The following is an 87073-nucleotide window of genomic DNA, read 5'->3' on the forward strand; positions in this document are numbered from 1 at the left end:
CGGCCAGGAGGAACGGACCACGTGCCCGAGACGGCGTCCGTCTCGTCGACGGTCGCCTCCTGGGCCGGCCGGACCGTTGGTCTCCCCACCGGCACGGCCGGCCCGCCGCTGGCGCGTCGCGCCGGAACCGGCGGCGTGGGCCCAGAACCGCTCGTCCGTCCCGTGGTGACCGCCGAGGACCTGGTGATCCGCTACGGGCGCGGCCTGCCGGCCGCCGTCGACGGCGTCTCGTTCACGGTCGCGCCGCGCGAGACGCTCGCCGTCGTGGGGGAGTCCGGCAGCGGCAAGTCGACGCTCGCGACGGCCCTGGCCGGCCTGGTGCCGGCCGAGTCGGGCACGTTCTCGTTCGACGACGGGACCGTGAGCGGAGACCTGCGCGAGCCGATCGCCGGACGGTCCCCGGACCTCCGTCGTGCGGTGCAGCTCGTGTTCCAGAACGCCGACACCTCGCTGAACCCCCGCCGGACCGTCGGGGCCGCCATCGCGCGGCCGCTGAAGCTGTTCACCGGGTCCTCGTCGCGCGAGCGGGTCGGGGAACTGCTCTCCCAGGTCGGCCTCGGGCCGGAGTTCGCGGACCGGCTGCCGGCGCAGCTCTCCGGCGGGCAGCGGCAGCGTGTCGGGATCGCCCGGGCCCTCGCCGCCGAGCCGCGCCTGGTCATCGCCGACGAGATCACGACCGCGCTCGACGTGCAGGTGCAGGCGGGGATCCTCGCGCTGCTCGCCGACCTGCAGCGCGAGCGCGGGCTGAGTTGCCTGTTCATCAGCCACGACCTCGCGGTGGTGCGGGGTGTGGCCGATCGCGTCGCCGTGATGACCGGCGGGCGCATCGTCGAGATCGGCCCGACCGAGGCCGTGTTCGGCGGCCCGAACCACCCGTACACGGCGACGCTCCTCGCGGCGACGCTCGAACCCGGCAGCACCGAGCTGCCCGACGTCGGCGACGGCGTGCCGCGGTGGCGCGAGGCTCCGGGGTGGACCGACCGCGGCGACGGACACCTGACCCGGAACTGGGAGGACGCATGACCGGCTTCACCGCACTCGGGGTGGACCCGGCCCTGCCCGACGGCGTGACCGTCCGCGACGAGTGGATCCCGATGCCCGACGGCGTCCGGTTGCACACGAGGATCTGGTCCCCGGCGGCACCCGACGGCCCCGTGCCGGTGCTGCTCGAGTACCTGCCCTACCGGCTCGACGACTGGACCGCGCCGCGGGACTCCGAGCGGCACCCCTGGTACGCGCAGCACGGGTACGCCTCGGTGCGGGTGGACATCCGCGGCACCGGCTCGTCGGACGGGTTCTTCGACGACGAGTACAGCGAGCAGGAACTCCGCGACGGCGAGGCCGTGATCGCGTGGCTCGCCGCACAGGAGTGGTCGACGGGCGCCGTCGGGATGTTCGGCATCTCGTGGGGCGGGTTCAACGCGCTGCAGCTCGCGGCCCGCGCACCCGAGGCACTGAAGGCGATCGTGACGGTGTGCTCGACCGACGACCGGTACGACAACGACGTGCACTACGTCGGCGGTGCGGTGCTCGGGATCGACATGGCGGCGTGGGGTGCGACGATGTTCGCGTTCAACTCGCGGCCGCCGCGGCCCGAGGTGGTCGGCTCCGGCTGGGTCGACCGGTGGCGTGACCGCCTCGACGCGAACCGCCCGATGACGCCCGTGTGGCTGTCCCACCAGGAGCGCGACGACTACTGGCGGCACGGCAGCGCCGCGGAGGAGTACGGGAACATCGGCGCCGCGGTCCTCGCGGTCGGCGGCTGGGCCGACCCGTACCGCGACGCCGTGCTCCGGCTCGTGGCCAACGTGGACGCCCCGGTCAAGGGGATCGTCGGACCGTGGTCGCACCAGTACCCCGACCGGGGGCTCGCGCCCGGGCCGTCGATCGGCTTCCTGCAGGAGACCCTGCGGTGGTGGGACCGCTGGCTGCGCGGGGTCGACACCGGCGTCGAGCAGGAGCCCGCGCTCCGGGCCTGGATCAACGAGGGCGAGCCGCCGGCGACCCACTACGAGACGCGCCGCGGCCGGTGGGTCGGTGCCGAGGCCTGGCCGTCGTCCGCCACCGTGTCCCGCACGGTTCCCCTCGCCGGGGTCCGCGGCGGCGCGGACGGCGCGGTCGTCGTCCGGTCGCCGCAGCACACCGGTGCCGACGCCGGACGCTTCTTCCCGTTCGGCAACGCCACCGACCTGCCGCCGGACCAGCGCGCCGAGGACGGCCGCTCGGTCTGCTTCGACCTGCCGCTCGACGAGCCGGTCGACGTGCTCGGCACCGTCCTCGTCCACCTCGCCGTGACGAGCGATCAACCCCGGGCCACCGTGACCGTGCGCCTGTGCGACGTCGCGCCGGACGGGTCGTCGACCCTCGTCACCCGGGGTGTGCTCAACGCCGCGAAACGCGACGGGATGGACCGGGACGACCCGCTCGAACCCGGCGCCGCGGCATCACTGCCGGTCCGGCTCGTGTCGACCGGTCACCGGTTCGCCGCGGGACACCGGCTCCGGATCGCCGTGTCGACGTCGTACTGGCCGTGGGTCTGGCCGCACGGCGTCGCACCGACCGTCACGATCGACCCCGCCGCCTCACGCGTGGAGCTCCCGGTCTGGACACGCGCCACCGACGACGGCGTGCGGTTCGAGCAGCCGGAGCGCTCCGAGCCGCTCGCGATCGAACGGGTCGCGCCGACCGAGGTCCTGCCGCAGCGCACCGTCACGCACGACGTCGAGTCGGGGGAGTGGACGCTCGACGTCGACCCCGGGTACGGCGGCGGACGCGTGTACCCGGACGGGCTCGTCTTCAGCGAGGACGCCCGCGAGACCTACCGCATCCGGTCCGACGACTCGACCAGTGCCAGCGCGACGTCCCGCTGGTCGATCGGCCTGGCGAAGCCGGAGTGGGCCGCGCGGCTCGAGACCGCCTCCGAGGTCACCGCGGACGCCGACGCCTTCCACGTCCGGAACACCGTGCGGGCCTGGGCCCGGGACGGTGGTCCCGACGTCGCCGAGGTGCTCGTCGCCGAGCACACGTTCGTCGACGTGGTGCCGAGGACCTCGGCGTGAGCGGGCCGGAGCAGACACGGGTCCGGCAGCGTCCCGAGGTCCGGCGGGCGATGATCGTCGAGGCGGCACGTGCCGTGATCGTCCGGAACGGCGTCGGGGCGACGGGCCTGCGGGACATCGCCGCCGAGGCGGACGTCTCGGTCGGGACCGTCACGTACCACTTCGGCAGCGTCGCGGAGATCCTCAACGAGGTCGTCGTGCTCGAGACGGAACGCTTCTACGGGGCGATCGTCGCCGCCGTCGACGCGGAGCCGGACCCCGTCGCCGGCATCCGCATGCTCGTGGAACCGCTCTTCGGGGACACCGAGCAGGTGCGGCAGCACTGGCGGATCTGGTCGGACTACTGGACGGCGGTCGTGCGGCGGCCCGAGGTCGCTGCGGAGTACGCCGAGCGGATCCGCGTGTGGGAAGCCTGCCTGGTCCGGGTCGTCCGTCGGGGCGTCGAGGCGGGGGAGTTCACGCCCGCGGAGTCGCCCGAGGTCGTGGCGCTCAAGCTCGCGGCGTACAGCGACGGGGTGGCGACGCAGATCGCGCAGGGGGTACCGGACCTGACCAACACGGTCGCCCTGTCCTGGATGTGGACATTCCTCGCCCACGAACTCGGTGTGGCACCTGCGCGTCTCGGGGGAACCGCCGCGACGCCCTTGTGATGAGGTAAGGCTTGCCTTACCGTTGTCGCATGGCACGGACCCGGCGACAGCCCAGCGAACGCATCCTCATCGCCGGCAGTGTCGACGACCTCCCCGAGATGACCCGCATGCTCGAGGACCTGCCCGGGAACGCCTACGGCCAGGTCTTCGTCGAGGCAGCCCTCGCCGAGCAGGTCCGCACGCTCCCGGCGCCCCCGCGCGTCACGGTGACGTGGCTGCTCCGGAGCGCCCGGACGTCCGCGGTGTCACCCCTCGTCTTCGCGGACCACGGCGAAGCCCTCGCGCACGCCGTCACCGGATGGGCGGCCGAGTGGTGCGTCGCCGACTGCGAACCGCGCACGAGCGTCTGGATCGGCTGCGCCGACAGCCCCTGGGTCGAACGCGCCCGCTCCGTCGTGCAGATCGAACTGGCCGACGCGGGCTTCGACACACTCGTCGGCTGACCGGGTGAGGTCAGCCTTCGCTTCCTTGCGGCATACAAGAGAAGCGGGCACTGTTGTCACCATCGGATCCACCCCACTCGGGTGGGACCACGAGGCAGGAGGAAACGACATGACCAACACCACCAGCACCACGCCCACCACGTCCCCGTTCTCGACGACGCCGGAGCTCGCCGCTGGGGTGGCGCAGTTCCTCGCCCCCGTCGTGATCGACCTCGAGGCGCTCGTCGTCAACGGCAAGCAGGCGCACTGGCACGTCCGTGGCCGCAACTTCGTCGGCGTGCACGAGCTCCTCGACACCATCGTCGAGCACGCCCAGGAGTGGGCCGACCTCGCCGCGGAGCGCATCGTCGCCCTCGGCCTCCCGGTCGACTCCCGCATCGCCACGGTCGCCGCGAACACCACCATCCCGCCGCTGTCCGAGGGCTTCCAGAACTCCGACGTGACCATCACCGAGGTCATCGCCGAGATCGACGCCGCGCTGCTGCAGGTCCGCCGCGCCGTCGAGGGCCTCGACGAGGTCGACCTGAACAGCCAGGACGTCGTCATCGAGATCGAGCGCGGCCTGACCAAGGACCGCTGGTTCCTGCAGGCGCACCTCGCCGCGTAGACGCGACCGAGAACCGGACGGGAGGCGCGGTGCCAGCTGGCACCGCGCCTCCCGTCTCGCTGTCACCGCGTCTGTTCATCGACCAGACCGGGCCCGTTCACCCGCCTGTACCCACGCACAGCCATCCTCGGATGGCACCCGTTCGGGGCACAGACGAGGGGAACACCCAATGCAGCACACTCCGCAGCGCCGCCGCCGCGCGGCGCTCGCACTCGGCGCCGCGCTCATCGCCGGCGCCGTCGCCCTGCCGGGCGCGGCCGAGGCCGTCGGGCAGCTCGCGCTGAACCAGCACGGCGGCGCACAGCGCCACCAGGGCGACCAGACCCGGTCGATCCAGCAGGAGATCGAGCGGGCCGGCGCGAAGAACGTCATCCTGCTCATCGGCGACGGGATGGGCGACTCCGAGATCACCATCGCACGGAACTACCAGTACGGCGCGGCCGGTCGACTCCCGGGCCTCGACGCGCTGCCACTCACCGGCTCGTACACGACGTACTCCCTGTACAAGGACGGTGCGGACAAGGGCAAGCCCGACTACGTCACCGACTCGGCGGCCTCCGGCAGCGCCTGGGCGACCGGGACGAAGACGTACGACGGCGCGATCTCGGTCGACATCGACGGGAAGCAGCAGCAGACGCTCCTCGAGCTCGCGAAGGCGAACGGCCTCCGCACCGGCGACGTGTCCACCGCCGAGATCCAGGACGCCACCCCGGCGGTCCAGGTCGCCCACGTCGGCGCTCGCTCCTGCTACGGCCCGGACACGGCGTCGTGCGGCACGGACGCGCTGCAGAACGGCGGGCTCGGGTCGATCAGCGAGCAGCTGCTGAACACGCGCCCGGACCTCACCCTCGGCGGCGGTTCGGCGAGCTTCCAGCAGACCGCGAAGGCCGGACAGTGGCAGGGCTCGACGCTCTTCGACCAGGCTGAGCAGCGCGGCTACCAGGTGGTCTCCGACGCCGACGGCCTCGCTGCCGTCCGTCGTGCCGACCAGTCGAAGCCGCTCCTCGGGCTCTTCACCCCGGGCAACTTCCCGACCCGGTACGCACCCACCACGGCGACCGTCGGCGGGGCGGACCAGGCACCGGTGCAGTGCACGCCGAACCCGGCACGCCTGTCGACCGGGCTGTCGCTGCAGTCGCTCACGAACAAGTCGATCGACCTGCTGAACCGTGACCGTGCGAAGACCGGCAAGGGCTTCTTCCTGCAGGTCGAGGGCGCGAGCATCGACAAGCAGGACCACGCCGCCGACGCCTGCGGCCAGATCGGCGAGACGATCGACTTCGACGAGGCCGTGCAGTCCGCACTCGCCTTCGCGAAGAAGGACGGCAACACGCTCGTCATCGCCACGGCCGACCACGCCCACTCGAGCCAGATCGTCGACAGCACGCCGCCGACCTCGCTCTCCACGGCGCTCCGCACCGCGGACGGCACCACGATGAAGGTCTCGTACGGCACCTCGGCCGCGGGCAGCTCGCAGCAGCACACCGGCACGCAGGTCCGCATCGCGGCGTACGGCCCGGGTGCCGCGAACGTCGTCGGGCTGTCGGACCAGACGGACACGTTCTCCACCATCCGCGACGGGCTCCGGCTGCACGACGACCTCGCAGCACTGTCGCGCGGCGCCCGCATCGACCTGTCCGTCGGGGCACCGCGTCCGAACCAGCGCGTGACGCTCACCGGGTCGCGGTTCGCCGGTGACCGCCAGGTGCGGGTCGCGGTCGGGTCGACCGACCTCGGCACGGTGGACGTCATCGACGGCACGGCGACGGTGGCGTGGAAGGCGACGTCGGGGAAGTCGACGATCACCTTCACCGGCGTGCAGTCCGGCAAGCAGGCCTCGAAGCAGGTCCGGGTCCGCTAGCCTCCTCGGCTCGGTCGAGACGGCCTGGTGGCACCGGTCCCTCAGGGGGCCGGCGTCACCAGGCCGGTCTCGTACGCCAGCACCACCGCGTGCACCCGGTCCCGCAGCTGCAGCTTCGCCAGGATCCGGCCGACGTGCGTCTTCACCGTCTGCTCGGCGATGTAGAGCTCCGCCGCGATCTCCCCGTTCGACCGGCCCCGTGCCAGCAGCAAGAACACGTCGCGCTCCCGTTCGGTCAGGACCTCGAGCACCTCGGTCCGGGGTGCGGCCGGGAGCGGGCCCGCGACGAACGCCTCGACGAGGTGCCGGGTCACCCGCGGCGCCAGCAACGAATCGCCCGCCGCGACCGTGCGGACCGCCTGCACGAGCTCGTCGGCGCTGGCGTCCTTGAGCAGGAACCCGCTCGCCCCGGCACGGAGGGCGTCGAACACGTAGTCGTCGATGTCGAACGTCGTGAGCATGACGACCCGCACCGGCTGCGTGGCCGGGGCGGCCGTGATCCGTCGGGTCGCCTCGATCCCGTCGAGCTCGGGCATCCGGACGTCCATGAGCACGACGTCGGGTCGCAGCCGCAGCGCCTCGACGACCGCTTCGGCGCCGTCCGACGCCTCGCCCACGACCTCGACGTCGTCCTGGGCCTGGAGGATCGCCCGCAGTCCCATGCGGAACATCTGCTGGTCGTCCACCACCATCACACGCGTCATCGGGTTCCTCGGTCGGGCGGGGCCGTGCTCGGCTGGGCGGGCGGGGCCGTGCTCGGCTGGGCGGGCAGGGTCACGGCGACCCGGAACCCGCCGTCCGGGAGCGGCCCGTGCTCGATCGTCCCGCCGAGTGCCGACACGCGCTCCCGCATGCCGGCGAGCCCGAACCCGCCGTCGTCCGGGGGAGCGGCGGGGACGGTGCCGGCGGGTGGCGCGGCGTTGGTCACCTCGACCGCCAGCAGGGGGCCGCGCCGGGCGACCGTCACGGTCGTGTCGGCACCGGGAGCGTGCCGCGCGACGTTCCCGAGGGCCTCCTGCACGACCCGGTACGCGCTCAGCTGTGCCAGCCGGTCGTCCCCGTCGTCGGGTGCGTCGTCGTCGAGGTGGAGCTCGACCGGGATCCCGGCGGCCCGCGTGGCCTGCACGAGCGCGGGGAGGTCGGCGAGCCGGGGCTGCGGCGCCCGTTCGGCCGAGCCGTCGCCGCGGAGGGTGCCGAGCAGCTGCCGCATCTCGCGGAGCGCCGTCCGCGAGGTCTCGGCGATCGCCGCGAACTCCGCACGTGCTGCCGGCGGGAGGTCGGCCACGCGGAACGGCGCCGACTCGGCCTGCATGTGCACGACGGACATGCTGTGCGCCACGACGTCGTGGAGTTCGCGGGCGATCCGGGAGCGTTCCTCGACCGACCGGCGGCGGGCCTGCTCGAGTTCGGCGTCGCGGCGGGCCTCGGCGAGCTCCACCCGGACGGCCCGGCGCTGCCCGATCGCCACGGCCGTCCCGGCGAGGAGCAGGTCGCTGCCGGCGGACACGACGAAGGTCGCGGCCCAGACGTCGGCCGGGTCCCACCGACCGGGGACCACCGCGACCAGGCCGAGCGTGAGCACCGTCGCCGCGGTCCAGACGGCAGCGGTGAGTCGCCAGTCCGTCCGGACGCCGAGCACGACGAGGAGCGCGCCCACGCCGATGATCGCGGTGACCGGGAGCGGCCACGGACCGGCCGGCGACCCGGCGGTGAGGAGCCCGAGGGCCGCCACTCCCGCCAGGTGCACCACCGAGGCCGTCCGTGGCAGCACGGGAGCGAGCCCGAGCGAGACGGAGAGCACCGCGGTCACGAGCAGCGCGAGCGGGACGGGCACGTCGTACACGGCGACCGTCACGGGTGCGGCCACCGCGAAGAGCGTCGCGGCCACGACGACGAGCACGATCCGGGCGGCGACGACGGGCCAGGTCGCCCACTCCCGGCGCGTCGACCACGGCCGGCGTCGGCGCGGCGTCGCGGGTGGGACGTGGGCGGTCACGGTCGTGCGGTCCCTCCGGAGTGGGCGAGGTGCGGTGCGGGGCGGGCGGCGTCGAGGACCGCTGCCCGGGCGTCCGCGCGGTCGTCCGCCCGGGCGGCTGCTCGGGCCTCCCGCTTCCGGGTGACTCTACCGATGACCCGGTCGACGGCGATCCCCAGTCCGGCGGCGACCACCATCGAGACCAGTGCTGCGACGAGCGGCTCGTGCAGCACACTCGACGCCGCGAGGGCGATCCCGATCGAGGTGGCCGACCACGCCAGCCCGGCGACCGAGCTGATCGCGAGGAACCGGCGGTAGGGGAGCCGGGTCGCACCGGCGGTCATGTTCACCGCGACGCGTCCGACGGGGATGTACCGACCGACGAGGATGAGGCTCGCGGACCGCCGTCGCATCTGGCGCTCGGCGAACGCGAACGCCGCGGCGATCCTCGGACGCCGGGACCGCGCGAGGCGGCCGAGTCCGATCCGACGGCCGATCCAGTAGGCGACGGAGTCCCCGGCGACCGCGCCGAGTGCGGCGGCTGCGAGGACCCCGGCGAGGACCGGCTGGCCGGAGGTCGCGGCGATGGCGGCGACCGCGACGAGGGCGGCCTCGCTCGGCACGGGTGGGAAGAAGCCGTCCACCAGGCAGAGCGCGAAGAGGACGACGAAGACGAGTGGGCTGGCCGCCAGCTCGACGACGAGCGGGGTGATCTGGTCGAACACGGTGGCTCCCTCCGCCGACGGACCTCGTCGACGGGATCGACGCTACGGAGCGTGCGACCGGCTGCCATCCCGCGCGGGTCTCGACCACCCCCTACCGCGGTATGACTTCCCCCTGACGGGTCACGGTGTGGCCTCGGGGTCCGTCCGCGCGGCCTCGGTCGCCGCGGCCGCTTCGCGGATCCGTCGGACGACGGCGGTCGTGGAGTGTTCGGGCACGTAGTCGACCATGACGACCTCGCCGCCGTAGCCCTGCACCACGGCGGTCTCGCGCAGCATCTCGGGGGAGTAGTCGCCGCCCTTCACGTAGACCTCGGGGTGCAGCCGTTCGATGAGCGGGATCGGGGTGTCGGTGGCGAAGACCGTCACCAGGTCGACGCACGCGAGGGCGGCGAGTACGCCGGCCCGGTCCTCGGCCGGGTTGATCGGCCGTTCCGGACCCTTCAGGCGCCGGACGGAGTCGTCGTCGTTCAGTGCGACGACGAGCAGGTCGCCCAGGTCCCGGGCCTGCCGGAGGTACGTCGTGTGCCCGCGGTGGACCACGTCGAAGCAGCCGTTCGTGAACACGATGCGTCGTCCGGCCTCCCGCGCGGCGTCCACCGCGGCGGCGAGCTCGTCGTGGTCGACGACGGTCGCGGCCGGCGCGGTCACCGACTCCAGCAGCGCCGCGGCCGAGCACACCGAGGTCCCGGCCTCGCGGACGACCACGTCGGCTGCCGCCTGGGCGACCGACACGGCGTCGCGGAGCGGGGCGTGCACGGCGAGCGCCACCGTCGCAGCGGCGCAGAAGGTGTCGCCGGCGCCGGAGGCCTGCTGCTCCGACGCGGGGACCGCCCGCGTCCGGAAGCCACCGTCGGAACCGTGCTCGACCAGGACCGTGCCGTCGCGGTCCAGCGTCACGACCGCCGCACGTGCGCCGGTCCGTCGGAGCACCTCGTGCCGGGCGTCGACGATCGCGGACGCCCGGTCCGGGCCGGTCCCGAGCGGCGCACCGAGCAGCGCGGCCGCCTCGCCGGCGTTGGGCGTCACGAGGTCGGGCCGGAGCGCCGCCCAGCGGGTGAGGTCGTGCGCGTCGACGACGACCGCGGTGGGACGGTCGGCGTCGAGCACGGGGACGACGTCGGCCGGGTCCACCCCGAGGCCGTAGTCGCAGACGACCGCGGCGTCGGCGCACCGCAGCGCACGGGCGACGGCCTCGGCCAGCCGGACGCCGTGCTCGGCGGTGGGCTCCGCGGCGATCTCGTCGACGCGGACGACGACCCGGTCGCCGCCGACGACCCGCGACTTCGTCGTGGTGCGGGTGCCGGGGACGACGACCATGCAGGACGTGTCCACCCCGGCGGCGTCGAGGCGTTCGCGGAGCACGGCGCCGGCCTCGTCGTCACCGAGCAGCCCGACCATCCGGACGCGGGCAGCGAGTGCGCGGGCGTTGACCGCGGTGTTCGCCGCGCCACCAGGGACCGCCACGGTCTCCGTCACGCGGACCACCGGGGCCGGGGCCTCGCGCGAGACCCGTTCCGCCTCGCCGACGGTCCAGCGGTCGAGGATGCAGTCGCCGATGACGACGACGAGCGGCTCGCGGTCGTCGACCGTGGCGACGAGGTCCCGGACGAGCCGGACGTCGACGCTCACCGGGCACCGCCGGCCGGCGGGGCCGCCTCGAGGTGCACGACCGTCGTGGTGGTGAGCTCGTCGAGCAGGTGCGGGCCGTACCCGAACCCGGCTCCGGAGGCACCCCGGGGCTGCGCGCTGCCGCCCGGGGCACCGCCGAAGACGGCGTTCACCTTCACCGTGCCGACGGGGAGTTCCGCGGCCGCACGCAGGGCGTGTCCGGTGTCGTTCGTGAGCACCGTCGCCGCGAGGCCGTAGCGGTCGGCCGCCGCGAGTCGCAGGCCCTCGTCGAAGTCCTCGACGACGCGCACGGGGGCGATCGGCCCGAAGGTCTCCTCGGTCATGACGAGCATGTCGTCGGTGACACCGGTGAGCACGGTCGCGGGGTAGAAGGCGCCCGGGCCGTCCGGTGTGGCCCCGCCGGTGCGCGCCGACGCCCCACGCCGCAGGGCATCGTCGACGTGCGACTGCACGGTGCGCCGGAGCCGGTCGTCGACGAGCGGCCCGTACTCCGCCGCCGGGGCGGACGTGCGCCGCTCGGCCTCGGCGACGAGCGCGGTCACGAACGGCTCGGCGACCGCGCGGTGCACGTACACCCGCTCGACGCTCGTGCAGATCTGACCGGTGTTCGCGAAGGCGCCGAGGGCCACCTGGGCGGCGGCCCACACCGGGTCGACGTCGGCGTCCACGACGACCGCGTCGTTCCCGCCGTTCTCCCGGACGACGTGGGCACGGGTCCGCACTGCAGCCTCGGAGAGCCGGTCACCGGTCGCGGTCGAGCCGACGTGCGCGTACACGTTGATGCCGTCCTGTGCGAGGAGCAGTTCACCCGTCGCGCCGTCGCCGTCCACCCCGACGAGGACGCCGTCCGGCAGGACCTCGGCGAGCAGGGCGTTCAGGCGGGCGATCGTCGCGGGGGAGCGCTCGCTGCCCTTGTGCACGACCGTGTTGCCGGTGACGATCGCGGCGCCGAGGATCCCGCACGCCACGGCGACCGGGTCGTTCCACGGGGTGAGCGCGAGCACCACGCCGCGGGGGTGCGGCACCGACCAGTCGGCAGCGCCGAACGCGCCGCGCAGGGCCTCGCCGCGGTGCACGGGTCCGAGCTCGGCGTACTGCACGAGCGTCCCGACCCCGGCCTCGACCCCGCCGAGCGCGTCGCCGGGGACCTTGCCGGTCTCCCGGGTGTTCAGGTCAGCCAGCTCCTGGGCGTGCGCGCGGACGTGCTCGGCAGCGCGGTGCAGCAGGGCACCCCGCTCCGCCGGTGCGGTCCGGGCCCAAATCGGGGCCGCGGCGCGGGCACGGGCGACGGCGGTGCGGACCTCCTCCTCGGAGGCGCGGCGCACCGTCGAGGCGAGGGTCCCGGTGGCGGGGTCGGCCACCACGATGTCATCGGTGGCGGGGGGAGCGATCGTCATGGTGTCCTTCCGGGGGACGGGCGGGGGTCCGACGGTCCTCGCGGGAAGCTGGGCACGCCCACGGCATCGCGTTTCTCGTCCATCCGAGCCCGCTGCTGGACGTCCGGGCGGCCCCTGGTCGGTAGACGGGACGGGTGCAACTGATCGGCAACGGTGGAGAACGGTTCGACGACGTCCGCGAGATCGGGGTGCTCCGGGGCGGGGGCCTCGGCGACCTGCTCTTCGCGGTGCCGGCGCTCGAGGCCCTGGCAGCGGCGTACCCCGACGCGCGCATCACCCTGCTCGGCACGCCGACCGCCCCGGCGGTGCTGCGCGGCCGGACCGACGCCGTGCACGCGTTCGAGGAGCTGCCGGTCGTCCCGGGCGTCCGGGACTCCGGCGAGGGTGCCCCGACCCTCGCGGACTTCGAGTCGCGGCTCGCCGGGCGCTTCGACCTCGCCGTGCAGCTGCACGGGGGCGGACGGAACTCGAACCCGTTCCTCCTCCGGCTCGGCGCCCGGCACACGGTCGGCACCGCCACCGAGGACGCCGAGGTCACGGAGCGTTGGGTCCGCTACGTCTACTACCAGCACGAGGTCCTCCGGGCCCTCGAGGTCGTCTCGCTCGCCGGTGCCGCACCGGTGACGCTCGACCCGCGGGTGCGCGTCTCCGACGAGGAGCGCGCGGCGGTCCGCGACCGGCTCGGCGTCCGCACCGCGTCGGACCGCAGCGGGCGGCTCGTCGCGATCCACCCGGGGGCCACCGATCCACGGCGCCGCTGGAGCCCGGACCGGTTCGCCGCCGTCGCCCGGGCTCGGCTCACCGCCGGTGACGACGTCGTCCTCGTCGGTGACGCCACGGACGTGCCCGCTGCGGCAGCGATCCGGGCCGCGCTGCCCGCCGACTCCGCGGACCGAGTGCACGACCGCACCGGCGCGCTCCCGCTCACCGACCTCCCGGCGGTCCTCGCGGCGGCGGACGTCATGGTCGGCGACGACTCCGGCCCGCGGCACCTCGCCGTGGCCGTGGGCACCCCGACGGTGGGCGTGTTCTGGTTCGGCAACGTGGTGAACGCCGGTCCGTTCGACCGCGGTCGACACCGCGTCCACCTCTCGTACGTGACGCGGTGCCCCGTGTGCGGGGTCGACGTGACGCAGGTCGGGTGGACGGCCGAGCGCTGCGCGCACGACCCGTCCTACGTCGACGAGGTCGAGCCGCAGGCCGTGCTCGACGACGTCGCGGACCTGCTCCGCACCACGTGACGGGAGGCGCGGTGCGGGCCCGCACCGCGCCTCCCGTCCGTCAGACGGTCGCGTCTACGGCCAACTCGGCTCCGTCGCCGGCATGATCGACAGCTCGCGGATCTCGCAGCCGGCCGGCTGCGCGAGCGCGAACAGGATCGCGTTCGCGACGTACTCCGGCTCGATGAGCTGCGCGTCCGGCCCGGGCTTGTACTGCTCCGTGCGGTCGGCGAAGAAGTTCGTCCGCATGCCCGCCGGGATCACGTTCGTGACGCCGACGCTGCCGCCGGTCTCGGCGGCGAGGGCCTGCGAGAACCCGCGGACGCCGAACTTCGACGCCGAGTAGGCGGTGCCGTCCCCGACGCCGCGGAGGGCGAGCGACGAGGAGACCGTGACGACGCGACCGTGCGACGCCTCGAGCGCGGGCAGCGCCGCACGGACGACGGCCGCCGTGCCGAGCAGGTTGACGGCGACGATCCGCTCCCAGTCGCCGGACGAGATGCCGCCGATCGGTGCGGGCTTGTCGATCCCCGCCGCGGTCACGACGGCGTCGAGGCCGCCGTGCCGCTCCGCTGCCTCGCGGACGGCTCGCTCGGTCGCCTCGGTGTCGGTGACGTCGACCGCGACGGCGTCGAGGCCGTCCGGGACGGCATCGATCCGCAGGTCGAGGACGATCGGCGTGCCGCCGGCCTCGGTGACCGCGGCGACGACCGCGGCCCCGAGGCCGGAGGCGCCGCCGGTGACGAGGACGCGGCCGATGGGGGTGGTGGGGACGGGCATGGACTTCCTTCCGTGGTGGGGGTGGTGGGGCGTGCCGGCTCAGCCGACGTGTTCGAGGGCCGCCGCGAGTCGCGTGGTCGACCGGCCGGGGTGGAACGGGACCGTCACGACGCGGCCGCCCCACTCGGCGAGGGTGTGCGACTCCGGGAGCTCGGCCGCGGTGTAGTCGCCGCCCTTCGCCCAGACGTCCGGACGGAAGCGGCGCAGGGCCTCGTCGGGCGTGTGCTCGTCGAAGACCACGACGGCGTCGACACAGTCCAGCGCGAGGAGCAGCTCGACGCGGTCGTCCTGGCCCATGATCGGCCGGTCGGGGCCCTTGAGCGCCCGGACCGAGTCGTCGGAGTTCAGGCAGACGACCAGGCAGTCCCCGAGTGCCCGGGCTGCCGAGAGCGTGCGGGCGTGCCCGGCGTGCAGGAGGTCGAAGCAGCCACCCGTGGCGACCACGGTCCCGCCCGCGTTCCGCACGTCGTGCACGAGGCGCATCGCGTCGCGGTCGGCGCCGGGGACGCGCACGGGGGCCGGACCCTCCTGGGCGAAGAGCGCCGTGACGCCGCCCGCGGCGAGGTACTCGGACGCGGCGGTGACCCCGGCGGTGACGGCCTCGGCGACGTCGGCTCCCGAGGCGAGGGCGACGGCCACACCGGCGGCGAGACGGTCGCCCGCACCGCAGGGGTCGCCTGCGGTGACGGAGGGTGCCGGGACGAAGCGGTTGCCGTCCCTGCTGCTCGCGACGAGCGCGCCGCGGTCGCCGAGCGTCACGGCGACGGCGTCGACGCGCCACGTGGCGACCAGGTGGGCCGCTGCCGCGGTGGCGAAGGTGACGTCCGCGCTGCCGGCGCTGCCCGCGCCGGCGTGGGGCGCCACGACCGCGTCGGCGGTGAACCGGCGCGCCTCGGTGGAGTTCGGGGTCACGACCGCGACCCCGGCGACCGGGGCGGCGCCCTTCGGGTGCGGGTCCCAGACGACGGGGGTGCTCCGGGCCGCGCGGGCGAGGGCCTCCCGCATGGTCGGGGCGGCGGCGACCCCGCGGCCGTAGTCGGCGACCACGACGGCGTCGACCCCGTCGAGGGCGGTGGTCATCGCGTCGGTGACGTCCGGGACGGGCGGGGTGCCGCACCCCTCGTCGATCCGCACGAGCGCGTGGTCGACGACGCGCACGCGGGTCTTCACGGGCGTGGGCGCTCCGGACGGGCCCGCGACGACGGTGACGTCCGGGAGCAGGCTGCGGATCTCCGGTCCCCTGGAGTCGTCGGAGAGCACGGTGACGAGGGTCACGTCGTGGCCGTCGCGCGCGAGCATCGTCGCCACGAGGCCGGCGCCGCCTGCACGGCGGTCGTCGGTGCGGACGTCGACGACGGGCACGGGCGCGTCCGGGCTGAGGCGCTCGCTCGTGCCGGAGACGTCGACGTCGAGCAGGGTGTCCCCGACGACGGCGATGCGGAGCCGCGGCGCGGTCGCGGACCCGTGCGGCTCGGTGGGGTTCCCGTGCGGCCCGGTGGGGTTGCCGTGCGGCCCGGTCATCGCCGTGCCCCGCGGCGGAGCGCCGGTTCCATCGCCCGGCACAGCGCGTGCACGAGGACGAGCTGCGCCTCCTGCACGTTCGCGGAGGGCCCGTCGATGCAGATCGCGTCGTCGACCGCCTCGGCGAGCGGGTTCGGCCGCGGCCCGGTCATCGCGATCGTCCGGGCCCCGACGGCGCGGGCGGCCTCGGCGGCGCGGAGCAGGTTCGGGCTCCGGCCGCTCGTGCTCAGCAGGACGAGGACGTCGCCGGCCCGTGCGTGCGCCGAGACCTGTCGGGCGAAGACCTCGTCGAAGCCGTAGTCGTTCCCGATGGCCGTCACGGCGGAGGACTCGGCGTGCAGGGAGATCGCCGAGTACGCCGGGCGGTCCCCGTCGAAGCGACCGGTCAGCTCGGACGTGAGGTGCTGCGCCTCGGCCGCCGACCCGCCGTTCCCCGCGGCGAGCAACCGACGGCCGGCGACGAGCCGCGCGGCGATGTCGTCCGCCCATGCACCGATGTGGTCGCCGTGGTCGACGAGCGACGCGACCACGGGGACCGAGGCCGCCACGTGGTCGAGCACGATCCGCGCACTGGCGCTCGTGCGCTCGTCGACGGTCCCCGTGCGTTGGTCGATGGTCATCGTGCCGTCCTCTCGGTGGACTGGGTGGAGCGGGCGGCCCGTCCGGCCCGTGGACCGCGGGGCTCGGTGTCGATCGGGGCGAGGGCGTCGGGGGCGAGGGCGTCGGGGACCGGGGCGGCGACCGACCGGCTGCCGGCGAGCAGCCGCCCGTAGACCCGCTCGCTGTCCGCCGCGACCTTCTGCCACGTGTAGCGCGACTCGGCACGCTCGCGGCCGGCCCGTCCGTACTGCGCCCGTCGGTCGGGGTCGTCGAGCAGACCGCCGACGGCCGCGGCGACGGCGTGCTCGTCGCGCGGGGGCACGTGCAGCCCGGTGGCGTCCTCGACGACGGTGTCGATCAGTCCCCCGACGCTCGACGCGACGACCGGGCGTCCGCACGCCATCGCCTCGAGCGGGACGATCCCGAACGGCTCGTACCAGGGCGCGCAGACGACGACGTCCGCGCTGCGGTAGACCGCCGGCATGTCGTGCTGTCCGAGCTGGCCCCGGAAGGTGACGTGGTCGCGGACACCGAGGGACCGCGCGAGCGCGTCGAGGCGCTGGTACTCCGGGTCGTCCGGGAGGTCGGCGCCGGCGACCCCGGCACCGCCGACGACGACGAGTTCGACGTCGCGGCCCTCGTGCACGAGCGCGGCGAGTGCGGCGATGGTGGTCCCGACGCCCTTGCGCCGGACGAGCCGCGACGCCGTGAGGATCCGGGCGGCACGGCCGCGCTCCTCCACGGGGAGACCGGCGCCCTCGGGTCGGAACAGCGACACGTCGACGCCGCAGGGCACCACGGAGATGCGGTGCAGCGGGACACCGAGCGCCTTCAGCTCGAACGCCTCGTCCGAGCACGTCGCCACGACCTGGTCGGCGCTGCGGCCCACCGCGGGCTCGAGCCACTCGCGCTCGGCCGGGCTCGTGTCGGCAGCGCCCTGGTGTCGGCGCTTCACGACCCCGAGCGCGTGGAAGGTCTGGACGACCGGGATGCGGACGCCGCCGGTGCGCGCCTGGACCTGGGCGACGGCTTCGAGGGCCGCGTGCCCGGACATCCAGAAGTGCGCGTGCACGACGTCGGGCCGGTCGACGAACCACTCCGCGGCGAGCACCGACGCGAAGGTCCCCATGTACGGGAAGAGGTCGTCCTTCGGGACCGCCCGCGCGGGCCCGGCATCGACGTGCACGACCTCGACGCCCGGGCGGAGCAGGACGCGCACGGGCTGGTCGGCGTCGTCGCGTCGCGTGTACACCGTCACCCGGTGCCCGCGGTCCGCGAGCGCGCCCGACAGTTCGGCGACGTGCACGTTCTGCCCGCCGGCGTCGACCCCGCCGAGGACCGCGAGCGGACTCGCGTGCTCGGACACCATCGCGATCCTCATCGCGCACTCCCTTCCAGCGCGGCGGAGGCCGTGCGGTTCCGCGTCACGGCGCGCGTCACGGCGTCGTCGAGCAGGTCGTCCCAGTCCGCGGTGAAGCGGCCGAGTGCATGCCGCGCGAGCACAGCCTCGCGGGCGACGGCGCCCCGTCGGCGCGCTTCGTCCGGGTCCTCGAGCAGGGTCCTGGAGGCGCGGACCAGCTGCTCGACGTCCGTCGCGATCGCGCCCGCCTCGGCCGGGACCGTGCGGGCCGCGTCCGTCGTCGCCAGGACCAGGACCGGCATCGCCAGGTGCATCGCCTCGATGAGCGACAGGCCGAGGGACGTCCACCGGTTCGGGTGCACGTACGCCCGGCGCTCGGCGAGGGCGGCGTGCATCGGGTCGGCGGGCACGTCGCCGCGGGCGACCACACGGTCGCCGAAGCCGAGTTCGGGCAGGCGCTCGGTGCCCATGCCCCAGACGTCGACCGGTGCGACCGCGGCGAAGCGGGGGAGCAGGTCGGTCCCGACGACGCGGCCGCGGCGCACGGGTTCGTTGATGACGACGCCGAGTCGGTCGAGCGTGCCGGTGTACCGGGGCCCGGGGTCGACGACGCCGTGCTCGACGACCGTGGTCCGCGTCGTCCCGCAGTCCCACATGAGCGCGTTCCAGTGCGTGACGTGGGCGATGGTGACGTCGTCGCGGTCCCGCAGCGGGTGGCGGCTGTTCGGCACGTCCACACGGGGCGCGTTGTGCTCGACGAACACCATCGGGACCTCGCGCCCGCCGAGCAGCCGGCGCGCCTCGTCGAGTTCCTCGGGCCGCTGCAGCACCACGACGTCGACCTCGGCGTCGGCGACGTCGGCCGGGTCGATCTCGACGACGGAGGCCGGCCAGGCGCGGTCGGCACGGCCGAGCCCCCAGGCGTCCCGGGCGGGCGTGGTCGGGACGAGGTACTCGTGCTGGCCGCGGACGAAGGCGTCCATCCAGCCGCCGTGCACGTGCCACACGAGGATCCGCATGCGGGGCCTTCCGGTCGGGACGAGGAGAAGAGGAGGAGGAGCAGTGCGGAAGCTACGCAGCACCTTCTGGCGTGCTCCGCAGACTTCTCCGGACCATCCGGGAAGCGCGGTCGAGTAGCCTCCGGTGCGCTTGGAGGACGTCCTCGATGCGCACGGAGGACAGGCACGGGTGCCCCGGCACCGGGCACGCTCGGGCTCGGCTGAGGCGACACGGAGCCCCCTGGTCGCCGAGCAGTTCGACGAACGGTGCGTCCGGCGCCCACTTGACCGCCGGGACCACCGGCGAGAACAGGCTGACGATCGGCACGCCCACCGCTGCGGCGAGGTGCGCCGGCCCCGTGTTGCCCACGACGACGACCTCGGCACCGGCCAGGACCGCCGCGAGCTCGGCCGGCGTGGTGCGTCCGCCGAGGTCGATCGCGGTGTCGCCGGCGACCCGCGCCGTCAGGGCGCGCTCGCCCGGCGAGCCCGTGACGACGACGGCGGTGCCCTCCGCCGCGTACGCGGCGACGAGGGCCCGGTGACGGTCCTCCGGCCAGGCGCGGGCCGGGACGCTCGCGCCTGGGTGCACGACCACGTACCGGTCCAGCCCGGCCACCTCGGCAGGCGGGGCGACGTCGAGACGCACGCCGAGCCTCCTGGACGCACCCGACGGCAGTCGGAACCCGGCGGCCTCGACGATGCGGAGGGCGCGCTCGGGTTCCGGGACGTCCTCGGGGAGGTCCTCGCCGGGTCGGAGCCGCACGTCGAGCAGTGAACCGGGGTGGTCGACGCTCGCGCCGGAGACGCGACGGACGCCCGCGAGGCGGAGCAGCAGCGCGACCGGCAGCGGCGACTGGTGGAACGAGGTGAGGACCACGGCCTCGTCCGGCGCCTCCTCGGCGACCAGGGCGCGGAAGTCGGCGAGCAGTGCGTCGTCGATCGGGCGGGCGGTCTCGGTGACCCACGGCGCCGCCCAGACCCGGACCCGGTCCACGCCGGGCAGCAGGTCCGCGGCGGGCGCACCCTGCGGCCCGCACAGCATCGTCACGTGGGACGCGCCGGCGGCCACGGCCCGGACGGCGGGCCCGGCGACGAGGACGTCGCCGAACGAGTCGAGCCGGACGACGAGGACCCGGGGTCCGGTCCTCACGACCGCACCGCCCGCACGTGGTCGAGGACGAGCGCCACGGCGTCCTCGATCGTCGCCGCGACCGTCGGCGCGGCGTCGACCTCCTCCTGCCGGGTGCGCGGCGTCGGGACCAGGACGGCCTGGGCGCCCGCGGCCAGAGCGGCGCCGACGTCCGCGCCGATGTCGCCGACGACCACGAGCTCGGACGGGTCGAGGCCGAGACGTCCGGCCGCGTCGAGGACCATCCCGGGCCGCGGCTTCCGGCACGCGCAGTCGTCGTCGGCGTCGTGCGGGCAGACGCACCACACGTCGAAGGGTCCGACGAGTTCGTCCACCCGGGCGTTCGTGGCGTCGACCTGCTCGCGCGTCGCCATCCCCTTCGCGATCACCGACTGGTTCGTGACGACCCCGAGCGCCAGACCGGCTGCGCGGGCACGTGCCACTGCTCGACGCGCGCCGGGGACGGGCACCACCCGGTGCGGGTCGGCGTTGTACGGGACGTCGATGACGAGCGTGTCGTCCCGGTCGAAGAGGAGACCGCGCACGGTGCGGTCCGGAGCGAGGGCCATGCTCCTGACGTACCGACCGCGGGCCGGTGACGGGTTCAGGAACAGCCGCGGAACGCGTTCCCGGACGGGCGGGCGGCGGCGTCCGTCTAGCGTCGGCGCGGTGACCGCCGTCGACACCCTGCCCCCGTCCGACGGGCGCCCCGAGCTGCTCGTGCTCCGCGCCATCAAGCTCGGCGACCTGCTCGTCGCCGTGCCCGCACTGCACGCGCTGCGCCGCGCCTTCCCGGACCACCGGATCTCGCTCGCGACGACGGCCTGGCTGGCGCCCGTCGTGGAGCTCGTGCCCGACGTGGACGTGCACCTCGCCCAGCACGGTCTGGACCACCCGATCGGCGCACCCGCGGGCGCGGTCGACGTGGCCGTGAACCTGCACGGCGCCGGGCCGGAGTCGTCCGACCTCGTCGCCGCGCTCGGTGCCCGTCGGGTGATCGGCCACGCCGACCCCACGAACGGCTTCGACGGACCGGAGTGGCCCGACGCGGTGCACGAGCGCGACCGCTGGGCCGAGCTGCTCCGGTGGCACGGGATCGAGGCCGACCCCGACGACGTCGCGATCGCCCGTCCCGACGCGCCGCCGGTCGCCGAGGGTGCCGCGGTCGTGCACGTCGGCGCGTTCCACGGTGCGCGGCACTGGCCGACGGACCGCTTCGCCGCCGTGGTGCGCGGACTGCGCGAGCGCGGCCTCGACGTGGTGCTGACGGGAGGCGCGGACGACGTCGAGCGCGCCGCCGCCGTCGCGCAGGCGGCCGGGCTGGCGCCGGGGGCGGTCCTGGCCGGCGTGCTCGCACTGCTGGACTTCGCGGGCGTGATCGCGGCCGCACGGCTCGTCGTGACGGTCGACACCGGTGCCGCGCACCTCGCGTCCGCCTACGGCGTCCCGTCGGTGGTCGTCTTCGGTCCGGCGCCGCCGGAGGCCTGGGGGCCGCCGGCCTCCGGTCCGCACGTCGTCCTCACCGACGCCTCGGTGCGGCGCGGCGACGTCTTCGCCGAGGACCCGGACCCCGCGCTGCTCGCCATCGGGCCCGACGACGTGCTCGCCGCGGTGGACTCGCTCGGCGTGACCGACCCGTCCGCGGCCCGGTAGCGTCGACGGCGAGCGACCCGGACGCGCCGGGTGCTCGCGAGGAGGCGCACGTGTTCGAAGCCGCGAACATCCGGGACTGGATCGGCCTGCCGGTCGTCGACGAGGCGGACGACAAGGTCGGGACGCTCGAGAGCATCTACTACGACACCGCGACGTCCGAGCCCGCCTTCGGCGCGGTGACCACGGGGATGGTCGGCTTCCAGAAGCTCCTGTTCGTGCCCCTGACCGGAGCCCTCGTCGCGCCGAAGCACCTGCGTGTCGCGTACCCGAAGAAGACCATCAAGGCCGCGCCGACGATCGCGACCGACGGCGAGCTCGACGCGTCGCTCGAACCGGAGGTCTACCAGCACTACGGGCTCGAGTACCGCACCGGCAGCGGGGGAGAGCGGCGCCTGGGTCGTCGCTGACCGCGGCGCCCGGTCCGTCGCTGACCGCGGCAGCCGGGTCGACCGGTTAGCCTGGTCCGTCCGACCCGTCCCTGGAGGCCGAACCTGCTCCGCTCCGTCCGCTCGACGCTGCTCGCCGTGGTGGCGGCCTTCGTCGTGCTCGCCGGATCGGTCGCGGGTGGTGGTGCGGCGTCGGCTGCACCGATGTGGCCGGTCCCGCAGCCCTACCCGGTGACCGGTGTGCCGGCGGAGACGCTCGCGGACATCCCGCCGGGCAGCGAGTACGTCGCGCTCGGCGACTCGTACTCCGCCGGGTACGGGCTGTCCGACCCGACGCACCTGCCGACGAGTGCGTGCGGGCAGTCCGCCCAGGACTACCCGCACCGCATCGCCGCGCGCTTCGGGCTCGCCCTCACCGACGTCACGTGCGGCGGCGCCACGAGCGACGACGTCACGAGCGGCTTCCAGTTCAAGGGCGTGCCCCCGCAGATCCGGTCGCTGTCCGAACGCACCCGCCTGGTGACGCTGACGATCGGCGGGAACGACGCCGACCTCTTCGGCACGGCGGCGTCCTGCCTCGCGCTCTCGGCGAAGGGCCCGGTGTTCTCCGGACGCGACGCACCGTCCTGCCGGAGCACGCTCGTGACCGACGGCGAGGACCTGCTCGGCACGAAGATCGAGTCCCGCGTCGCCCTCGGCATCGCCGACACCCTCGCCACGGTCAAGGAAGCCGCGCCGAACGCGACGATCCTCTTCCTCGGGTACCCGGCGATCTTCCCGGACGCCGACCACACGCCGAAGGGCGGCTGCTTCCGGTCCGCCCTCGACCTCGGGACGCTCGCGGGATCGTTCCCGACGAACTCGTACCCGTTCACGAACACCGACGTGCGGTACCTGCACGGCGTGCAGGAGGCGCTGAACGACGTCTCGGCGTCGGCGGCACGAGCAGCCGGGGTCCGGTTCGTCGACGTGTTCTCGTCCACCCAGGCGCACTCGGCGTGCGCGACGAAGAAGCCCTACGTGTCGGGCGTCTCGCTCGACGGCACCGGCGACCTGCGGCGGATCGACCTCGAGCCGGGAGCCCTGCACCCGAACACGCGGGGCGTCGCCTACCTCACGAAGCGCGTGGCGGCCGCCGCGCGCGACCTCGCCGGCTGACCGGTCGCGGCGGGGACCTCCGCGCTGCCGACGTCGTGTGCGCCGTGCGCCGCCCGGGGGACCACGCACACCGGCGACGCCGTCTCCCGCAGGACGTCGTGCAGCACCGACCCCGAGAGCGCCGTCACGTGCCCGAGGCCGAGCACGACGAGCGAGGCACGGCGGGTGTGCGCGGCGATCGCGTGCCCCGGGTGCCCCTCGACGAGCAGCGGGTGGAACCGGACGCCGGGGTACCGAGCGGTCAGGTCCGTCGTGACCCGCTGCAGCAGCTCGGCGTTCCGGGTGCGCCACCGCATCGGGTCCTCGGCGAAGTCCGTGAGGCCCGTGCGGGTCAGCACCGGCATCTCCCAGGCACGCAGGAGCGTCACGCGACGGTGGAGTCGGCGCGCCTCGTCGACGGCGATCGCGAGGGCGCGTTCGTCGATCGGCTCCTCGACCGCGAGGACGACGTCGCCGTCGATCGGGTGCGGTCCCTCCGGCACGACGACCGTCGGCACCGCTGCACGTTCGGCGACCCGGGCCGGGTCCCCACCCGCCGTCGAACCGCGCCGGCCGCGGAAGGTCCCGACGACGAGCAGGTCGCCACCGTCCGACTCCTCGACGAGTGCCGCGGCGAAGGGCCCGGCGTGCCGACGCACCTCGACCCGGACGTCGGGCATCGCCGTGCGGGCAGCGTCCGCCAGGGCGTCGGCCACGCGCTTGCCGTCCGGTCCGGTGCGCCCTTCGATCGCCGGGTCCACGCCGATGACCCGGATGCGTTCGATGCCCGTGCCGACCCGGGACGTGACCCAGTGCAGGGCTTCCTCGTGCGGCTTCGCCGCGTCGGCGGCCAGTGTGACCGTCGTCCACCGTTCGTCCATCCCGATCGACCTCCTCGTCCGGGGTCCTCCGGGGGCGTCGCCATGGCGCTCCTTGCGCTGCAAACTACTCCCGTTGCCCGCTGTGTCGCCGCTGCCCGCTGTGTCGCCGTTGCCCGCTGTGTAGCCTCGCGCTGTGGTGTTGAGCGCTGGACTCCTGCTGTACCGGGCCGACGACGCCGGCGTGCAGGTCTGGATCGCGCACATGGGCGGGCCGTTCTGGCGGAACCGCCCGCGCGCGTGGTCGATCCCGAAGGGGATCGTCGAGCGGGACGAGGACCCGCTCGACACCGCACGGCGCGAGTTCGCCGAGGAGATCGGGGTCGCCGCACCGGACGGACCGGTGACCGACCTCGGCGAGGTGCGGCAGGCGTCCGGCAAGCGCGTGCGGGTGTTCGCGGTCGACGCCCCGGGCTTCTCGGTCGATCGGGTGCGGTCGAACACGGCGCGGATCGAGCTGCCGCGGGGCTCCGGACGGTTCGTCGAGGTGCCGGAGGTCGACGACGCACGCTGGGTCCCGATCGACGAGGCGCGGTCGATGGTCGTCGCGGGACAGGTCGCGGCGCTGGACCGGCTGACCGCGGAGTGACCGGCTCCGGGGTCGTGTCACGAACACGTCTCGGTGTGGACGGACTTCGCGGTCGCTGGATAACCTGAGCGAGCGTCGTGGTGAGGCGGCGCCGAAACAGGGGAGTTCCACATGCGGCGTTGGCGCGCAGTCACCGCAGGGCTGACCGGGATCGTGCTCGGAGCGGGTCTGGCGATCGGGGGCACCACGAGCGCGTCCGCCGCGCCGGCCGGCCACTGGGGCACGTTCACCGTCAGCGGGTCGAGCAAGGCCTACACGGGCACGATGACTCTGCCGGGGTTCCCGGCGACGACGTTCACGTCGAACTCACGGCAGTCCACCGTGATCAGCGGTGCCTCGACCTGGCAGGGGCCGTCGACGGGGCCGGGCGCGGTGTACGGCTCGAGCCGCGGGAACACCTACATCAACCAGCGCCCGAACGCCGACTCGCCGACCGCGTCGGCAGCGTCGACCACGACCTACACCTTCGACGGTGCGACCCCGGGCAACGGCAGCTGGTCCTTCGTCCTCGGTGACGTCGACGCCGACCAGGCGACGATCTCCGCGACCGTCCAGGGCGGCGCGGCGGCGACCGCGGCACAGCTCGGCTACCAGAGCTCGTACAACTCGTGCTCGTCCGTCTCCGCCGGCGGATGGAGCTGCCCGGCCGATCCGGGTGGAGTCCCGGCCGGCCAGGACACCCCCACGTGGGACGCCGCGACCCGGACCCTGACGGGGAACGCGGCCGCCAACGACACCTCCGGCGCGACGGCCTGGTTCACGCCGACCGTCCCGCTCGAGACCCTGACGATCACCTACCAGCAGCGCAGCGGGTTCCCCGTCTACCAGACCTGGTTCGCCAACCGCACGGCGGCGATCACCGGCACCGCGACGCTCGACGACACCCCGATCCCCGGCGCGACCGTCACGGTGCAGGCACCCCGCGGCACGCTCTACACGACGACCACGGGCGCCGACGGCACCTACTCGTTCCCGGAGCTCCCGGTCATCGGCGGCTACACCGTGACGATCACGCCGCCGCCGAACGCCGACGGCACCCCGTCGGCGACGACGTCCCTCAACACGGTCCCGGGCGGTGCCGACCAGGTCGTGGACTTCCCGTTCACCGCACCACAGGGCACCACCTCGGTCATCGGCACCGTGACCGACGCCGACGGCAACCCGGTGTCGAACGTCCCCGTGGTGATCGTCGACCCGTCCGACGGCGAGGAACTCGTCAACACGACGACGAACAGCGACGGCGTCTACACCGGTTCCGACCTGCCCGCCGGCACCGACCTCGGTGTCTCGGTCGGCGACGAGGACCCGACGACGATCACGACCGGACCGGCCGGTGGCGACCCCACCGCGCTCGACCCGATCGAGGCACCCGCCGCGGTCATCGCGACCGTCACCGGTGTCGTCAGCCTCGACGGCGCTCCCGTCGCGGCCGGTCAGGTCGTGGAGCTGCTGCAGGGCACCACCGTCGTGGCCTCGACCACCACGGATGCCTCGGGCCGCTACACGTTCCACACCGCGGCCGGCACCTACGCCGTCCGCACCACCGTCCCGGAGCCCGGCGCGACCGGCCCGACCCAGAACACCGGGGTCACCGTCGCCGGTGGCGCGAGCGCGGAGTCGGACCTGCCGTTCGCGACGCCCGCGGCGCCGGTCGTCACGACCACGGACCAGCCCGGCACGGTCACCGACACGAACGGCGACCCGGCCGCGGGCGTCGACGTCGTCGCGACCCCGACCGACCCGGAGGCCGGTGACCCCGTCCGGACCACCACGGGCACGGACGGGACGTTCGACCTCACCGGCCTCGCGCCCGAGACGGAGTACACCGTCGAGGTCGACGGCGCGGACCCGGTGACGATCACCACGCCCGCGAGCGGTTCGGCCGCGGCGCTGGCGATCACGGTCCCGGCCGCCGTCGTGACCCCGACCCCGACGCCCACGCCGTCGGCTCCCGCTCCGGCTCCGACCCCCGGCGGCGGTTCCGGCACGACGCCGATCTCGTCCGGTGGCGGATCGACCACCGGCGGCGCGCTGGCGTACACGGGCGCCGACCTGACGCCGGGGCTCATCGCGGCGGGCGTGCTCGTGCTGCTCGGCGGCGGGCTCTTGACGTTCCGGGCGGTGCGCAACCGCCGCCGCACGTCGCACCTGCAGGACTGACCGCACGACGACGGGGCGGGGCCGGCGCTGCCGGTCCCGCCCCGTCGTGCGTGCGGGCCGCCTCAGCGCCGCCGACGCGTCGGCACCGACCCCGTCGCCACCGCGACCGACCCCGTCAGGGTCTGGATCGCCCGCGACACCACCGGCACCGAGGTCGTGACGACCGCGAGCGACGACGTGATCGCCTCGATCGACGAGGTCGACAGGTGCTCCTGGTTGTGCGTGTGCACCGGGAAGCCCCGACGCGCCGCGATCACGACGCCGAGCGACCCGACCAGCACGACGGCCCCGGCGAACGGCATGAACTGCAGCCCGACGACCCCGAGTGCCTGGCCGCCGATGGCCGCGCCGCCGGCGATGCCGATGTTCGACGCACCGTTGATGAGCGCACCCGCGATGTCGGGCGAGACACCGCCGGAGCGGATCGCCGCGGCCATGAAGAGCGTGCCGGTGGTGCCGTTCGCGGCCATCCACACACCGGCGACGACCATCGTGCCGAGCAGCGACCCGTGCACGAACGGCAGCACCGCGAAGGCCGCTGCCATCACGGCGACGGCTGCGATGAGCGTCTGCCGCGGAGCCCGGTCGACGAACATGCCGGCGAGCCAGAGACCGACGACACCCGTGCCGCCGAGGACGAGCAGCGCACCGCTCACCATGTCGGCGTCGAGCCCGGCGTCGATCGCGTAGGGCCCGATGTACGTGTAGACGACGTAGTGCCCGGCGAAGAGCAGCAGGTCGGCGATCACGACGGAGAGCAGTCCGGTGCGGGCCCAGGCCTTCGGGGATCCGATGTGCGGCGACGATGCGCCGCGGACGCTCGGCAGGAACAGGAGCGCGACGACGGCCAGTGCCGCTGCGGCGACGGCGACGGCACCGACGGCCGGGCGCCACCCGATCGACTGCGCGACCCAGGTCGCCACGGGCACGCCGATGACGAAGCCGAGCGAGCTGCCGGAGTACACGAACGCGATCGCGCGACCGGCGAGACGCGGCGGCACGATGCGCGTCGCGTAGGCCGAGGCGACCGAGAAGAAGAGCGCGTGCGCGACACCGCCGACGATGCGTCCGGCGCAGACCACCGCGAAGGACGGCGCGAGCGCGATCATCACGTTCGACACCGTGTAGCCGATGAGCGTCGCCACGAGGACGGTCTTGCGGGGGAGCCGGGCGGTGAAGGACGTGAGCGGCAGCGCGAGGATCGCCACGGCGGCGGCGTACACCGTCACGACGATGCCCATGGTCGACTCGGAGACGCCGAGGTCGGCGCTCATGGTGCCGAGCAGCCCGACCGGCATGAGCTCGGTCGTGATCGCGAAGAACGTCGCGAGCCCGAGCACGGCGATGCCGACGATCGACTGCGTGGTGACGGTGATCGGCCGCGTGTTCGTCGACACGGCCGAGGTGGTGGTGTTGGTGGACACGATGCTGACCTCCTCCGGGGAACGGCGGAGCGCGCGTCGGTGTCGACGTGACGACGACCGGACCGGACGGTGCCGGCCGACGATGCGCGCTCGCTGTGGTGTGTGGATTGTGGGTACGACTCCACGGCGAGTGCGCTCTTCCAGTGTTGCACGCTGCAGCGAGGAGATGCGAGGGCCTTCGCCGAGAAAGTCCTAGGAGCGCTCCAACGCCGTCAGTGCCGAGACATTCCCGATCAGTTCTCGTTCGTCACGGTGCCCTGCACCCCACCGCCCCGGAGGCTCAGCGTCAGCGTGCCGCTCATCGACTGCGCCGACAGCGAGACCGACCCGTGCAGCGCGTCCTGCCGCGGGTAGCACGCGGACGTCGACTCCAGCCGGTTCGCCGTCGCGACGAGGCAGATCGTCGACCGGTCCGTCCCGACGCCGGCCCACACGCTCCAGGGGGTCTCGAACGAGCCGCCGTCGAGCGCACGGTTCGTGAAGATGAGCCGCGTCGTCCGGAGCGTGACCGGCGCCTCGACCGGTCCCGGCAGCTGGTCGGCGTAGGTCTGCGGCGCGTCCAGCAGGTCCTCGAGCGTGATCGTCCCGGCACTCGGCGTCACGCTCGGCGCCGCCGCCGGGTCCGGCCTCGAGGTCCCGACCACCGTCCCCGCCGCGAACGCCACGCCGACGGCCGCCGCGACGCCCAGCCCGATCCAGACGCGCGGCCGGGTGGTCCAGAGCACCCGTGCGGCTCGCGTCCGCCAGGCGTCGATGCGGTCCAGGAGGCGCGATCCGCCTCCGCCACGGTCGCCCGGCTCCGTCCCGTGGCCGGTCCCCGCCCCGTGGTCCGGTCCGTCGGGGACCGGGCTCGTGTCGTCGGTCGCCGACCGGTCGACCGGGCCCGGCCCACCCTCGGCGGCGGCCGCGCCCGGTGGTCCCGCGTCCGGTGTCCGCGGCCCCGGTGTCGACGGCACCGAGACCGGACCCGGTGCCGGCGTCGTGACCCGGTCGGCGACGGCTCCGGAGGAACCGGCGAGGGGCCGCGCACCGCCGGTGTGGAACGGGCTCGTCGTGCCGGACGTGACGGCCCGGTCGGAGCCGGCCGCGGAAGTCGGACGCGACCGTCCCGTCGACCGGGCCTTCGGGGAGACGGGAGCCGCGCCTCCTGGACCGCGCCGTCCTCGGCCGAGCCGCTCGAGGGCCAGCCGCGCTGCGGCCGCGTCGGTCTCGGACGCGGCACCACCCCATGCGAGCGCCTCGAGCCGTGCTCGTTCTGCTGCCACGTCGTCGTCGGCCATGCGCACTCCCGGTCCGGTCGCACTGTCCGCCCATCGTCCCACCGGCGCCGTGCGGGCGCGCACCCAGTTCGCGGGGCGTAGACGGGGATCATGAGCGACAAGCACGATCCCGACCCCGAGACCCTCGAGCCGCTGAGCCACGACACGCAGTCCGGGGAGGCCGACTACGTCGCGACGAGCCCGGGCGGGACGGGCACCGAGCGGCACGTCCCCCTGCCGGACGAGGAGCAGGGACGCGGCACCGAGTACGACCCCGTCGACCAGGGCCCGCAGCAGGAGGGTCAGGGCGGCTGACACGCCCGCCGCCCGACCGCGACGTCAGGCGAGCACGCGCCGCAGCACCGCACGTTCCCCGAGCGTCCAGGCGGCACTCGTGACGACGTAGAGCGCGGCGGCCAGGGGCGCGATCGCGGCGAACACCACCGTGACGAACGGTGCCCACCGGCCGATCGCCGCCGTCGCACCCGCTCCCGGCACCGCGGCGTCCGGCACCGCCGCCGGGTTCCACCGCAGGTTCCCCCGCCGGGTGAGCTCGACCACGAGGGCGAGCACGGCGAGCAGGAGCACCACGACCCACGCGTGCCACCAGAGCGGCGAGGTCACGACGACCACGAGCGAGTGCCCGAGGGGGACGCCCGCGAGCGTTGCTGTCAGCAGGGTGTTCACCGTGCCGTCGATCGAGGCGTGCGTGAACAGCGTGTACACGAGCGACAGCACCGGTGCCTGGGCGAGGACCGGCAGGCACCCGGCGAGCGGCGAGACCTTCTCGTTCGTGTACAGCTCCTGCATCGCACGCTGCAGCCGTTCGGCGTCCTTCGCGTGGCGCTTCCGGAGCGCGGCGATCTGCGGGGCGAGGCGTCGGCGGTCCCGTTCCGCGCGGACCTGGAGCACGGCGAGCGGGACGAGCACGGCCCGGACCACGAGGGTGAGCAGCACGACTGCGACGGCGGCGGCGAGCCCTCCGGCGACGGGGGAGAGCGCCGCGGTGGTCGCGGCGAGGAGGTCGGCGCCGCCGTGCAGCAGCGGCCCGACGAGGGGCAGGGTGGTGAGGTCCATGACGTTCCGATCGGTTCGGTGGGAGGGGTCGCGTGTACGGCCCGTCCACCGGTCGGTGGTCAGGGCCTCAGGCGACGGCTCCCGGTGCCCGGGGTCGGGCGTGCCCGTCGGCGTCCGGGTGGCTCCATGCGATCCGCGTCACGAGGTCGGCCCGGGCGCGCGACGACAGCGACCTGACCGACACCAGGCCGAGGACGATCGCGAGGACGCCGGCGACCAGCACCGCGACCGCCACGGCCGTGAGCCCGAGCGCGGCGACCGCGAGGAGCGGGACGGCGCCGGCCGAGGGGTCGCCGAGCACCAGCGCGGCGGTGGCGCGCAGCAGGAGTTCGACGACGGTCATGGTCCGTTCAGGGTAACGCCCGCGCGCCGTCGTGGGGGAAGTGGCTGGTCACGGCAGGATCGTGCCCATGACCGCAGGTTCGCCGAGCACCCCAGCGACCGCCGCCCTCGAGCGGGCAGGGGTCGCGTACACGCCGCACGTGTACGAGCACCACGAGACCGCCACGAACTTCGGCGAGGAGGCCGCGGCCGCCCTCGGGCTCCGCGAGGAGCAGGTGTTCAAGACCCTCGTGGTGTCGGTCGACGGTGCCCTGGCCGTGGCGATCGTCCCGGTGGCGAACCGGCTCGACCTCAAGGCGATCGCGGCTGCCGTCGGCGGGAAGAAGGCGACGCTCGCGGACCCGGCCCTCGCCGAGAAGCGCACGGGCTACGTGGTGGGCGGGATCAGCCCGGTCGGGCAGAAGACGAAGCTGCCGACCGTGGTGGACGAGTCGGCGCTGTCCTACGCGAGCATCTTCGTGTCCGGCGGGCGCCGCGGCTTCGACATCGAGGTGTCCCCGGCGGACCTCGTGCGCATCACCGAGGCGACCGCAGCACCGATCGCACGGACCTGAGCCGGGTCGCCGCAAGTTTCTTCCACGACCGGGAATGACCCGGTCCCTCCTGCGTTGCATTGAGTCGAAGGCACTCAAGTTCCCAGGAGGTCCCTTTGCCAGCAACGTTCGGCCCGACCGGCGGCAACGACTCGTTCGACGAGTTCCTCGCCCGCCTGCTCGCGGCACAGGACTCCGGCGCCCAGCGATCCGTACCGCTGGGACGCCCGGTCGACATCACGCGACTGCTCAGCCGTCGCACCCACGAGCTGCTCCAGCGCACCGCCGAGTTCGCGGCCGAGCAGGGGCAGCACGAGATCGACGCCCTGCACGTCCTGCACGTGCTCGTCCGCACCTACCCGTTCACCGCGGTCCTCCGGCACGCCGGGGTCGACCCCGAGCAGTTCGCGGACGAGGTCGAGCAGCGCCTGCCGATGGCGGGCGAACCCCGCCAGCAGCCCGACGGTCGCCCGGCCCTGACCGGGACCGCGCAGCGGATCCTGCTCGAGGCCACCCAGGCCGCCCGCGGGTTCGGCAGCACCTACACCGATCCCGAGCACGTCTTCTTCGCGCTCGTCATGGACCAGGACACCGTCACCGGGCAGCTGCTCGCCAGTGCCGGCGTCACCCCGCAGGTCATGCAGGACTACGCCGCGCAGGCCGCGGCGGCCGCCAGGGAGGGGCGCACGATGCCCACGAGCACCGACCAGACCACCGACACCGAGAGCGACACCCCGACGCTCGACCAGTTCGGCACCGACCTCACCGAGCGGGCCCGCGACGGCCGCATCGACCCGGTGATCGGCCGCGCCGACGAGATCGAGCAGACCGTCGAGATCCTGCTCCGTCGCACCAAGAACAACCCCGTCCTCATCGGCGAGCCCGGCGTCGGCAAGACCGCCATCGTCGAGGGACTCGCCCAGCGCATCGCCGACGGCGACGTGCCCGTGCTGCTCCAGGGCAAGCGCGTGGTCGCCCTCGACCTCGCCGGCATGCTCTCCGGCACGCGCTACCGCGGCGACTTCGAGGAGCGCCTCACGAAGGCGATGGACGAGATCGCGGCGCACGCCGACGAGCTCATCGTCTTCGTGGACGAGCTCCACACCGTCGTCGGCGCCGGTGGTGGCGGCGAGGGCGGTTCGATGGACGCCGGCAACATCCTCAAGCCCCGGCTGGCCCGTGGCGACCTGCACATGGTCGGCGCGACCACGTTGAACGAGTACCGCCGGATCGAGAAGGACGCCGCACTCGAGCGTCGCTTCCAACCGGTCACGGTGGGGGAGCCGAGCGTCGAGGACGCCGTCGCGATCCTGACCGGACTCGCCCCGCGCTACGAGGAGCACCACAGCGTCACCTACACGCCGGACGCCCTGCGCGCCTCGGTCGAGCTCTCGCACCGCTACGTCACCGACCGGCACCTGCCGGACAAGGCCATCGACCTCATCGACCAGGCCGGCGCACGTCGTCGCCTGGCCCTGTCGGGCAACGTCGACGTCGAGGCGCTCCGCGCACAGGTCGCGACGCTCACCGCGTCGAAGGACGCGGCCGTCGCCGAGGAGCACTACGAGGAAGCGTCGCGCCTGCGCGACGAGATCGACGGACTGGAGGCGCGGATCACCGCCGCCGGATCGGCCGACGCAGGTCGCGCCTCCGGTCCGGAATCCGTGGGCACCTCGATCACGGAGGAGGACATCGCGGCCGTCGTGTCGCGTGCCACCGGGATCCCGGCGACCCGCCTGACGCAGGGCGATCGGTCCCGGCTCGCCGCGCTCGAGGACGAACTCCACGAGCGCGTCGTCGGCCAGGACGACGCCGTGCGGGCGATCGCGACCGCGGTGCGGCGCAGCCGGACCGGCATGGGCGACCCCCGTCGTCCGGTCGGCAGCTTCCTGTTCCTCGGTCCGACCGGTGTCGGCAAGACCGAGCTCGCGAAGGCGTTGGCCGGGTCGCTGTTCGGCGACGAGTCGGCGATGCTGCGCTTCGACATGAGCGAGTTCGGCGAGCGGCACACCGTGTCGCGGTTGGTCGGCGCCCCTCCCGGGTACGTCGGCTACGACGAGGCCGGGCAGCTGACCGAGCGTGTCCGTCGGAACCCGTACTCGGTCGTCCTGCTCGACGAGGTCGAGAAGGCGCACCCGGACGTGTTCAACCTGCTGCTGCAGGTGCTCGACGACGGTCGCCTGACGGACGGCCAGGGCCGCACGGTGGACTTCCGGAACACGGTCGTGATCATGACGTCGAACATCGGCTCGGAGTTCCTCGCGTCGCGCTCCGGTGCACTCGGCTTCGCGCCGGTCGGCGCGGGGGACGGGTTCGCCGAGGACGACCTGCGCGCCCGGGTCATGGGCAAGCTCCGTGAGGCGATGCGGCCGGAGTTCATCAACCGCATCGACGAGATCGTGCTGTTCCGCAAGCTCGACCGCTCGCAGATCGAGTCGATCGTGTCGCTCCTGCTCGAGGACACCGCGCTCCGCCTCGTCGCCCAGGGGATGACCCTGACGGTGACGGACGCCGCGGTCGGGTGGCTCGCCGAGCACGGCTACGAGCCGGAGTACGGCGCCCGCCCGCTCCGTCGGCTGATCCAGCGCGAGGTCGACGACCGCATCGCGAGCCTCGTGGTCGACGAGGCCGTGGCCGCGGGCGACACCGTCCGGGTCGACGTGGTCGACGGCGCGCTCGACGCCACGGTCGCGGTCCCCGCCGCGGTCTAGGCACCTCGTCTACATCGAACGCCCCGGTACCCCTCGTGGGACCGGGGCGTTCTGCGTGTCCGGCGTCCCCGAACTGTTCGGGAATGCAATTCCGGACGAATCTCGAGAAAAGGGTTGCGCGGGGAATACCGGTGTGGATAGTGTTCACGAGCAGCAATCACCGCGTCAGCACGAGACCGAGAGGGGGCCTGACCATGATGTTCACCGAAACGACTCCGTTCCGTGGAATCCGTACGTCCGGCGGCACCCCGATCCGGGTCCGCTGACACGGGGCGTCCCACACCAGTCGCATCTCCGACCGGCCCGTCCGCGCTGAGGTCCTCCTCGCCGTCCGGTGCCGTTCCGACCCTCGGTCGCACTCGCCCGTCGCCCTCGCGGTGACGCACTCGGCGTGTGCCCGAAACCGGTCGTGAATGTCGGTGGCCGGTGCGACGCTCCTTCCATCGGCAGCAATTCCTGACCGCACCCGTCGTGCATTCTTCGACGGGGCGCGGAATGCATTCTCGCGCATTCATCTCCCTTGCCCGCGTTCCGGGCAGTACTGCCATGCCCTGGCAGTCGTCGTCACGCCTGAAAGGCACCACCTTGTCAACGAAGACCGTCAACCGTCCCCCCGATACCCGTGCGGTGCGCCGTCGGGTCTCGCTCTCCGACCGCATCGCACTCCGCATCGGGATGTCCCTGATCATCTGGAGTCGTCGGACGCACCACGTGCGTCCGTCGGTCGACCTCGAGACGCGCCGGCGCCTCGAACAGGAGCGCGCCGCCCGCGAGGTCGCGTGGCTCACGCAGGTCGGCATGCTCAACCGCTGGCGCTGAGCCGCGCTGCGCGCCGCGGCGCGCCGCCCCGCGTCTGCCGCAGTGTGCGAGGTTCCGCCCTCCGTGCCCGGCCCCTGGCCCCGCACGGAGCGCGGGACCTCGCACACTGTCACGCGAACCGCGCCCCCGCGCCCTGCGCGCCCCACCGCGCACGGTGTGGGGCGGGTCGGGCGCACCCCGCGCCTCCCGTACCGTTGTCGGGTGACCGAAACCGCAGCTGCACTCGTCGAACGCCTCACCGCCATCGTCCCGGACTTCCCGTCGCCGGGGATCCTGTTCCGCGACGTCACGCCGGTGTTCTCCGACGCCGTCGCGTTCGGCCGCGTGTGCGAGGCACTCGCAGCACCCTTCGCGATCGGCGAGGGCTTCGCCGCCGTCGCCGGCATCGAGGCCCGCGGCTTCGCGCTGGCCGGCGGGATCGCCGCGCAGCACCAGGTCGGCGTCCTCACCGTCCGGAAGGCGGGCAAGCTCCCCGGCGAGGTCCTCAGCGAGCAGTACGCGCTCGAGTACGGCGAGGCCGAGCTCGAGCTCCGCCCCGGGCAGCTGCCCGCGGGCACGCGCGTGCTCGTGGTCGACGACGTCCTCGCGACCGGGGGCACCGCGGCCGCGACCGTGACGCTGCTCGAGCGCGCCGGCTACGAGGCGATCGGCTTCGCCGCGCTGCTCGAACTCGACGGTCTGTCGGGTCGTGAGCGCCTCGAACCGCGCCTGCCCGTGCAGACCCTCGGCGCCGTCCCCGCGTGAGCCTCGGCGGGCGCCCCGCGCACTAGTCTTGATCCACCATCCAACCGAGGAGTCCCATCATCGTGACCGAGTCAGTCGCCGCAGCGCCGGAAGGCGCGTCGCCGGACAACGCCGAGCCCGCAGCCGTGCCCCAGGCACCCGAGCCCCGCACCGCGACGACGACCACGACGGGCACCGAGCTGTTCGACGGCGTCCGCGGCGTCGTGGCGATCCGTGTCGCGGGTGTGCTCAAGGACCTCGCCGCCTCGGTCGACGCCGGTGACGTCGTCGAGCCGGTCACCCTCGACGAGCAGGACGGCCTCGACATCCTGCGCCACTCGGCCGCGCACGTGCTCGCGCAGGCGGTGCAGCAGATCAACCCCGACGCCAAGCTCGGCATCGGCCCGCCCGTCACCGACGGCTACTACTACGACTTCGACGTCGCCGAGCCCTTCACCCCCGAAGACCTCAAGGCGATCGAGAAGAACATGGACCGGATCATCCGGCAGGCCCAGCGCTTCCGCCGCGTCGTCGTCACCGACGAGGAAGCCCGCGAGCGCATGGCGGGGGAGCCCTACAAGCAGGAGCTCATCGGCCTCAAGGGCGCTGCGGACGCCGGCGACTCGGGCGAGAGCGTCGAGGTCGGTGCCGGCGAGCTGACGGTCTACGAGAACGTCGACCCGAAGACGGGCGAGGTCGTCTGGCAGGACCTCTGCCGCGGCCCGCACCTGCCACACACCCGCATCATCGGCAACGCGTCGAAGCTCATGCGCGTCGCCGCGGCGTACTGGCGCGGCTCGGAGAAGAACCCGCAGCTCCAGCGCGTGTACGGCACCGCGTGGCCCGACAAGGACCAGCTCAAGGCCTACCTGCTCCGGTTGGAAGAGGCTGCGAAGCGCGACCACCGCAAGCTCGGCGCCGAGCTCGACCTGTTCTCCTTCCCCGACGAGATCGGGTCCGGCCTGGCGATCTTCCACCCGAAGGGCGGCATCATCCGCCGCGAGATGGAGGACTACTCGCGCCGTCGGCACGAGCAAGAGGGCTACTCGTTCGTCTACACGCCCCACATCACCAAGGGCGACCTGTTCGAGACCTCCGGGCACCTCGGCTGGTACAAGGACGGCATGTTCCCGGCCATGCACATGGACGAGGCACGCGACGAGGACGGCAACATCACCCGCCAGGGCGCCGACTACTACCTCAAGCCGATGAACTGCCCGATGCACATCCTGGCGTACCGCTCGCAGGCCCGGTCCTACCGCGACCTGCCCCTGCGGATGTTCGAGTTCGGCACGGTCTACCGCAACGAGAAGTCCGGCGTCATCCACGGCCTCACCCGCGTGCGCGGCCTGACCCAGGACGACGCGCACACCTTCACCACGCAGGAGAAGATGAAGGAGGAGCTCACCACGACCCTCCAGTTCGTGCTGTCGCTGCTCCGTGACTACGGCCTCGACGACTTCTACCTCGAGCTCTCCACGAAGGACCCCGAGAAGTACGTCGGCGACGACGACGTGTGGGACGTCGCCACGAACACCCTGCGCGAGGTGGCGGAGGAGACCGGGCTCGAGCTCGTGCCGGACCCCGCCGGTGCCGCCTTCTACGGCCCGAAGATCTCCGTGCAGGCCCGTGACGCCATCGGCCGCACCTGGCAGATGTCGACCGTCCAGCTCGACTTCAACCTGCCCGAGCGCTTCGGCCTCGAGTACGCGGCGGCGGACGGCACGCGGCAGCGCCCCGTCATGATCCACCGCGCGCTGTTCGGCTCGATCGAGCGGTTCTTCGGCGTCCTCACCGAGCACTACGCCGGCGCGTTCCCGGCCTGGCTCGCCCCGGTCCAGGTCGTCGCGATCCCGGTCGCGGCGGAGTACGGCGACTACCTCGACGAGGTCGTCGCGAAGCTGCGCTCGCACGGCGTCCGTGCCGAGGTCGACCACTCGGACGACCGCATGCAGAAGAAGATCCGCACGCACACGAAGCAGAAGGTCCCGTTCCAGCTCATCGCGGGCGGCGACGACCGCGACGCCGGCGCGGTCTCGTTCCGCTTCCGTGACGGTCGACAGGACAACGGTGTGCCCGTGGACGAGGCGGTCGAGCGCATCCTCACCGCGATCCGCGAGCGCGCGCAGGTCTGATGACCCCTCCAGGAGGCACGGATCCCGTCGGTGGGACCGGTCGCGTCGACGACGCGGCCGGTCCCACCGCCGTGCCCGCTCCCGACTCGTCGGGTCCGGCCGGTGCGGCCGGCTCCGGCGGGGCGGACGACCCGCTCGTGATCCGTGACGCCGCGACCGGCGCCGCGGTGCCCGATGCGTTCCAGCGCCTCTGGAACCCGCACCGGATGGCGTACATCGACGCCGGGCGCGAGGGCAGGGGCCGCGGCCACGACGACGACTGCCCGTTCTGCGAGGCCCCGCACAAGTCCGACGAGGACGGCCTCATCGTCGCGCGGGGCGAGCACGCGTACGTCCTGCTCAACCTGTTCCCCTACAACAACGGGCACCTGCTCGTCTGCCCGTACCGCCACGTCCCGCTCTACGACGAGGCGACGCCGGACGAACTCCGCGAGATCGGCGAGCTCACCCAGACGGCGATGCGCGTCCTGCGTGCCGTGTCGCACTGCGACGGCTTCAACATCGGGATGAACCAGGGCGAGGCCGCCGGCGCCGGTGTGGCCGGCCACCTGCACCAGCACATCGTGCCGCGGTGGCAGTCGGACGCGAACTTCTTCCCGATCATCGCGCGGACGAAGTCGATGTCCCAGCTGCTCGGCGAGACCCGCCGACTCGTCGCCGAAGGGTGGCCGTCGGAGCACTAGACTGTCGGCATCATGAGCGACAGCAGCAGCACCACGAGCACCCCCGGCACCTCGATCACCGGCTCGGACCGCGTCAAGCGCGGCCTCGCCGAGATGCTCAAGGGCGGCGTGATCATGGACGTCGTCGACGCCGAGCAGGCTCGCATCGCGGAAGAGGCCGGCGCGACCGCCGTCATGGCCCTCGAGCGCGTCCCCGCCGACATCCGCGCGCAGGGTGGCGTCGCCCGCATGTCCGACCCCTCGATGATCGAGGAGATCATCGCGAGCGTGTCGATCCCCGTCATGGCGAAGGCCCGCATCGGCCACTTCGTCGAGGCGCAGGTGCTGCAGGAGCTCGGCGTCGACTACATCGACGAGTCCGAGGTGCTGTCGCCGGCCGACTACGTCAACCACATCGACAAGTGGAACTTCACCACCCCCTTCGTCTGCGGTGCGACCAACCTGGGCGAGGCGCTCCGTCGCATCACCGAGGGCGCGGCCATGATCCGCTCCAAGGGCGAGGCCGGCACGGGTGACGTGTCCGAGGCCACCAAGCACATCCGCACGATCAACAAGGAGATCGCGGCGCTGCGCCACCTCAAGGAAGACGAGCTCTACGTCGCCGCGAAGGACCTGCAGGCCCCGTTCGACATCGTGAAGGAGGTCGCGCAGACCGGCAAGCTCCCCGTGGTGCTCTTCACCGCCGGTGGCGTCGCGACCCCGGCCGACGCCGCGATGATGATGCAGCTCGGCGCGGACGGCGTGTTCGTCGGCTCCGGCATCTTCAAGTCCGGCGACCCGGCCAAGCGTGCCGCCGCGATCGTCAAGGCGACGACCTTCCACGACGACCCCAACGTCATCGCCGAGGTCTCCCGTGGTCTGGGCGAGGCGATGGTCGGCATCAACGTCGCCGACGTCCCCGCACCGCACCGTCTCGCCGAGCGCGGCTGGTGAACGCCCGGCCCCGCATCGGGGTCCTCGCGCTGCAGGGCGACTTCCGTGAGCACATCGCGTCGCTGACGGAACTCGGTGCCGACGTGGTGCCGCTCCGTCGCCCGGAGGAGATCGGCGCCCTCGACGGCGTCGTCATCCCGGGCGGGGAGTCCAGCGTCATGGACAAGCTCGCGCGTGCCTTCGGCGTGGCCGAGCCGCTGTCCGAGGCGATCCGTGGCGGGCTGCCGACCTACGGTACCTGCGCGGGCATGATCATGCTCTCCTCGCGCATCGCTGCCGGCATCCCCGGGCAGCAGACGCTCGACGTGCTCGACACGACGGTGCGCCGCAACGCCTTCGGCAGCCAGAACGACTCGTTCGAGATCGACATCCCGATGCCGGCCCTCGGCGAGGCCCCGGTGCACGCGGTGTTCATCCGCGCGCCTGTGGTGGAGCAGCACGGCCCCGGGGTCGACGTCCTCGGCGCGCTCCCCGATGGGCAGGTCGTCGCGGTCCAGCAGGGCGCCGTCATCGCGAGTGCGTTCCACCCCGAGGTCGCCGGCGAGGACCGCTTCCACCGGCGCTTCCTCGACCTCGTCCGCGCCGCCTGACGCCGACCGGCTGGTCGCTCGACGGGGTCAGGCCACGCCGGTAGCGACCAGCACCTGCACCACGACGGCCCGGACGGCGAACGCCGCGAACCCGAGGGCGATCACGGCGTACACGACGAGCCGAGCGCGCCGCGGCCGGCCCACCGCACGCAGGATCTCGGCCGCGCTCTGCAGCACGAACACCCGTGTGGCGAGCAGCAGCGGGACGGCGGCCACGGCCCACGTCCCCGTGGTCGGTGCCGCCAGCGCGACGATGCCCCAGGTCACGAGCGCGGCGAAGCCGGCGATGTACGCACCACCGCGGTCGTTCTCCTCCTTGCGACGCCGTCCGCGGTCGGCGACGAGCCCGTCCCACAGCCCGGACCGCACCTGACGACGGCGTTGCACGATCGTGGTGACGTCCTGCGCAGCGGACTGCAGCAGCAGCGCGACGGCGAGCACGGTGACGATGGTCGTGTACCCGTCGCCGGTGGGTGGGACGATGCCGGCGAGCAGGAGCACCGCTCCGGCGGCACCGGCGATCCAGGTGAGTGCGGCGACGCCGAGCACGACGGGTACGAGCGGGACCCGCCGCATCGTCCGGAGGAGCAGTCCGCGCGGGAACTTCGCGAACGAGTGCACCTCCACGAAGCAGACCCAGAGCGCCGCGATGCCGGTCAGGGTCCACCCGAGCGTCTTCGTGACGACGTTCGCACCACCCCCGGCAGCGATGTGGGCGCCGAGAAGCGTCACGACGAGGGACCAGGCGACGACACCGACGGGCACGGACACGAGGCTCCAGAGCCCGTCGTCGACACGCCGGCGGGCCTCCCACGACGTCGGGTGCTGCGCGAGGACGCGAGCGGACTGCGCGACCCGCTCGGACAGCTGCAGGACCGACCCGGCCGCGAGCATCACCCACTCGTCGTTCGGGTCGAGCTCGAGTGCTCGGTCCATGGCTTCGCGTGCCCGTGGCGCGAGGGCCGCGTCGGTCCACGAGAGGGCGCGGTAGCACTGCGCCGCGTCGGCGAACAGCCGGGCGTCGTGGGGTGCGAGCTCGAGCGCGCGGTCGAGGGCTGCCGCGGACCGGGCGACGTCCGCCGTCGGCCACGCGGCTTCCTCCGCTGCGGACCGCTTCGCGTGCGACCAGCGTGTGTGTGCGAACGCCCACAGCAGGTGCGCGGTCGCCCAGTCCGGCCGGCGCTCGCGCAGTTCCTCGGCCGCGGCCTTCGCCGCCTGGCGCTCGTTCGCGTCGAGCATCGCGTTCACCCGGGCGGACAGGGCGGTGGCGTTGTCGGGGTCGAGCGCGAGGGCGCGCTCGGCGGCGGTGCGACTGGCGGCGTGGTCGTGGCGTGCGCGTTCCGCCCGTGCGAGCGTCGCCCACAGCCGGGGGTCGTCCGGTGTGCTCGCGACGGCGGCGGTGAGCACGGCCCGCGCGTCGTCCGGGCGCTTGAAGCCCAGGAGCGCGTCGGCGCGCTCGACCACGACGTCGACCGCGTCGGCCATCAGAGCTGCTTCTCCTCGCGGAGCCACTCGACCATGTCGTCGTACTCGCCGCTGGCGTTGGAGTACTCCGCGACGTTGCGGGCGGTCTGCACCCAGGGGCCGATCGACGGCTTGACCTCCTTGAGGGCGGCGCGCATGTCGTCCATCCGCATCGGCCGCACGGACCCGGTCCGGATCGACTCCGTCATCGCCTTCTCCGCCGCGGTGGTCACGAGGTGCTCCAGGTCGGCGCCGGAGAAGCCCTTCGTGCGACGGACGAGGTCGCCGAGGTCGATGCCCTCGATCGGCCGTCGGCGGAGGTGGACACGGAGGATCGCCTCGCGGGCGTCGTCGTCCGGTGGGCGCACGAGGACCATCCGGTCGAAGCGTCCCGGTCGCTTCAGCGCGGCGTCGACCTCCCACGGGTGGTTCGTGGCCGCGAGGACGTAGACCCCGTCGTTCTGCGAGTCGACCCCGTCCATCTCGACGAGGATCTGGTTGACGACGTTCCGGAACGACGAGAACGTGTTCCCGCTCCGCTTCGCGCCGATCGCGTCCATCTCGTCGAAGAACAGCACGGCCGGCGCGTGCTCGCGGGCCGTGCGGAACACCCGGTGGATGTTCTTCTCGCTCTCGCCGATGAACCGGTCGAGCACGTCGCTGAGCGTGACGGAGATGAAGTGCGCTCCGAGCTCGCCGGCGATCGCGCGGGCGAGGAACGTCTTGCCGCAGCCGGGCGGACCGTACAGCAGCAGGCCGCCGCGGAGCTTCTTGCCGAACGCGGCCGCGATCTCGGGGTGCGCCATCGGCTGCAGGAACGACTCGTCGATCCGCCGCTTCACGACCTCGAGCCCGCCGACGTCGGCGAGTCGGACGGTCTCGCGGCGGAGTTCCGCCACCGGGTCGGCGTCCTCGGCGGTCTCGGCAGCCTCGGCCAGGAGCTCCTCGTCGTGCTCGGCCACGACCCGCTCGACGAACGGCGGCTCGGTCGGGTTCGCGATCGACGCCTCGAGCTCGGACCAATCGATGTCCTCGTGCCGGTCGCTCGGTGCCGGTGTCGGCGGCGCGACCGGCGGCTCCGGCGGCGCCGCTGCCGCGAGGGCCGCGCGCCGGACGACCGCCTTCGCTGCCTCGTCCTCCGGCGCCTCGCGCAGCACGACGCTCGCCTGCTCGATCGCCTCGCCGTGCCGGCCGGCGTCGGCGAGCAGCTCGGCGTAGCGGACCCGGAGGGTCCGGTCGTCGGGGAGCGCCTGGACGGCGGCCTCGAGTGCGGACAGCGGATCGGTCATGCGTTCCCCCTGGTCGTCCCGGTGCTGCGCCCATCGTACGTGCGTCGACGGGCGCGCCCGCGAGGCGGGGCCGCGCCGTGCCTCCAGGCCGCTAAGCTGGACGGGACTTTCCGCAAGACGCAAGGAGCACCGTGTCCGGGCATTCCAAGTGGGCAACGACCAAGCACAAGAAGGCCGTCATCGACCAGCGACGTGCCAAGTCGTTCGCGAAGCTCATCAAGAACATCGAGGTCGCCGCCAAGATGGGCGGCGCCGACCTCTCCGGCAACCCGACCCTCGTCGACGCCGTGCAGAAGGCCAAGAAGACCTCGGTCCCCAACGACAACATCGACCGCGCCATCAAGCGCGGTGCCGGCCTGACCGGTGAGACGATCGAGTACACGACGATCATGTACGAGGGCTACGGCCCGAACGGCGTCGCGATGCTCATCGAGTGCCTCACGGACAACAAGAACCGTGCCGCTGCCGAGGTCCGCACCGCGATGTCGCGGAACGGCGGGACGATGGCCGACCCGGGTAGCGTCGCCTACAACTTCTCCCGCAAGGGCGTCATCTCCGTCACCAAGACCGACGGCCTCGACGAGGACACCGTCATGACGGCGGTGCTGGACGCCGGCGTCGAGGACGTCATCGACCAGGGCGGTGGCTTCGAGGTCATCACCGAGGCGACCGACCTCGTCGCGGCCCGCACCGCGCTGCAGGACGCCGGGATCGACTACGACTCCGCCGACGCCGAGTTCGTCCCCGGCCTCAAGGTGCCGGTCGACGCCGACACGGCGCGCAAGGTGTTGCGCCTGATCGACGCGCTCGAGGACAGCGACGACGTGCAGAACGTCTACTCGAACTTCGACATCCCCGCGGACGTCCAGGCCGAGCTCGACGAGGACGAGGACTAGCCCGATGCTGCGCGTGCTCGGGGTCGACCCCGGGCTCACGCGGTGCGGCGTCGGCATCGTCGAGGTCGCATCGAACCGCCGCGCCCGGCTCGTCCACGTGACGGTCGTGCGCACCCCGGCGGACATGGCGCTCGAGCAGCGGCTGCTCCGCATCGCCGACGGCATCGCCGCCGAGATCGACGAGCACCGTCCCGACGCCGTCGCGGTCGAGCGGGTGTTCGCGCAGGCGAACGTCCGGACGGTCATGGGCACGGCGCAGGCCGCCGGCCTCGCCCTGCACGCCGCGGCGGCACGGGGGCTGCCGGTCGGGCTGCACACCCCGTCCGAGGTGAAGGCTGCCGTGACCGGGTACGGCAACGCGGACAAGCGCCAGGTGCAGACGATGATCGCGCGCGTGCTCGGCCTCGACGAGGCCCCCAAGCCCGCCGACGCCGCGGACGCGCTCGCCCTGGCGGTGTGCCACGCCTGGAGGCTCGGGTCACCCGACACGGTCGGCACGCGTGCCACGAACCTCACCCCGGCACAGCGTGCGTGGCGGGACGCACAGGGCGGCACGGTCGACTCGCCGCTGGCACGCGCCGCGGCCGCGGCCGCCGGTCGCTCGCAGCGTGGCTCGTCGGCATCGTCGGTGGCCGGCCGTAGGCTCGGGGCATGATCGCGAGTCTCCGGGGCACCTGCATCGACATCGCCGGCTCCGGCGTGGTGATCGAGGTCGGGGGAGTGGGCTACGCGGTCACGGTGACCCCGGCACACGCCCTGACGATGCGCCACGGGTCCGAGGTCTTCGTGCGGACCGCGATGATCGTGCGCGAGGACGAGCACCTCCTCTTCGGCTTCGAGTCCACCGACGCGCTCCAGGTGTTCGACCTCCTCCGCAGCGTGTCCGGCGTCGGCCCGAAGTCGGCGATGGGCGTCCTCGCCCACATGGACCCGGCCCAGGTCGCGAACGCCGTCGCACATGATGACGACGGCGCCTTCCGCAAGGTCTCCGGCATCGGCCCGAAGACCGCCAAGCTCATCATCGTCGCCCTCTCCGGCAAGCTCGCCGCGTTCGAGCAGGCCCCCGTCGTGGCGGCCCGCGGCGGCGCCGCGCACCCGGCCGCGACCGACGTCGTCGCCGCCCTCGTCGGCCTCGGCTGGCGCGAGGACGCCGCGCAGCGCGCGGTCGACGAGACCATCGCGTCCGAGCCGGGCGTCGCCTCGATGGGCACCCAGGCACTGCTCCGCGCCGCCCTCGGCGCGCTCCGCCCCGCCGGTGCCGGCCGGTGAGCGGGATCACCGCCGCGGGCGCCGAGTCACAAGAGGAACTCGCATTCGAGGGGGCCCTCCGCCCGAAGTCCCTCGACGAGTTCGTCGGGCAGCGGAAGGTCCGAGGGCAGCTCGACCTGCTCCTCAAGGCGGCGGCACTGCAGGACCGGACGCCCGACCACATCCTGATGGCCGGCCCTCCCGGACTCGGCAAGACGACCCTCGCGATGATCGTCGCGCACGAGTCCGGTCGCCCCCTGCGGATGTCGAGCGGCCCGGCGATCCAGCACGCCGGTGACCTCGCCGCGGTGCTGTCGTCCCTGGTCCCCGGCGAGGTCCTGTTCATCGACGAGATCCACCGGATGGCCCGCTCGGCAGAGGAGATGCTCTACCTCGCGATGGAGGACTTCCGCATCGACGTGATGGTCGGCAAGGGGGCCGGCGCCACGAGCATCCCGCTCGACCTCGCGCCGTTCACCCTCGTCGGCGCCACCACGCGTGCCGGCCTCCTGCCGAACCCGCTGCGCGACCGCTTCGGGTTCACCGCCCACCTCGAGTTCTACGAGAAGGACGAGCTCGAGCAGGTCCTCATCCGGGCAGCACACCTGCTCGAACTCGACATCGACCGGTCCGCGCTGCGCGAGATCGCCGGGCGCTCGCGGGGCACACCACGCATCGCGAACCGTCTGCTCCGACGTGTCCGCGACTACGCCCTCGTGCACCGCACCACCGACGGCATGGCCGCCGTGCAGGGCGCCCTCGACCTCTACGACGTCGACGAACTCGGACTCGACCGCCTCGACCGCGCCGTGGTCGAGACGATGCTGACGCGCTTCGACGGCGGTCCCGTCGGCCTGAACACCCTCGCGGTGTCCGTCGGGGAAGAGTCCGAGACCATCGAGTCGGTCGTCGAACCGTTCCTCGTCCGGGTCGGCCTCGTCACCCGCAGCCCCCGCGGGCGGATCGCCACCCCGCAGGCCTGGCGGCACTTCGACATGACACCCGGGCAGACCGGCCTCGCACAGCCCGGACTGTTCGACGACGACGCCGACTGACGTCCCCGTCCGCGGTCTCGGTGACATGCCACGCACAGACGTGTGCCCTAGACTGCTACGGCCCGAAACCGAGCAACCAGAGAAGGCAACGCATCATGGGTCAAGAAGTCATCCTCATCGTCATCGTCGTGGCGTTCGCGGCCTTCATGTTCTACAACAGCCGGAAGCGCAAGAAGCAGCAGGGCGAGCTCGCCACCAAGATGGTGCCGGGCGCGAAGGTCATGCTGTCCTTCGGTCTGTACGGCACGCTCCTGTCGGTCGACGACGAGAAGGTCACGGCCGACGTCGAGATCGCACCCGGAACGGTCGTCACCGTCCACCGCCAGACCCTGTCGCGTGTCGTCGACGACACCGCGTCGGACATCACCACCACGGCCACGCCCGAGGACGAGCCGGCAGCGCCGAAGCCCGTCGCCGAGCTCAACGGGGAGCCGATCTACGGCGAGCGTGTCGAGTCCACGGACGCCGACACCGACGCTGCGAAGCGCAAGACCGAAGACTGACTCCTCGGCCGCCGGGTCCACCGACCCGGCGGCGACACCTGCCGCCGGTCAACCGCCGTCGGTCCTGACAGAAAGACGAGACGACCGGTGGCACGATCGACACCCGTCAAGAAGGCGATCCGCTCGCTGACCTGGTTGGTGATCCTCATGGCGGTCCTCGCGGGGTTGAACACCGCCGCGTCGGTCCTCGCCGGGAACACCAAGGACGACAGCGGCAAGTGGTTCGAAGGGGCCAGCTGGGTCCCGGAACTCGCCCTCGACCTCCAGGGCGGCACGCAGCTGACGCTCGCGGCGCAGAACACCGAGGGCGGCTCGGTGACGAGCCAGCAGCTCAACCAGGCCGTGAACATCATCCGGCAGCGCATCAACGCGACCGGTGTCTCGGAATCGCAGATCAACACCCAGGGGACGAACAACATCGTCGTCTCCATCCCGGGCAAGCCGGACAAGGCGACGATCGACCGCATCGAGGCGGCGGCGAAGCTCACGTTCCGCCCGGTCCTCTACACCGAGGCGGCGACCAACACCGCGGTGGGCGGCAGTGGGTCCTCGTCGGCCTCCGCGACGCCGTACTCCCCGCCGGCATCGCTCGCCGCGACGCCGAGCGCCAAGCCGACCAACGGCAGCGACCTGAACTGGGTCACGCCGGCGCTGCAGGACCTGTACACGAACTACAACTGCAACGCTCCGGACGACGTCACGACGGCGCCGGACGACGAGCCGCTCGTCACCTGTGACCAGGACGGTGCCGCGAAGTACATCCTCGGCCCGGTCGAGGTGTCCGGCTCGGGCATCAGCAACGCCACCTCCGGCCTCGCGACCGACTCGCAGGGCACGTCGACCGGCCAGTGGGCCGTCAACCTGACGTTCAAGGGCAAGAGCTCGGACGACTTCCGTGACGTCACCAGCCGGCTCGTGAAGCTGCAGCCGCCGCAGAACCAGTTCGCGATCGTCCTCGACGGCTCCGTCATCACGGCGCCGGCGTCGAACGCGGCCATCACGAACGGCAAGGCGCAGATCACCGGCTCGTTCACGGCCGACTCCGCGAAGACCCTCGCCGACCAGTTGAAGTACGGCGCGCTGCCGATCAACTTCCAGGTCCAGTCGAACGAGAACATCTCCGCGACGCTCGGTACCGCGCAGCTCGTCGGTGGCCTCGTCGCGGGTCTGATCGGTCTGATCCTGGTCATCATCTACTCGGTCATCCAGTACCGGGCGCTCGCGTTCGTCACGGTCCTCTCGCTCGGTGTGGCCGCGGCGCTGACGTACCTCGTGATCGCGATCATGTCCTGGCGCGTCGACTACCGCCTGTCGTTGGCGGGAGTGGCGGGTCTGATCGTCGCGATCGGCATCACGGCGGACTCGTTCATCGTGTACTTCGAACGCATCAGGGACGAACTCCGTGACGGCCGGGGCCTCGAGAGTGCCGTCGAGTCCGGGTGGAAGCGTGCACTGCGCACGATCCTGGCGTCCGACTCGATCAACTTCCTCGCCGCCGTGGTGCTCTACATCCTCGCGGTGAGCGACGTGAAGGGCTTCGCGTTCACGCTGCTCCTCACCACCCTGATCGACGTCGTCGTGGTCGTGATGTTCACGCACCCGATGATGCAGCTCATCGCCCGCAGCCGCTTCTTCGGCGAGGGACACCGGTTCAGCGGGCTCGATCCCGCGGCCCTCGGTGCCGTCTACCGCGGTCGCGCGCAGTTCCGCGCGCCGGTCGTCGACGGCAGGCGTCAGCGCAGCGCCGGTGAGGCGCAGCGTCGACAGACGATCGCAGAGCGGAAGGCCGCGCAGGCCTCCGGCGAGAACGGCACGACGCCGGACGGGAAGGACGACTGATGGCCAGCTTCAGCCAGTTCGGCAGCGACCTCTACACGGGGAAGCGCTCGTACGACATCGTCGGCCGACGCAAGACCTGGTACGTCATCGCGATCATCGCGATCGTGGTCTCGCTCGCGGTCCCGTGGCTGCGTGGCGGGTACCAGCTCGGCATCGAGTTCACCGGCGGGTCCGAGTTCACGCTCTCCGACGTGAAGACGCTCGACCAGAACCTCGCCACCGAGACCGTCGAGTCGATCGTCCCCGACGGCGTCCCGCGTGTCTCGCAGCTCGGTACGCACGGCATCCGCGTGCAGACCGGCCAGCTCACCGACCGTGAGACCTCCGAGGTCCAGGACGCCCTGGCGAAGGCCTACGACGTCCCGGACAGCCAGGTCGCCGCGACCTTCATCGGTGCGACCTGGGGTGCCGACGTGCTCAACCAGGCGATCCGCGGCCTCGTGATCTTCCTCGCCCTCGCGGCGGTGTTCATGGCGCTGTACTTCCGCACCTGGAAGATGTCGGTGTCCGCGATGGTGGCGCTCCTCCACGACCTCCTCATCACGGCGGGCGTGTACGGCATCGTCGGGCTCGAGGTCACGCCCGCGGCGGTGATCGGCTTCCTGACCATCCTCGGCTACTCGCTGTACGACACCGTCGTGGTGTTCGACAAGGTCCGCGAGAACACGAGCCAGGAGTCCCACCGCACCTTCGTGCAGTCGGTGAACCTCGCGGTCAACCAAACGCTCGTGCGGTCGATCAACACCTCGGTCGTCGCTCTGCTGCCGGTCGGCGCGATCCTCTTCATCGGGTCGTACATCCTGGGCGCCGGAACGCTCCGCGACATCTCGCTCGCGCTGTTCATCGGCATCATCGTCGGCACCTACTCGACGATCTTCATCGCGTCGCCGATGTACGCGCACCTGCGAGAGAACGAGCCGAAGATCAAGCAGGCCGACGCCAAGAAGCAGGCCGCTGCCGCCAAGCGTCAGCGCGAGGTCGACGCGACGGCGGGCGTCTGATGCCGGCGGAGATCGTCGACATCGACGTGGCCGAGGCCCGTCGGCGGATCGACGCCGGCGCGCGCCTGTTCGACGTGCGCGAGCAGGGGGAGTGGGACGAGGTCCACGCTCCCGAGGCGACCCTCGTGCCGATGTCCGAGGTGGTCGCCCGGTGGAAGGAGATCGACGGCGGCGACGAGCCCGCGATCATCGTCTGCCACTCCGGCGGACGCTCCGCGCGGGTCGTGGCGGCACTCGAGCAGTCCGGGGTCCCCGCGGTGAACCTCGTCGGCGGCATGGTCGCGTGGGAGCAGTCGGGCGCCCCCGTGGTGCGCGACGCCCAGGGCGAACCGCGTCACGAGCACTGACCGGACACGCGTAGTCTTGTCGGATCGAGCTCGGACGGGCATCCCGGGAGGCGCAGCATGACGGACACGCGTGAGTCCACGCCGCAGGACGCCTCTGCGCCGCGGGCAGGGCAGGACACCGGCTCCGCGAGCCGCCCCGGCTCCGCACCCCGGCCGACGAGTCCGCTCGGGCCGAACACGACCGGCAACCTCGGTTCGCTCCGGTCGCTGCTGCCGCGGCTGTTCTCGCGCGCCCAGCCCGCCGGTGCGGTCGACACCCTGATCCGCACCGTCCGGTCGCACCACCCCAAGGCCGACGTGACGCTCATCGAGCGCGCCTACTCGGTCGCGGAACGCGCGCACGACGGGCAGAAGCGCAAGTCGGGCGAGCCGTACATCACGCACCCGGTCGCGGTGGCGCAGATCCTCGCCGACCTCGGGATCGGGCCGATCACCATCGCCGCGGCGCTCCTGCACGACACCGTCGAGGACACCGACTACCAGCTCGACCAGCTGCGCGAGGACTTCGGCGACGAGATCGCCATGCTCGTCGACGGCGTCACGAAGCTCGACAAGGTCAAGTACGGCGACAGCGCCCAGGCCGAGACCGTCCGCAAGATGGTCATCGCGATGTCGAAGGACATCCGCGTCCTGGTCATCAAGCTCGCCGACCGGCTGCACAACGCCCGCACGTGGGGCTTCGTCGAGTCGACCTCCGCCACGCGCAAGGCGAAGGAGACCCTCGAGATCTACGCGCCGCTCGCGCACCGGCTCGGCATCCAGATGATCAAGCTGGAGCTCGAGGACCTCTCGTTCGCGGTGCTCCACCCCAAGCTGTACGTCGAGATCGACAGCCTGGTGAAGGAACGTCAGCCGAAGCGCGAGCAGTTCGTCCAGAACGTCATCGGCACGCTCAAGAAGGACCTCAAGGCCGCCAAGGTCCGCGGCGAGGTCATGGGCCGGCCGAAGCAGTACTACTCGATCTACCAGAAGATGATCGTCCGCGGGCGCGAGTTCGACGAGATCTACGACCTCGTCGGCATCCGCGTCCTCGTCCCGACCGTGCGCGACTGCTACGCGATGCTCGGTTCCGTGCACGCGCGGTGGACGCCGCTGCCGGGCCGGTTCAAGGACTACATCGCGACGCCGAAGTTCAACCTGTACCAGTCGCTGCACACCACCGTCCTGGGGCCGCAGGGTCGCGCGGTCGAGATCCAGATCCGCACGCACGAGATGCACCAGCGGGCCGAGTTCGGTGTCGCCGCCCACTGGAAGTACAAGCAGCGCGCGGCCGGCCGTGACGTCGACTCCTCGTCGGCGACCGACCAGGACATGGCGTGGCTGGCGCACATCACCGACTGGCAGGCCGAGACGAGCGACCCGGGGGAGTTCCTCGACTCGCTCCGGTACGAGATCGGCGCGAAGGAGACCTACGTCTTCACGCCCCAGGGCAAGGTCATCGGGCTGCCGTCCGGTGCGACCCCGGTCGACTTCGCGTACGCCGTGCACACCGAGATCGGGCACCGCACGATGGGCGCCAAGGTCAACGGGCGTCTCGTGCCCCTCGAGAGCGCCCTGTCGAGCGGCGACGTCGTCGAGATCTTCACCTCGAAGAACCCCGACTCCGGCCCCAGCCAGGACTGGCTCACCTTCGTCCGGAGCCCACGCGCCCGGAACAAGATCAAGCAGTGGTTCACCAAGGAACGCCGCGAAGAGGCCATCGAGCAGGGCCGCGACGCGATCGCGCGGGCGATGCGGAAGCAGAACCTGCCGCTCCAGCGCATCATGAGCCAGGACTCGATCTCCGAGGTCGCGTCGTCGATGCGCTACGACGACATCTCCGCGCTGTACGCGGCCGTCGGCGAGGGGCACGTCTCCACGCAGTCGGTGATCGAGAAGGTCCTCGGGAACGTCCAGACCGAGACCGAGACGGAAGAGCCGGAGCTCAGCTTCCCCCGCCAGGTCACGAGCCGGCAGCTGCGCAACAGCGACAGCGGCGTCCTCGTGCGTGGCGCGCCGGACATCCTCGTGAAGCTCGCGAAGTGCTGCACGCCGGTCCCGGGCGACCAGATCGTCGGGTTCATCACCCGCGGCCAGGGCGTCTCGGTGCACCAGGCCTCGTGCACGAACGTCAAGTCGCTCATGAACGAGCCCGACCGGATGATCGAGGTGGAGTGGGCGCCGTCCTCGAAGTCGGTGTTCCTCGTGCAGATCCAGATCGAAGCGCTCGATCGGTCGGGGCTCCTCAGCGACGTGACGCGGGTGCTGACGGACCACCACGTGAACATCCTGTCCGCGACGGTCTCGACGTCGTCCGACCGGCTCGCGCTGAGCCGCTTCGTGTTCGAGATGGGCGACACGACCCACCTCGACCGAGTGCTCAACGCCGTGCGGCGGATCGACGCGGTCTACGACGTCTACCGGGTCAGCGCGGGCTGACCCGAGGCCCGGTCGACCAGACCGGGTCAGCGCGGGCTGACCCGAGGCCCGGTCGACCAGACCGGGTCAGCGCGGGCTGACCGAGTCCCCGGCAGCGTCGAGCACGGCCCGCAACCGCCGCTCCGCCTGCCGGACCATCGGGATCGTCCCGAGCGTCGCGAGGGACCCGGCGACCGCGTCGACCGACACCGCACCGATCCCCAGGAGCCCGACCACCGCCTCGGCGTCCGACGGGTCGAACCCACCGGGCCGGTCCCCGGGGCTGCGCAGCAGGTCGACGACCGTGCGCAGCGGTGTGGTGACGCGGAGGCCATCGAGCACGACGACGTCCTCGTCCGTGATCACGACCTCGCGGACGCGCAGCGCGCCGTCGACGTGCACGCGGACCCGGAGCGGGACACAGGCCTCGAGCGGGGCCGGTGCACGCGAGACGGCACCCCAGACCCACGCGGCCGTCCGGGTGCTCGCGATGAGGCGCGCGTCACGGAGCGCCCACGCCGCGGCTGCCGCCCGGAGCGCCGGGGTCTGCGGTTCGGCGGGGGAGGCCCAGCACGCCCCGACGGCCACGAGCTCGCCGTCGAGGACCGCTGCGCGCAGCTCGGCCTCGGGCCAGTCGTCACTCGTCAGCAGCCGGGTTCGGGACACCCGGACATCCTGCCCGACGCGCACGGCGCGTCGACGCGCCCTGTAGAGAGCGACGGACGTGCGGCCGCGACGCGACCACCTGTGGGCCAGGAGGCGCGGGTCGGCCCCGCACCGCGCCTCCCGTCCGTCAGCACGTGCTGTCGAGAGCCGACGTCGTCAGCGCAGCACGTCGGCCCGGTGCACGAGCGCTGCGGCGCCGATGAGGGGACCGTCCTGCGACAGCCCCGTCGGGACGATCCGCACCTTGGTCACGAAGCCGAACTCGACGCGCTCCGCCACCGCCTCGCGCGCGTACTCGAAGAGGTCGGGCGTGACGTGCGAGAACCCGCCGCCGATGGCCACGACCTCGAGGTCGACGAGGCTCGTGGCCGCCGCGATGGCCTGCCCGAGGGCGCGACCGCTGCGCTTGACGGCCGCGACGGCGATCTCGTCGCCCGCCGCGTAGGCCGCGGAGAGCTCCTCGCCGGTGCTGCCGGTGAACCCCTGGCGCTGCGCCCACGCGACGGTCTTCGGGCCGCTGGCGATCGCCTCGAGGCATCCGGTGCCGCCGCACGCGCAGTGGTCGTCGAAGCCGCCGCACTCGACGTGGCCGATGTGCCCGGCGTTGCCCGTCGGGCCGCTGACGGTCCGGCCGTGCAGGATCAGGCCGCCGCCGACGCCGGTCGACACGATCATGCCCATCACGTGGTCGGAGCCCTGCGCCGCGCCGACCCAGTGCTCGGCGAGCGTGATCGCCAGGCCGTCCATGCGGAGCGTCACCGGGACGCCGGCGGGGACGTGCGCGGCGACGCGGTCCCGGAGCGGGTACCCGCGCCAGACCGGCATGTTGAGCGGCGAGACGAGTCCGTGCTCCTCGTCGACCGGACCGGCCGAGCCGATGCCGACACCGACGAGCGTGGCGTCGGTCGGCAGCGCGGCGAGGGCGGCCGTCACGACCTCGTCGACCGCGGCCTGCAGCTCGTCGGACTTCCGGCCGGGGCCGGTCGGGCTGCGGAACCGCGTGGCGGGGAGGACGACGCCGGCGTCGGTGACGAGGGCCGCCTCGACCTTCGTGCCGCCGAGGTCGACGGCGAGGGCGAGGGGGGTGGACTGGGTCGTGGACATGCGCGCTCCGATGCGGCGGTCTGGAGGCGCGGTGCCGGTCCCGCACGCGTCGTCGCGTCCGGTGGGGCGCCGGCCCCTGGTGGTGGGTCGGGTGGTGCTGGAGGTCGCGGGGGCTCGCGCCCCGGACCGTCAGTAGGACGTGGTGTCGTCGCCGACGGCCGACGCGGTGCCGGTCTCGGCGCGGTGCGCGACCTCGTCGAGGATGCGTGCCGAGGCGCTCGTGCCGATGCGGTCCGCACCGGCCTCGACCATCTCGAGCAGCGTGTCGAGCCCGCGGACGCCGCCGGAGGCCTTCACGCCGGTGTCGGGGCCGACCGTGGCGCGCATGAGGGCGATGTGCTCCGCGGTGGCGCCGCCGCCGGCGAACCCGGTGGAGGTCTTCACGAAGGCGGCACCGGCGGACCGTGCGGCACGCGACGCGGCGACGATCTCGTCGTCGGTGAGGAAGGCGGTCTCGAGGATGACCTTGACGACGGTGCTGCCCGCGGCGTCGACCACGGCGCGGACGTCGGCCTCGACGCGCTCCCAGTCGCCGGACTTCGCGGCGCCGATGTTCTGCACCATGTCGAGCTCGAACGCACCGTCGGCGAGGGCCTGCAGCGACTCGGCGACCTTGGCCGCGGTGGAGGTGGTGCCGTGCGGGAAGCCGATGACCGTGCCGACGCCGACGCCGGTGCCGGTCAGGCGCTCGACGGCGTGCGCGACGTCGCTCGGGCGGACGCACACGCTGAACACGCGGTACGCGGCGGCCTCGTCGAGCTGGGCGTCGACGTCCGAACGCGTGAGTTCGGGCTTGAGGATCGCGTGGTCGATGAGACCACGGACGGCATCGGCGGTGACGGAGAACGCTGCTTTGTCCACCCGGCAAGCCTACCCGGAGCCGAGCCGCGTACCGTGCCCCGCATGCGCGTCCTCGTCACCGGGGCCACCGGCTACATCGGCGGTCGTCTCGTCCCACGTCTCCTCGAAGCCGGTCACACCGTCCGCGTCTTCGTCCGCACGCCCCGGAAGCTGCAGGACGTCCCCTGGCACGACGACGTCGAGATCACCGCCGGCGACCTGCAGGACGCCGACGCCGTGCGCCGGGCCGTCACCGACATCGAGGCCGTCTACTACCTCGCCCACGCGATGGGGGCGGACGGCGACTTCGAGCGGGCCGAGCGGGACGCCGCCGAGACCATGGCGCGCGAGGCCTCGGCCGCCGGTGTGCGGCGGTTCGTGTACCTCGGCGGCCTGCACCCCGACGGCGAGCTCTCGAAGCACCTCCGCAGCCGCAAGGAGGTCGGGGACGTCCTGCTCCACTCCGGCGTCCCGACGATCGCGTACCAGGCCGGCGTGGTGATCGGGTCCGGGAGCACCTCGTTCGAGATGATCCGCCACGTCACCGACGTCCTGCCGTGGATGCCGGCGCCGCGGTGGGTCCGGAACCGCATCCAGCCGATCGCCGTCCGTGACGTCCTCTACTACCTCGTCAAGGCGCTCGACATCCCCGCCGACGTGAACCGCACGTTCGACATCGGCGGCCCGGACGTCCTCCGCTACGGGCAGATGCTCAACGGGTACGCGGTGGAGGCGAAGCTCCCGCAGCGCCCGATCTCGCCCCTGCCCGTCCTCACCCCGGGGCTCGCGGCGCACTGGTTCAACATCGTGACGCCGATCCCGCGGAAGCTCGCCAAGCCGATCATCGAGTCGCTCCAGTTCGAGTGCGTCCAGCGCGAGCACGACATCGACGACGTGGTGCCGCGGCCGGAGGGCGGGCTGACCGGGTACCGCCGCGCGGTCCGTCTCGCCCTGAGCCGCATGCGCACCGGCGAGGTCGAGACCAGTTGGCGGAACGCGACGCTCGCGGCCACACCGGCGGACCCGCTGCCGAGCGACCCGGACTGGGCCGGCCACACCGTCTACGTCGACGACCGCAAGCGCCACTCGGCCGCATCGGCGGACGACGTCTGGCGGGTCGTCGAGTCGATCGGCGGCGAGAACGGCTGGTACTCGTTCCCGCTCGCCTGGGTGGCCCGCGGGTGGATGGACAAGCTCGCCGGGGGAGTCGGCCTGAACCGCGGTCGCCGTGACCAGAAGCGCCTCGAACAGGGCGACGCCCTCGACTGGTGGCGCGTGGAGCGGCTCGAGCGCGGGCGCTACCTGCGACTGCGCGCCGAGTTCAAGTCCCCGGGCCGCGCCTGGCTCGAGATGACCGTGACCCCAGCGGACGACGGCGGCAGCGACTACCGGCAGCGGGCGATCTACTTCCCGCAGGGGCTCGCGGGCCGCCTGTACTGGTACTCGATCCTGCCGTTCCACGGCGTGATCTTCCCCGGGATGGTCGAGCGCATCACGGCGGCCGCCGAGCGGGAGTCCGAGCACACCGAGTCGACGGGGCGGAACTGGACCCAGCAGAATGGGAACCCGGAACCCGCACACGAGGAGGCAGCATGACCGAGGAACGCACGAGCGTCCTGTTCCTGGGCGACAGCATCACCGAGCAGGGGTCGTGGGACGCCTGGCTGCCCGACGAGCGGACCGTCAACCAGGGCATCGGCGGTGACACGACCGACGGGGTCCTCGCACGCCTGGACGCCGTCGTGGCCGAGCAGCCCGAGGTCATCGTCCTGCTCATCGGCACGAACGACTTCGGCAACCACCGCAAGAGCGTCGAGCACGTCGTCCGCGGGGTCGAGTCCGTACTCGTGACCCTCCGCCGCGAGCTCCCTGGCGTCCGCCTGCTCCTCGTCTCCATCCTGCCGCGTCAGGCGGAGTACACGGCGAAGATCGAGGAGGCGAACCGGCACCTCCGCCAGTTCGTCGCCACCTGCCACGCCCAGTACCTCGACGCGTGGCCGGCCCTCGCCGACGGCGACCACCTCGACGACCGGTTCACCGACGACGGACTGCACCTCACCGAGGACGGCTACCGGGCCTACGTCGCCGAGCTCGTGCCCGCGCTCGAACGGGTGCGCGAGCTCCCGCCGATGTCCCGGTCCATCCAGGCGATCGACCTCGACGGGGCCACCGCCTGATGGCAGGACGGAAGGGCCGACCACCGGCCGGATCGTCCCTGCACGGCGTGCCGGTGGGCGGGGCGGAGCCGACGCGGTCTGGCTCGGCGTCCGGCGGGGGAGCAGGACGCGAGCTGCCGCCGTTCACCCGGCCGGCCCTCGCCCCGTCGCTGATCGCGGCGATCGTGCTCCTCGCCTGCGTCGCGATCGTCGACTCGTCCGGCTTCGTGTTCGCCCGCTGGGGTGTCACCGTGCTCAGCCTCATCGTCCTCGTCTTCGCCGTGCGGGGGCGGACGTGGTGGGCGGCGCTCCTGATGGCGGCGATCGCCGTCTGCTGGAACCCGCTGGCGGTCGTGCCGATCCCCGGCGAGGTGTGGGCGGCACTGCAGCTCGTCGCGGCCGCACTGTTCATCGTCGTCGGCATCGTCGTGAAGGTGCCGCGCGAGGCGGAGGCGAGCCGCGCCTCCAGGCCCTAGCCCAGGCGACCGACGAGCGGACCGAGCGTCCGCGCGGACGGTAGGATGAGTCGCCGGGCAAACGGGTCCGGCGCACTGATCCGAAGGGTGTGGATGAGCAACGAGACCGAGCCGGTGACCGAGAGTCCTCTGCTGAACCCTCGACCGTCCTCCGGCGGTCTCGAACGTCCCGACGTCGTCGTGCGGAAGGGACGCCTGACGCTCGTCAACGGGCACCTGACGCCGCAGCAGTCGATGATCGAGGACCTCCTGTTCCTCGACGACGCCCTCACCGCCGGTGACGTGGACCACCTGCTCATCCGCGGCAACGACCAGCGGCCGGTGATCGCCCTCGACGAGCGCGACCGGCAGCGGGCGGAGAGCGCCGTGATGGCCGCCGCCGCGAACGAGCCCTTCTACGCGAAGCCTCCGGGGAAGCCCGCGGTGCTCGTCATCGACGACGGCCTCGGCTCCGTCGACGAGCCCGTCCTGCGCGTGTTCCGGCCGCGCCTCGAGCCGCTCGGACGCCTGCGCTACGGCGCCGAGACGAGTGTGCAGCTCGAGTTCTGGCGGGTCACCGACACCGAGGTCCTCGCGCCCGTCGAGAACGCCCTGATGCGCCGCAGCCTGCCCGTCGACGAGTTCGTGCTCGTCGACATCGAGCGGTACGGCCGCACCTGGCGCACGGTCGAGCACATGTTCGACGACCACGTGTCCGACATCCGGTTCCCGATCGACATCGTGTTCTCGTGGGTCGACGGCAACGCCATCGAGTACCAGCGCGCACGACAGGCAGCGCAGTCCGGTGCGGTCCTGGGCGAGGGCGACGACGCCCCCGCCCGCTTCCGCCAGATCGACGAGTTGAAGTACGCACTCCGGTCGGTGCACACGTTCGCGCCGTGGATCCGGCAGATCTACATCGCCACGGACTCCCCGGCGCCCGCCTGGCTCGCCGACCACCCCAAGGTGCGCATCGTCCGCTCCGAGGAGTTCTTCGCCGACCCCTCCGTCCTGCCGACGCACAACTCGCAGGCCGTCGAGTCGCAGCTGCACCACATCCCGGGCATCAGCGAGCACTTCATCTACTCGAACGACGACATGTTCTTCGGCCGCCTGGTCGACCCCTCGGTGTTCTTCAGCCCGGGCTCGGTGACGAAGTTCATCCTCGCGACGACGCGGATCGGCCTCGGGTCGAACAACCCGGCACGCAGCGGGTTCGAGAACTCCGCCCGGGTCAACCGCCGACTCCTGCAGCAGCGGTTCGGTGCGGTGACGACCCGGCACCTCGAGCACGCGCCGACCCCGCTGCGCGCCTCGATCATGACCGAGATGGAGCACGAGTTCGCCGACGAGTTCGCGGCCACCGCGGCCTCACGGTTCCGTGCTGCCGAGAACATCTCGGTGACGAACTCGCTGTACCACTACTACTCGCTGCTCACCGGCCGGGCGATCGTGCAGGAGAACGCCGAGGTGCGGTACATCGACACGACGATGCAGTCCGGTCTGCGGGCGCTCGGCGACCTGCTCAAGAAGCGGAACGCGGACTTCTTCTGCCTGAACGACGGGAGCTTCCCCGAGGTCAGCGACGAGGAGCGGACGCAGCGGGTGACGGACTTCCTCGAGAAGTACTTCCCGTTCCCGGCGCCGTGGGAGCGCCCCGCGGGCTGAGGCCGGACGCGCGCGAGCGCCACGCCGGCACATGGTGAGCAGAAATGGTCGGGTCCACAGTTCGGACCCGACCATTCCTGCTCACGAAGTGCGGCGGCCTACCGATGGACGGGGGAGACCGGCACGGAGTCGAGCGTGAACACCGGGATGCTCGACGTGACCGGCGCGGGTTCCGCCGCCGCCGGGATCGTCACGCCGGCCGCTGCGAGCCGAGCCTCGGTCTGGGCCGACGACACCGGCTCGCCGACCGTGGCGTAGTGCCCGATCGGCACGACCGAGTGCACCACGTTGTGGCCGTAGACGTGCACGAGGTTGAACGACTGCGCGCCGTCCTGTCCTCGGGTGCCGCCCTGGTACTCGGTGAGGTCCTGCGTGTAGCACGTGGCACTCGCGACCGACACCGGGATGCCCGCGAAGACGGCGCTCGTCGAGTAGTGCAGGTGGCCGGCGATGATGGCGATGACGTCACTGCCCTCGACCACCTCGGCCAGGGCGTCCTGGTCGCGGAGCTCGACCAGGACGGCGAGGTCCTGCACGCTCGGCACCGGCGGGTGGTGCATCGCCAGGATGGTGCCGTGCGGTGCCTGCTCCGACAGGACCTCGGCCAGCCAGTCGAGCTGCTCGGGGGAGACCTCGCCGTGGTGGGCACCGGGCACGCTCGTGTCGAGGGTGATCACCCGGAGGCCGTTGACGTCGTAGACGAAGTCGACCGGACGATCGGTCGGCTGGAGCCCGAACAGCTCCTGCCGGAAGGCGCCGCGCTCGTCGTGGTTGCCCATCGCCCAGATGACCTGTGCGCCGATCCGCCGCGCGGCCGGCTCGACGATGTCGCGGATGCGGGCGTACGCGCCGGGTTCGCCCTTGTCGGCGACGTCGCCCGTGACGACGATGGCCTCGGGACGCGTCCCCGACGACTCGATGTCGGCGATGATCTGGCCGAGCCGCGCAGCTGAGTCGACGTCACCGTAGAGGTCGCCGTCACCCGCCACGAGATGGGTGTCGCTGAGGTGGAGCAGGAAGTGGTTCGGCCTGGGGTGTTCGGCCGTCCGGCTGTCCATCGGGGTCTCATTCCGTTGGTCGGGTGCGTGGTGCAACACAGTGCCACACCGTCCTGGACGAGTCCAGCACGTGTCGGTGAATCGAACGTGAACGCGGCACGGCGTGTTCCCGCACGCACGACGGAACCCCCGCCACCGAGGTGACGGGGGTTCCGGTGCGCGGGGTACCTAGTGCTTCGACTCGACCGCGGGCGCTTCGTGTCCGGCTTCGAGGTCCGGGCCGTGGTGCGCGGCGTGCGCAGCCTCGAGCTCGGCCTTGGACACCGGGGTGATCCGGTCCTCGAAGAAGAAGCGCGACATGCTGGCGCGGGCCTTCTGCAGGCTCGAGATCTTGCCTCGGGCGTTCGGACGGATCATGAGCGGCTTGTACTCGTTGAACTGCAGGAGCTTCCAACGCTCGTACTCGTCGAGCTGCTCGTGCACCTCGATGTACTCGCCGTGGGGGAGTCGCACGATGCGTCCGGACTCGTACCCGTGCAGGACGATCTCGCGGTCCTTCTTCTGCAGGGCGAGGCACACGCGCTTCGTGATCCAGAAGGCGACGAACGGGCCGAGGACCGTCGTGGCCTGGATCACGTGGATGACGTGGTCGATCGACACGTAGAAGTGGGTCGCGATGATGTCCGACGACGCGGCGGCCCAGAGGCTCGCGTAGAGCGTGATGCCGGCGGCACCGAACGCCGTGCGGGTCGGGGCGTTGCGCGGGCGGTCGAGGATGTGGTGCTCACGCTTGTCGCCGGTGACCCAACCCTCGATGAAGGGGTAGATGAAGATGGCGAGGATGAGGAACACCAGCACCGCGATCGGCACGAGGATGTTGAACGACACCGTGTAGCCGAACCACACGACCTCCCAGTGCGGCGGCACCAGACGGAGCGCGCCGTCGGCGAAGCCGATGTACCAGTCGGGCTGGGTACCGGCGGACACCGGGGAGGGGTCGTACGGGCCGTAGTTCCAGATCGGGTTGATCGTGAACAGCGACGCGATGAGGGCGAGGATGCCCGCGACGATGAAGAAGAACCCACCGGCCTTCGCCGCGAACGCCGGGAGGATCGGCACGCCGACGACGTTCTCGTTCGTCTTGCCGGGGCCGGCGAACTGCGTGTGCTTGTTGATGACGACCAGCACGAGGTGGACGCCGAGCACCGCGACGAGGATCGCCGGGAGCAGCAGGATGTGCAGCGTGTAGAGGCGGCCGACGATGTCGGTCCCCGGGAACTCCCCGCCGAAGAGCAGGTAGGCGATCCAGACGCCGATGACCGGCACACCCTCGATCATGCCGACGATGATGCGCAGACCGTTGCCGGAGAGCAGGTCGTCGGGGAGCGAGTAGCCCGTGAAGCCCTCGGCCATGGCCAGGACCCACAGGATGAAGCCGAACACCCAGTTGAGCTCACGCGGCTTGCGGAAGGCACCGGTGAAGAACACGCGGGCCATGTGCAGCATGATCGAGGCCACGAACAGCAGGGCCGCCCAGTGGTGGATCTGCCGGACGAAGAGCCCGCCGCGGATGTCGAACGAGATGTTGAGCGTCGACTGCAGTGCGGTCGACATCTCGATGCCCTTCAGCGGGACGTACGAGCCGTGGTAGACCACCTCGGCCATGGACGCCTGGAAGAAGAACGTGAGGAAGGTACCGGACAGCAGGACGACGACGAAGCTGTACAGCGCCACCTCGCCGAGCATGAAGCTCCAGTGGTCGGGGAAGATCTTGCGCCCGACCTCCTTCACGAGGCCCGAGATGCTCGTGCGCTCGTCGATGTAGTTGGCGACCCCGCCGATGATGCGGGATCCGCGCTCCGGTGCCGGCTTGGTGGTCGACGACGCGGGTGCGTTGGTGGTCGTGCTGCTCATCAGCGTTCACGCTCCCAGAAGGACGGGCCGACGGGCTCGTGGAAGTCGCTCTGCGCAACCAGGTAGCCGTCGTCGTCGATCGCGATCGGAAGTTGGGGGAGGGGGCGTGCCGCCGGCCCGAAGATGACCTCGCAGTTGTTCGAGACATCGAAGGTCGACTGGTGGCACGGGCAGAGCAGGTGGTGCGTCTGCTGTTCGTACAGGGCGACCGGGCATCCGACGTGGGTGCAGATCTTCGAGTACGCGACGATGCCGTCGTAGCCCCAGTTCTCGTGGCCCTTGGAGGGGTTGAGGTCCTTGGGGTCGAGGCGCATGAGGAGGACGGAGGCCTTGGCCTTCTCCTCGAGCATGTCCTCCTTGTCGAGCATGCCGTCCGGGATGACGTGGAACACCGAACCGATGGTCACGTCGGACGCCTTGATCGGCAGACCCGTCGGGTCCTTCGTCAGGCGCGTGCCCTTCGCCCACATGGTGTGGCGGAGGAGTTCGTTCGGATCGGCCGCGGGCGCGAGGTCGCGCACGAGGACGATGCCCGGGAGGGGGAAGGCCGCCAGGGCGCCGATCATCGAGTTGCGGATCAGCTTGCGACGGCTGAAGCCGGACTCCTTGTCGGCGAGCTGGAACGCCTCGACCGCCTTGGCACGGGTCGCGTCGGTGCCGCGGGTGCCGTGGCGGAGCTCGGTGATCTCGCGGTCCACCACGAGCGACTTCGACCAGTACACGGCACCGAGCCCCAGCGCGAGCAGGGCGAGGGCGATCGAGAGGCCGAGCCAGAGGTTGGCGGTCCGGACGGTCCCGAAGTCGTCGGAGTCGATCGGGAAGGCGACGTAGGCCGCGATCGCGAGGACACTGCCCACGATCGACAGGTAGAAGAACGTGGCGACCTGACGCTCGGCCAGGCGCTGCTTCTTCGGGTCGACGTCGGTGCGGCGTGCGCGGTGCGGCGGCTCGCCCGGGTTCTCGAACGGGTCCGTCGGCAGGACCGCGATCCCGGCCGAGGTGGTGGTCGTGCCGTGCTTCTCGACAGCCGAGGACGAGTTCAGTGCCTCGTCGTCGTGCTCTGCCATGGTGTTCCCTTCAGTGTCGTTCGACACGGACGATCAGTTGGACTTCGCGGTCAGCCAGACGGTCATCGCGACGACCGCGCCGAGTCCGAAGATCCAGATGAACAGACCCTCTGCCACCGGGCCGAGGGAGCCGAGTGCGAACCCGCCGGGCGACTTGTTGTCCTGCACGTACTTGAGGTACGTGATGATGTCGGCCTTCTGCTCGGGGGTGAGGTTCAGGTCGTTGAACACCGGCATGTTCTGCGGGCCAGTGACCATGGCCTCGTAGATGTGCTTGCCGGACACCGACTGCAGGTTCGGCGCGTACTTGCCCTCGGTCAGGGCACCACCGGCGCCGGCCACGTTGTGGCACATGGCGCAGTTGATGCGGAAGAGCTCCGCACCTTCGGCGGCGTCGCCGTCCTCGCCGTTGGTCAGGCTCTCGGAGGGGACCGCCGGGCCGGGGCCGAGCGACGCGACGTACTCGGCGAGTGCGTCGATCTGCTCGTCCGTGAACTGCGCGGGCTTCTCTTCGGCCTGGGGACCCTGGGCGGCCATCGGCATGCGGCCGGTGCCGACCTGGAAGTCGACCGACGCGGCACCGACACCGATGAGGGACGGACCCTCGCTGGTGCCCTGCGCGGAGAGGCCGTGGCAGGTGGCGCAGTTCGAGGCGAAGAGCTTCTGGCCCTCGTTCACCTTCGACTGGCTCGAGGCCGCCACGGTGCTCGTGCTGTCGTCGGCGTTCGCCGTGGAGCTGAACAGCGCGTACGCACCGCCGGTGGTCATGAGACCGACGACGATGAGCGACACGGTCGCCATCGGTGAACGGCGGCCCTTCTTGGACTTGGTTCTGTTGAACATGCGGTGGGGGCTATCCAGTTCCTACTTGAGAAGGTAGATGACGGCGAAGAGGCCGATCCAGACGACGTCGACGAAGTGCCAGTAGTACGACACGACGATCGCGGTGGTCGCTTCCTTGTGACCGAAGTTCTTGGCGGCGAACCCGCGGCCGAGCGTCAGCAGGAAGGCGATGAGGCCACCCGTGACGTGCAGACCGTGGAACCCGGTGGTCATGTAGAAGGCCGAACCGTAGGCGCTGGAGGAGAGCGTCACGCCCTCGTGCCAGAGGTTCGCGTACTCGAAGATCTGGCCGCAGACGAAGATCGCGCCCATGCAGTACGTGACGAAGAACCACTCCGTCATGCCCCAGTCCTTGGGGTTCCAGCTCGTCCGGTGCACCTGGAAGCGCTCGGCCGCGAAGACCGCGAACTGGCAGGCGAAGCTGGACAGCACCAGGATGATCGTGTTCACCGAGGCGAAGGGCACCTCGAGCTTGGCGGTCTCGGTCGCCCAGAGTTCGGGCGAGGTGCTGCGCAACGTGAAGTAGATCGCGAACAGGCCGGCGAAGAACATGACCTCGCTGCCCAGCCACACGATCGTCCCCACGGCAACGGCGTTCGGCCTGTTCAGGACCGGACCGCTGGCGGATCTGGAGAGAGGGGTGCTAGTCACAGACTCCATTATGGCCGAAACCACGGACAGTGTTTTCGCAGCCAACTGGCGGGTCTCTCGAATTCACTACGATCAGAGCATGCTCGACGCTCTCACCTGGCCTGCCGTGATCAGCGCGCTCATGGCGCGCGAAGACCTGACGATCAGCCAGTCCACATGGGCCATGCAGGAGATCGTGGCAGGTCGGGCCACCCCGGCGCAGATCGCCGCCTTCGTCGTGGCCCTCCGCGCGAAGGGCGAGACCGTCGACGAGGTCGTCGGTTTCCGCGACGCGATCCTCGACGCGGCCGTCCCGCTCGACGTCGACCCGATGGCACTGGACATCGTGGGCACCGGCGGCGACGTCGTCGGCACGGTGAACGTCTCGACGATGAGCGCGATCGTGATCGCCGCCGCGGGTGTCCCCGTCGTGAAGCACGGCAACAAGGCGAGCTCCTCGAAGTCCGGGTCGAGCGACGTCCTCGCCGCACTCGGACTCGACCTGACGATGGACGCCGCGCGTGTCGCGGACACGTTCCGGCGTGTCGGACTGACCTTCGCGTTCGCGAGCGCCTTCCACCCCGGGTTCGCGCACGCCGGACCCGTCCGCCGCGAGATCGGCGTCCCGACGGTGTTCAACTTCCTCGGTCCGCTCGTCAACCCCGCACGGTGCGAGGCGAACGCCGTGGGCGTGGCGCAGCTCGAGCTCGTCCCGATCATCACGGGCGTGTTCCGGACCCGCGGGGCGACCGCGCTCGTGTTCCGCGGCGACGACGGCCTCGACGAGCTGACGACGACCGGGCACAGCCACATCTGGGAGGTCACCGGCGGCCGCGTCACCGAGCACGACCTCGACCCGCGCGACCTCGGGATCGCCCGGGCCCGCATCGAGGACCTGCTCGGCGGCGACCCCGAGCACAACGCCGCCGTGGTGCACCGCGTCCTCGCGGGGGAGACCGGCCCCGTCCGTGACATCGTCCTGCTCAACGCCGCCGCCGGCCTGGTGTCCTTCCGCCTGGCGGAGGACCCGGCCGAGGTCGACCGCCCGATCCTGCAGCGCTTCCGCGAGCAGCTGGTCGTCGCGGCCGACGCGATCGACTCGGGCGCCGCCGCGCGCAAGCTGGCCGACTGGGTGGGCGCGACCCCCGTCGCGTGAGCGCAGACGCAACACAGCGGAGGCGCGGTGCCGGTCCGTGGGACCGGCACCGCGCCTCCAGGCGGTCACCTCAGGACAGGACTACTGGACGTCCTCGTCGACCCAGTCGAACGTCTTCGTGACGGCCTTCTTCCAGAGGCGCAGGGTGCGCTCGCGCTCGGCTTCGTCGAGCTGCGGCTCCCAACGCTTGTCCTCCTGCCAGTTGGCACGGAGCTCGTCGAGGTTCGCCCAGAACCCGACCGCGAGCCCGGCCGCGTAGGCCGCGCCGAGCGCCGTCGTCTCCGCGACGACCGGACGGACCACCGGCACGTTCAGGATGTCCGCCTGGAACTGCATGAGCGCGTCGTTGGCGGTCATGCCGCCGTCGACCTTGAGCTCGGTGAGGTCCACACCGGAGTCCGCGTTGACGGCGTCGAGGACCTCGCGGGTCTGCAGCGCCGTCGCCTCGAGGGCGGCGCGGGCGATGTGACCCTTGTTGACGTAGCGGGTGAGGCCGACGATGGCACCGCGGGCATCCGGACGCCAGTACGGCGCGAAGAGCCCCGAGAACGCCGGGACGAAGTACACGCCGCCGTTGTCCTCGACGGTCTTGGCGAGGGCCTCGACCTCCGGGGCGCTGCCGATCAGGCCGAGGTTGTCGCGGAGCCACTGGATCAGCGAGCCCGTGACGGCGATCGACCCCTCGAGCGCGTAGTGCGTCTCCTGGTCGCCGAGCTTGTAGCCGACGGTCGTGAGCAGCCCGTTCTCCGAGCGGACGATCTCCGTGCCCGTGTTGAAGATGAGGAAGTTGCCCGTGCCGTAGGTGTTCTTCGACTCGCCCTGGTCGAAGGCCGCCTGGCCGAACGTCGCGGCCTGCTGGTCGCCGAGGATGCCGGCGATCGGGACCTCGCGGAGGAGGTTCGAGGACTCGACGTGGCCGTAGACCTCGGAGGAGCTGACGATCTCGGGGAGCATCGACTTCGGCACGCCGAAGTCGGCGAGGATGTCGTCGCGCCACTCGAGCGTCTCGAGGTCCATGAACAGCGTGCGGGACGCGTTCGTGACGTCCGTCTTGTGGACGCCGCCGTCGACGCCACCGGTCAGGTTCCAGAGGACCCAGGTGTCGGTGGTGCCGAAGAGCAGGTCGCCCGCCTCGGCCTTCTCGCGCGCACCCTCGACGTTCTCGAGGATCCAGACGATCTTGGTGCCGGCGAAGTACGTCGCCAGCGGCAGACCGACGACCGACTTGTAGCGGTCGGTGTCGCCGGCGGCGAGCTTGTCGACGATCGACTGCGTGCGGGTGTCCTGCCAGACGATCGCGTTGTAGACCGGCTTGCCGGTGTTCTTGTCCCAGACCACCGCGGTCTCGCGCTGGTTGGTGATGCCGACCGCCGCGACGTCGTGGCGGGTGATGTCGGCGCGGGACAGCGCCTGGCCGATGACCTCACGGGTGTTGTCCCAGATCTCCGACGGGTCGTGCTCGACCCACCCGGCACGCGGGAAGATCTGCTCGTGCTCCTTCTGTCCGACGGACACGATCGAGCCGGAGTGGTCGAAGACGATCGCTCGGGTGGAGGTCGTGCCCTGGTCGATGGCGACGATGTAGTCGGCCATTGGTGCTCCTAACGGTCTTGCTCGGGTGGGTGTGGTGAGGGTGGATCAGGCGAGGGGCAGGAGTGCGTACGACAGCCCGGCTGCGAGGGCACCACCGACGAGGGGGCCGACGACCGGCACCCAGGCGTAGGCCCAGTCGCTCGAGCCCTTGCCCTTGATCGGCAGGAAGGCGTGCGCGATGCGGGGGCCGAGGTCACGTGCAGGGTTGATCGCGTAGCCGGTCGGGCCACCGAGGCTGACACCGATCGCGATCACGAGGAAGGCGACCGGGACGGCGCCGAGCTCGGCCGGGGTCTTGCCGTTGGTGAAGGCGATGACCACGAAGACGAGCACGAAGGTGCCGATGATCTCGGTGACGAGGTTCCAGCCGTACGTGCGGATCGCCGGGCCGGTGGAGAAGACGCCGAGCTTCGCGGCCGCGTCGGGTTCCTCGTCGAAGTGCTGCTTGTAGGCCAGCCAGACGATGACCGCACCGATGATCGCGCCGATCAGCTGGGCGAGCCAGTAGAGGAACATCTCACCGATGGTGATGTTGCCCAGGATGGCCTGCGCGAGGCTCACCGCGGGGTTGAGCTGGCCGCCGGACTTGTACGACACGGTGACACCGGCGAAGACCGCGAAGCCCCAACCGATCGTCACCATGAGGAAGCCGGCTCCGAAGCCCTTGGACTTCGTCAGCGAGACAGCGGCGACGACGCCGCCACCCAGGATGATGAGCATCGCCGTGCCGACGAGCTCGGAGAGGAAATTGACGCCGATGCCGTCCATCGGTGACCTCCAGTGCGTGAGGGTGGGGGTCCGGTGGTACAGCGCCGGCACTCCCCGTTGAGTGATTGGGGCCGAGCATACTGACGGGCATCGACGGATGGCGATGCATTCGTGAGGGAAGTGCGCGATTGTGCACGAACGTGCATGCACGGTGTGCGCCCGCGCATCCGAGGCCGGTGGGCCGCCCCCGGGTCGGTGCACGAACGTGCACACGGGGGGAACGCTCGCCCGGGGCGGCGATGTAGATTGAGGGCACTCCGGTCGACGACGGCGGTGCTGCCTCGCGATCGCCCGCACTCCGTGGAGGTCAGCATGAAGAAGCTCATCAACGATCCGCAGGCCGTGGTCGACGAGACCGTGCGCGGGTTCGCCCGTGCCCACGCCGGCCACGTCGTGCTGGTCGAGGACCCGATCCACATCCACCGCGCGGACGCCCCGGTGTCCGGCAAGGTCGGGATCGTCAGCGGCGGGGGCAGCGGACACGAGCCGCTGCACGCCGGGTTCGTCGGGTACGGCATGCTCGACGCCGCGGTGCCGGGGCCGGTGTTCACGAGTCCCACACCGGACCCGATCGTCGCCGCGACGAAGGCCGTGGACGGGGGAGCCGGCGTGCTCCACATCGTGAAGAACTACACCGGCGACGTCCTCAACTTCGAGACCGCCGCCGAACTCGCCGGCATGGACGACGTCCGGGTCGAGTCCGTCGTGGTGGACGACGACGTCGCCGTGCAGGACTCGCTCTACACGGCCGGCCGACGCGGGGTCGCCGGCACCGTCGTCGTCGAGAAGTGCGCGGGCGCCGCAGCCGAGCGGGGGGACGACCTCGACGCCGTCGCCGCCGTCGCCCGGCACGTGAACGACGTCACGCGCTCGATGGGGCTCGCGCTCGCCTCCGGCACCGTCCCGCACGCCGGCGAGCCGTCGTTCACCCTCGCCGACGACGAGGTCGAGCTCGGGATCGGCATCCACGGCGAGCCCGGCCGCGAACGCATCCCGATGGCCCCGGCCGACGAGCTCGTGGACCGCGTGCTCGAACCGATCCTCACCGACCTCGCCGCTCCCGCCGGGTCGAAGCTGCTGCTCCTCGTGAACGGCATGGGCGGCACGCCCCTCTCCGAGCTCTACATCGCCTACCGACGCGCCGCCGAGGTCCTCACCGACCGCGGGTTCGACGTCACGCGTAGCCTGGTCGGCGACTACGTGACATCCCTCGAGATGCAGGGGTTCTCGCTCACCGTCACGGTGCTCGACGACGAACTCACCGCCCTCTGGGACGCACCGGTGGAGACCCCGGCACTGCGCTGGGGACGCTGAACCCACCGCACCACGACCCGGCCCGTGAACGGAGCCGGACGCAGGAAGGAACACGAATTGGCGCTCGACACCGCATGGGCCATCGACTGGGTCCGACGCACCGCCGCGACGATCGACGAGCACCGGGCCGAGCTCGTCACGCTCGACCGGGAGATCGGCGACGGCGACCACGGTGAGAACCTCGACCGCGGCTTCCGTGCCGTGCTCGAGGCCGTGGACGCCGGTTCGTTCGACACCCCCGGAGCCGTGCTCAAGGTCGTCGCGACGAAGCTCATCTCGACGGTCGGCGGTGCCGCGGGTCCGCTGTTCGGGACCGCGTACCTCAAGGCCGCACAGGCCGCCGGGGACGCCGCGGAGCTCGACGCCGACACGCTCGTCCAGGTGCTGACCGCTGCCCGCGACGGCATCGTGTCCCGGGGCAAGGCGGCCGTCGGCGACAAGACCATGGTCGACGCCTGGTCGCCCGCGGTCGACGCCGCCGGCGCCGCGGCCGCCGCCGGGGACAGCCCGGAGCAGGTGCTCGCCGCCGCCGCCGACGCGGCCGTCACCGGCGCGGAGTCGACCGACCCGCTGGTCGCCCACAAGGGCCGCGCGAGCTACCTCGGCGAACGTGCCGTCGGGCACCGCGACCCGGGCGCGCAGTCCACCGTGTACATCCTCCGCGCGGCCGTGGACGCCGCGTGACCGTCGGGATCCTGATCGTCTCGCACAGCGCGGCGATCGCGACCGGCACCGTCGAGCTCGCCCGGCAGATGGCGGCGGACGTCCCGCTCGTGGCCGCCGGCGGCACCGACGACGGCGGCATCGGCACCTCGTTCGAGGCCATCACGGCCGGCATCGAGGAACTCGCCGACGCCGAGGCGGTGGTCGTCCTGTGCGACCTCGGCTCCGCGTACCTGACCACCGACACGGCGCTCGACTTCCTCGACGACGACGTCCGGGCGCGCGTGCACGTCTCGCAGGCCCCGCTGGTCGAGGGCGCGGTCGCCGCGGCCGTCGCCGCACAGACCGGTGGCGACGTCGACGCGGTCCTGGCCGCTGCCGCGTCTGCCGCAGGCTCCGAGGCGGACGCGAGTCGCGCCTCCAGTCCGTCCGGCGACGGTCCAGGAGGCGCGGTGCCGGTCTCCGGGACCGGCTCCGTCGACGACGTGGCCGCGTCCGAGACGGTGGAACTCGTGAACGAGAGCGGCCTGCACGCCCGGCCCGCCGCGGAGTTCGTGAAGACGGCCGCCAAGTTCGACGCCGAGGTCCGGGTCAACGGGGTGGACGCGAAGAGCCTGCTCGCGATCATGGCGCTTGCACTGCCCAGGGGGGCGTCGGTGACCATCGAGGGGACCGGAGCCGACGCGCAGGACGCGGTCGACGCGCTCGTGGCGCTCGTGCGGTCCGGCTTCGGCGAGTAGGGCGCTGCGCCTCCTGCGGGTCAGGTGATCGAGACGGTGCCGGCGAGGTCGAGGTCGGACGGTCCGCCGGTGACCCCGGCGTCGGCGAGCAGCGTGGCGCCGAACACCGCGCTCCAGAACGTCCGTGCGTCGCGTCCGACGCCGCTCCGGCTCGTCCAGCCGTGTTCGGTGACGACCCGCTCGAGGTAGCGCTCCGACTGCCGGAACAGCACCTGCAGGAGCAGCCGCACTCGCTCGCGTTGCGCGGCGTCGTCGCCCGCGCTCGCGAGGGCCCGCACGACGAGCGGCGTCGACGGCATCGCGAGGGCGGTGCGGGCGAGGACCTGCCGGAACGCCTCGGCGCTCGTGGCGCGACGCCCGGCTGCCTGCAACCGGGTCGTGTCGCGCAGGAACAGCGCGAACGCGGCGTCGAGCACCAGTCGGTCCTTGGATCCGTAGTGGTGCGTGATCTGGTTCGGGTACACGTCCGCGGCCCGGGCGATCTCGCTCACGGTCACCGTCCGGTGCTCGGTCGGGCCGCCGGTCCCGCTGAGCAGTCCGGCGGTCGCGGCGAGGATCCGCGCCCGGGTCGCTGCCCCGCGCGGGGTGCCCGGGGCGTCGCTCGTGGTTGCCATACCGGAATTGTACGTGGTACAACTCAACTTGTTCAACGTACAAGAAGGAGTCTCCCGTGCACATCTCCATCACCGGCTACGGAGCGGTGTCGCCGTTCGGCCACGGCGTCGACACGCTCTGGGACGCCCTGGTCGCCGGCCGCTCCGGCGTGCACGACCTCGACCGGACCGGCACGCACTGGGACCAGGTCCCGATCCGTGTCGGCGCCGCCGCCGCACTCGACGCGGACGGAGCACTCGGGCGGGTCCGGGCGAACCGGCTCGACCGCAGCCAGCAGCTCGCGCTCGTCGCGGCGGAGGAGGCCTGGGCGGACGCCGGCGCCCCGACGGTCGAGGGGGACCGGCTCGCCGTCGTCGTCGGCACCGGGATCGGGGGAGTGGAGACGCTCCTCGACGCCCACGACGTGCTCGGCACCGCTGGCGCCCGTCGCGTGTCACCCCGCACCGTCCCGATGCTCATGGCGAACGCCGCCGCGGCGCAGATCAGCATCGCGTTCGGTGCACGGGCCGGGGCGTACACGACCGTGTCCGCCTGCGCCTCCGGGGCCGAGGCGATCGCGACGGCCGCGCGGTTGATCGTCACGGGGGAGGCCGACGTCGTCATCGCCGGTGGGACCGAGGCGGCCGTGACGCCGGTGACCATGGCGTCCTTCGCGCAGTCGCAGGCCCTCGCGAAGCCCGGCGACGACGACCCGACGACGCTCTCCCGCCCCTTCGACGCATCCCGCCGCGGGTTCGTGCTCGGCGAGGGCGCCGGGTTCGTCGTGCTCGAGCGGGCCGACCACGCCGCTGCCCGCACCCAGCGCTCGCACGGGACCCTCGCCGGATGGGGCATCACCTCGGACGCGTTCCACATCACCGCACCCCTGGCGGACGGGTCCGAGCAGGAGCGGGCGATGACCGCGGCGATCCGGATGGCCGGGCTGACGGGTACCGACATCGACCACGTCAACGCACACGCGACCGGCACCCCGGTCGGCGACGTCGGCGAGGCCGCTGCGATCGCTCGCGCGGTCGGTACCGGGGCCGTCGTGACCGCGCCGAAGGGGGCCATCGGGCACATGTTCGGGGCAGCCGGGGCCGTCGAGTCGATCCTGGCCGTGCGGGCGATCGAGACCGGGCTCGTGCCGGCGACGTTGAACCTGGAGCACCTCGACCCGGCGGTCGAGCTCGACGTGGTCGCCGGGGCCGCGCGGGAGGTGCCGATCCGGACGGCGCTGAACAACTCGTTCGGCTTCGGTGGGCAGAACGCGTCGCTGGTGTTCACCGCGGCGTGACCCGGCTGCGAGACGGCGGACCCCTCCCGCCATGACCAGGATACGGCCGGACCGGGGGCTTGCCGCAAGACCCCCGTCGTGCCCCACAATCGACCCTCGTGTCAACGCCGTACCCCGTCTTCGACCTCCCCGAACGCCTCGCCGACAAGGCCGATCCGGCCCTGATCGCCGACGACGAGCGGCACTTCGCCGCGATCGCCGCCACCCTCGACGCCTCGACCACGACGCTCACCCGACGCCTCGACGAGCTCCGCCGGACCCGAGCGGGCGGCGGGGAGTACACGGTGGAGCGCGATGCCGAGGTGCGCCGGGTCACCCGCGAGCTCACGGCACTCCGGCGGTACGGCCTCGACCTGTGCATCGGGAGGATGGTGTTCGCCGACCGCCCGCACCCCGTCTACGTCGGCCGCTCGGGGCTCACCGACGACGACCTCGAGCGGCTGCTGGTCGACTGGCGCTCGGCGACCGCGGAACCGTTCTTCGCGGCGTCGCACGGCGATCCCCGTGGCCTGGTGAGCCGGCGACGCTACCGCTGGCAGCGCGGTCGGATCGTGGACTACTGGGACGAGGCCTTCACCGACGAGGGCCTGCTGCACACCGCAGCGCTGGACGACCAATCGGCGTTCGTCGCGAGTCTCGGCACCAGCCGCAGCCCGCGGATGCGGGACGTGCTCGGGACGATCCAGTCCGACCAGGACGCCGTGATCCGCGCGGACTCGGCCGGAGCACTCGTGGTGGACGGCGGCCCGGGGACCGGCAAGACCGTCGTCGCGCTGCACCGGGCGGCGTACCTGCTCTACGCCGACCCACGCGTGTCGCCGCGGCACGGGGGCGTGCTGTTCGTCGGGCCGACGCACGGGCACCTCGACTACGTCGGGGACGTGCTGCCGGCACTCGGCGAGGACGGGGTGCAGCTCGCGACCGTGACGGACCTGGTGCCCGACGGCGCCGACGTCCCCGACGAGGCAGATCCGGACGTCGCGGCGATCAAGGCGGGTACGGCGCTGACCCGGGCGGTCGAGCGTGCGGTGCGCGGGTACGAGCAGCCGCCGGAGCGGACGGTCGTCGTCGAGACGGACTGGGCGGACGTGCCGATCACGCCCGACGACTGGGCCGACGCGTTCGACGCGGCGGACCCGGGCGACCCGCACAACGCCGCACGCTCCGACGTCTGGGAGGCGCTGCTCGAGATCGTGACCAACCGCCTGGCGGGAGCGGCCCCACCCAGGGCGATCCGCGCCTCCGTGGACGACAACGACGTCCTGCGTGACGCGTTCCGCCGGGCGTGGCCCGTGCTCGACCCGGACGGTGTCGTCGCGGACCTGCTCGCGGTGCCCGACCACCTGGCGCGGTGCGCGCCCGACCTCACCGCAGCCGACCGCGCACGCCTGCACCGCCCGGACGCCCGCGCGTGGACCCGGTCCGACCTGCCCGTGCTCGACGCCGCACGTCGACGGATCGGGGACCCGGCCGCTCCGGCCCGGGAGCGGCGTGCTGCGGCCGCCAGGGCCGCCGAACGCGAGCGGATGGACCGGGTGATCGAGGACCTCGTCGCGAACGACGACTCCGAGCTGCAGCTCATGAGCATGCTGCGCGGTGCGGACGCACGGAACAGCCTCGACGACGACGCGGTGACGGCGGCACCGGACGCCGATGCCTTCGCGGGACCGTTCGCCCACGTCGTCGTCGACGAGGCACAGGAGCTCACGGACGCGGAGTGGCTGATGCTGCTGCGGCGCTGCCCGAGCCGGAGCCTCACGGTCGTGGGGGACCGGACCCAGGCACGGGAGCCGTTCACCGAGTCGTGGGAGGACCGGCTCGACCGGATCGGGCTCCGGGACGTCCGGACCGCGCGCCTCCGGATCAACTACCGCACGCCGTCCGAGGTGATGGCGGTCGCCGAACCCGTCATCCGCGCAGCCGTGCCGGACGCGAACGTGCCGACCTCGATCCGCGACCCCGGCGTGCCGGTGCAGTACGGGTCCGCGGACGAGCGGGACGTGGTCCTGGACAGGTGGGCCGCGGCGAGCGCCGACGGGATCGCGTGCGTGGTCGGCGACGCCGGGTACGCGGGGACGGACCGGATCCGTTCCCTGTCCCCGGAGGCGACGAAGGGTCTCGAGTTCGACCTCGTCGTCCTGGTGGACCCGGAGCGGTGGCGCCCGGTCGACCGCTACGTGGCGATGACCCGGGCGACCCAACGACTGGTCGTGCTCAGCTCGGCGTGAGTTCCTGCAGGCCGGTGACGCGAAGGAGGTCGAGCTTCGCGGCGTCCTCGGTGCTGGGGACCGCCGTGTAGACGACGATGCGGAGGTCCCCACCCGGCACGCTCAGGACGTCGCAGTCGATCTCGATCGGGCCGACGGGGGAGTGCACGCGCTTGCGGCTCGCCCGGTGCTCGGCGACGCGTCCGGTGTCCCAGCGGCGCTCGAACTCGGGGGACTCGAGACGGAGGCGTGCCACGAGCTCGGCGAGGTCCCGGTCGGCGGGGTACCGTCCGACGGCGGCGCGGAGGTCGGCGGCGAGGTCGCTGGAGAACTCCTCCTGGTGCTCGTCGTCCCACTCGACCTCGTCGTGGCCGTGCATGAAGTGTCGCCACACGAGGTTCCGGTCGATGCCGGTGTACCGGGAGGGGTCACCGGTGAGCGCTGCCCAGAGGTCGTTCCACAGAACGATGTCGTGCGCGGCGGTGAACACGGCGAGGGGGACGTCGCCGAGGCGGTCGACGATGCGCTGCACGCCCGGGGTGACGTGCCGGGGGACGACCCGGCGCGACGGCGGCGCGGACCCTGCGACGCGGCAGAGGTGGTCGCGTTCCTCCTCGGTGAGACGGAGCGCGGTGGCGAGTGAGCCGAGCAACTGCGGCGACGGGTTCGTCGCGCGTCCCTGCTCGAGGCGGACGACGTAGTCGACGCTCACCCCGGCGAGCGCAGCGAGCTCCTCGCGACGGAGACCCGGCGTCCGTCGACCGGGCCCGGCCGGCAGGCCGACCGCTTCGGGACGGACCCGGTCGCGCCAGGAACGCAGCACACTCGCGAACTCGCTCATGCCCACCATCCTCGACCCGCGCCTCCCGGCCTGCCTGGTACTGGTGGTCCCACTGTCGAGCGGTGCCTGGGGGACCCGGCCACGGGGGCGGAGGCTGGGCGCATGACAACGACACTCATCACCGGAGCCAACCGCAGTCTCGGGCTCGAGACCGTCCGTCGCCTCGTCGAGGCCGGGCACACCGTGTACGCCGGTATGCGCGATCCGGCCACGGGGGACGCGGCGCGTGCCCTCGGCGCGCACGTCGTCCAGCTGGACGTCACCGACCAGTCCTCGGTCGAGCGCGCGGTCGCCGGACTGCCCGGACTCGACGTGCTCGTGAACAACGCGGGCATCCTCGGGACGTCGTTCGGGGTCGACGACCTCGACGCCGCTGCGATCGGAGCCGTGCTCGACACGAACGTGACCGGCGTCGTGCGCGTGACGCAGGCGGCGCTGCCGCTGCTGCGGGAGTCGGCGAACCCGGTCATCGTGAACGTTGCCTCGGGTGTGGGCTTCCCGCGGTGGCTGACGACTCCGGGGCGGGACGAGTACCCGGTGCCGGCGGTGCCGTACGCGGCGTCGAAGGCGGCACTCATCGCCCTGACCGTGCAGTACGCGAAGAACCTGCCCGGGTTCCGGGTGAACGCGAGCGACCCCGGGTACACGGCGACGGAGTTCAACGGGTTCGGCGGGCACCAGACCGTGACCGAGGGGACGGACGCCACGGTGGCGCTGGCGACGCTCGGCGCGGACGGCCCCACGGGGGAGTTCCACGACCGCGACGGGCGCGTCGCGTACTGAGCGGGGCGGGGCGCGCCCGCGGCCGCTTCGTGAGCAGAAGATGTCGGGTCGGACGGATGGACCCGACACCTTCTGCTCACCGAGTGCGTCCGCACCGCGGGCGCGACGGCCTGGAGGCACGGCTCGCGTCCGACGGGCGAGCTCGCTCGGTCCTGTGACCGGGTCGCAGAGCGCCCGCCAGCGCGTTCCCGTCTGTCAGGATGGCCGGATGCGCGCAGTCCAGTACGACGAGTTCGGTTCCGTCCCCGCGGTCGTCGAGGTCCCGGACCCGGTCGCCCCGATCGACGGGGTGGTCGTCCGGGTCGCCGCGACCGGGGTCTGCCGGAGCGACTGGCACGCGTGGAAGGGGCACGACGACTCGGTGCACCTGCCGCACGTCCCCGGGCACGAGTTCGCCGGCGTGGTGTCGTCCGCCGGCCCCGACGTCCGCGGGTTCGCCGTGGGGGACCGGGTCACCGCGCCGTTCGTCTTCGCGTGCGGCGAGTGCGAGCAGTGCCTGGACGGTGCGACGCAGGTGTGCACCCGGCAGCAGCAGCCCGGCTTCACACTGCCCGGTTCGTACGCCGAGGCCGTGGTGGTCCCGCACGCGGACGTCAACCTCGTCGCGCTGCCGGATGCCGTCGGGTTCGCCGAGGCCGCCGGACTCGGGTGCCGCTTCGGGACCGCGTACCACGCACTGCACGCCCGGGGACGGGTGGCTGCCGGCGAGTGGGTGGCCGTCTTCGGCTGCGGGGGAGTCGGACTGTCGACCGTCATTGTCGCGGTCGCCGCCGGAGCGAAGGTCGTCGCGGTGGACGTCTCGCCCGCCGCGCTCGCACGTGCGGAAGCCCTCGGTGCGGTCGCGGTGCCGATGGACGACGCGGTCGGGGAGGCCGTCCGAGCCGTCACGGGCGGCGGAGCCCACGTGTCCGTGGACGCCTTCGGCAGCCGCGCCACGTCGGTCGCCGCGGTCGCCGCACTCCGGCCTCGGGGTCGGCACGTCCAGGTCGGGCTGCTGCTCGACGACGAGGCCGTGCCGGCGATCCCGATGGGCCGCGTCATCGGCGACGAGCTCGAGCTGCTCGGCAGTCACGGGATCTCGGTGGGGGAGTACGCCGCGATGCTCGACGACGTCGTCGCCGGTCGCCTCCGGCCATCGGAGTCGATCGGTCGGACGATCGGGTTCGACGAGCTGCCCGAGGCGATCCTCGCGATGGATCGACCGGCGACCTCCGCGGGCATGACGGTCGCGGTGTTCTGAGCGCCGGCGACCGCGTTCAGCGCTTCGGTCGGTACACGTCTGCCTTCGCGCCGCCGTCGAACATCGTCGAGCTGATCAGCGTCAGGTCGAGTTCGTCCTGCAGCCCCGAGAAGATCCCGTCACCCGCCCCGAGGACCACCGGCAGGACCACCAGGCGGTACTCGTCGACGAGGCCCGCAGCCACCAGGCTCCGGCAGAAGTCCGTCCCGCCCTGTGCGAGGACGTCGGCGCCGTCCTCGGCCCGCAGCCGGTCGACCTCCGCCACGAGGTCGCCGTTCGCCACCCGGGCACCGGTCCAGCTCGCAGCCGCGGGGGAGTCCGCCCCACCCGTGTCGACCGTGGCGGGATCGAACCCAGCCTGGCGGGTGAAGACGACCTTCGGGACGGTGTTCATCGCACCGGCGACGGGCGTCGTCGCGTTCGCCCAGAAGCCGGCGATGGACTCGAACGTCCGACGACCGAACGCGTGCACACCGGCGCCGGACACGGTGTCGAGCACCCACGCGGCCGAGTCCGGACTCGCGGCGCGGAACATCCAGTCGGACTCCGTACGTGCACCTGCGACGAAACCGTCGAGGGACATCGACATCTTCAGGACGAACTTCCGCATCGGACACCGCCGCTTCCGAGCGCCGCCCGGCGCTCATGACGGCGATGTTAGAGGGGAGTGGCGTCGACCACCAGAGCGCGGCCGCAGCGCGGCCCGACGGATCTGAGTTGACATAATATGCATTATCGGCGCGCGGCGAGTGGGGCCAGGAGGCGCGGATCACCGCAGCTGGTCTGCTCACGCCAGCCACGCCTCCCGTCCCTCGTGCAGCAGCGACGGCCGTCATCCGCGCGGCATCGACCGCTTGGGTCGCGCGGCGCGCGACGTCATCCCCACGACCGATGACTTCCTCCGTGGTGTCGGTGATCATCGATATCATGCATATCAGTTCGGTAGCGATCTCCAGGAGGCAGGCATGACACCGTCGCGCCCACAGCTCGTCGTCCACGACGACGCCGTCCGCGCGAACACCGCCGTGTTCGCCGACCGGACGGACGGCGGCGTCATGGCCGTCCTCAAGGCCGACGGGTTCGGCCACGGGGCGATCGCCCGGTCGGTCCTCGCCGCCGGGGCGACGTCGATCGGCGTGACCACCATCGACGAAGCGATCGCCGTCCGGGCAACCGTGACGGACGCGCCGGTGCTCAGCTGGCTCAACCCGGTCGACGCGGACTTCGACGGTGCGCTGCTCGCCGACGTCGACATCGCCGTCCCGAGCGCCGAGCTGCTCAGTGCCGTCAGCCGTGCAGCAGTCCGGACCGGACGCCGTGCCCGGGTCCACCTGCACGTCGACGTCGGGATGGCCCGCGACGGTGCCGATCCCGGGTCGTGGCCGTCGCTGTGCACCGCCGCACGCGAGCTCGAGCGGCTCGGCACGGTCCGGGTCGTCGGGGTGATGGGCCACATGTCCTGCGCCGACCAGCCCGACGACCCGCAGAACACGCGCGAACGGCTGCTGTTCGACAACGCCGTCCGCACCGCCCGGCGCCGCGGACTGTCCGGCTTCGTCACGCACCTCGCCGCCACGGCAGCGACCGTCACCGGGGTCGGCGGCCGCCATGGTCTGCACCGCATCGGTGCGGGGCTCTTCGGGATCGACCCATCCCGGACCTCGACGGACCTGCAATCGACGCTCTCCCTGACGGCTCCGGTCGTCGGTTCCCGGGTGATCGGCCCCGGGGCCGGCGTCGGCTACGGCCTCGACCACGTCGTCGACCGTCGGACCACCCTCGCGCTGCTCCCCCTGGGCTACGGCGACGGACTCCCCCGTGCGGCGTCCGAGCGGGCCGAGGTCCAGGTGCGCGGACGCCGTCGACCGCTCGTCGGCCGGTTCTCGATGGACATGGTCGTCGTGGACACCGGCGACGACCGGCTGGAGCTCGGCGAGACCGTCACGTTCTTCGGGCGCGGCCTCCACGGCGAGCCGACCGTCCACGACTGGGCAGGCTGGGCGGACACCATCGAGCACGAGATCGTCACCCGGATCGGCACGCGCGCCGCCCGGGTCCACCGCACCGTCACCACCCCGGAGGCCACCGTTGCCTGATCGCCACGACTCCCACACCCCTGCGGCCCGGACCCGGATCGCGGTCATCGGTGGCGGCGCGAACGACGAGCACGAGGTCTCGCTCGCATCCGCGGCCGCGGTCACGCGAGCCGTCCGGGCCCTCGGCTTCGACGCGGTCCCCCTGACGGTCGACCGGACGGGCAGCTGGCGGCACACGAACGGTACCGCGCTGTCCCCCGCGGACGCCGTCGGCGTGCTGACGTCGTGCCGCGCGGCGTTCCCGGTGCTCCACGGGGTCCACGGTGAGGACGGCGCGGTCGCCGGCTTCCTCACGATGATCGGCGTGCCGGTGGTCGGCTCCCCCGTCCGCGCCGGCGCACTCGGTATGGACAAGTGGGTCACGAAGACCGTGGCCGAGGCCGTCGGCGTCCGCACGGCGCCGGGTGTGCTGATCCGCGCTGGAGACGAGATCGGCCCGGTGCCCCTGCGGCCGCCCATCGTCGTGAAGCCGACGACCGGTGGGTCGAGCAACGGCGTGACGGTGGTCCGGACGCCCGACGCGTACGCGGCTGCCGTGGCACATGCTCGGGCTGCAGGCACCGACGTGCTCGCCGAGGCGTTCGTCACCGGGCGCGAGATCGACATCGCCGTGTTCCGCGACGACACCGGGGCGCTCCGCACCGGCGCGACGCTGGAGATCGGCGTCGCCGACGGAGACGTGTTCGGGCGCACCGAGAAGTACGACGGGACCGCACGGTTCACGGTGCCGGCGGCGCTGTCTGCCACCGACGAGGCAGCGATCGACCACGCAACGCGGACCCTCTACGACACGCTCGGGTGCGCGGGTGTCGCGCGGTTCGACTTCTTCCTCACCGATGACGGGGTCGTGCTGAACGAGGTGAACACCGCACCGGGGTTCACCGAGCAGTCGCAGGTTCCCCGGATGTTCGCGGCGGTCGGCTTGGACTACGTCGAGCTCGTGCGTGCTCTGGTGCAGGCGGCTGAACGGGCCGTCTGACCGGCGGACCGTGCCGCCGTGCGATCAGGACTGCGGGTCGACGCTCGTCGGGACGTCGTCGGTGTCGATCTCGAGCGAGGCGTGTTCGCCGCCCTGCTCCTCGAGGTTCTCCTTGTCCGTGTCCGGCTGCTCCGGCTCCTCGCTGTGGGTGGTCTCCTCGGCAGGGTCAGGCTGGCTGTAGCTCATGTGGCGGAAGCTACGCGGGCCGACCTGGGCGCGCGTCCGGCGGTCCGGAACACGCGCTGTGCGGTCCAGGAGGAACGGTGCGGGCCCGACCCGCGCCTCCCGTCCGCCGTGGCGTCGGGACGTGGGGACGTGGGGTGCGACGCGCGGACGCCGAACGCCAGCGAAGCGGATCGGCATCGCTGCCGACCCGCCTCGCTGGCGGACCGCCGCGCGCCGACTCGGGACGGTGATCCCCGGTCAGACGCCAGCGGCGATGTGGACTCAGGCCTGGGACAGCACGACCGCGGTGAGGATGTAGCCGACGATGCCGATGACGATCGCGATGGCCGACAGGATGATGCCACCGAGGACGATCCCCCGACCGGACGCGCGTCGGCGAGCCAGGATGCCGAGGACGAGCCCGATGATGCCGGCGATCACACCGATGATCGCGAGGAAGATGCCACCGACGACACCGATGATGCCGAGGACGAGGCTCGCGATGGCGAGTCCGCCACCCGTGCCGGCCGGTGCTGCACCGGGCGTCTTCGCTGCGGGGTAGTTCGGTCCACCGGTCTGGTCGGCCATGAGGTCTCCTTCGTCGTGGACGCTCGTCATGCGACCGGGTAGCCGCGGGCGGGGTGGCCCAAGCATGAGCGTCAGTCAGGACGGTAGACCGTTCGACCAGCTGGTGTTCAGGTACTCCGCCTGCACCTGTCCCCCGCCTCAGGCTCCGACGTAGGCCGCCAGGTGCTCCCCCGTGATCGTCGACCGAGCCGCGACGAGCTCGGCCGGCGTGCCCTCGAACACGATGCGGCCGCCGTCGTGGCCGGCGCCGGGCCCGAGGTCGATGAGCCAGTCGGCATGTGCCATCACGGCCTGGTGGTGCTCGATCACGACGACCGTGCGCCCGGCCTCGACCATGCCGTCCAGCAGCCCGAGCAGCTGTTGGACGTCAGCCAGGTGCAGCCCGGTCGTCGGCTCGTCGAGCACGATCACCCCGCCGGGGTCGCCGAGGTGCGTCGCGAGCTTGAGCCGCTGCCGCTCGCCGCCGGACAGGGTCGTCAGCGGCTGCCCGATCGTCAGGTACCCGAGTCCGACGTCGACGAGCCGGGCGAGGATCGCGTGCGCCGCAGGGATCCTCGACTCCCCCGTCGCGAAGAACGCCGCAGCGTCGGCCACGGGCATCGCGAGGACCTCGCTGATGTCCTTCCCCCCGAGCCGGTACTCGAGCACCGACTGGTCGAATCGCTTCCCGCCGCACTCGGCGCACGGGGTCGCGATGCCGGCCATCATGCCGAGGTCCGTGTAGATGACCCCCGCGCCGTTGCACGCCGGACACGCACCCTCGGAGTTGGCGCTGAACAGGGCGGGCTTCACACCGTTGGCCTTCGCGAAGGCCTTGCGGATCGGCTCCAGCAGCCCCGTGTACGTCGCCGGGTTGCTCCGCCGGGAGCCGCGGATCGCGCCCTGGTCGATCGCGACGACACCGTCGCGCGGTGACAGCGACCCGTGGATGAGCGTGCTCTTGCCGGAGCCGGCGACACCCGTCACGACCGTGAGCACCCCGGTCGGCACGTCGACGTCCACACCCTGCAGGTTGTGCGCGTCGGCGCCGCGGATCTCGAGGACGCCGGTGCGTTCGCGCACGACGTCCTTCACCGACACCCGGTCGTCGAGGTGGCGACCGGTGACCGTGTCGCTCGTACGGAGTCCGCCGACCGGCCCCTCGTAGCAGAGCGCCCCGCCGTTCGTCCCCGCACCCGGCCCGAGGTCGACGACGTGGTCCGCGATCGCGATGACCTCGGGCTTGTGCTCGACGACGAGCACCGTGTTGCCCTTGTCGCGGAGGCGGAGCAGGAGCCCGTTCATCCGCTCGATGTCGTGGGGGTGCAACCCGGTGCTCGGTTCGTCGAAGACGTAGGTGACGTCGCTCAAGGACGACCCGAGGTGCTTCACCATCTTGACGCGCTGCCCCTCTCCCCCGGACAGGGTCCCCGTGGGGCGGTCGAGCGAGAGGTACCCGAGGCCGATCTCGACGAAGGAGTCGACCGCGTCCCGCAGGCCGTCGAGCAAGGGCCCGACGGTCGGTTCGTCGATCCCCCGCAGCCAGGCGGCGAGGTCGGTGATCTGCATCGCGCAGACGTCCGCGATGCTCTTGCCGGCGATCGTCGACGACCGTGCGACGTCGTTCAGCCGGGTGCCACCGCAGGCCGGACAGGTGGTGAAGGTGACCGCGCGGTCGACGAAGGCCCGGATGTGGGGCTGCATCGCTTCGCGGTCCTTCTGCAGGAACGAACGCCGCACGCGCGGGACGAGCCCCTCGTACGTCATGTTGATGCCGGCGATCTTCTGCTTCGTCGGTTCGCGGTACAGGAAGTCCTGGCGTTCGGCGTCCGTGAAGTCACGGATCGGCGTGTCCTTGTCGAAGTACCCGGACTCGGCGAACATCCGGACGTTCCAGCCGTCCGTGCCGTACCCGGGGATCGTGATCGCCCCGTCCGACAGGGACTTCGTGTCGTCGAACAGCTGCGTGAGGTCGATGTCGGTGACCGTGCCGCGGCCTTCGCAGTCGGCGCACATGCCGCCGAGCCGTGAGAACGAGACCTTCTCCGCCTTGGCGTCCTTGCCCTTCTGCACGGTGATGGCACCACCGGCCGTGACCGTCGCGAGGTTGAAGGAGAACGCGTTCGGGCCACCGATGTGGGGCGTCCCGAGGCGGCTGAACAGCACGCGGAGCATGGCGTTGGCGTCCGTCACGGTGCCCACGGTCGAGCGGGGATCGGCGCCGATGCGTTCCTGGTCGACGACGATCGCCGTGGTGAGGCCGTCGAGCACGTCGACGTCGGGGCGTGCGAGCGACGGCATGAACCCCTGCAGGAACGCGCTGTACGTCTCGTTGATCATGCGCTGCGACTCCGCCGCGATGGTCGCGAACACCAGTGAGCTCTTGCCCGACCCGGACACGCCGGTGAAGACGGTCAGGCGACGCTTCGGGAGCTCGACGTCGACGTCGCGCAGGTTGTTCTCACGTGCACCACGCACCCGGATGCGGTCGTGGGTGTCAGCGGCGTGCTCGGCACTCGGTTCCATGCCCCATAGGGTAGCGGTGACGTGTGACGTTCCACAGGACGGTTCCGCACCGGAACGAGCCGGCGCGTCAGGACGGCGCGTGGGTGCGGACGAGACCAGGGAGCTCGGCGGGCTCGAACGGCTCGTCGGTGGCGTCGAGCTCGTCGGCCGTCCACCAGCGCGACTGCAGGATGTCCACGCGCTCGTCGTCGGTCCACTCGGCGTCCGACAGCGTGAAACCGGGCGTCCGGACGACGTAGAACTCCGCGTGGCCGCGGTCGTGGTCGGCCAGGTCCCACTCGACGGTGAAGTCCCACGACCACACCGGCTCGCCCGGGTCGTCGATGACGATGCCGGTCTCCTCGCGCAGTTCGCGGATCGCGGCGTCGCGGTGGTCCTCGCCGGGGTCGACACCGCCGCCGGGTGTGATCCAGCGGTGCGCTCCGTCCGACGACGGGGAGTTGGTGTCCATCAGGAACACCCGACCGTCGGGGTCGAGCAGGATGATCCGGGAGGTGCGGCGCAGGCCGGGCTTCGCAGTCACCCGTCCGACGTTAGCCGACGAAGCCGCTGACGTCGCCGACGAGCTTGGTGTGGTCGGCGGGGATCGGCTCGATCGCGGCCGCGGCGATCTCGGCGGCGAACTCGGAGACGCTGTAGAGCTTGCCGACCTCGGCACGGCGGCCCTCGATCGCGCCCGGGTTCAGGCGGTTGAGGAGCGTGGCGGTGATCGTGCCCTCGATCATGTCGCCGGAGACGACCACGAACTCGATGCCCGCCGCGTCGAGCTGCGGCACGAGCTCGCGGAGGGCGAGCTCGCCGGCCCGCTTGCTCTTGGCGACCGGCACGTACTCGTCCATCGTCTCGGCGGTCTCGACGAAGTGGGCCTGGTGGCTCGTGACGAACACGACGCGCGATCCGGCGGGCATGTGCGGCACGGCGGTCTGCAGCATGTCCACCTGCGCGTCGCGGTTCAGGCGCAGCGCGTAGTCCTCGCCCAGGCCGGACTCCATGCCACCGGAGGCGTTGAGCACGAGCAGGTCGATGCCGCCCCACTCCTGCACGACGGTGTCGACCATCGCCTGGACGGAGTCGTGGTCGGTCAGGTCCGCACCGACGGCGAGTGCCGACCCGCCCGCGGCAACGATCTTCTCGGCGATCTGCTCGGCACGCTTGGCCTTGTTGCGGTAGTTCACGACGACCTTGGCGCCGGCCTCGGCCAGGTACCCGACGGTGTCGGCGCCGATGCCGCGGGACGACCCCGTGACGAGGGCGCGCTTGTCGGCGAGGGATCCGGGGGCGAGGGGGTTGCTCACAGTCGTGTTCTCCAGGTCTGGTTCGGCGGGTCGGCCGCCGACGAGCCTACCAACCACCGCGCGGGCACAGCACGGACTTGATATGTTGAACGGAGTTGGACCGGCCGTCGCGACGCAGCGAGCAGCCGCGCGCGACCGAGGGAGGGAGATCGCGTGAACGGGATCGATTGGATCCAGACCGTCATCTGGATCGGACTGGTGCTCCTGCTGGGCGTGGTCGAGATATTCACGCTCGACTTCATCTTCATCATGCTCGCGGCCGGTGCCGCCGGCGGGCTGGTCGCCGCACTGCTCGGCGCACCGTGGTGGCTGTCGGCCATCATCGCCGCGGGCGTCGCCCTGCTGTTGCTGTCGGTCGTCCGGCCGCGGCTCTTGACGGCACTCGGTCGGAACGCCGACCCGCACCGCACCAACGTCGAGGGACTCATCGGGCTGCCGGGCACGGTCGCCGTCGCCTTCACCGCGTCCGCCCCCGGCCAGGTCCGCCTGGCCAACGGCGAGACCTGGAGCGCCCGCATCTCCGCCGACGCCACAGACCGAACACCTCCGCTCGGGACCCCCGTGGTCGTCGAGTCCATCGAGGGGTCGACGGCTGTCGTCCGCCTCGGAGAAAGGGCCACCTCGTGACCATCTCAGCCGGGACGATCGCACTGCTCGTCCTCATCCTCGTCGTCGTCATCTTCGTGATCGTCGTCCTGTCCCGCGCGATCCGCATCGTGCCGCAGGCGACCGCGGGGATCGTCGAACGCCTCGGGAAGTACCACAAGACCCTCAACCCCGGGTTGAACCTGCTGGTGCCGTTCATCGACCGACTCCGGCCGCTGCTCGACATGCGCGAGCAGGTCGTGTCCTTCCCGCCGCAGCCCGTCATCACCGAGGACAACCTGGTGGTCTCGATCGACACGGTCGTCTACTTCCAGGTCACCGACGCCCGCGCCGCCACCTACGAGATCGCCAACTACCTCGGCGCGGTCGAGCAGCTCACGACCACCACGCTCCGCAACGTCGTCGGTGGCCTCAACCTCGAAGAGGCCCTGACCAGCCGCGACAACATCAACGGCCAGCTCCGCGTCGTGCTCGACGAGGCGACCGGCAAGTGGGGCATCCGCGTCGGCCGCGTCGAGCTCAAGGCGATCGAGCCGCCCGTGTCGATCCAGGACGCCATGGAGCAGCAGCTGCGTGCCGAGCGCAGCCGTCGTGCCGCCATCCTGCAGGCCGAGGGGACGAAGCAGTCCCAGATCCTCGAGGCCGAGGGGCAGCGGCAGGCCGCCATCCTCGCGGCCGAGGGTGACGCGAAGGCCCAGGTCCTCCGTGCCGAGGGTGAAGCGCAGGCGATCGCCACGGTGTTCGACGCCATCCACACCGGCGACCCGGACGACAAGCTCCTGTCGTACCAGTACCTGCAGACCCTGCCGAAGATCGCCGAGGGCACCGCGAACAAGCTCTGGATGATCCCGAGCGAGTTCACCGAGGCACTGTCCGGCATCGCGAAGGGCTTCACCGCCGGGCGCACCGGCAGCGGACCGATCGCCGGCGGCGGTGCCGGGAGCGACTTCCTGTCGCGGATCTCCAAGCTCGCGAACGAGAGCCTGGCGAACAGCGCGGCCGCCGATGCCGCGGCCGGTTCGGTCCCCCGCCCGGACGCCACGGCGGCGGACATCGTCCCCGAGTCCGAGCTCGACCAGCGTCTCGCCGAGTCGAACAAGAGCGTCGACGCGCACCTCGCGGCGTCGGACGAGGCCGCGGCCGACGAGCTCCGCGACGCAGCGAAGGACGAGCACCACGGGAGCGCGACCGACGCCGGCCCCGACGCCTCCGGGCACCGCACGAGCGACGGCTCCGGCCGCCGCTGACAGCCACCACGACGACGACGCCCGCCC

Annotated in this window: 83 protein-coding genes (1 of these 83 running past the window's edge); 46 read left to right on the top strand and 37 right to left on the bottom strand. The window is 72.2% G+C overall.

The window, feature by feature from the left end:
* The 6 genes from BIV03_RS03295 to phoA form a co-directional block, all read left to right on the top strand.
* On the top strand, window positions 1–1023 hold the 3' portion of the coding sequence (locus BIV03_RS03295; RefSeq protein WP_071294647.1) for an ABC transporter ATP-binding protein. 774 nt of this gene lie to the left of the window's left edge; 1023 of the gene's 1797 nt are visible here — the last part of the coding sequence; its start codon lies beyond the left edge, outside the window; it ends in the stop codon at window positions 1021–1023.
* Window positions 1020–3059 carry a CocE/NonD family hydrolase gene (locus tag BIV03_RS03300; RefSeq protein ID WP_071294648.1) on the top strand — a complete coding sequence of 680 codons (2040 nt, stop codon included), beginning with the start codon at window positions 1020–1022 and terminating at the stop codon, window positions 3057–3059. The genes BIV03_RS03295 and BIV03_RS03300 overlap by 4 nt, the downstream gene beginning before the upstream one ends.
* Window positions 3056–3709 carry a TetR/AcrR family transcriptional regulator gene (locus BIV03_RS03305; RefSeq protein ID WP_254790708.1) on the top strand — a complete coding sequence of 218 codons (654 nt, stop codon included), beginning with the start codon at window positions 3056–3058 and terminating at the stop codon, window positions 3707–3709. Before BIV03_RS03300 ends, BIV03_RS03305 begins: the two co-directional genes overlap by 4 nt.
* Window positions 3710–3738: 29 nt before the next feature.
* Window positions 3739–4152: an SIP domain-containing protein gene (locus BIV03_RS03310; RefSeq protein ID WP_071294649.1), complete on the top strand. Its 414-nt coding sequence runs from the start codon at window positions 3739–3741 to the stop codon at window positions 4150–4152.
* A 109-nt stretch (window positions 4153–4261) separates the two neighbouring features.
* Window positions 4262–4759, top strand: coding sequence for a Dps family protein (locus BIV03_RS03315; protein WP_070418937.1), 498 nt, complete (start codon window positions 4262–4264; stop codon window positions 4757–4759).
* Between the two features lie 169 nt (window positions 4760–4928).
* A complete protein-coding gene (phoA, locus tag BIV03_RS03320) occupies window positions 4929–6620 on the top strand; it encodes an alkaline phosphatase (RefSeq protein ID WP_071294650.1) in 1692 nt (563 codons plus the stop codon).
* 41 nt (window positions 6621–6661) lie between these two features.
* Here phoA and BIV03_RS03325 read toward each other — a convergent pair whose 3' ends face one another.
* From BIV03_RS03325 to BIV03_RS03345, 5 genes are all read right to left on the bottom strand, one after another.
* Window positions 6662–7324: a response regulator transcription factor gene (locus BIV03_RS03325; RefSeq protein WP_071294651.1), complete on the bottom strand. Its 663-nt coding sequence runs from the start codon at window positions 7322–7324 to the stop codon at window positions 6662–6664.
* Window positions 7321–8616, bottom strand: a complete 1296-nt coding sequence (locus tag BIV03_RS03330; protein WP_083403174.1) for a sensor histidine kinase — start codon at window positions 8614–8616, stop codon at window positions 7321–7323. Before BIV03_RS03330 ends, BIV03_RS03325 begins: the two co-directional genes overlap by 4 nt.
* On the bottom strand, window positions 8613–9320 hold the full coding sequence (locus tag BIV03_RS03335) for a DedA family protein (RefSeq protein ID WP_071294652.1): 708 nt from the start codon (window positions 9318–9320) through the stop codon (window positions 8613–8615). Before BIV03_RS03335 ends, BIV03_RS03330 begins: the two co-directional genes overlap by 4 nt.
* Window positions 9321–9440: 120 nt before the next feature.
* Complete coding sequence (gene rfaE2 / locus BIV03_RS03340; RefSeq protein ID WP_071294653.1) at window positions 9441–10949, bottom strand: D-glycero-beta-D-manno-heptose 1-phosphate adenylyltransferase; 1509 nt, start codon at window positions 10947–10949, stop codon at window positions 9441–9443.
* Window positions 10946–12346 carry an aldehyde dehydrogenase gene (locus tag BIV03_RS03345; RefSeq protein WP_071294654.1) on the bottom strand — a complete coding sequence of 467 codons (1401 nt, stop codon included), beginning with the start codon at window positions 12344–12346 and terminating at the stop codon, window positions 10946–10948. Before BIV03_RS03345 ends, rfaE2 begins: the two co-directional genes overlap by 4 nt.
* A gap of 134 nt (window positions 12347–12480) precedes the next feature.
* Here BIV03_RS03345 and BIV03_RS03350 point away from each other — a divergent pair, with 134 nt between their 5' ends.
* On the top strand, window positions 12481–13587 hold the full coding sequence (locus BIV03_RS03350; protein WP_071294655.1) for a glycosyltransferase family 9 protein: 1107 nt from the start codon (window positions 12481–12483) through the stop codon (window positions 13585–13587).
* A gap of 54 nt (window positions 13588–13641) precedes the next feature.
* Here BIV03_RS03350 and BIV03_RS03355 read toward each other — a convergent pair whose 3' ends face one another.
* Genes BIV03_RS03355 through BIV03_RS03385 form a run of 7 tightly spaced genes read right to left on the bottom strand, consistent with a single transcriptional unit; the run spans window position 13642 to window position 20526 of the window.
* Window positions 13642–14346 (bottom strand): SDR family oxidoreductase, encoded by a 705-nt coding sequence (locus BIV03_RS03355; protein ID WP_071294656.1) that lies wholly within the window; start codon window positions 14344–14346, stop codon window positions 13642–13644.
* A gap of 39 nt (window positions 14347–14385) precedes the next feature.
* On the bottom strand, window positions 14386–15867 hold the full coding sequence (locus tag BIV03_RS03360; protein ID WP_083403175.1) for a PfkB family carbohydrate kinase: 1482 nt from the start codon (window positions 15865–15867) through the stop codon (window positions 14386–14388).
* A complete protein-coding gene (locus BIV03_RS03365; RefSeq protein ID WP_071294657.1) occupies window positions 15864–16487 on the bottom strand; it encodes an SIS domain-containing protein in 624 nt (207 codons plus the stop codon). Before BIV03_RS03365 ends, BIV03_RS03360 begins: the two co-directional genes overlap by 4 nt.
* Window positions 16484–17848: a glycosyltransferase gene (locus BIV03_RS03370; RefSeq protein ID WP_083403176.1), complete on the bottom strand. Its 1365-nt coding sequence runs from the start codon at window positions 17846–17848 to the stop codon at window positions 16484–16486. The genes BIV03_RS03365 and BIV03_RS03370 overlap by 4 nt, the downstream gene beginning before the upstream one ends.
* Window positions 17845–18846, bottom strand: coding sequence for a glycosyltransferase (locus BIV03_RS03375; RefSeq protein ID WP_071294658.1), 1002 nt, complete (start codon window positions 18844–18846; stop codon window positions 17845–17847). The genes BIV03_RS03370 and BIV03_RS03375 overlap by 4 nt, the downstream gene beginning before the upstream one ends.
* A gap of 52 nt (window positions 18847–18898) precedes the next feature.
* Complete coding sequence (locus BIV03_RS03380; protein ID WP_071294659.1) at window positions 18899–19978, bottom strand: glycosyltransferase family 9 protein; 1080 nt, start codon at window positions 19976–19978, stop codon at window positions 18899–18901.
* Window positions 19975–20526 carry an HAD-IIIA family hydrolase gene (locus BIV03_RS03385; RefSeq protein WP_071294660.1) on the bottom strand — a complete coding sequence of 184 codons (552 nt, stop codon included), beginning with the start codon at window positions 20524–20526 and terminating at the stop codon, window positions 19975–19977. Before BIV03_RS03385 ends, BIV03_RS03380 begins: the two co-directional genes overlap by 4 nt.
* 100 nt (window positions 20527–20626) lie before the next feature.
* Here BIV03_RS03385 and BIV03_RS03390 point away from each other — a divergent pair, with 100 nt between their 5' ends.
* The 3 genes from BIV03_RS03390 (at window position 20627) to BIV03_RS03400 (ending at window position 23154) form a co-directional block, all read left to right on the top strand.
* The gene (locus BIV03_RS03390) at window positions 20627–21610 is read left to right on the top strand and encodes a glycosyltransferase family 9 protein (protein WP_071294661.1); all 984 of its coding nucleotides are present in this window, start codon (window positions 20627–20629) and stop codon (window positions 21608–21610) included.
* Between the two features lie 50 nt (window positions 21611–21660).
* Window positions 21661–22017: a PRC-barrel domain-containing protein gene (locus BIV03_RS03395; RefSeq protein ID WP_070418952.1), complete on the top strand. Its 357-nt coding sequence runs from the start codon at window positions 21661–21663 to the stop codon at window positions 22015–22017.
* A gap of 117 nt (window positions 22018–22134) precedes the next feature.
* Window positions 22135–23154, top strand: coding sequence for an SGNH/GDSL hydrolase family protein (locus BIV03_RS03400; RefSeq protein ID WP_071294662.1), 1020 nt, complete (start codon window positions 22135–22137; stop codon window positions 23152–23154).
* On the opposite strand, the gene BIV03_RS03405 is transcribed toward BIV03_RS03400, so the two are convergent.
* Window positions 23106–24014 (bottom strand): universal stress protein, encoded by a 909-nt coding sequence (locus BIV03_RS03405; RefSeq protein ID WP_071294663.1) that lies wholly within the window; start codon window positions 24012–24014, stop codon window positions 23106–23108. The genes BIV03_RS03400 and BIV03_RS03405 overlap by 49 nt on opposite strands.
* Window positions 24015–24147: 133 nt before the next feature.
* Between BIV03_RS03405 and BIV03_RS03410 the strand changes: the two genes are divergently transcribed.
* Window positions 24148–24600, top strand: a complete 453-nt coding sequence (locus BIV03_RS03410; protein ID WP_071294664.1) for an NUDIX domain-containing protein — start codon at window positions 24148–24150, stop codon at window positions 24598–24600.
* Window positions 24601–24711: 111 nt separating this feature from the next.
* Window positions 24712–26760, top strand: a complete 2049-nt coding sequence (locus BIV03_RS19425) for a carboxypeptidase-like regulatory domain-containing protein (protein WP_071294665.1) — start codon at window positions 24712–24714, stop codon at window positions 26758–26760.
* Between the two features lie 62 nt (window positions 26761–26822).
* Here the strand turns inward: BIV03_RS19425 and BIV03_RS03420 are convergent, their stop codons facing one another.
* Together BIV03_RS03420 and BIV03_RS03425 are read right to left on the bottom strand one after the other, a co-directional pair.
* Complete coding sequence (locus BIV03_RS03420) at window positions 26823–28184, bottom strand: MFS transporter (protein WP_071294666.1); 1362 nt, start codon at window positions 28182–28184, stop codon at window positions 26823–26825.
* Window positions 28185–28417: 233 nt separating this feature from the next.
* A complete protein-coding gene (locus tag BIV03_RS03425) occupies window positions 28418–29464 on the bottom strand; it encodes a hypothetical protein (RefSeq protein ID WP_071294667.1) in 1047 nt (348 codons plus the stop codon).
* A 90-nt stretch (window positions 29465–29554) separates the two neighbouring features.
* Between BIV03_RS03425 and BIV03_RS03430 the strand changes: the two genes are divergently transcribed.
* Window positions 29555–29758 (top strand): hypothetical protein, encoded by a 204-nt coding sequence (locus tag BIV03_RS03430; protein ID WP_071294668.1) that lies wholly within the window; start codon window positions 29555–29557, stop codon window positions 29756–29758.
* 24 nt (window positions 29759–29782) lie between these two features.
* On the opposite strand, the gene BIV03_RS03435 is transcribed toward BIV03_RS03430, so the two are convergent.
* Together BIV03_RS03435 and BIV03_RS03440 are read right to left on the bottom strand one after the other, a co-directional pair.
* Window positions 29783–30520 carry a membrane protein insertase YidC gene (locus BIV03_RS03435; RefSeq protein ID WP_071294669.1) on the bottom strand — a complete coding sequence of 246 codons (738 nt, stop codon included), beginning with the start codon at window positions 30518–30520 and terminating at the stop codon, window positions 29783–29785.
* A 67-nt stretch (window positions 30521–30587) separates the two neighbouring features.
* The gene (locus BIV03_RS03440; RefSeq protein WP_071294670.1) at window positions 30588–30863 is read right to left on the bottom strand and encodes a DUF6412 domain-containing protein; all 276 of its coding nucleotides are present in this window, start codon (window positions 30861–30863) and stop codon (window positions 30588–30590) included.
* 67 nt (window positions 30864–30930) lie between these two features.
* Between BIV03_RS03440 and ybaK the strand changes: the two genes are divergently transcribed.
* The 8 genes from ybaK to pdxT all read left to right on the top strand — a co-directional run bounded on the left by ybaK (window position 30931) and on the right by pdxT (window position 39989).
* On the top strand, window positions 30931–31416 hold the full coding sequence (gene ybaK / locus BIV03_RS03445) for a Cys-tRNA(Pro) deacylase (RefSeq protein WP_070418963.1): 486 nt from the start codon (window positions 30931–30933) through the stop codon (window positions 31414–31416).
* Window positions 31417–31511: 95 nt separating this feature from the next.
* The gene (locus BIV03_RS03450) at window positions 31512–34106 is read left to right on the top strand and encodes an ATP-dependent Clp protease ATP-binding subunit (protein ID WP_071294671.1); all 2595 of its coding nucleotides are present in this window, start codon (window positions 31512–31514) and stop codon (window positions 34104–34106) included.
* Window positions 34107–34691: 585 nt separating this feature from the next.
* Window positions 34692–34925: a hypothetical protein gene (locus BIV03_RS03455; RefSeq protein WP_139201846.1), complete on the top strand. Its 234-nt coding sequence runs from the start codon at window positions 34692–34694 to the stop codon at window positions 34923–34925.
* Window positions 34926–35126: 201 nt separating this feature from the next.
* Window positions 35127–35669, top strand: coding sequence for an adenine phosphoribosyltransferase (locus BIV03_RS03460; RefSeq protein ID WP_070418966.1), 543 nt, complete (start codon window positions 35127–35129; stop codon window positions 35667–35669).
* A gap of 179 nt (window positions 35670–35848) precedes the next feature.
* Window positions 35849–37783, top strand: coding sequence for a threonine--tRNA ligase (thrS, locus tag BIV03_RS03465; protein WP_254790715.1), 1935 nt, complete (start codon window positions 35849–35851; stop codon window positions 37781–37783).
* Entirely contained in the window at window positions 37783–38466 is a 684-nt protein-coding gene (locus BIV03_RS03470; RefSeq protein WP_083403178.1) for an HIT domain-containing protein, read from the top strand. The genes thrS and BIV03_RS03470 overlap by 1 nt, the downstream gene beginning before the upstream one ends.
* A gap of 12 nt (window positions 38467–38478) precedes the next feature.
* A complete protein-coding gene (gene pdxS, locus BIV03_RS03475) occupies window positions 38479–39399 on the top strand; it encodes a pyridoxal 5'-phosphate synthase lyase subunit PdxS (protein ID WP_071294672.1) in 921 nt (306 codons plus the stop codon).
* Complete coding sequence (gene pdxT, locus BIV03_RS03480; RefSeq protein WP_139201847.1) at window positions 39396–39989, top strand: pyridoxal 5'-phosphate synthase glutaminase subunit PdxT; 594 nt, start codon at window positions 39396–39398, stop codon at window positions 39987–39989. Before pdxS ends, pdxT begins: the two co-directional genes overlap by 4 nt.
* Before the next feature lie 27 nt (window positions 39990–40016).
* Here the strand turns inward: pdxT and BIV03_RS03485 are convergent, their stop codons facing one another.
* A complete protein-coding gene (locus BIV03_RS03485) occupies window positions 40017–41474 on the bottom strand; it encodes a tetratricopeptide repeat protein (RefSeq protein ID WP_071294674.1) in 1458 nt (485 codons plus the stop codon).
* The gene (locus BIV03_RS03490) at window positions 41474–42742 is read right to left on the bottom strand and encodes an AAA family ATPase (protein WP_071294675.1); all 1269 of its coding nucleotides are present in this window, start codon (window positions 42740–42742) and stop codon (window positions 41474–41476) included. Before BIV03_RS03490 ends, BIV03_RS03485 begins: the two co-directional genes overlap by 1 nt.
* A gap of 131 nt (window positions 42743–42873) precedes the next feature.
* Between BIV03_RS03490 and BIV03_RS03495 the strand changes: the two genes are divergently transcribed.
* The 9 genes from BIV03_RS03495 (at window position 42874) to BIV03_RS03535 (ending at window position 52049) form a co-directional block, all read left to right on the top strand.
* Window positions 42874–43638, top strand: coding sequence for a YebC/PmpR family DNA-binding transcriptional regulator (locus BIV03_RS03495; protein WP_071294676.1), 765 nt, complete (start codon window positions 42874–42876; stop codon window positions 43636–43638).
* A 7-nt stretch (window positions 43639–43645) separates the two neighbouring features.
* Window positions 43646–44293, top strand: coding sequence for a crossover junction endodeoxyribonuclease RuvC (ruvC, locus tag BIV03_RS03500; RefSeq protein WP_175475696.1), 648 nt, complete (start codon window positions 43646–43648; stop codon window positions 44291–44293).
* A complete protein-coding gene (gene ruvA / locus BIV03_RS03505; protein WP_071294677.1) occupies window positions 44290–44907 on the top strand; it encodes a Holliday junction branch migration protein RuvA in 618 nt (205 codons plus the stop codon). Before ruvC ends, ruvA begins: the two co-directional genes overlap by 4 nt.
* Window positions 44904–45941: a Holliday junction branch migration DNA helicase RuvB gene (gene ruvB / locus BIV03_RS03510; RefSeq protein WP_071294678.1), complete on the top strand. Its 1038-nt coding sequence runs from the start codon at window positions 44904–44906 to the stop codon at window positions 45939–45941. The genes ruvA and ruvB overlap by 4 nt, the downstream gene beginning before the upstream one ends.
* A 95-nt stretch (window positions 45942–46036) precedes the next feature.
* On the top strand, window positions 46037–46444 hold the full coding sequence (yajC, locus tag BIV03_RS03515; protein ID WP_070418975.1) for a preprotein translocase subunit YajC: 408 nt from the start codon (window positions 46037–46039) through the stop codon (window positions 46442–46444).
* Between the two features lie 87 nt (window positions 46445–46531).
* On the top strand, window positions 46532–48283 hold the full coding sequence (secD, locus tag BIV03_RS03520) for a protein translocase subunit SecD (protein ID WP_071294679.1): 1752 nt from the start codon (window positions 46532–46534) through the stop codon (window positions 48281–48283).
* A complete protein-coding gene (gene secF / locus BIV03_RS03525) occupies window positions 48283–49284 on the top strand; it encodes a protein translocase subunit SecF (RefSeq protein ID WP_070418977.1) in 1002 nt (333 codons plus the stop codon). Before secD ends, secF begins: the two co-directional genes overlap by 1 nt.
* Entirely contained in the window at window positions 49284–49631 is a 348-nt protein-coding gene (locus tag BIV03_RS03530; protein ID WP_083403179.1) for a rhodanese-like domain-containing protein, read from the top strand. Before secF ends, BIV03_RS03530 begins: the two co-directional genes overlap by 1 nt.
* Window positions 49632–49688: 57 nt before the next feature.
* Window positions 49689–52049 (top strand): bifunctional (p)ppGpp synthetase/guanosine-3',5'-bis(diphosphate) 3'-pyrophosphohydrolase, encoded by a 2361-nt coding sequence (locus tag BIV03_RS03535; RefSeq protein ID WP_229085942.1) that lies wholly within the window; start codon window positions 49689–49691, stop codon window positions 52047–52049.
* 66 nt (window positions 52050–52115) lie between these two features.
* On the opposite strand, the gene BIV03_RS03540 is transcribed toward BIV03_RS03535, so the two are convergent.
* The 3 genes from BIV03_RS03540 to deoC form a co-directional block, all read right to left on the bottom strand.
* Window positions 52116–52694, bottom strand: coding sequence for a type IV toxin-antitoxin system AbiEi family antitoxin (locus BIV03_RS03540; RefSeq protein ID WP_071294680.1), 579 nt, complete (start codon window positions 52692–52694; stop codon window positions 52116–52118).
* Window positions 52695–52850: 156 nt separating this feature from the next.
* On the bottom strand, window positions 52851–53798 hold the full coding sequence (locus BIV03_RS03545) for an ROK family protein (protein WP_071294681.1): 948 nt from the start codon (window positions 53796–53798) through the stop codon (window positions 52851–52853).
* Window positions 53799–53927: 129 nt separating this feature from the next.
* Window positions 53928–54659: a deoxyribose-phosphate aldolase gene (gene deoC, locus BIV03_RS03550; RefSeq protein ID WP_071294682.1), complete on the bottom strand. Its 732-nt coding sequence runs from the start codon at window positions 54657–54659 to the stop codon at window positions 53928–53930.
* 42 nt (window positions 54660–54701) lie between these two features.
* Here deoC and BIV03_RS03555 point away from each other — a divergent pair, with 42 nt between their 5' ends.
* The 4 genes from BIV03_RS03555 to BIV03_RS03570 all read left to right on the top strand — a co-directional run bounded on the left by BIV03_RS03555 (window position 54702) and on the right by BIV03_RS03570 (window position 58917).
* On the top strand, window positions 54702–56234 hold the full coding sequence (locus BIV03_RS03555; protein ID WP_071294683.1) for an SDR family oxidoreductase: 1533 nt from the start codon (window positions 54702–54704) through the stop codon (window positions 56232–56234).
* Complete coding sequence (locus tag BIV03_RS03560) at window positions 56231–56815, top strand: GDSL-type esterase/lipase family protein (protein ID WP_071294684.1); 585 nt, start codon at window positions 56231–56233, stop codon at window positions 56813–56815. Before BIV03_RS03555 ends, BIV03_RS03560 begins: the two co-directional genes overlap by 4 nt.
* The gene (locus tag BIV03_RS03565; RefSeq protein ID WP_175475690.1) at window positions 56815–57270 is read left to right on the top strand and encodes a DUF6804 family protein; all 456 of its coding nucleotides are present in this window, start codon (window positions 56815–56817) and stop codon (window positions 57268–57270) included. The genes BIV03_RS03560 and BIV03_RS03565 overlap by 1 nt, the downstream gene beginning before the upstream one ends.
* 93 nt (window positions 57271–57363) lie before the next feature.
* Window positions 57364–58917 (top strand): stealth conserved region 3 domain-containing protein, encoded by a 1554-nt coding sequence (locus BIV03_RS03570; protein ID WP_071294685.1) that lies wholly within the window; start codon window positions 57364–57366, stop codon window positions 58915–58917.
* A 98-nt stretch (window positions 58918–59015) separates the two neighbouring features.
* Here the strand turns inward: BIV03_RS03570 and BIV03_RS03575 are convergent, their stop codons facing one another.
* The 5 genes from BIV03_RS03575 to BIV03_RS03595 all read right to left on the bottom strand — a co-directional run bounded on the left by BIV03_RS03575 (window position 59016) and on the right by BIV03_RS03595 (window position 64399).
* Window positions 59016–59975, bottom strand: coding sequence for a phosphodiesterase (locus BIV03_RS03575; protein ID WP_071294686.1), 960 nt, complete (start codon window positions 59973–59975; stop codon window positions 59016–59018).
* A 168-nt stretch (window positions 59976–60143) separates the two neighbouring features.
* Window positions 60144–61829, bottom strand: coding sequence for a cytochrome bc complex cytochrome b subunit (locus tag BIV03_RS03580; RefSeq protein ID WP_070418986.1), 1686 nt, complete (start codon window positions 61827–61829; stop codon window positions 60144–60146).
* Window positions 61829–62896: a ubiquinol-cytochrome c reductase iron-sulfur subunit gene (locus BIV03_RS03585; protein WP_070418987.1), complete on the bottom strand. Its 1068-nt coding sequence runs from the start codon at window positions 62894–62896 to the stop codon at window positions 61829–61831. The genes BIV03_RS03580 and BIV03_RS03585 overlap by 1 nt, the downstream gene beginning before the upstream one ends.
* Window positions 62897–62929: 33 nt before the next feature.
* Window positions 62930–63739, bottom strand: a complete 810-nt coding sequence (locus BIV03_RS03590) for a cytochrome c (protein ID WP_071294687.1) — start codon at window positions 63737–63739, stop codon at window positions 62930–62932.
* A gap of 21 nt (window positions 63740–63760) precedes the next feature.
* Window positions 63761–64399: a heme-copper oxidase subunit III gene (locus BIV03_RS03595; RefSeq protein WP_031260857.1), complete on the bottom strand. Its 639-nt coding sequence runs from the start codon at window positions 64397–64399 to the stop codon at window positions 63761–63763.
* Window positions 64400–64469: 70 nt separating this feature from the next.
* Between BIV03_RS03595 and trpD the strand changes: the two genes are divergently transcribed.
* Complete coding sequence (gene trpD / locus BIV03_RS03600) at window positions 64470–65525, top strand: anthranilate phosphoribosyltransferase (protein WP_071294688.1); 1056 nt, start codon at window positions 64470–64472, stop codon at window positions 65523–65525.
* Between the two features lie 81 nt (window positions 65526–65606).
* Here trpD and glpK read toward each other — a convergent pair whose 3' ends face one another.
* Both glpK and BIV03_RS03610 read right to left on the bottom strand, forming a co-directional pair.
* On the bottom strand, window positions 65607–67118 hold the full coding sequence (glpK, locus tag BIV03_RS03605) for a glycerol kinase GlpK (protein ID WP_071294689.1): 1512 nt from the start codon (window positions 67116–67118) through the stop codon (window positions 65607–65609).
* Window positions 67119–67163: 45 nt separating this feature from the next.
* Entirely contained in the window at window positions 67164–67886 is a 723-nt protein-coding gene (locus BIV03_RS03610; RefSeq protein WP_071294690.1) for an MIP/aquaporin family protein, read from the bottom strand.
* A 312-nt stretch (window positions 67887–68198) separates the two neighbouring features.
* On the opposite strand from BIV03_RS03610, the gene dhaK reads away from it, so the two are divergent.
* The 3 genes from dhaK to dhaM are packed head-to-tail and all read left to right on the top strand — an operon-like array spanning window position 68199 to window position 70603.
* Window positions 68199–69200 carry a dihydroxyacetone kinase subunit DhaK gene (gene dhaK / locus BIV03_RS03615; RefSeq protein ID WP_070419595.1) on the top strand — a complete coding sequence of 334 codons (1002 nt, stop codon included), beginning with the start codon at window positions 68199–68201 and terminating at the stop codon, window positions 69198–69200.
* A gap of 57 nt (window positions 69201–69257) precedes the next feature.
* Window positions 69258–69884, top strand: coding sequence for a dihydroxyacetone kinase subunit DhaL (gene dhaL / locus BIV03_RS03620; RefSeq protein WP_070418992.1), 627 nt, complete (start codon window positions 69258–69260; stop codon window positions 69882–69884).
* Window positions 69881–70603: a dihydroxyacetone kinase phosphoryl donor subunit DhaM gene (gene dhaM / locus BIV03_RS03625; RefSeq protein ID WP_071294691.1), complete on the top strand. Its 723-nt coding sequence runs from the start codon at window positions 69881–69883 to the stop codon at window positions 70601–70603. The genes dhaL and dhaM overlap by 4 nt, the downstream gene beginning before the upstream one ends.
* Window positions 70604–70623: 20 nt before the next feature.
* Here the strand turns inward: dhaM and BIV03_RS03630 are convergent, their stop codons facing one another.
* The gene (locus BIV03_RS03630) at window positions 70624–71217 is read right to left on the bottom strand and encodes a TetR/AcrR family transcriptional regulator C-terminal domain-containing protein (protein ID WP_071294692.1); all 594 of its coding nucleotides are present in this window, start codon (window positions 71215–71217) and stop codon (window positions 70624–70626) included.
* A gap of 56 nt (window positions 71218–71273) precedes the next feature.
* Here BIV03_RS03630 and BIV03_RS03635 point away from each other — a divergent pair, with 56 nt between their 5' ends.
* A complete protein-coding gene (locus tag BIV03_RS03635) occupies window positions 71274–72494 on the top strand; it encodes a beta-ketoacyl synthase (RefSeq protein WP_071294693.1) in 1221 nt (406 codons plus the stop codon).
* A gap of 98 nt (window positions 72495–72592) precedes the next feature.
* Window positions 72593–74722 (top strand): RNA polymerase recycling motor ATPase HelR, encoded by a 2130-nt coding sequence (gene helR, locus BIV03_RS03640; RefSeq protein WP_071294694.1) that lies wholly within the window; start codon window positions 72593–72595, stop codon window positions 74720–74722.
* Here the strand turns inward: helR and BIV03_RS03645 are convergent.
* A complete protein-coding gene (locus BIV03_RS03645; RefSeq protein WP_071294695.1) occupies window positions 74709–75542 on the bottom strand; it encodes a helix-turn-helix transcriptional regulator in 834 nt (277 codons plus the stop codon). The two genes, helR and BIV03_RS03645, sit on opposite strands and share 14 nt — an antisense overlap.
* 102 nt (window positions 75543–75644) lie before the next feature.
* On the opposite strand from BIV03_RS03645, the gene BIV03_RS03650 reads away from it, so the two are divergent.
* On the top strand, window positions 75645–76325 hold the full coding sequence (locus BIV03_RS03650) for an SDR family NAD(P)-dependent oxidoreductase (RefSeq protein ID WP_071294696.1): 681 nt from the start codon (window positions 75645–75647) through the stop codon (window positions 76323–76325).
* A gap of 208 nt (window positions 76326–76533) precedes the next feature.
* The gene (locus BIV03_RS03655) at window positions 76534–77565 is read left to right on the top strand and encodes an alcohol dehydrogenase catalytic domain-containing protein (protein WP_071294697.1); all 1032 of its coding nucleotides are present in this window, start codon (window positions 76534–76536) and stop codon (window positions 77563–77565) included.
* Window positions 77566–77581: 16 nt separating this feature from the next.
* Here the strand turns inward: BIV03_RS03655 and BIV03_RS03660 are convergent, their stop codons facing one another.
* Entirely contained in the window at window positions 77582–78175 is a 594-nt protein-coding gene (locus tag BIV03_RS03660; protein WP_071294698.1) for a dihydrofolate reductase family protein, read from the bottom strand.
* 355 nt (window positions 78176–78530) lie between these two features.
* Between BIV03_RS03660 and alr the strand changes: the two genes are divergently transcribed.
* The gene (gene alr, locus BIV03_RS03665; protein ID WP_071294699.1) at window positions 78531–79661 is read left to right on the top strand and encodes an alanine racemase; all 1131 of its coding nucleotides are present in this window, start codon (window positions 78531–78533) and stop codon (window positions 79659–79661) included.
* Window positions 79654–80640 (top strand): ATP-grasp domain-containing protein, encoded by a 987-nt coding sequence (locus tag BIV03_RS03670; RefSeq protein WP_071294700.1) that lies wholly within the window; start codon window positions 79654–79656, stop codon window positions 80638–80640. The genes alr and BIV03_RS03670 overlap by 8 nt, the downstream gene beginning before the upstream one ends.
* 24 nt (window positions 80641–80664) lie before the next feature.
* Here the strand turns inward: BIV03_RS03670 and BIV03_RS19430 are convergent, their stop codons facing one another.
* From BIV03_RS19430 to BIV03_RS03690, 5 genes are all read right to left on the bottom strand, one after another.
* On the bottom strand, window positions 80665–80826 hold the full coding sequence (locus tag BIV03_RS19430; RefSeq protein ID WP_175475692.1) for a hypothetical protein: 162 nt from the start codon (window positions 80824–80826) through the stop codon (window positions 80665–80667).
* Window positions 80827–81087: 261 nt separating this feature from the next.
* Window positions 81088–81393 (bottom strand): hypothetical protein, encoded by a 306-nt coding sequence (locus BIV03_RS03675; RefSeq protein ID WP_071294701.1) that lies wholly within the window; start codon window positions 81391–81393, stop codon window positions 81088–81090.
* A gap of 138 nt (window positions 81394–81531) precedes the next feature.
* A complete protein-coding gene (locus BIV03_RS03680) occupies window positions 81532–83898 on the bottom strand; it encodes an excinuclease ABC subunit UvrA (RefSeq protein WP_071294702.1) in 2367 nt (788 codons plus the stop codon).
* 67 nt (window positions 83899–83965) lie between these two features.
* Complete coding sequence (locus BIV03_RS03685; RefSeq protein ID WP_071294703.1) at window positions 83966–84421, bottom strand: NUDIX hydrolase; 456 nt, start codon at window positions 84419–84421, stop codon at window positions 83966–83968.
* 10 nt (window positions 84422–84431) lie between these two features.
* Window positions 84432–85193 carry an SDR family oxidoreductase gene (locus BIV03_RS03690; RefSeq protein ID WP_071294704.1) on the bottom strand — a complete coding sequence of 254 codons (762 nt, stop codon included), beginning with the start codon at window positions 85191–85193 and terminating at the stop codon, window positions 84432–84434.
* 153 nt (window positions 85194–85346) lie between these two features.
* On the opposite strand from BIV03_RS03690, the gene BIV03_RS03695 reads away from it, so the two are divergent.
* Together BIV03_RS03695 and BIV03_RS03700 are read left to right on the top strand one after the other, a co-directional pair.
* A complete protein-coding gene (locus BIV03_RS03695) occupies window positions 85347–85820 on the top strand; it encodes an NfeD family protein (protein ID WP_254789583.1) in 474 nt (157 codons plus the stop codon).
* Window positions 85817–87046, top strand: a complete 1230-nt coding sequence (locus BIV03_RS03700) for an SPFH domain-containing protein (protein ID WP_071294705.1) — start codon at window positions 85817–85819, stop codon at window positions 87044–87046. Before BIV03_RS03695 ends, BIV03_RS03700 begins: the two co-directional genes overlap by 4 nt.
* Window positions 87047–87073: the final 27 nt, after the last annotated feature.

Source organism: Curtobacterium sp. MCBA15_016, assembly GCF_001865105.1.
Lineage (GTDB): Bacteria > Actinomycetota > Actinomycetes > Actinomycetales > Microbacteriaceae > Curtobacterium.

What these genes read in the sequence shown, in the direction of transcription:
- BIV03_RS03300 (WP_071294648.1), top strand. Translation starts at nt 1,020, where the DNA reads ATGACCGGCTTCACCGCACTCGGGGTGGACCCGGCCCTGCCCGACGGC.
- BIV03_RS03310 (WP_071294649.1), top strand. Translation starts at nt 3,739, where the DNA reads ATGGCACGGACCCGGCGACAGCCCAGCGAACGCATCCTCATCGCCGGC.
- BIV03_RS03315 (WP_070418937.1), top strand. Translation starts at nt 4,262, where the DNA reads ATGACCAACACCACCAGCACCACGCCCACCACGTCCCCGTTCTCGACG.
- phoA (WP_071294650.1), top strand. Translation starts at nt 4,929, where the DNA reads ATGCAGCACACTCCGCAGCGCCGCCGCCGCGCGGCGCTCGCACTCGGC.
- BIV03_RS03325 (WP_071294651.1), bottom strand. Translation starts at nt 7,324, where the DNA reads ATGACGCGTGTGATGGTGGTGGACGACCAGCAGATGTTCCGCATGGGA.
- BIV03_RS03345 (WP_071294654.1), bottom strand. Translation starts at nt 12,346, where the DNA reads ATGACGATCGCTCCCCCCGCCACCGATGACATCGTGGTGGCCGACCCC.
- BIV03_RS03355 (WP_071294656.1), bottom strand. Translation starts at nt 14,346, where the DNA reads ATGCCCGTCCCCACCACCCCCATCGGCCGCGTCCTCGTCACCGGCGGC.
- BIV03_RS03360 (WP_083403175.1), bottom strand. Translation starts at nt 15,867, where the DNA reads ATGACCGGGCCGCACGGCAACCCCACCGGGCCGCACGGGAACCCCACC.
- BIV03_RS03365 (WP_071294657.1), bottom strand. Translation starts at nt 16,487, where the DNA reads ATGACCATCGACCAACGCACGGGGACCGTCGACGAGCGCACGAGCGCC.
- BIV03_RS03370 (WP_083403176.1), bottom strand. Translation starts at nt 17,848, where the DNA reads ATGAGGATCGCGATGGTGTCCGAGCACGCGAGTCCGCTCGCGGTCCTC.
- BIV03_RS03375 (WP_071294658.1), bottom strand. Translation starts at nt 18,846, where the DNA reads ATGCGGATCCTCGTGTGGCACGTGCACGGCGGCTGGATGGACGCCTTC.
- BIV03_RS03385 (WP_071294660.1), bottom strand. Translation starts at nt 20,526, where the DNA reads ATGGCCCTCGCTCCGGACCGCACCGTGCGCGGTCTCCTCTTCGACCGG.
- BIV03_RS03405 (WP_071294663.1), bottom strand. Translation starts at nt 24,014, where the DNA reads ATGGACGAACGGTGGACGACGGTCACACTGGCCGCCGACGCGGCGAAG.
- BIV03_RS19425 (WP_071294665.1), top strand. Translation starts at nt 24,712, where the DNA reads ATGCGGCGTTGGCGCGCAGTCACCGCAGGGCTGACCGGGATCGTGCTC.
- BIV03_RS03425 (WP_071294667.1), bottom strand. Translation starts at nt 29,464, where the DNA reads ATGGCCGACGACGACGTGGCAGCAGAACGAGCACGGCTCGAGGCGCTC.
- BIV03_RS03430 (WP_071294668.1), top strand. Translation starts at nt 29,555, where the DNA reads ATGAGCGACAAGCACGATCCCGACCCCGAGACCCTCGAGCCGCTGAGC.
- BIV03_RS03435 (WP_071294669.1), bottom strand. Translation starts at nt 30,520, where the DNA reads ATGGACCTCACCACCCTGCCCCTCGTCGGGCCGCTGCTGCACGGCGGC.
- BIV03_RS03440 (WP_071294670.1), bottom strand. Translation starts at nt 30,863, where the DNA reads ATGACCGTCGTCGAACTCCTGCTGCGCGCCACCGCCGCGCTGGTGCTC.
- ybaK (WP_070418963.1), top strand. Translation starts at nt 30,931, where the DNA reads ATGACCGCAGGTTCGCCGAGCACCCCAGCGACCGCCGCCCTCGAGCGG.
- BIV03_RS03470 (WP_083403178.1), top strand. Translation starts at nt 37,783, where the DNA reads ATGACCCCTCCAGGAGGCACGGATCCCGTCGGTGGGACCGGTCGCGTC.
- pdxS (WP_071294672.1), top strand. Translation starts at nt 38,479, where the DNA reads ATGAGCGACAGCAGCAGCACCACGAGCACCCCCGGCACCTCGATCACC.
- BIV03_RS03485 (WP_071294674.1), bottom strand. Translation starts at nt 41,474, where the DNA reads ATGGCCGACGCGGTCGACGTCGTGGTCGAGCGCGCCGACGCGCTCCTG.
- BIV03_RS03490 (WP_071294675.1), bottom strand. Translation starts at nt 42,742, where the DNA reads ATGACCGATCCGCTGTCCGCACTCGAGGCCGCCGTCCAGGCGCTCCCC.
- ruvA (WP_071294677.1), top strand. Translation starts at nt 44,290, where the DNA reads ATGATCGCGAGTCTCCGGGGCACCTGCATCGACATCGCCGGCTCCGGC.
- yajC (WP_070418975.1), top strand. Translation starts at nt 46,037, where the DNA reads ATGGGTCAAGAAGTCATCCTCATCGTCATCGTCGTGGCGTTCGCGGCC.
- secF (WP_070418977.1), top strand. Translation starts at nt 48,283, where the DNA reads ATGGCCAGCTTCAGCCAGTTCGGCAGCGACCTCTACACGGGGAAGCGC.
- BIV03_RS03530 (WP_083403179.1), top strand. Translation starts at nt 49,284, where the DNA reads ATGCCGGCGGAGATCGTCGACATCGACGTGGCCGAGGCCCGTCGGCGG.
- BIV03_RS03535 (WP_229085942.1), top strand. Translation starts at nt 49,689, where the DNA reads ATGACGGACACGCGTGAGTCCACGCCGCAGGACGCCTCTGCGCCGCGG.
- BIV03_RS03545 (WP_071294681.1), bottom strand. Translation starts at nt 53,798, where the DNA reads ATGTCCACGACCCAGTCCACCCCCCTCGCCCTCGCCGTCGACCTCGGC.
- BIV03_RS03555 (WP_071294683.1), top strand. Translation starts at nt 54,702, where the DNA reads ATGCGCGTCCTCGTCACCGGGGCCACCGGCTACATCGGCGGTCGTCTC.
- BIV03_RS03560 (WP_071294684.1), top strand. Translation starts at nt 56,231, where the DNA reads ATGACCGAGGAACGCACGAGCGTCCTGTTCCTGGGCGACAGCATCACC.
- BIV03_RS03565 (WP_175475690.1), top strand. Translation starts at nt 56,815, where the DNA reads ATGGCAGGACGGAAGGGCCGACCACCGGCCGGATCGTCCCTGCACGGC.
- BIV03_RS03570 (WP_071294685.1), top strand. Translation starts at nt 57,364, where the DNA reads ATGAGCAACGAGACCGAGCCGGTGACCGAGAGTCCTCTGCTGAACCCT.
- BIV03_RS03575 (WP_071294686.1), bottom strand. Translation starts at nt 59,975, where the DNA reads ATGGACAGCCGGACGGCCGAACACCCCAGGCCGAACCACTTCCTGCTC.
- BIV03_RS03580 (WP_070418986.1), bottom strand. Translation starts at nt 61,829, where the DNA reads ATGAGCAGCACGACCACCAACGCACCCGCGTCGTCGACCACCAAGCCG.
- BIV03_RS03585 (WP_070418987.1), bottom strand. Translation starts at nt 62,896, where the DNA reads ATGGCAGAGCACGACGACGAGGCACTGAACTCGTCCTCGGCTGTCGAG.
- BIV03_RS03590 (WP_071294687.1), bottom strand. Translation starts at nt 63,739, where the DNA reads ATGTTCAACAGAACCAAGTCCAAGAAGGGCCGCCGTTCACCGATGGCG.
- BIV03_RS03595 (WP_031260857.1), bottom strand. Translation starts at nt 64,399, where the DNA reads ATGGAGTCTGTGACTAGCACCCCTCTCTCCAGATCCGCCAGCGGTCCG.
- trpD (WP_071294688.1), top strand. Translation starts at nt 64,470, where the DNA reads ATGCTCGACGCTCTCACCTGGCCTGCCGTGATCAGCGCGCTCATGGCG.
- glpK (WP_071294689.1), bottom strand. Translation starts at nt 67,118, where the DNA reads ATGGCCGACTACATCGTCGCCATCGACCAGGGCACGACCTCCACCCGA.
- BIV03_RS03610 (WP_071294690.1), bottom strand. Translation starts at nt 67,886, where the DNA reads ATGGACGGCATCGGCGTCAATTTCCTCTCCGAGCTCGTCGGCACGGCG.
- dhaK (WP_070419595.1), top strand. Translation starts at nt 68,199, where the DNA reads ATGAAGAAGCTCATCAACGATCCGCAGGCCGTGGTCGACGAGACCGTG.
- BIV03_RS03630 (WP_071294692.1), bottom strand. Translation starts at nt 71,217, where the DNA reads ATGGCAACCACGAGCGACGCCCCGGGCACCCCGCGCGGGGCAGCGACC.
- BIV03_RS03645 (WP_071294695.1), bottom strand. Translation starts at nt 75,542, where the DNA reads ATGAGCGAGTTCGCGAGTGTGCTGCGTTCCTGGCGCGACCGGGTCCGT.
- BIV03_RS03650 (WP_071294696.1), top strand. Translation starts at nt 75,645, where the DNA reads ATGACAACGACACTCATCACCGGAGCCAACCGCAGTCTCGGGCTCGAG.
- BIV03_RS03655 (WP_071294697.1), top strand. Translation starts at nt 76,534, where the DNA reads ATGCGCGCAGTCCAGTACGACGAGTTCGGTTCCGTCCCCGCGGTCGTC.
- BIV03_RS03660 (WP_071294698.1), bottom strand. Translation starts at nt 78,175, where the DNA reads ATGCGGAAGTTCGTCCTGAAGATGTCGATGTCCCTCGACGGTTTCGTC.
- alr (WP_071294699.1), top strand. Translation starts at nt 78,531, where the DNA reads ATGACACCGTCGCGCCCACAGCTCGTCGTCCACGACGACGCCGTCCGC.
- BIV03_RS19430 (WP_175475692.1), bottom strand. Translation starts at nt 80,826, where the DNA reads ATGAGCTACAGCCAGCCTGACCCTGCCGAGGAGACCACCCACAGCGAG.
- BIV03_RS03675 (WP_071294701.1), bottom strand. Translation starts at nt 81,393, where the DNA reads ATGGCCGACCAGACCGGTGGACCGAACTACCCCGCAGCGAAGACGCCC.
- BIV03_RS03680 (WP_071294702.1), bottom strand. Translation starts at nt 83,898, where the DNA reads ATGGAACCGAGTGCCGAGCACGCCGCTGACACCCACGACCGCATCCGG.